The sequence below is a fragment of the Arthrobacter sp. PvP023 genome (assembly GCF_017832975.1).
GTDB lineage: Bacteria > Actinomycetota > Actinomycetes > Actinomycetales > Micrococcaceae > Arthrobacter.
Genome location: NZ_JAFIBI010000001.1, coordinates 2681462 through 2796062, shown reverse-complemented (window position 1 = coordinate 2796062; position 114601 = coordinate 2681462). Strand labels below are relative to the sequence as shown.

Below are 114601 nucleotides of genomic sequence, written 5' to 3'. Positions count from 1 at the left end.
CACCTCCATGGTGCTTTCACGCCGGCCCAGGCCATGATCTGGATGTGCAGCCCCAATGTGCAGCTGGGCTCCAGACCAATAGATGTGTACCGCACACAGGGATGGCGCCGGTGATCGGCGCCATCCGGGCCCACGTTCAGGAAGCTCTTTGACTGAACCGCAAGACGTTCTCCACCGGTCGAAGGTCCGGCCGCGCTGCGCGCGGGCAATTCTAAGGAGCTGGCCATGGGCAGGGCACCGGACACCGAATCATGAACCCGATACGGCCGTTGAGCTCGTCCCAAAAGAAAGCACTTGCCATGTGCCGATTATTCGGGCTTCACGCCGGTTCCCGGCCAGTCCGGGCGACGTTCTGGCTCTTGGACGCCCCGGACAGCCTCGCGGACCAGAGCCGGCGGGAGCCTGACGGGGCCGGCATAGGGACCTTCGACGCGGACGGGAAGGCACGCGTAGCCAAACAGCCACTTGCAGCCTGGGAGGACCACGCTTTCGCTCGTGAGGCACGGGACCTGAAGAGCACCACGTTCCTGGCCCACGTGCGGTATGCCAGTACCGGCGCACATACCCTGGTCAACACACACCCGTTCCAACAGGACGGGCGGCTGTTTGCCCACAACGGTGCCTTCGGCGATCTCGAACGGCTCGACCGCCATTTGGCCGAGCTTGGCGTTGCGGACCTCATGCAGGGCCAGACCGACAGCGAACGCCTTTTCGCGCTTATCACCGCCGAGAGCCGCCGGACCGGCGGCGACGTCGGCGAAGGTATTGTCAGGGCAATCACGTGGGCCGCCGAGGAGTTGCCCGTCTTCAGTCTGAACCTGATTGTGACCACGGCTACGGACCTGTGGGCGCTCAGGTACCCGGCAGCACACGAGCTATACATCCTTGAACGGGATCCCGCCGCCGCTCCGGCCCCGGCGGCACCCCTCGACGCCCGGAGCAACCGGATCCGCTCCCGCAGCACGGAACTCGCCGGCAACCCGCATGTTCTTTTCGCCACTGAACCAATGGACCACAACCCGGCCTGGCGCCCCCTGGCATCCGGCGAACTGGCGCATGTCGATTCGTGCTTGACGGTAACTGTCACATCTCCCTTCCCGGACGTCCCTGCACATCCGCTCACGCTGTCCGATCTTGAACCGGATGCGGCGGCGTCCCAGACGCCTTGACACCGTCCTGCTGACAACCGCGGCCCGGACAGGGACCTGGTGATACGCCCGACACCGGACTGATCCGGCCCTAGACCGTACTATCGAGCGTATGGGTGCACCGCTGCCCGGGTACGGCGACTACGAGGGGAAAGAGGATCAACGATGAAACTGTTGACAGTAGCGTGGACGGCGGCCGCGACCGCAGCTACGGCAGCGGCCGGGGCGGTGGCGACGGATCCTGACAGCAGCTGGTACCGGCGGCTGCGCAAGCCGGGCTGGCAGCCGCCCGCACTGGCCTTTCCCGTCGTGTGGACCGCTCTTTACGCGGACTTGGCCGTGAGTTCCGCCGTCGCCCTGGACAGCAAGGATGCCCCCGATCCTGCCGGCGGACAGGACAGGCGGCCGGAGATCCGTGCCTACCGGGGCGCGCTGGCCGCAAACCTTGTTCTCAACGCGACGTGGAGTTGGCTTTTCTGGCGTGCCCGCCGGCCGTGGCTGGCAGCGGCAGAGGCCGCTGTCCTGGCTGCAAGCAGCGCCGATTTGGTGCGGCGGACATACAACCTGAACCGCGGCGCCGGCGTGGCGCTGGCCCCCTATGCGCTCTGGTGCGCTTTCGCCACCGCTTTGTCGACGGCAGTCGCGAGACTCAACCCCGGGACGGGCGGCCGGTAGCAATCCAGATATCCGCTGAATGGGCAGCGGAGGGTGTTAATCGGCGGACGGCCGCCGTCGTTGTTGTTTCGTCGCCGATCTCTGTTCCTTTGCGGCGAGGCGCCTGCGGTTCGACCCCCGGGTGGGTTTAGTTGGGCGCCGGGGAGCAGCTTCGGGCGCCACGGCCTCTGCCACAAGGCCGGAGAGCTTGGCCAGGGCGATCTCGCGATTGCGCAGCTGTGAGCGCTGCTCGGAGGCCGCCACGGTGACTACCCCGGCAATGAGGCGCCGTTGGAGGCGCGTGAGCAGCATCAGCCTTTGGTCGTCTGAGAGTGCCCGCGAGTCGCGGATGTTCCAGGAGAGCTCGACGCGGCTGTCCGAGGTGTTGACGTGCTGACCGCCCGGCCCCGACGAACGCGAGAAGCGCCAACGGAGTTCCGGGGCGGGAATAGTGAGCGCCGGTGACACCTCGAGATCCATGCACCCAGCGTTGCACAACATGGGCGCGTTCGAAGAGCCATGCCCCTCGAACGCTAAAGCTCGGACCCTAAATCAGGGGTATCCTGTCGGTGCGGGGCCAGGGCAGCTGGCGGTCAGGCTGCCTGCCAGCTCGCAGGCAGCGCTTTCAGCCCGTAGACGATGGTGCTGTCCATCCGTTCCAGGCGCGCTCCCGGGGCGAGCGCCAGTCCAGGCAGCCGGGACAGGGTGGCATCCAATGCGATCCTTGCCTCGAGCCTTGCAAGCGGCGCACCGAGGCAGAAGTGGACGCCGTGCCCGAATGCCAGATGACGGATCTGGCCCCGGTCGACGTCGAACTCGGCAGGGCGTTGAAATTGCCGCTCGTCGCGGTTTGCGGAACCGATCCACGCCACTACCGGTGCGCCGGCCGGTATCTGAACGTCGCCCAGGGTGGTGTCGGCGACCGTCACCCGGTACATGGACTGGACAGGGGACCGAAAGCGAAGCACTTCTTCGATGGCCTGAGGGAGCAAGGCCGGCTCCTTCACCAACCGATCGATAGTGCCGGGCACCTCGGTAAAGCAAAGGACCGCGTTGCCTATCAGGTTTGTGGTTGTTTCGTTGCCGGCGACGAGCAGCAGGGCGCAGAAGCCCAGCAGTTCAGCCACGTTCAGTTTCTGCCCGTCAATCTCAGCGCCGAGCAGGTTGCTGATCAAGTCATCGCCCGGCCGCCTCCGTCGCTGTTCGATGAGGTCCAGGAAGTACCCGGTCATTTCCCGGTTAGTTGCCTGGTGGTCTTCCGTCGTCGTATTGCTCCGAGTCTGGCTGACGATGACGTCGGACCACTGCTTGAAGCGGTCCCGGTCATCGGCGGGGATACCCATGAGTTCGGAGATCACGATAACCGGCAGCGGGTACGCCAACTCCTCGATCAGGTCGGCGCCACCGCGGGAAGCGATCCCGTCCAGAAGCATTTCCGTGAGTTCCGAGATACGGGGAGCAAGCGCGTCCACGGCTTTTGGCGTGAACGCCTGGGTCACGAGGGAGCGTAATTGCCGGTGCCTCGGCGGGTCCGTGGTGATCAGGCTCGAGGCGAACAGCTGGCCTGCCTCCGAGGGATCGTCTCCGCCCATCCGGGAAGAAAATGTGGCGTGTTCGGACAGCACCCGCTGCACGTCGTCATACCTGAAGACATGCCAACTTCCCGATTGCTCGTCGTGGAAGACTGGTGCGGCTTCCCTCATTCGCTCGTAATGGGGGAAAGGATTCAGCGGGTGCTCATTGGCTGCGGCGAAATCCATGGCTGGCCTCTCTGCTCAGCCTGAGTGTAGCCGAAGCGCGTTCTGGCGTCAGTAGGTAAGCGGCCGCTTCGCCCTCGAAAAGGAAGCTTTCCCGTATTGCACGAGGAGTACGACGGCGGCGACCTCACCATCGTGCTCGGGCCGGTTCGCGCACGTGACAGGGGCCGCTAGCCGGGCCGCGTGTGCTTGTCCCACCGCGCCCAGTCGCGTGGTTCGAGGGTCGGCCTGCCGAGGAAGTATCCCTGACCGGCCGTCATGCCGAGTGAAGTGACGGCCTCCAGCTCCGCAGCGGTTTCAATGCCCTCTGCGACCAGGAGGGCGGCTGTCTCGGCTGCGAACCCGACCATGGCGGCCCCCAAAGCGCGGTGGCTCGGGTCCGAATCGATATCCCGGATGATGGCGCGGTCGAGTTTGATGAGGTCCGGCTTGAGTTGGACGATGTGCTGCATGGAGGCGAATCCTGCCCCGGCGTCATCGATGGCCACCCGCACGCCTGAACTCCGCAGCGGCTCAAGCACGCCCAGCAGTTGCCCGTAGTCGTCCACCTTTTGGCGTTCTGTCACTTCGATAACCAGCCGCGAAGGGTGGATGTCGCCCTGCGAGATCGCCTCGAGGACCCGAGGGTCCAGGCACACGCCCGGGGAGAGGTTGATGGCGAGGTAGATATCCCGGGGAAGCCTGGCCGCGGTGCGCAGCGCAGTGCGCAAGGCGAGGAGTTCCAGGTCTGCCTCCATACCGACGGAGGCAGCCTGCATGAACCAGGCCTCGGTGGTGGTGCCATCGGACAGGGGAAAGCGACTCAAGGCTTCGGCGCCGACGACGTTCCCGCTGCTGAGGCATTGGATCGGCTGGAAGGCTGTGACGATGCCGTGGCCGGGCACCAGGGCTGTGACGCGCTCCCGGATCTGTTCCGCGGCACCGTCTGAGGAGGAGGGGTTGTCAATGGCCCGGGCGGTGCCCTCGAAACCTGTCCCCGTTCCGTCCGCGCCGTAGACTGTTTGGCCGGCAACTTCCATCAGCACCCGGCTGCCGTCCCGGTGCCGGCAGACAAGGACCAGGCCGGTGAAGGTGGACTCATCCTCGACGACCGGTTGCGATTTGAGGGCCGCTGCAAGGTCTGCGGGATCCAGGACCAGGCCGATGGGACTGCCTACCAGCTCTGATGGGCTGTAGCCGGTAAGCTGCTCGCACATCGGACTTGAAAACGTGATCGTCCCGGTAGCGTCGACGGCCCAGAGCCATTCGCGGCTCGTCCGCATCATTTTTTCGATGTATCCGGAAGATTCCGACGCCTGGGCGCGCTCCCGCTTTCGTTGCTGGTACAGCTGGAGGGCCGCGAAGACGACAATGGGCAGCAGCGAGAGCGCCACAATATCCAGCGCCCAGAGCCGACCAGCGGTCCCGCCGCGGATGTCCGGCGCGAACAGCGAGGGAATTCGCACCGCGAGGGCAAGCACCACCTCTGCCAGGACCACCAGGGCAAGCCAGCACCCGGCCGGGATCCTGCGGAGGCCGGCCGGAAGAACTTCACGGATGCGCCGCAGCAGCTGCCCCGTTCCCGGCGTCACCGCCCCACGGTTCCTGGCCTTCCCCGTTACGGGGTCCGGCATTTACATGCCATAAGCACCGGCGAACGACTGATCACGAGACCCCCCTCTGCTGGACAGTTGCGGTCATCATGCCACAAGTCCCTCATTTTCTGGAGGACGACAGCCCGCCCCGCCGGTCTTTGCATCCTGTGGCAGCGGAACCGGGGCTCCCGCGCAGCCTTGCATACCGGCATCAGGGGCCCGCCAAAGCTGTCTTACGGCTGTGGCGGGGAATGTTGAATCAATCAGCTCCGAACCTGAAAGCAGGACCCATGCGACGTTCCCGCCGCGCCGTTCTCTCCTCATCCGCACTCGCCTTGGCCCCAGCCCTCGCCGGGTCTGGTCCGGACACGAGTGCCGTGAACCGTCAGCGATGTCGTGGATAAGGGCGCCGGGAACAGGTGTGCGGGCAAAGTCCCAGATCACGGTGCGGAGTTTGAAAGCGGCGGAGAAGCACAGCCCGTGGTCGATGCGCCACTCCCGCGCGGACACCGGCTGCCCCCTGTCACGACGCCCCCTGTCACGACGCCCTCAGCCCGCTCAACGGCTCCAACGTCGAATTCACCGTCAGCACCGCCGGTGACTTGCCCTCCACATACGAGATGACCGATACGGAACCCGGGTTGATGACGATCCTCTGGAAGTGGTCCAGCTGCGTGCCCAAGGCGTGGGCAACGGCGGCTTTGATCGGGTCGGCATGGGAGAAGCAGACGACGACGCCCCCGGAGTGTGCGGCGCACAGCACCTCCAGCGCTCCGACGATCCTCGCCTGCATCTCCGCGAAGCTCTCCCCGTTCGGAAAGCGGAAGGCCGACGGGCTGTGCTGCACGGTCTGCCACTGCGGCAATCCCGCCAGCTCGGCGAGCGCGGCTCCGGTCCACTCGCCGAAGTCGCACTCGATCAGGCCGGAGTTCTCGTTAACCCCGAGCCCGGTGCGGGCTGCCGTGGGCTCTGCAGTCTCACGCGTACGCTCCAGCGGCGATGAGTAGATGGCGTCAACGGCAAGACCTGCGAGCCGGTCCGCGACCCGTTCCGCTTGGGCCCGCCCACGTTCGGACAGGTGCAGTCCCGGGGCGCGGCCGGGCAGCACCATCCCCGTGGTGGGCGTCTCTCCGTGGCGCACCAGAAGAAGGAGGGTGCTCAGCGGCGCCGATGGCGCCGACGGAGTTGCTGCTGTCATCACCCTCCAGCGTATCGCTCACCTGCTGCCCCGTGTCCGGCAAGCCCGGCCCAGGCCGTGCTCGTGCCGCGCGCACGTGCGCGGGAACTTTGCCGAAGTCCCTCGATACATCGCGCATCCGGGGACTACGGTAGAGGAGTGAGTGATCGTCCCGATATCTTCACCGTTGGTGAACTGCGTGCAGCAGGCCATGTCCTCAAGGATCTGCGTCACGAGATCCGCGGCAACCTGCTTGCCGCCCTTGCCGCCGGCCGTGATCCGTGGCCCGGGATGTACGGTTTCAGCCGGACCGTTCTTCCCCAACTCGAGCGTGCCCTGATCGCCGGCCACGACGTCGTCCTGCTCGGCGAGCGGGGCCAGGGAAAAACACGCCTCCTGCGCACCCTCGTGGGGCTGCTCGACGAGTGGTCCCCGGTGATCGAGGGTTCCGAGCTGAACGAACACCCCTTCGAACCAATCACGGAACAATCCCGCGCCCGTGTGCTCACCGAGGGGGACCGGCTGCGGGTGTCGTGGCGCCACCGCTCGGAACGGTACGTCGAGAAGCTCGCCACGCCCGACACCTCCGTTGCCGACCTCATCGGCGACGTCGACCCGATGCGGGTGGCTGAAGGCCGCCGGCTCGGGGACCCGGAAACCATCCACTACGGACTCGTCCCGCGCTCCAACCGCGGCATCATCGCCATCAACGAATTGCCGGACCTTGCCGAGCGGATCCAGGTCGCGATGCTCAACGTGATGGAGGAGCGCGATATCCAGATCCGCGGCTATGTGCTGCGGCTGCCGCTGGATGTGCTCGTAGTCGCCTCCGCCAACCCGGAGGACTACACCAACCGCGGCCGGATCATCACGCCCCTGAAGGACCGCTTCGGCGCCGAGATCCGGACCCACTATCCGATAGAGCTGGAGGACGAGGTATCCGTCATCCGGCAGGAGGGGCGGCTGATGGCCGACGTCCCGCCCGTCATCCTTGAGATCCTGGCCCGCTACACCCGCGCGCTGCGGCAGTCCCCGGCCATCAACCAGACCTCCGGAGTCTCGGCGCGGTTCGCCATCGCGGGCGCCGAAACAGTCGCCGCTGCGGCCCTACGGCGTGCCAGCGTCCGCGGCGAGGACCAGGCAGTTGCGCGGATCATCGACCTGGAGACCGCAGTCGAGGTCCTGACGGGCAAGATTGAATTCGAATCCGGTGAGGAGGGGCGCGAACAGTCGGTCCTCGACCACCTCCTTCGCACGGCCACGGCCGAAGCCGTTCGGGCGCACTTCCATGGCCTGGACCTCGGTCCGCTCGTGGCAGCACTCGACGGCCATCGGACTGTGACAACGGGCGAACACGTCACCGCACGGGAGTTCCTTGAAAACCTCCCGTCCCTTGGCTCATCCGGCCTCTACGACGAGATCAGCGGGCGCCTGGGCGCCAGGAACGACGGACAGCGCGCCGCCGCAATCGAACTTGCATTGGAAGGTCTTTACCTCGCCCGGCGGATCTCCAAGGAGTCCGACGACGAGGAGACGGTCTACGGCTAGGAACCAGGGCTACGGATAGGCGGCATCATGGGTGTGCACAGCTCAAGATACGGCCGGTACAGGGGAGGGCCCGATCCGCTCGCCCCGCCGGTCGACCTGGCGGAGGCGCTCGACGCGATAGCCGAGGACGTCATGGCCGGATACTCGCCCCGGCACGCCCTGCAGGAGTACCTGCGGCGCGGCGGCCGTAACCGTGAAGGGCTCGACGACCTCGCAGGCCGCGTTCAACAGCGCCGCAGCGAACTTCTGGGCCGCCACCGGCTGGACGGCACCCTCAGCGAAGTGCAAAAGCTGCTCGATACTGCGGTGCTTGAGGAGCGCAAGCAGCTCGCCCGCGACCCCATGATGGACAACACAGACCGTGCTTTCAGGGAGATGCAGCTGCAGAACCTGCCGAAGTCCACCGCGGCAGCGGTCAACGAGCTCGCTTCCTATGACTGGCAGTTAGGCACCGCCCGGGAAGCCTACGAGCGGATCAAGGATCTGCTGGGGCGTGAGGTCCTCGACCAGCGGTTCGCCGGCATGAAACAGGCCCTCGAAGGCGCCACCGATGAGGACCGCGCGGCGGTCAGCGAGATGCTGCAGGACCTCAACGAGCTCCTCGACAAACACCGGCGCGGCGAGGATACGGAGGCGGACTTCCAGGAGTTCATGGCGAGGCACGGCCACTTCTTTCCGGAGAACCCGCAATCCGTCGGGGAGCTGATCGACGCACTCGCCCAGCGCGCGGCCGCCGCTCAACGGCTCCTGCAGTCCATGTCCGCCGAGCAGCGTGATGAGCTGATGCGGCTGTCTGCGCAGGCATTCGGCTCGCCCGAACTCATGTCCCAGCTCGGTCAACTCGACGACACCCTGCGCGCTCTGCGCCCGGGGGAGGACTGGACCGGCTCCGAACGCTTTGAAGGTCAGGAGGGACTCGGGCTGGGCGACGGCACCGGCGTGCTCCAGGACATCGCCGAACTCGACGAGCTGGCCGAGCAGCTCTCGCAGTCCTATAACGGCTCACGCCTTGATGACCTGGACCTTGACGCGCTGGCCCGCCAGCTCGGGCAGAATGCAGCAGTGACGGCCCGTACCCTCGCCGAGATCGAGCGCGCAATGCAGGACGGCGGCTACCTGCGGCGCGGCGCCGACGGCGACCTCCGCTTGTCCCCGCAGGCCATGCGGCGGCTCGGCAAGTCACTGTTGCGGGACACCGCCAGGCAGCTGTCCGGCCGGCAGGGGCGCCGGGACACGCGCGTCGCCGGGACAGCCGGAGAGCAGACCGGCTCCAGCCGTCAATGGGAGTTCGGGGACGCCGGGCCGTGGGACGTTACCCGCACCATGACAAACGCGATCCGCCGCACCATGGCCGGCGGCGGTGACCCGGGCCGAGGGGTGCGCCTCGAGGTGGACGATATCGAGGTCACGGAGACTGAGGCGCGCACCCAGGCCGCCGTCGTCCTGCTCGTCGACGTGTCGTTCTCGATGGCCGCCGAGGGGCGGTGGGTGCCGATGAAACGCACTGCACTTGCCTTGCACCATCTCGTCTCCACCCGGTTCCGCGGAGACCGGCTGCAGCTGATCACCTTCGGCCGGTACGCGCAGACCACGGACATCGGTGAGCTCACGGCCCTGGCATCGCGGCGGGAGCAGGGAACCAATCTCCATCACGGGTTGTTGCTGGCCAACCGCTTCTTCCGCCAGCATCCGTCGATGCAGCATGTCCTCCTTGTGGTGACTGATGGCGAGCCTACCGCACACCTGTTGCCGGACGGGGACTCCTGGTTCGATTACCCGCCGGACCCGGAGACCATCCGCGTCACGATCGCCGAGCTCGACCGTCTTGGCCGCGCAGGAACGCAGGCCACGTTCTTCCGGCTGGGTAATGACCCCGGGCTCGAGCGGTTCGTCCAGCGCATGGTCCGCCGGATTGACGGCCGGGTTGTTGCGCCCGAGGCCGGGGACCTGGGGGCCGCCGTCGTGGGGGAATATCTCCGCGCCCATTTCCGCGGCCGCCCCTTCGACGACGCCGACTGGGCCTCGTAGGACCGAATTCCGCTCGTCACCGTCGTCAAAGTACATACTTGTATATTTGTATACAAGTACACGCGGGCGGAGTTCGTAAGTGGTGGAATCACAGTCCCGGAACACTGGAGCGCATCTGGTCTACGGGGAGCTAAAACGCCGGATCCTCAGTTTGGAGCTGAAGCCGGGGGAGCGGATCTATGAACCGGCAATGGCGGCGGCGCTGCAGGTAAGCCGGACGCCGCTGCGGGAGGCTATCCGGCGGCTGATCTCGGAAAGTCTGCTGGAGCAGCAACCCACGGGAGGCGTGGTCGTCCCGATCCTGGACGAAGGAGTGATCGCAGAGCTGTACGGCGTACGCGCCGCCCTGGAGTCCCTGATGGCCCGGGAGGCATGCGGCAAGGCGACGCCGGCCGACATTGCAAACCTGGAGGGGATCGTGGAACGCAATGCGGCTATGGTGAAGTTCGCCGACGAGGCCATGAAGTACGGAATGTTGCTGCACACCTCAATCGCGGCCATTGCCGGAAATTCCTGGGCCCAGAGGTTTCATGACCAGGTCTCCAACCAGATGGAGCGCTACCGCCACTTCACCAACAGCACGCAGGAGCGCCGAGACCAGGCGCTCGCCGAACACCGCGTCCTGGTGGATGCCGTTGCCTCGGGCAAGCCGGAAGCGGCTGCCAAGATCGCTTTCGACCATGTCGTCGGCGCCCGGGACGCAGCGGTGCGCGCCGTCTCCGGCAACGCATCCGTCATCCTGTGATCGGCGAACTGGGCCGCCGTTCGGCGCTGGCACTTCTCCTTCATTCGACGCTGATTCAGGCGGTGACCTTCCTGGTCCGGCCGGCAACCACCTACCGGGCGCTTGAGCTGGATGTGCCGGGATATGCCCTCGGCGTCCTCGCGGCCAGCTACGCCGTCTTTCCCTTACTGCTGGCTGTCCCCACGGGCGCCCTCGTGGACCGGTTAGGCGAGCGGCAGCTCATGGTGATCGGATCCGCCGTCGTGCTTGGCTGTTCCATTTTCCTGCTGTTCTGGGGGACCTCAGTCCCCGCGTTGGTTATCGGTACGGCGCTGCTTGGCGCAGGCCAGCTGGCATGTGTGGTGGGGCAGCAGGCAGTCGTCGCGAACAATGCCGTGGCGTCAGGGCTTGACTCCGCGTTCGGATACCTGACCTTCGCTGCGTCCTTGGGCCAGGCGCTCGGCCCGCTGGCAATCTCCGTGGTGGGCGGAACCTCCGTACGCCCGGACACGCAGGCGATTTTCTTCCTCTCGGCCGGCATGAGCCTGGTTCTCTTCCTCACCGCCTTCCTCATCTCGACGAAGGCCGCCGGAAGGAAGTCCGCTGTCACAGCAACGGACGGCTCGCAGGGAAGTGTTGCATCACTGCTCAGGACGCCGGGGCTGGTCCGGGCGCTGGCTACAAGCGCCACGGTGCTGGCGGTGGTTGACCTGACCGTGGTCTACCTGCCGGCACTCGGGACGGAGCGCGGGTTCAGCGCGGCCACGGTGGGCCTCATGCTCGCAGTTCGGGCCGGGTTCTCGATGGTTTCGAGGCTGGGGCTCGGGCGCATGTCCCGGAGATTCGGACGGGGGCGGCTTATGGTTTCAAGCCTCGCTCTCTCCACCGTTGCACTGGCCGTTGCCGCGATTCCGATGCCGGAGTGGCTGCTCTTCGTGGTGATGGCAGGGCTGGGCCTGGGGCTGGGCATCGGACAGCCGCTGACCATGTCCTGGCTTTCGGCCCAGGCCCCGGACGGCCAGCGCGGAAAGGCCCTGGCCCTGCGGCTTGCCGGGAACAGGGTGGGCCAGGTGGTCCTGCCCAGCGCCATCGGGGTTGTGGCGGCTGGGCTCGGGGCGGCCGGGGTGTTCCTGGCGTCAGCGGTTGTTGTGGGCGGAACGCTCCTGCTGGTCCGCGGCGTGCGCCTGGACGACTAGCAAGCGGAAGTGCGTTGACGTTGTTTTGCGGACGTCTGGGACGCTCCGGCGGCCGGGGTCAGATCCTGAAAAACGTCATGCCTCGGTCCTCCCGGGGACCCGGGACCGGCGCGGACCGAGGAGCCTGGCGACCGCGCCCAGACAGGCCACGATGACAATGGCGTTCCATCCAGGGGACAATTCGACCGCCATGGCACCGCCTGCAGCACTGCTGCTGGTCGTAAACACCCCCGGCAGAGTCACAGGTGTGGACGTCACGAATGAGAATGCCGCGATAACCACGCACAATATGAATGCGAGCACGACACCGCTCACGACTCCGTCAATAACCATGAGCGACTTCCGCGGAATGTGGTTCATGACGACCTCCCCCTGTTAACGCTTCCTATCCGAGGATACGGGAGGCGGTTTCTCACCGGTGAGGGTTTGGTGTGCCCGCCGCGCATGAAAGGGCGTCAGCGACGCCCTACCGCTAATACGGGTGGGTGCGGGGTCGATGGCGGCGGCGTTCCAGCTCGACGACGTCGCGGCCGAAGGAGAAGATGAGCAGCGGAAGAGCCAGTGCGGGCGCAGCGGCTGCAACGGCGGGCGGGATACCCGGGGTCAGTGCAAGAAGCAGCGCGAACGGCTGGAAGGCCCCGATTGCCTTGCGCGCAGCGCTGGGCGGAAGCGGGCCACGAAGGTGGGGCCGGAGGCGGCCAGCCGCCACAAATACGTAGTACAGCGCACCGATGCAGAGGGTCCAGAATCCGACGACCGCGCACGTTGCAACAGACAGAACGAGCACCAGGGCGGCGTCGGTAGCGGCATCGAGGCGCGCCCCGGCCGTCGAGGCTGTCCCTGTGCGACGGGCGACGAAACCGTCCACGGCGTCGAGAAGGAAGGCCACGGAACCCACGACGACGAGGAGCTGGTCCGGACGCTGCCCGCTGACCAGCGCCGGAACGGCCAATACCCCGCAAAGGGCCACGAGGACTGCCCGCAGCAGGGTTACCCGGTCGGCGGCCGTGGAAAAGCGGGGAGTGCGTCGTATGACGGAGATGGCGGCGGCTCCAATGACCACGGCGCCGGCGCCCAGGCCCACGGACTGAAGCCCGATACCGGGGGAGTGCAACGTGGAGAGCCATATTCCCGCCACCCCGTACGCGGCAACAGCGGCCGTCGCGTCGGCCGCTGCACGCCCTGCCGTCCTGGTTTCCATGAGCCACCTCGCCGTCATGCTAGCAGGCGGCGGGAGCTGCAGTGGGAGCGGTGGCAGCCGGTGCTGGCTGACGGCTCAGAGGCGGAGTTCCATGAAGACGCTGTTCGGATCCAGGGCGTAGCCGGCAAAGGGCGGACACTCTGTGAATCCGTTGCGGACGTAAAGGCGCCGGGCTGGAGCGAAATACTCCTCTGTTCCCGTCTCGAGGTAAAGGCGCCCGTAGTCCCGGCTTCGGGCTTCGTCCACGATATGTCTGAGCATCAGGGTGGCGACGCCGCGTCCGCGTGCGCTTGCCGTGGTGCGCATGGACTTGATTTCGCCGTGCTTTGCCGGGCCGGACCGGGAATCGAGGAGTTTGAGCGCGCCACACCCGAGGAGTTCACCTTCCTCGCGGGCCGTCCAGAATGTGATTGAGGGTCCGGAGAGGGCTGAGTGGTCCAGAGCGTGCACACTTTCGGCCGGTGATGTGGCGAACATGTCCGCCAGGTGCTCGCTCAGGAGCCGGTGGACGTCCGCGCGCGCGGGGTCGTCCTGGTCAATGTGAATCATCACCCCAAATTTACCGGTCGTTCCTCGTCATATGCCAAGCCGGCGCCCCCGCTCACTGCACCAGCACTACCGGTAACAGCACAAATGGCCAGAGTGCGGCGGCGGGGATCCTCCGCCGTCGTACCCTGCTTTCAGGCACCGATGCAGCCCGGCCGCAACCTCCGGAGCAGTCGCATCGGGCCAGGACGAAGACGTCCATATAACCAGCAAAGGAACAGTGAATGACGAGAATGCTGATTATTGGTCCGCCCGGTTCCGGCAAGGGAACCCAGGCGGAACGCATTTCGGAACGCCTCGGCGTAGTGGCGATCTCAACCGGCGACATCTTCCGGGCCAACGTCAAGGGCGGGACCCCGCTCGGTGTCGAGGCCCGGAAGTACATGGATAACGGAGACTTCGTGCCGGACAGCGTCACGAATGAAATGGTGCGGAGCCGCCTCAGCCAGGACGACGCCAAAGCGGGATTCCTGCTGGACGGCTACCCGCGCACCGTGGCGCAGGTGGACTACCTCGACGGAATCCTCGCGTCCGGCGACCAGAAGCTCGGCGTGGTCCTCCAGCTGACGGCTGACGATGAGGAACTGGTCTACCGCCTGCTGGGCCGGGCCAGGGAAACCGGCCGGAGCGACGACAACGAAAGCGTCATCCGCCACCGGCTGGACCTGTACCACCAGCAGACGGAGGCCGTGGTGGCCAGGTATGCCGGCCGCGGTATCCTCGCGCAGGTGGACGGGATCGGCGGAATCGAGGAGGTCACGGAGAGGGTTCTGGGCAGCATCGATGACCTGCTCGGGGTGCCGGTCCGCGGACAGTAGGACAGCAAAGGCGGGAAGGCGACGGCGGTACGTGCCGCCGTCGCCCTCCCGCCTTTTGCGCCCCGGACCTGCTGCCGCGGCACCGAATACGGCGTTGAGGGGCTCAACGCCTACCTGAGCTACAAATCCATTCACCGGAAGGTGTAGGACCGCCGGGGTCAGGTTTCATTCAGCCGGGGCGGGGACAATTGGACGAGGCGCGGCGCCCGGGGTCACCGCTGGCGCGCGCAATCGAAATCACCCAGACGGAACTGCGGAGGTCATTTGGCGTTGCTAGTTGATGGAACAGTAAGGACGGCTGCCGGGCCAACCGCCGGGCAGAGCGCCGGGCCAACCGCCGGGCAAAGGCTGGATGGTTTGGACGTCCTCCGCGGTGCGGCCGTTGGTGCGGTCCTGCTGGGACATTCGTGGCCAGGGGTATTTCAGGGTGCCGGCATTGTCGGCGTGATTGTCTTCTTCGTGCTGAGCGGTTACCTGATCACAGGGGTGCTGCTGAGGGACATCGAACGGCACCGCAAAGTCCGCTACGGCCGCTTCTATGCGCACCGGGCCTTCCGGCTGTTACCGGCGCTCATTGCCTTCCTTGGGGTCTATGCCATCGTTGAACTGACGTCGGACGTGTTGGGGGACCGATCGAAGGGCATCATCGGCTATACCCTCCTCGCCGGTTTCGGCTACCTGAAGGACCTGCCGCTGCCTTTTGACGTGAGCATGGCAATCGGACCGCTCTGGACGCTGGCGGTGGAGGAACAGTTCTACCTGATCTGGCCGGCACTGCTGGTGGTCGCGCTGCGCAGGAACCTCCAGGGACGGCTGATCGGCTGGTCCGCCGCCGTGGTCTTTTCCCTGATGACGGCGAGCGTCCTGGCCATGCTGATCCTGGCTCCGCACCTTCACTCCCTCGTCTACGCCCTTCCCACGACGTGGGGCCTCGGGCTGATCATCGGCTCGGGACTGCGCCTCTACAGGGTCCGGATGTTCAGCTGGTTCTCAGGCCGGCGGCCCAGGAGTCTGGCCCTGCCGGGTGCGGTCCTTGTCCTCGCAGCCCTGGTGTTCTTTCCCAAGGCCAACGAGTCGCCGGCCTTCTTCTTCGTCGGAGGTCCGCTGGCCATGGCTGCCGCGGCCGTTCTGGTGGTGCTGGCCGCCTCCCGTTCGCACATGATGCCCCGGTGGACGCGCCCGCTGCAGATGCTGGGGACTGTTTCCTACGCGACGTATCTCTGGAACTATGTGGTCATTCTCTGGCTCAACGGCGGATCCACAGCCGACTTGCCGCCGCTGGTAGCTGTGTCGGCAATCCTGCTGACGCTGATTGTGGCGGTCATCAGCTGGTACACCGTCGAGAAGCTGGGGCGCGTGGGTCGAATCCGCTTCGACAGGTACTGCGAGGCCAGGGCCGGCGCGGCGTCCCGATGAGGTCACATCGAGTACGTCGCCGGGGCGCAGTGGTGCAGCGGGGAGAGGCCGGCAGGCCTGGCCGGCGCGGCACTCTGGCCCGTCTTGTACCGGCCAGCCCCGTCCTTGGAGACAGGTGCGGGGAGTAGGGTTTGCCATAGTCGACGAAGGAGTCAACATGAGCTACAAATACCGAACCGTCAGGGTTCGCGGTACCGAACTGGTGGGAACGATTGCCCGGAAGCATGGCGGTGCGCCCGAAATCTACGAAACGTCCAAGGATGCAAGCACATCGGTGGTTCCGGTGTTCTTCGAGGCGACGGGCGAGGTCCGCTTTTTCGACCGGTCAATGCTGGAGGATGTCGTGACGCCGGCCGGCTAGCCGCGAAAGCCGAGGAAATAAGCCAGGGTGGACGCCTGCCGTAGTGCCGTGCATGATGAAGCCGTGACTTCTGATGACCCAGCCAACCTCGAGGTGCCACGCCGGGCAACTTCGGCCGATGCAGCGGCTGTGGCCCAAATGCTCCACGATTTCAACACCGAGTTCGGAACGCCCAGCCCGGGCACTGGCGAACTGGAGTCGCGGCTCTCCCACCTGTTGTCGGGGGAGGACGTGGTGGTGCTGCTCGCCGGCGAGCCGCCAACCGGCCTTGCCGTGCTGAGTTTCCGGCCGAATGTCTGGTACCCGGGGCCGGTCGCGATCCTGGACGAACTCTACGTCCGTCCGGGCCGGCGGGGCCGTCGCCAGGGCAGCGCCCTGCTCGCCGCGTCATGCGAGCTGGTACGGGGCCGTGGCGGCGCACTGCTCGAAATCAACGTCGACGGCGAGGATACGGATGCCCGCCGGTTCTATGAGGCTCGCGGGTTCACCAACACCGAACCGAACGGCACGGAGCCAATGCTGTATTACTACCGGGAGCTCTGAAGGGCAGCCCGGGCCCAAGCGGATTCTCAACGGAGTACATCCGTGTCAGGATCAGGGTATGTCCCCTCGCCTGATGCTCCTCGACACCGCGTCGCTGTACTTCCGCGCCTTCTACGGGGTGCCCGACACGATCCGCCGCGTCGACGGCACCCCGGTGAACGCCGTTCGCGGCCTGCTCGACATGATCGCGCGGCTCACCACGGATTACGAAGCGACGCATCTCATTGCCTGTTGGGACGATGATTGGCGCCCGCAGTGGCGTGTCGACCTCATTCCCAGCTACAAGTCGCACCGGGTCGCGGAGGTGGTGGCCGGTGGCCCCGACGTGGAGGTGGTGCCGGACGCGCTGGAGGCGCAGATCCCGATGATCCGCCGCGTGCTCGAGCTCGCCGGTATCGCCGTCGTGGGGGCTACTGAGCATGAGGCCGACGACGTCGTCGGCAGCTATGCCAGCCACGCCGGCTTGCCGGTGGACGTGGTCACGGGTGACCGCGATCTCTTCCAGGTCGTCAGCGACGACCGCGAGGTGCGCGTTATCTACACCGCGCGCGGCATGAAGAACCTTGAAGTTGTCACTGACGCGGTAATCGTCGGCAAGTACCGCGTGCTGCCCGAGCAGTACGCCGATTACGCCGTCCTTCGGGGCGACACCTCCGACGGCCTGCCGGGCGTCGCCGGCATCGGCGAGAAGACCGCTGCCTCACTGCTCGGGGAGTACGGCACGCTCGAGATGCTGCTCGAAGCGGCGACCGACCCGGACAGCGGGCTGTCCGCATCGGTGCGGTCGAAGCTCGCTGCGGCAACGGACTACCTCAACGTCGCACCCGCAGTCGTGAATGTCGTGAGGGACCTCGGGCTGCCGACGCTCGAAGACGCGGGCGCCCGGCTGGACCCGGTGGCCGGCGGTTCGCGCGCCGAACTGGAGCGTCTTGCCACCGAATGGAACCTCGGAGGTTCGGTCAGGAGGCTCCTCGAAGCGCTCGATCGACGGGATTAGGGAACGCCGCGACCGGGGGACAATGGAAGCAAAGCCAACGAAACGAGAACACCATGACCACGCTCAAAGAACGCCTCCATGGCGACGTTGTGATCCACATGAAAGACCGGAACAAGGTGGCGCTCACTACGGTGCGCAACGTCCTCGGCGAGATCGAAACACGCGAGAAGTCGGGCAAGACCCCGATCGAACTGGACGACGCCCAGGTAACCGGCCTGCTCCAGAAGGAAGCGGTCAAGCGCCGGGATACGGCGAAGATCTACACCGAAGCCGGCGAGGCTGAGCGCGCCGCCGCGGAAATCGCCGAAGCCGAGGTCATCGAGGCCTACCTGCCCAAAGCCCTGACAAGGGATGAAGTGGAAGCCATTGTCGACGAGGCGATCGCCGGGCTCAAGGCCGACGGCCAGGAGCCGTCCATAAGGCAGATGGGCGCCGTGATGAAGCCGGTCACCGCCAAGGTTGCGGGGCGGTTTGACGGCAAGACCGTCAGTGAGATCGTTCGGAGCCGTCTAGCCTGACGCCGCCGGGCCGTCTGCCCCCCGATCCCAACGTGTTTGCTCTGGTGCGCACAGACTAACCGGACGAGAATGGGCTCGTGCTCCTACCTCGCCCTAGCGGCGACGTCAACGCGATGAGCGTCGGCGCCCGAAAGATCCAGCGCATCTATCTGACGTTGACGCTGGGCAATACCGTTGCTGCGTCGTTTATCTGGGGCATCAACACGCTTTTTCTGCTGGATGCCGGGCTCAGCAACCTGGAGGCCTTTGCCGCCAACGCCTTTTTCACAGTGGGCATGGTGCTGTTCGAAGTGCCCACCGGAGTGGTTGCGGATGGTTGGGGGCGCCGCGTCTCATTCCTCCTCGGCACGGTGACCCTCGCCGTCTCCACCTACTTCTACTATCTGCTCTGGCAGCTGGCGGCCCCCTTCTGGTGGTGGGCACTGGTGTCGGTCCTACTGGGCCTGGGCTTCACCTTCTTCTCGGGTGCCGTGGAAGCTTGGCTCGTTGACGCCTTGCGCTTCGAGGGCTATGAAGGCGGAATGGAGGCGGTGCTGGGCCGCGGGGTGATGGTTTCCGGGGTCGCGATGCTCGTCGGCTCGGTGGCCGGAGGCGTCATCGCCCAGTTCACCAACCTCGGCGTCCCGTTCCTGATCCGTGTGGGCGTACTGTTGGCCATGTTCGCGGTGGCGTTTCGCCTGATGCACGACGTCGGCTTCACCCCCGAGCGCTCGGCCCGCCCGCTGCAGGCGGTCCGTAGCGTACTCGCCGCGTCCATCGAGAACGGTTTGAAGAACCCGCCCGTGCGCTACGTGATGCTGGCCGGGCCGTTCAGTGCCGGCGTCGGGATCTATGTGTTCTATGCGCTGCAGCCCTACCTCCTCGAGCTCTTCGGCAACCCGCGCGCCTACTCCGTGGCGGGGCTCGCGGCGGCAGTTGTGGCCGGGGCCGAAGTGCTCGGTGGCTGGCTGGCGCCCCGGATCCGGCGTCTTTTCCGCAAGCGCACCACCGTGTTGATCATCAGCTTCGGACTCGCCGCAGTGATTTTGGTGGTGCTCGGGTTCACCCACGTGTTCTGGGCAGCCCTGCTGCTGCTGACCCTCTGGGCAGTGGTGGACGCCGCGGGCGTGCCCGTGCGGCAGGCCTACCTGAACGACATGATCGCTTCGAAGCAGCGGGCCACCGTGCTGAGCTTCGATTCACTCATTGGTTCAAGCGGCGGCGTGGTGGTCCAGCCGCTGCTCGGCCGGGCGGCCGACGCCTATGGCTACGCTGCCTCGCTGGCGATCGGCGGCGTGATCCAGCTGGTCTCGGTGCCGTTCCTGTTGGCGAGCCGCCGGCAGGGATCACCGGCCGATTCAGCCAACACCTCCAGAGACAAGACGGAGCTGTGAACGCCCGCCTGGCGTACCGCACCCCGCAAGGCATTTAGTGTTGAGTGTCACTCCGGGGCGGAGTAACGTGACCATCACCCCACTCCGCACCACCCTGACTCGGGAGCAACCATGCCTAAGGTGAGACGTCGAATTGCCGCCATCACGGCGGCCCTGGCCATGAGCGTTACGAGCGGGGCGGTGATGAGCCCCGCTTTTGCAGATCCTCGGGAAACTGAAAAGAACCCGACCGCCACAGGCTACGGCGGCGCAGTCAGCACTGTGGACCCCGAGGCCTCCGCGGCGGCGATCGAGGTGCTGCGCAAGGGCGGCAACGCTGCGGACGCCGCGGTGGCCGCCGCCGCGACCCTGGGGGTGACCGAGCCGTACAGCGCCGGAATCGGCGGTGGCGGCTACTTTGTTTTCTACGACGCGAAGACCGGCGAGGTCGGCACCATCGACGGCCGTGAAACGGCACCGGAAGCGATGCCCGGCGATGCGTTCATCGACCCCACGACAAGCAAGCCCTACAACTTCACGCCCGAGCTCGTCACGAGTGGCGTATCAGTCGGCGTCCCGGGCACGCCGGCCACCTGGGAGCGCGCGCTCGAGCGCTGGGGCACGCTGGATCTTGGTGACGCCCTGAAGCCCGCCATCAAGGTTGCGACCCGCGGATTTGTGGTGGACGAGACGTTCCGCCAGCAGACTCTCGACAACAAAGACCGCTTTGCAGCCTTCACATCCACCAGCGACCTGTTCCTCCCGGGCGGCGACGCTCCCGCCGTCGGCAGCGTGTTCCAGAACCATGACCTGGCCGCGACGTATCGCCTCCTCGCCAAAAAGGGCACTGACGCCTTCTACGGCGGCGCGCTCGCGGAGGAGATCGTCTCCGCGGTGAAGGCCCCGCCGAAGACGGCCACCACGGCGCTGCCTGTTCCGGTCGGCTTCATGGAGACGGAGGACCTGGCAGCTTACGAAGCCCTGGACCAGGATCCCACGCACGTGGAGTACCGGGGACTGGACGTGTACGGCATGGCGCCGTCGAGCAGTGGCGGCACCACCGTTGGCGAAGCGCTGAATATCCTGGCACCCTTCAACCTTTCGGAGATGGGCACGCCTGACGGCAAGAACCCGGCCGCCCTGCACCACTACCTCGAGGCGAGCGCGCTGGCCTTTGCGGACCGCGGCAAGTACGTGGGCGACCCCGCTTTCGTGGACGTCCCCACCGAGGAGCTGACTGATCCGCTGTTCGGCAAGGAGCGCGCATGCCAGATCAACCCGGCGGAGGCGGCCACGAAGCCCGTCGCCCCGGGAGACATCGCGTCCTACGGCGGCGCGTGCCCGGCCGCCGCTGCGGCGCCCGCCGACGAGAAGGATACTGAGAACATCTCCACCACGAACATGACGGTCGCGGACAAGTGGGGCAACGTGGTGGAGTACACGCTCACCATCGAGCAGACCGGCGGCTCCGGAATCGTGGTGCCCGGCCGCGGGTTCCTGCTCAACAACGAGCTGACCGATTTCTCCACCGTGTACAACCAGGACGACCCCAACCGGATCCAGGCCGGGAAGCGCCCGCGCTCCTCGATGTCGCCGACCATCATCCTGAAAGACGGTGATCCGTTCCTGGCCCTCGGTTCCCCCGGCGGATCGACCATCATCACCACGGTCCTGCAGACCATCCTGAACCGGGTGGACCTGGGCATGGACATCTCCGAGGCAATCGCGGCGCCGCGTGCAGCGCAACGCAACACGGCTAGTATCAGCGCCGAGCAGGAGTTCATTGACGCCCATGCGTCGGACCTTGAGCCACTGGGTCATGTGTTCGCCAAGGCAGGGGATTCCTTCAGCTCGCTGCCGGAAATTGGTGCTGCGACTGCCATCGAGTTCAAGCCGGACGGGCGCATGGTGGCCGCTGCTGAACCGGTGAGGCGCGGTGGCGGCTCAGCGATGGTGGTTAAGCCGTCACGGTGAGTGGTATCTAAGGAGGCCAGCGGCGGGAGCGAATCCCGCCGTCGGCCTTCATTTCACTGCCTATATCCGCGAGGCCGAAGTGCGGCCATAATGACGATATGAACGCGGGGGAGACCCCTGGGCCGGCCGTGACAAGCTGCGACGAGGCCTCCCCGGCAACCGTCCCGGTGCACCGCCAACGGCCGGGAGCCGGCGCGAGCCGGCATAGCCGCCCCGCAGGCGCCGCCTTCGGGGCGGGCATCTCGATCGCTTCAAAATCAGGAGAATTCGACATGCTCAAGGAACGTGAAATCGCCGCGGTCCTCCCTGCCAAGGACATCGCCCGGGCACGTGGCTTCTATCGTGACGTCGTGGGTCTGGACGACCCCGAGGTCATGGACGACGAGAATGTGATGTACCGCTGCGGCAATGGAACAACTTTCCTGCTGTACCAGACGGACAACGCGGGCACCGCAAAGAACACTCAGATGGGCTGGATGACGGACAACATCGAAGCCGAGGTCGAGGAACTGCGGGGACGCGGTGCCACTTTCGAGGAGTACGACTTCCCGGGGCTGAAAACTGAAAACGGCATCGCCACCAACGCCGTAGGCAAAGCCGCGTGGTTCCTGGATACGGAGGGCAACATCCTCAACATCTTCCAGCGCGCGTAACCGAACCGGTGGCCCCCGACATCCCAATGCGGGGCCACCCCTATGTTCACTCCGGTACGGCCTGTGACGGTAGCCTGACAGCAGTGACCGCACGCTGCCTACGCCGAAGGATCCGTACATGCGCCTCGCCATATTGGACGATTACCAGTCTGTCGCCCGGGATTACGCGCCCTGGGAGCAGCTTGCGGCCGACGGCGTCGACGTCACGTTCTTCACCGAGCCGTTCCGGGACGACGCGAGCACGGCGGCCGGCCTGCGCGGCATGGACATCATCATTGCCATGCGGGAACGGACTGCTTTCGGACGTGAGCGCCTGGCCCGACTGCCTGATCTGAAACTGCTGGTGACCACCGGGATGGCGAACCAGTCCATTGATCTTCGGGCAGCAGAGGAGCAGGGCATCGTAGTGTGCGGGACAGGCGGCTCCCCGACCGCGGCACCGGAACTGACGTGGGGGCTGCTGCTCGCGCTTGCCCGCAGCATTCCGTTCGAAGACCGGAGCCTGCGGGAAGGCCGCTGGCAGTCCACCGTCGGCTTTGAGCTCGCCGGCAAGACCCTGGGAGTGCTGGGCCTGGGCAAAATCGGCCGCCGGGTTGCCGCGTACGGACAGGCGTTCGGGATGGACGTCATCGCATATAGTCCCAACCTCACCGACGAGGCCGCCGCACAGGCCGGCGTCCGAAAAGTCGGCAAGGAGGCACTCTTCCGGGATTCGGACGTGGTCTCGGTGCATGTGCGGCTCTCGGAACGCTCGCGGGGCGTCGTGGGCGAAGAGGAGCTCCGCCTCCTAGGGCCGCGGGGTGTGCTGGTCAACACCTCCCGCGGACCCCTGGTCGACGAAGATTCCCTCATCCGTGCACTGAACGAAGGCTGGATCGGCGGAGCCGCCCTGGACGTGTACGACCTGGAACCACTGCCCGCAGGCCACCGCCTATTGTCCGCACCACGGACCGTCCTGACACCGCACCTGGGCTACGTCACGGAGCAAAGCTACCGGGAGTTCTACGGCGGCGCTTTTGAGGATGTGCAGGCCTGGCTCCGCGGAGCTCCGATCCGGCTGCTGACGGCTGCTCCCGCTGACGGCTGAGGCGCACCCGGCCGCTACAGGAGGGCTGCGCCGATGTCCTGGCCGATCCGCCGGAGCAACGCTGCCGAAAGCCCGGGGTCCTTCGAAGAGTCCTGGTCGGTGTAGTCGGCCAGCGTGTAGACCCGGGCCAGGGCCATTTCCGGCCACCGCTCCGGCGGGAGGAGCGACCGCCCGGCGACAGCGATGACCGGCCGGGTTCCCGAGCGGCGGGCGACGGCGGCGGGCAGCTTCCCGGCCAGGGTCTGTTCGTCGATGCTTCCCTCGCCCGTGATGACGACGTCGCAGTGCTCCTTGCGGGAGTTGAAGTCCAGGAGATCCAGGAAGTAGTCCGCCCCGGACACCTGCTTTGCTCCCAGCAGCAGGCAGGCGTAGCCGATTCCTCCGGCACTTCCGGCCCCTTCGTGTTCCGCCAGCGGCGCGGCGTCCTCGACTCCGGCGTCTTCCATCTTGCGGACGAAGTGCGCCAGGCCCTTGTCGAGCAAAGCGACGTCGTCAGGTCCGGCACCCTTCTGGGGGCCGAAGACTGCCGGCGCGCCCTGGGCGCCGAGCAACGGATTGTGGACATCGCTGGCGACGATGAGCTCGGTGTCCGCCAGTTCGGGGAGTGCGGTCCGGTGGATGGAATGGATGCGGGCCAGCTCCCAGCCGCTGCCGCGGAGCCGGCGGCCGTCCGCGTCGTGGAAGCTGTATCCCAGGGCGGTGAGCATTCCCATCCCGCCGTCGGTGCTGGCGCTGCCGCCCAGGGCCAGCACGATGCGGGCCGGGTTCAGGGTGAGCGCGAACAGCACGGCCTCGCCGAAGCCGCGGCTTGAAGTGTCCAGGGGCTCCAGCCGGCCGTCCGGCAGCAGCCCGAGTCCGCAGGTGTTGGCGACCTCCACGACGGCGGTGACGCCGTCGAACGCGATACTGGCCTGGACGGGCTGTCCGGTAGGTCCGGCCACGGTGCAGTGGTGCCGGGTGAAGCCGGAGGCGACGGCGGCGTCGACGCTGCCGTCACCTCCGTCAGCCAGCGGCAGCAGTTCGCAATGGACCATCCCAACCCCCGCCCCGGCCGAGGCACGTAGCCCGGCCGCCAGGGCGTCGGCCACCTCGCCGGCAGTGAGGCTGCCTTTGAACTTGTCGGGAGCGATAAGCGTTCGCACGCTCTTCGGGGCGGTTGCGTTGGTCATGTCAGATGGATTCCGAGTAGGCGGGACGGCGGTCGGCAGCGTTCACGTCGGCAGTGTGCCTGGGCGCATGGTGGCCGTATTCGGTGAGGTCGTCGTCGAGGTCCGTGACTTCATCGAGCTGGATGGGGTCCTCGGCGGGCATAGGCTCAACGGTTTCGCCGGCGAAGACCCGGCGGGCGCGGTCGGCATCGAGGGTGCGGTCCCACCAGGCAATGAAGAGCGTTGCCACGGCGTTGCCGGTGAAGTTCACGAGGGCGCGGCATTCGGACATGAACTTGTCGATGCCGAAGATGAGCATGATGCCGGCGGCAGGGATGGTGCCGATCGTGGTCAGGGTCGCGGTCAGGGCGATGAAGCCGCCGCCGGCGACACCCGCCGCGCCTTTGGAGGTGAGGAGCATGACCGCAAGCAGGCCCAGTTGCTGGCCGATGGACAGGTCCGTGTTGGTGGCCTGGGCGATGTACAGGGCGGCAAGGGAGAGGTAGATGGCGGCGCCGTCGAGGTTGAAGCTGTAGCCGGTGGGGACGACGAGCCCGACCGTCTCCTTCTTGACGCCGGCGTGCTCAAGTTTGCGCACCAGCCCGGGGAGCGCAGGCTCGGCGGTGGAGGTGCCCAGGATGAGCATGTACTCCTCTTTGAGGTGCCTGATCATCGTGAAGATGTTCAGCTTCAGGAAGGCCATGACGGATCCCAGGACGACCACCACGAAGAGGATGGAGGTGACGTAGAACAGTGCTATCAGGCCGCCCATGCTGGTCAGCGAGGAGACGCCGTATTTACCGACGGCATAGGCCATGGCTCCGAAGGCCCCGATCGGGGCAGCTTTCATGATGAAGCCCAGGATCTTGAACATCACACCCGTCAGGCGCTGCACACCGTCCAGTACGGGAGCGCCAACCTTGCCCATGGCGTTCAGGGCGATGCCGAAGACCACGGCGATGAAGATGATCTGGAGGATGTCGCCTTCAACGAAGGGCCCGATGATGCTGTTGGGAATGATGTGGGTGAGGAACTGCCACCATTCCTGGTGTGCGCCCGCGTCGATGAGTTTGGCTGCCGAGTCGGACGTCTTGATGGTGCTGGCGTCGGCGTTGACGCCGTCGCCGAGGCGGAAAATATTGATGGCGACCAGTCCGAAGACCATGGCGAAAATGGTGCCGACCTGGAAGTACGTAAGGGCCTTCAGCCCGGTCATGCCGACCTTCTTGAGGTCCGCGACGCTGGCGATGCCGCCGACGATGGTCAGGAACACGATCGGGCCGATGAGCATCTTCATCGAGTTCACAAAGGTGGTGCCGATGGGTTCCATGGCGATGCCAACGGTCGGCGCGAGCCAGCCGACGACAATGCCGATAAGGATGGCGGTCAGTACCCAGAAGTACAGCTGCCGGTACCAGCGTGTCTTGGGTGCCGGTTTCTGAGCCGACGGCCTGCCGGCCGGGGCCGCAGCGCCGGCGCGGGTGATGTGTTCCATGATTCCTACCTCGTTGTGGAATGTAGCTGGAGGGCTTGATGGGGGTATGACGGAATGGACGGCGGCGGTGTGTTGATCCGCCGTCCATTCCTGGGGTATTCCTGGCGCCGGGACTGGCCCGGCGGGTCCGACTTCCTGGCTAGACGGCGGCCAGGGTGCGGGTAAGGGCGTTGATGATTGCTTCGGTGACGTCGTCCGTGGTGGCTTCGCCGCCCACGTCGCGGGTCAGGTGTCCGGCCCCGGTGGCCTGCTCGATTGCCGCCTCAACGAGGCGCGCTTCTTCATGCAGGCCGAAGTGGTCCAGCATCAGGGCGGCGCTTGCGATGGCTCCGATGGGGTTGCTGACGCCCTTGCCGGCGATGTCCGGGGCCGAGCCGTGGACCGGTTCGAACATGGAAGGGAAGCGGCGCTCCGGGTTCAGGTTCGCGCTTGCCGCCAGTCCCAGGCTGCCCGCGAGCGCCGAGCCGAGATCCGAGAGGATGTCGGCATTCAGGTTGGAGGCTACGACGACGGACAGGTCCTCGGGGTGCAGGATGAACTTGGCGCTCATGGCATCGACGAGGACGCTCTCCGTCTGCACGTCCGGGTAGTCCAGGGCGACCCGCTTGAAGGTCTCGTCCCAGAGGACCATGCCGTACTGCTGGGCGTTGGACTTGGTGACGGAGGAGACCTTCTTCACCGTGCGGGTCCGCGCGAGGTCGAAAGCGAACCGCATGATGCGCTCACAGCCTTTTTCGGTGAACAGGGCGGTCTGCAGTGCCACCTCGTTCCCGGGGCCCCGGCCGCTCAGGTTGCGTCCGCCGAGGCCGGCGTATTCACCCTCGCTGTTCTCGCGGACAACGATCCAGTCCAGCTCGGTATTGTCGGCCTTGCGGAGCGGGGACTGGATGCCCGGAAGGAACTTCACCGGCCGGATGTTGGCCCACTGGTCAAAGTTCTGCGTGATGTTCAGGCGCAGGCCCCAGAGGCTGATGTGGTCCGGAACGTTCTCCCAGCCCACGGCGCCGAAGTAGATGGCGTCAAAGGCCGTGAGGGCTTCCAGGCCCTTGGGGTCCATCATCTGGCCGGTCTTTTCGTAGTAGCCGCAGCCCCAGGGGAACTCGGTCCATTCAAAGGCGAACTTGCCGTTGGAGTTCTCTGCCAGGGCGTCCAGGACGCGGCGGCCTGCGGAGACAACTTCCTTGCCGACGCCGTCTGCGGGGATTGAAGCGATGCTGAATTTCCGGGTGGCGCTCATGTGCCTACCTCCTCGTTGAGTCTGTTAGCAGCGTCACACTGCCTTCCTCTTCAAGTAGACGGCCTGCCATCTGATCGCGTCCAAGACCAAGATCCGATCCGGCAAATAGGCTCAGCCTATTGGTTGGCATGCAGCTCGGCCACCGTCAGGAACGCCTTTGCGGCCGGCGTCAGGTCTTCCTTCCGGCTCAGGATTGCCACATCGAGGTACGACACGGGTTCGATGAGCACGGTGCGCAGCCCGGCTTTGTGCGCGGTCGGCGCCCAGGACGACGGCATCACCGCGTGCCCCACCCCGGCGAGCACCAGCGGCAGGATTGAGGTCCGGTGGGCGACCTCGACGACGATCTCCGCCGTCACGCCATGTGCCAATGCATCGTCCACCAGCCACCGCATCAGTGATCCGCGCTGGCTCGCGACCAGCCGGTGCCCGCCGAGGTCCTCCCGCTGGATGGCTATTCCCGGGCCGAAGGTGTCGGCCTGCGGGTTCACGATCAGGATCAGCGGCTGGCGCTCCAGCTCCAGGACCTGCACCCCCGGGACCCGGATGGGCGTTGAGGCACCGGCCAGGCCGATTTCGGTGCTGCCGCTCCGGACGGATTCGATGACTTCCTCGGGCGTGAACGCGGCACTGACGTTGAGCCGGACCGAGGGGTGCAGCCGGGTGAAGCCGGCGATCATCGAAGTCAGCGGCTCGATCCCGGGGGAGGGCATGGTGATGATGTCCAGCCGGCCGCTGCGCAGGCCCCGCAGTGCCTGCACGGCGGACTTGGCGGCATCAAGGTCCCGCATCACCAGGCGCGCCGGTCCAACCAGTTCCTTGCCCGCTTCGCTGAGGACTGCCCGGCGGCCGATGCGGTGGAAGAGCGGCACTCCGAGGTCCTTCTCCAGGCCGGCGATGGTCTGGGACAGCGACGGCTGGGCGATCAACAGATGCTCTGCCGCCCGGTTGAACCCGTCATGGTCAACAACGGCCAGAAAATACTTCAGCTTTCGTGTGTCCACTCCGGCCCCTTCGCCGATTCCTTCAGAAGGACTATGCCCATGACAGAATCGAGCATGCCCTATCCGCAGCTTCGGCTCAATCTCGAGGCCCTCGACAACAACATCCGCGTCATGGCGTCCTGGTGCCGGGAACGGCAGCTGGACCTCGCGCCGCACGTGAAGACCACTATGTCCGCCCCGATCATCGACCGTCAGCTAAACGCCGGTGCCGTCGGCGTCACGGTTGCCACCGTGGACCAGGTCGCTTCTGCGGTGGGCTGGGGGCACCGGCACGTCCTCATCGCCAACGAGGTCGTCGACCGGTATGGCCTGGCACGGATCCGCGGCTGGCTGGGGGAGGACTCCGGACGGGAAATCCGCTGCTTCGTGGACTCCGCTGCCGGTGTGAATGCTGCAGCCGCGGTGTTCGGCGCCGAGGCGGACGTGGCCCTTGAGGTGCTGATCGACGTCGGGACGCCGGGCGGACGCACGGGCGTACGCAACCTCCAGGAGGCCGTAGAGCTCGCCGGGCTGGTCCATGCCGCGCCCGGCCTCAGGCTCGTTGGAGTCGCCGGGTACGAGGGCGTCGTGCCCAACAGCAGGGCGGAAGCGACCATCGCAGCCGTTGACCGGCACTGCCGGCTGGTGCGGGACGTTTACCTGGAGGTTGCCCCGTTCTTCGAAACGTCCGCCCCCGTCTACTCCATGGGTGGATCGGCATTTCCGGACCGGGTGGCGGAATTCCTCCCGGACGCCGGCCAGGTGCCCGGAACACGGCGGCTCCTCCGGTCGGGTTGCTACGTCACCCACGATCACGGCACCTACGCCGGTGTCAGCCCGGTGCCGGGACTGATGCCCGCGCTGACCGTCCGCGCCGTGGTGCTCTCCACCCCCGAAGAGGGGATCGCCGTCGTCGGTGCCGGCAAGCGGGACCTGCCCTACGACGCCGGATTGCCGGTGGTCCTGGCGGCCCACACCGCTGACGGCGCTCCGAAGGACGGGGCGACCGCTGTGGTGCGCAACCTCTACGACCACCACGCCGTCCTCACCGGGGTGACCGGCCTGGAGGTCACGGACCTGGTGGACTTCGGCATCTCTCATCCCTGTTCCGCCTTCGACCGCTGGCCCGAATACGTCGTCACCGACGGAGACGGACGGGACCTCGATGTTTGGCACACGGATTTCCATCGGTCATCTTTGGAAAGTTTCCGCCCGGGGATCACCCGGCGGTAAGCCCGCCCAGGTTCCGGTACTTTTCCAGCCTCCGCGGGAGCAGTTCGCCGACCCCGACGGAGGACAACGTGGCGAGTTCGTATTCGATGGCCTGCCCCAGCCGCCGGCAGAACGCCCTTCCCTCAACGGCAGCGTCGCGGTGTCCTGCGTCCCCGCGTTCGTCCACGATGTGCTCCACCAGTCCGTTGGCGTACAGGGCGGCAACGTTGACGCCCTGTGCTTCGGACATGGCCGGCGCGAAATCGGTGCTGCGGTGGACGATGGCGCTGGCGCCTTCAGGCGGCAGCGGAGACAGCCAGGCGTGCTGGGCGGCAATGGTGCGGTCCGCGGGCAGTAGGGCCAGCGCCCCGCCGCCGGCACCCTGGCCCAGCAGAACCGAGACGGTGGGGGAGTTCAGCCCGATCATGTCATGCAGGGACCGGGCAATCTCGCCGGCCAGCCCGCCTTCCTCGGCCTCCTTGGACAGCGCCGCGCCGCCGGTGTCAATGACCGTCAGCAGCGGCAAACCGAGCTCCTCGGCCAGCCGCATGCCGCGACGGGCCTCGCGGAGCGACGCCGGTCCCATCGCAGTCTGCTGCGACGGCCTGGGCCGGGTGTGGCCGATGACCACGCAGGACTCCTGGCCGAAGCGGGCCAGGGCAAGCTGCAGTCCGGGGTCCTTTTCCCCCTGACCGGTGCCGTTGAGGGGGAGCACATCGCGGGCGCCGTAGGCGAGCAGTTGGCGCAGGTCCGGCCGCCGCGGATTTCGGGAGATTTGGATCGATTCCCAGGCACGGGCATCCGACGGTCTGACTGAAAGGGTCTTCGGCGGCTCAATCCGGCCGTGCGGGCCAGTGACCAGAATGCTGAGGGCGCGGTCCACGACGTCGGACAGCTGCGAGGGCGGGACCACCGCATCGATCAGGCCCTTGTCGAAAAGGTTCTCCGCCACCTGCACGTTCTCCGGAAACGGCGTGCCGTAGAGGGCCTCGTAGACCCGCGGCCCCAGGAAGCCGAGGAGGGCCCCGGGCTCGGCCACAGTGATGTGGCCGAGGGATCCCCAGGACGCCATAACCCCTCCGGTGGTGGGGTGCCGCAGGTACACGAGGTAGGGCAGGCCGGCCTGGCGGTGGGCGCGGACGGCGGCACTGATTTTGACCATGGACAGGAAGGCGATGGTTCCTTCCTGCATCCGGGTTCCGCCCGACGCCGGGCCCGCCAGGAGCGGCAGGCCCTCACGGGTTGCCCGTTCGACGGCGGTGACGATGCGTTCCGCGGCTGCCTGGCCGATGGAACCGGCGAGGAAGCGGAATTCGCTCACGATGACGGCTACGCGCCGGCCGCGGATGAACCCTTCGCCGGTGAGGACGGATTCATCCACGCCGGTCTTAGCGCGGGCGGCCGCCAATTCCTGCCGGTATTCAGGACCGGGATCGGGGTCAACCACCGTGGCATCCCAACTTCGGTAGGAGCCGGGATCCAGCACAGCGGTGATGAGCCCGGCGGCGTCCAGATGCCTGGCTTTCTGTTCAGTCAGCATGTTCAGCGCCCTTTCTGCTCCGTGTCGGCGGCAGTGCCTTTTGTACCGGCCGGCAGCAGCCCCAGCCATTGCCGGATCTGCTCCCCGTCCTGGTCCAGCAGGGGCGGCGCCGTGTGCGTGGTGAGGGTCGTCTCTGCAGTGTCGGCAGTGCTGAAGAACCGGAGCGGCGGACCGGGCAGGCTCACGTTCCCCAGGATCTTGTGGTCGACGTCGATCACCAGGCCCTGCGAATGCACCTGCTCCCAGGCGTACACCTCGTCCAGGGTGCGGACCTTGCCGGCCGGGATGCCGGCGTCGTTGAGTTTGGCGAGCAGCTCCCCGGCTTCGTAATCGGAGAATGCCTGCTCCACCTCTTCGATGACTTTCTCGCGGTTGCGCACCCGGTCCGCGTTGCTGGCGAATTCGGGACGCGCAGCGTCGATTCCGAACGTGGAAGCGAACGTATTCCACAGTTTTTCGCTGCCCACGCTGATCTGGACCCTTCCCTGCCGGCAGTGGAACAGTCCGTAGGGAGCGATGGAGGGGTGGTGGTTGCCCTGCGCCTTCGGTACCTCGCCGGCGACAGTAGCCCTGGTGCCTTGGAATGCGTGCACGCCGATAAGAGCGGCCAGCAGCGAGGTGCGGACGATCTGCCCCTGCCCGGTCCGCTCGCGCTGCAGCAGCGCCGCCAGGGTCCCGAACGCGCCATACATGCCCGAGAGGAGATCGGCGATGGGAACACCCACCCTTTGGGGGTCGTCCGGTCCCGATCCGGTCAGGGACATCAGGCCGGCTTCGCCCTGCAGGATCTGGTCGTAACCGCTGCGCCGGGATTCGGGCCCGTCGTGACCGAAGCCGGTGATGGACAGGATCACCAGTGCCGGGTTCAGTGCGTGCATTTCCGCGGCGGAGAAGCCCAGCCGGTCCAGGACGCCGGGGCGGAAGTTCTCGATGACCACGTCGGCGCGTTCCAGCAGTTCGCGCAGGACTGTCCGCCCGTCGTCGTTCTTCAGATCCAAAGCGATGGATTCCTTGTTCCGGTTGCAGGACAGGAAATAAGTCGCCTGCGGATCGTCCTCCGGGCCGACGAAGGGCGGGCCCCAGCCGCGGGTGTCGTCCCCGGTGCCCGGGTTCTCCACCTTGATGACGCGGGCGCCGAGGTCGGCAAGCATCATGCCTGCGTGCGGGCCTGCCAGGGCGCGGCTCAGGTCCACCACGAGGTAGCCCGACAGGGGACCCTCTGCCTGGGGAGTGGATTCAGTGCTCTTCATGGTGTTCCTTCTCTACTTCTAGGTGCCTGGGTTGCTGCTGTTGCTGGCCGGCCTACAACCAGCCCGGTACCACCATGACCAGCCAGGCGATGGCCGGCCCGGCGACGACGACGACGCCGCTGTAGGCCAGGATCTGCTTGTAGAACCTGTCCTTATCCACGTCTTCGGGGGCATTGGCCAGCACCAGGGCGCCATTGGTGGAGAAGGGGGAGACATCAACGATCGTGGAGGCGACGGCGAGGGCGGCGATGACGCCCACTGCGCCGATTTCGCCCGTGGCCAGGAACGGAACAGCCAGCGGGATGAGGGCCGCCAGGATGGCGGTGGAGGAGGCGAAGGCTGAAACGATGCCCCCGATGTAGCAGATGAGCAGGGCAGCCAGTAGCGGCATGCCGAGATGGGCAACGCCGTCGGATACGAATTTGATGGTGCCGGCTTCCTCGAGGACGCCCACGAAGGTGAGCATGCCGCAGATGAGCAGGACGGTGGACCAGCTGATCTTGTTCACAGCGCCCTTCTGGGCGGCAGGGGACACGAGCGCCAGCACGATCGCGATCGTGATGGAGACGAAGCCCACGTCGACCTTGAAGCCGAGCGAGATGACAGCGAGGGCGATCAGGCCCAGGATCGTCACGAGTTGCGGCACGTTGGCGCGGGCTCCGTTCGCGGGAGCCGCGGCGTCGCCTGCTGCGGGGGTGCCGGAGCCGCCCGAGGTGCCCTTGGCCGAAACGCCGGCGGGGGAGATGTCAGAGCCGGATCCCTGGAGGGTCACGCCGGCTGCGCGGGCGCCGACGCTGACGGACATCCGTGTTTCGGCGGCCTGTTCCACCACCCGGCCGGCCTTCGTGGAGCGGAACTTGTTGCCGCCGAGGACAAGGGACAGCACCACGGCAATGGCAAGGTTGAAGAAGAAGCTGGCCAGGAAGATGGCCATGGGGCTGGCCTCCAGGTCGGTCTTGGCAATGATGCCGTTGACTGTCACGCCGTAGACGGCGATGGGCGAAAAGCCTCCTGCCTGGGCGCCGTGGATGACCATCATGCCCATCATGAGCGGATTGATCTTGTGTTTCGCGGCAAAACTCAGGGCGATGGGAGCGATGATGGCGACGGCGGCCGGTGACAGCGCACCGACGGCGGTGATCAGCGCCGTGATGGCGAACATGACCCAGGGGATCAGCGCCACTTTGTTGCCAACCAGCCGAACGGCGCCCCGGACCAACAGATCAATGGTGCCGTTGTTCTGCGCGATGGCGAAGAGATAGGTGACGCCGACGATAGTCAGAAATAGACCGCCGGGGAAGTTGGCAAGGATGTCGTTGGTGGACATTCCGAGGACGACCGACCCCAGCAGGAATGCGCCCACGAATGCCAGGGCGCCCATGTTGAGGGGCAGCACCGTGGCCAGCAGGAACATCACCGCCAGGATGATGATGGAAAGGACGGGAGCGGACATCGTTGTTCCTCCGGATCATGGGGGGTGGATGTGTGAGCTGGATTACTGGCTCACTGGCCTAGCCTCCTAGACACTAGGTGACTTTGTCAATAGTTCTTCGGTAGGCTAGGCACAGGACATCGCCGGAAGGACGCGCCGTGCCAAAGAAAGCAGCAACGCAACAAATCTCTCGGGTCTCCAGGCCCCGGCTCTATGAGCAGCTCGTCGAGCAGCTCATGGACTTCATTGAGACCGCCCAGCTGGGTCCGGGAGATACCTTGCCCGCAGAGCGTGAGCTCGCCGAGCGGCTTGGGGTCTCGCGCGCCACCCTGGCGCAGGCCTTGGTGGCACTGGAAGTGCTCGGTGTGATCGATGTCCAGCACGGCACGGGGGCGGTGCTGGTCTACCGTCCCAACGTCCCGTCCGTTATCAAGGGGCTGCGCGAGCACCGCAGCCGGCTGCCGGAGATCGTTGAGGCGCGCAGCACCCTCGAGGTCAAGCTTGCCGAACTGGCCGCTTCCCGGCGCACCGCCGGGGACATGAAAGCCATCGACAAGGCGCTCGTTGCAATGGCTGAAGAGGTGGCTTCGGGCAGTCGGGGTGCGCACGGCGACGAGCTGTTCCACCAGGCCGTGACCGCTGCCGCACACTCCGCGGTGCTGGCCCAGTTGATGACATTCATCGCCGGAATGGTCTTGGAAACGCGGCTCGAGTCGCTTGGTCAGCCAGGGCGCCCGGAGCAATCGCTCGCGTCACACCGGAAGATCGCCGAGGCAATCAGGGCCCAGGACTCGGCCGCGGCTGCCGCTGCAATGCTTGAGCACATCGAGCTCGTCTCCGATGTTGCACTGCTGAAGAATTCCTAGACCGGCCCCGATCCGCCGCCGGCGCTGCGGTGCCGGCAGGTGGTGTCGATGGCGTGCATGATCCGGTCGCCAATATCACCCAAGTGAGAGTCCCGCGAGCACCATGTACTCAAAATGGCTCAGCCCCGCGTAGCGCTGCAGCTGGGCATCAAGCGCCGAAGGCAATCGCATCATCACGCCCACGAGCGCGAGCCCATGACGATGACGGACGGGGAGCGTGCCACATACCGGCTGTCACTTGCCCTCAGCGGTGAGGCGTCGTCGGAGGCGGTCCGCGTCATCGTGGCCGTTCTGAGCCGGGCAGCAACTGACGATTCCTGATCCGTGACTGGCCGAATCGAATCGGCAGCCGTTCAATGTCCCAGGACCCGCTGCCGTACGTCTTCGGGCTGCCGACGGCAACGTGCGGCGTCCAGTGCGGGGACCTGTAACCGAGGGCGCGGGAGCTGAGGATAAAGTCATCGACGTTGTCCACCAGCAGTTTGTCCAGTAGCTCGTGCAGGGCCTGGACGAGACGTACCTGGTACTCGTGGACCTGCTCCGGGACGTCCACTTCCAGGCCCGAAACGCGGCCCCCGCCCAGGGGGATCAGCCGGTCGGCAGTGCCGGAAAAAACGTCCAGCACGGGCAGGTCATCCAGCCAGGCTACGGTGGTGCCGGTGGCTGCAGCCACGCTTGTCATGCCTTTGGTCCACTCGCAGATGTCCCGGGCAAAGTCCTCCAGAACCCCGAGGTGCAGCAGGGTCAGATGCAGCCCCTGCTGCCTGCGAAGGGCGCGGACATAACGGCCGAGACCCTCGTAGTCCGAAGGGCCGGATCCGATGCTGAGCACCGGCGCCTCCACTGTGATGCGCGGAACCGTGTTCATTCCGGCCCCTCCCGACCATGCTGGCTGTTGACTGTGGTTGCCATTATCCGCCGGGCCGTGCCTTCATGCAGCCGAAGCTCCTCAGGCGGCGAACGGGCGCAGGCCGTCCACCAGGGGAGTGGTGGGCCGCCCGGCCAGCCGGGCGAGGTCGCCGGTGGTGAGGGCCAGTGCGTCTTCGCGGATATTGCCGTCCAAGGCGGCAAGGAACCCGGCTGTTGCCGGGTCAAGGCCGGCAGCCTCCAGCGTGCTGGCGTGCTCGGCTGCAGATACCGAGCGATAAGTGACGGGGCGCCCAAGGACCGTGGAGAAGGCTGACGCCAGTTCCTCATAGGTCCAGGCGTAGTCGCCGGACAGTTCGTAGGTGCTGTTGTCATGTCCGGTGGTGGTCAGGACGGCGGCGATGGCGGCGGCGTAGTCTGCGCGGGTGGCGCTGGCCACGCGGCCCTCCCCGGCGCTTCCGAGCAGTGTTCCGGTCTCGCGGGCCGCGAGCAGGGCGTCGGCGTAGTTCTCGGTGTACCACCCGTTGCGCAGGAAGGTGTACGGGAGTCCGCTGGCGCGGATGTACTCCTCGGCTTTGACGTGGTCCGGCGCCAGAATCACGGGGGTGGTGTCGGCGGCCAGGACGCTGGTGTACAGGATGCGGGCAACCTTGGCCCGTGCGGCCGCATCGATGACGTTTTCATGCTGCGCCGCCCGGCTCTGGATGTCGTTGCCGGAAATCAACAGCAGGGTGTCGCCTTCGGTCAGCGCCGCCTCAATACTGGCCGGGTCGTTGTAGTCCACGGCCGCGGTTTCAACGCCGTGCCCCGCCAGCTCCGTGAGCCGGCCGGCCGACCGGCCTGCGGCCACGATCTGTGCGGCCGGGACACCGCTGCTCAAAAGTTCCTCGACGACGAGCCGGCCCAGCTGGCCGGTGGCTCCTGCAATAACAATGGACATGGGATTCTCCTTGGTTGCCGGGCGCCCGATCGGCGCGCCTTCTGCAATGGCCAACCGCCCTCGAAAGGAAACAATTCCAGTGCCGGATGACGCACTTTGAAGTGCAATAGGCACCTTCAGGTAAGTGTCGTCTTCAGCATGACCCGAACCAACTAGAGATAATCGCCTGCCCGTTCGCGGGCGATCTCCAACAGCGTGGAGTGGAAAGCGACCTCTGCCGGAGCGTAGACCTTGTCCTCGCGCTGCGCCAGCAGTACCCGGCGCAGCGGGGCCGCATCACCCAGGCTTAGCACTTTCACGTCGGGATGCTGGAGGGCCACGGCCGTCTTGGGCACCATGGCCACGCCCATTCCCACGCTGACCATCGCCTGGGCCTCCTGGTAGTCGTTGGCCAAAAAGGCAATCTCCGGTTCGAACCCGGCGTCGTGGGCTGAGCGCTGCAGCACCTCCACCACAGGGTGGGCCTCGGCGCGCACGATCCAGGACTCGTTGCGCAGGTCCTCCATGCTGACCTGCTCCCGGTCGGCGAGCCGGTGGCCGCGGGCCACCAGGATCACGGTACTTTCCCGGAAGACCTCTGTGACTCGGACGGAATCGTCCCGGAACGGATTCCAGGGGTAGTCCCAGAGCAGGCACAGCCCCGTGACCCCTGACTGCAGATCTGCCACAAGTTCATCGAAGCGGGCGCTCCGCACAGAGAGGCTGATGGCAGGATAGCGCTTCTTGAAAGTCCGGATGACGACGGGCAGGAAAGATCCGGCAAGGGTTGGGAAAGTGCCAACGGTCAGGGACCCGCGCTTGAGGCCGGCAAGCTGGCCGAGATCGGACCGGGCAGCCTGCATCTGCCAGACGATCTTACGGGCATGGCCAGCCAGCATCTGTCCGGCCTCGGTGGGCACCACCCCGCGGGACCGGCGGTTGAGCAGCGGCTGCCCCACTTCTTGTTCCAGCTTGCGCAACTGCTGGGAGACGGCTGAGGGCGTGTACATCATGAGCTCGGCCGCGGCGGTGATGGAGCCCTGCTCAACTACCTCCAGCAGTAGCGCCAGCCGCCTGATGTCGAATAATTCCTGACCATCATCGTTAAGCAACGCTTCACCCTTCTTTGAATTTGGTTCATTCCCTGCCAGAACACGCACGCTGCCCTGCAAATCGGGCCGGTTTCCTGGCGTAAGGAGAATGAGGCGAGGGAAATTACCCTTCAAAATCGTATGAATTAAGTAATTCTACATCCCTCTTCAAAAGTCCGACATTGTCTAAAATTGTGATCTGGCTCAATCTCGTTTCAGGACCTCAATCAATATTTGAGGCACGAGGAGGAGCGGTAACAGCATGAAGATCGAAGCCCAATGGATGCGCGGAGGGACCAGCAAGTGCTGGGTTTTCGAAGCGGAGCATCTTCAGGAGAGCGGCACCAGCCTCGACGTACTGTTGCCCCGGCTGTTCGGCAGTCCCGACCCGCGCCAGATCGACGGGGTCGGCGGGGCGACGTCGACCACCAGCAAAGCGATTATTCTGCACCGGCCGGTCAGCGACGACGTCGATGTTGAGTACACCTTCGCCCAGGTGGGGATCGAAGAAGCCGCTGTGGACTGGGGCAGCAACTGCGGGAACGGCTCTGCGGTCGTGGGTCTGTATGCCATCGAGAAGGGGTGGGTGCTCCCGAAGGGAGACGTCACCCGGATCGTCACCCGCAACACCAACACCAACCAAATCATCGTCCAGCGGGTGGCCACGCCTGCCGGCGCCCTGGCCTCCGTTCCGGAGGCCCGGATGCCCGGCGTGCCCTTCCCCGGCCACGCGGTGGGACTCGGCTTCCAAGACCCTGCCGGCAAGACTACCGGTGCACTGCTGCCGACCGGCGCGGTCACTGACACCATCAACGCTGGCGGAACCCGTTGGACCGTGTCGATGGTCGACGCCGGAGCGCCTGTGGTGATGGTCCTCGCCGAGGAGCTGGGCCTGGATCTGGACAGGTACGACAACTGGGGCGCTGCGGTGGAGCTGCAGCTGGATACCCTGGAGCAAATCCGGCGGCAGGCGGCGGTGCGGATGGGGCTGGTCCGCACTGCGGCCGAGGCGGCCCGCGCAGTCCCCAAGCTCGCCATCGTGGGCGCACCTGCGCACGCCGACCCCGGCTGCGACGCCAACGTCATGATGCTTTCCATGGGCAAGCCCCACCCGGCCCTGGCCATCACCGGAAGCATTGCCTTGACCCTGGCCGCCCGCACCACCGGCACCGTGCTGCACACCATCACCGGCGGCACGGTGGCGACAACGCTCCGGCTGCGTACCCCGGCCGGGTTGATCGAGACGTGGAGCGAGAAACACAACGGGCGCCTCCTCATAGGCGTGGACCGCACGGCCCGCACCATCGCCACCACCACCATCCATCTCCCCGAGGTTCCCGGCAGCGCCGTCGCTGCCGCCCTCGCCGGAGCCACCCGCTAAAGGAGACCATAATGACCAAAACTGAGCACCGCACCGCTGTCGCTGCGGGCGAGACCCGGGGCAACGGTGCCCCGCGCCCAACCCGTCGCCGCCGAATCGTACTGGTGTCGGCGGCAGCCGGTTTCGCGATCCTGGCGTTGATTGTCCTCTTGCTGGGGGGTGATATCTTCAACTCTTCGGCCACCCCCGAACCGGAGCACTCCATGACCGCTGTCCAGATCATCCCGCTCGTCATCCTCGTCATAATGTTCATCGTCGCCACCAAGTGGCCGTTGAACATCGGCGTGATGGGGCTGGTCGCCTCCTTCGGCGTCGGCTATTTCATGCTCGGGATGACGGACAAGCAGATCCTGGAGGAGTTCCCGGCCAGCATCGTCCTGACGATCATCGGCGTCACCTACTTCTTCAGCATGGCCCAGCGGAACGGGACCATCGACATCATCGTCCAGAACTGCGTGCGCCTCGTCAGGGGCAAGACGATGCTGCTGCCCTGGGTGTTCTTCCTGATCGCAGCCGCGCTGACGTCACTGGGTACCTTCTCGCCAGCCGCTGTCGCGCTGCTGGCACCGGCGGCCATCGGCTTCGCCTACGAGTCCCGCATCCATCCCGTGCTGATGGGCGCGTTCATCATCAACGGAGCCCATGCCGGCGGCTTCTCCCCGTTGTCCGTGGCCGGCGTCCTGGTGCACGACATCGCCCTCAAAAACGGCTTTCCCATCTCCCAGGGCGCCCTCTTCACTGCCAGCTTCGCCCTGAATCTCATTCTCTCCGTCCTCACCATCGTCCTGTTCGCCCTCATCGGCCGGTTGCGCGACGGCGAAGGCGGCCAGCATGCCGACGTCGACACCGCCCGGACCAGCCGTCCCCGCGGCCAGCAGATCCTCACGCTGATCCTGATCGCGGTGATGCTCGTTTGCACCCTGGGGTTCCACATGCCGATCGGCTTTGTGGCACTTTCCGCCGGCCTCCTGCTGGCGCTGGTCAACATCAAAGAACATCAAACATTCATCGGCGGCGTCTCCTGGTCCACAGTATTGCTGGTGGCCGGCATGATCACTTATGTCTCGCTGCTCCAGCACGTGGGTGTCATTGATACCCTCGCCGAGCAGGCCCTGGCCCTGGGCGCACCGCTGCTGGTGGCGCTGGTCCTCTGTTACGTCATTGGCGTCGGCTCAGCCTTTGCCTCCTCCACGGCTTTGCTGACCGCATTCATTCCCCTGGCCGGTCCGCTGCTGGCCACGAGTTCGCTGAGCGCCTCGGGAACGGTCGCCGCACTGGCTATCGCTGCCACGGTGGTGGATGTCTCTCCCTTCTCCACCGACGGCGCGCTGGTGGTAGCCAACGCCCGCGACGACGACCGGCAGCGCGTCTACCGGCAGCTGATGGCTTATGCAGGCGGAGTGGTGCTGGTGGCCCCGGCCCTGGCCTGGGTCCTGCTGGTACCCACCGGCATTATGTAACCGAACGGCGACGCACCCGGAAAGTCGGCCTGACACAAAGAGCCAGCCGGACCCAGACCGCAGTGGGGCGGCGAATGATGATCACAGGGATCATCGCCTATTCGCAACGCGCGCCGCTCCACTGCACTAACCACCCAAGAGAACCCGCATGGCCTGGTCTCGAGACGGTTCAGCCCGGCTCGCACGGCCTTTCCAAAGCCGTCAACTGCAAGGACCACCCATGACTAAGCATTCGCGCCCATCCCCGCCGCAGGCGATGACTCCGCCACTGGAGCCGGCACCCAACTGGACCAGGCTTTCCCGCAACGACGAGATCGAACTGCATAAGGACGGAAAAATCGTTGCATCCGGGACGGTCGACATGATGGCCCTGAACGGATCCCTCCTCTGGCTCCTCCAGGACGGCGGAAAAGGCAGGGCCCTGTTTCTCCACGACGACGGGTTCTTTGTCCTCAAACGCTGCCGGACGCGTTTCCACACGAATTCCCGGTCGTGACGCCGAACGGGCCGGCAGTGGCCTCCGGGATCAGGCCGACGGCCAAACTCGGCGGAGAGCCGATGCTTGTGAGGGATGTTTAAGGCAGACTGATGGCGTGAGCGGAATCCGGTGGGTGCTGCACGTCGACCTCGACCAGTTCATCGCGGCGGTCGAAGTGCTCCGGCGGCCGGAGCTTGCGGGCAAGCCGATCATTGTCGGCGGTCGGGGCGACCCCACGGAACGAGCTGTCGTGTCGACCGCATCCTACGAAGCCAGGGCGTTCGGCGTGGGTTCCGGAATGCCCTTACGCATTGCGGCCCGGAAAGTGCCCGGCGCTGTGATCCTGCCCGTCGATCAGGAGGCCTACCTCGCGGCGTCCGAAACGGTGATGGCTACCCTGCGCGCGCAGCCGGGCGCCACCGTGCAGGTGCTGGGTTGGGATGAAGCCTTTGTAGGCACTGAGACAGAGAACCCGGAAGCCTACGCCCGGCAGGTGCAGGCCGCTGTCCTGGAGCGAACGCAGCTGCACTGCAGCGTGGGCATTGGCGACACCTTGGTCCGAGCCAAGGTCGCCACCGGTTTTGGCAAACCGGCCGGCGTCTTCCGGCTCACTGCGGGGAACTGGCTGGACGTCATGGGCAGCCGGCCCACTAAGGACCTGTGGGGCGTCGGAACCAAAGTGTCGGCCCGGCTGGCCAAACTCGGCATCAACACAGTCGCCGAGCTCGCCGCCTCCGACCCCCAGGATCTGGTCCCGGAGTTCGGCCCCAGGATGGGTCCCTGGTACGCGGAGCTCGGACGCGGGGACGGCGCCAGTGTTGTGGACGACACCCCATGGGTTGCCCGCGGGCATAGCCGGGAGACCACCTTCCAGCGGGACCTGACCGAGCCCGCCCAGGTGGACGACGCAGTGCGGGAGCTGACCGCGCGTGTCCTTGAGGATGTTGTGGCCGAAGGCCGGCCCGTGGTTGGTCTGACCCTCAAGGTTCGCTACGCGCCGTTCTTCACCAAGACCCACGCGAGGAAAATTCCCGAGACCTTCGACCGGAACGAAATCCTCGCGCGGGCACTGGACCTCGCAGCCGGAATCGAAGCGGGCCGACCGATCCGTCTCCTGGGGCTGCGGGCCGAAATGGCCATGCCCGAGGATGCCCGGCAGGGACATACGCCGACGCGCGGAGGTTGGTGACGGCGTCTACATGGCGTGCCCGGCCAGTGCTCACCACCCGGCAGTACCAGTGCCACCTTTGAACGGACCGACGATCTTCGCGGTGATCCAACCCCCGTAGAAGTCACCTCCCTGGAAAGTCACCTGCTCGCCGTTGACCTCGCAGGAATCCATGTGGCCCGGGTAAAGGGCCACTCGGGTGCTGAGCGCCTCAAAACCTCGGGCGGGTTCCGGGTAAGTCCACCCGGCACGGCGAACGATGACTCCGCCGGCAACAACGTCGAAGTAGTGTGCTTCTCCCTTGAACTCGCAGAAGGTGGTGCCCTCGACCGGAACGAGTACACCGGCAGCGAATGCGTCCAATGGCAGGTAGTAGACCGGCGGATGACTCGTCTCCAGGACACGCACTGCATCGGTGGTGTCGACAATCACCTGCCCGCCAAGCCGTACGACAACCCGTTCCGATCGGGGCTCGACCCGTGGCGGCCGCGGGTAGTCCCACACCGATTCTTGACCGGCCTTGGGTTTGATGGGCTGGGGACGCCGAAAGGATCCGGAAAAGCCGTGAGCAGGAGTCATGTCCCCATGGTGCCATCTTCCGCTGGAAAGCCACCGTGAACGCCGGGGAGGTCCAGGCCGGCACGCCGTGCTCCTGGACCCAAAAATCCGCCGCGCCTCCCTGTCGGATCGGGAGGAAAATTGTGTGTAGTGATCCTGGTTCAGGCATTCAGCCCGGGCCTTCAACAGGAGGATGACATGGATGATTTCGTCGCTTACCTTGATACCTCGGAGGTCCGCGCCGGCAAGCTTGAGGAACTTAAGACAGCCATGGCAGAACTTGCCGCGTTCGTTGAACAGAATGAGCCCCGGATCATCTCCTACGGCGTCTGTTTCTCAGAGGACGGCTCGACCATGAGTGTCCTCCATTTGCATCCTGACCTGGCCTCGTTGGAGTTCCACATGAAAGTGGCCGGGCCCAAGTTCCCGCCAGTTGCACCGCTTATCAAGATGAAGACCATTGAAATCTTCGGCCGCCCCAGCGAAGACCTCGTGGCGCAACTTCGAGAGAAGGCACAGCTCCTCGGCACCGGAACCGTCGTTATCCGTGACGTTCACGCCGGCTTCGCACGTTTTACCCGCGGCCAATTTTCCCTGCCTTAGGCCGGTGGCGTGTGAGGCCGCCGGGCAAGGCGATCGTCAACATGCATGCGGCAAGGCTATCGCGGGAAGGAATCTCCGGGTGGGTGATCTGGCGGCTCAGCAGGGTTCGGGGCAGGGGCGGGGAGCTCGTGCTGGACCACCTGTATCTGCTGCGCGTGGTGGGTTTCCGGGCGGAAGATCTCGTCGGCGATGCCAAGCACGCCACCGGTCGCGCCCCGCCAGGCGCCGTTGCGCCGGTTCCGCCGCGACAGCCAGTACCAGAGGCAGGCGATCAAGGCAGGAATCCCCAGCACCACCACCAGCCCGATGATCAGATCCATGGTGCAACCCGCCTCCGGGAGTCAGCTTTGGCTGCTACCGTCATCGTCCGGACCTGAGCGGCCATGGTCGCCATCCGCCGGCCACCTGCCGTAGCCGGACCTCCGCTTCCTGGAGTCGGACGGCATCCACCGTGCCCGGTTCACCACTACCGCTTTCTGACCCGGAACCGTCGACGGCGGTCAGGGCGTACTCGCTCCACCTCCGGCTGCCCACGGGATAGCGTTCGCTGTAGCCTCCTGCGGCGACCCCGAGTACGAGCATTTCCATCCGGTCAGCCACCGTTTCGGCAGTGTCGTCGCACGCATCGCAGCCGCAGACCGGAAACGGAAAGTCATGCAGCAGGCCGGCCCGGATCAGGACTCCCGGATACCCGGTCAACACAAACGTCAGCGCCGCCGCTCCGGAGCGCCGTGGCGTGACCCGGATGGCCTGCAGCACGTCCCGGGCAACCACCTGCAACCCGGCGGCATGAGCCGGACCGCTATCGACGTCCACGTCGTACAGGGCTGACAGGTGGTCGATCAGTGCCAACGCGACAACATGAAGCCCCGCGAATCGCTCCGGATGGCTGTCAACGCTGTATGAATCAGGGTCAGGACCGTCGGCACCCCACCGCCCGCCGTAGGGGACGGGTGCACCTTCCGGCGAGTAATACGTCGTCGTCGGCAGTGGCGGCCGGACATAACGTGGCTTTCCTGCAGGCGGCGGGACCGGCGCGGGCCGGGCTGCAGGCGGGTCCTCCGTTTCCCGGGCCCAGTCCAGGAGCTTGTCGACGAGGCCCCGGACGGAATCATCGTCCGCAGTCGGTAAAACCTCGAGCAGGCGGCCCACCTCGAACTTCGTCCGCCGGTTTCCCACCAAGGGAGCACCGCCTTCGGAGGCGGTCCACTCCGCATCCGGTCTCATCCGCGCAATGGTGTTTCCGGCGAACACTGCTGCTGCAGCGCTGACATCACTGCCGGGTTCCATCCCGGCAGCGAATGCGTGCAGGAACCAGATGAGCCGCGCCGGGTCGTCGGCCAACTCTTCCGCGCTCACATTGCGGCCGGCACAGAAACCGATGAACGCGGAGTAGCCCCCGACATGCCTGACCCGGGCTTCACGGCCAGGCTCCTCCGCATACACCGCGCGGCCCCGCGGGATCGGGTCGGGCAATCCGGTGGCCGGCCCATCGAACAAATCCTCCATGGACCCCATATCCAGATCCTAGCCTTGCCAGGAGGGCAATGGCGCCCGCGGATGGACGCGCAGGCAGGAACGTCCGCAAAGGCTTGAAGCCGAGTCCCTGGCGGCATACGCTGCACAAAAAGAAGGAACCCGGAGGGAACAGGAAGGCCCCTTAATGACAACCCGTGATACCCGTACGGCCGGCGCGCCGTGCCGGGTCGATACTTTCCAGCCGGATCCCCGGGCGGCCATGGAGTTCTACGGCCCGCTCTTCGGCTGGAGTTTTGACGATCCCGCCCCTATGCCGGCCGGTCTCGAGGGCAACTACTATGCTGCCCGCCTTCACGGGCGGCTGGTTTCCGGGATCGGCCAGGCTCCGGCGCTGTCCCGGCCCACGTGGAACACCCACGTACGCGTCGACGACGTCGGTCCGGCGCTCGCCCGTGCCGAGCACGCCGGAGGTAGCCTCGTCGCAGGACCGTTTGGTGGCGGCGCAGCTGGCAGTCTGGCTGTGGTCGCAGACGCCACGGGAGTTCCGTTCTGCCTGTGGCAGGCCGGCAGGAGCGACGACGCCGTGCTGGCCGATGAGCCGAACACCTGGGCGATGAGCTCGCTGCACACCACCGACGTCGGGAAAGCGCAGGCGTTCTACGGCACCATGTTCAACTGGGAACTCGAACCGGTGCCGGATGCCCCCTTTGCGCTGTGGCGCCGCTCAGGCCAGGTGGTTGCCGTCGTCACCGCGACTGACGGCGTCGCCGTTCCGCCCCACTGGAGCGTCAATTTCGCCGTCAGGGACGCGGATTCCGTCGCCCGGCACGCGGAAGAGCTGGGCGGCAGCATCCTGATGGCGCCGATGAACACGCCGGGATTCCGCAACGCGGTAATCGGCGACCCCCAGGGCGGCTTTATCGCGGTCAGCGCTCCTGCGAGTTGACTCTTCCCGCCCGTCGGGGCACCGCGCGGCGGGTCACCGGCCGGCACCGGCACTGAGAAGGACCGTGTGAAGTTTGTAGGCACAATGGAGGCGTGACTTCTCCGCTCCCGCCGGCCGCCGCCCGCTCCAATCCACCTTTCGATTTGGGCGTCATCAGCGCGGGCCTGGCCTTTGCCGCGTCGCTGGGGGAGCTGTCAGAGGCCCTGCGCGCCGGCGGCGCGGCCGGAACCGCCGTGGTCCAGGCGCCCCCCGGTACCGGTAAAACCACCCTTGTTCCGCCGTTGCTCGCCAACATCGCATCCGCCGCCGTGTGCGGTGGCGCAGGGGCTCCCGGCGGAAAAGGGCGGAGCCCGCGGGTTGTTGTGACCCAGCCGCGGCGTGTCGCCGCGCGCTCTGCGGCGCGTCGCCTGGCCGACCTGGACGGCAGCCGGCTCGGCGACCGCATCGGCTATACAGTCCGCGGCGAGCGCGTCGGCGGGGCGGGCACCCTGATCGAGTTCGTCACGCCCGGCATCCTGCTGCAGCGGCTCCTGTCCGACCCGGGCCTGGAAACCGTGGACGCCGTGATCCTCGACGAGGTCCACGAGCGAGGGCTGGAGACCGATCTGCTGCTCGGTATGCTCGCCGAGGTCCGCGAGCTGCGCGGCGATCTCGTGCTGGTGGCCATGTCTGCCACACTGGACGCGCCGCGCTTCGCCGCACTGCTAGCGGGAGGACAGGACGCGAGGCACGACGGCGGCGCCCCGGCTGCCGTCGTCGACTGTCCGTCCGCGCTGTACCCCCTGGAAACCGAGTGGGCGCCAGCCGCTGTGGCGCGGCTGGACCCGCGGGGCGTGAGCCGTGGGTTCCTGGACCACGTGGCAGACACCGCCGCCGCAGCACACACCGAAGCGCTGGCAGCGGATCCGGGAGTGGATGCCCTGGTCTTTCTTCCGGGCGCCTGGGAGGTCTCGCACGTTGCCGGCCGCCTCCGGGGCAGGGTGGACGCCGAAGTGCTCGAGCTGCACGGCCAGGTAAGCCCGGCGGAACAGGACCGGGCAGTTTCGGGCCGGGACCCCGGCGGACGTGCCCGGATCATCGTCTCCACGGCGCTCGCCGAATCCTCGCTGACCGTTCCGGGAGTCCGGCTGGTCATCGACTCCGGGCTGGCCCGCGAGCCGCGGCGCGACACAAACCGCGGCATGTCCGGCCTGGTGACCGTGTCCTGCTCCCGCGCCTCTGCTGAACAGCGCGCCGGTCGCGCCGCACGCCAGGGCCCGGGCCGGGTGGTCCGGTGCTATGACCAGAAGGTCTTCGGAGCCGCGCCGGCGCACCAGACCCCCGAAATCGTGGTGGCCGACCTGACCGCAGCGGCCTTGGTCCTGGCCTGCTGGGGATCACCCGGCGGACGTGGATTGGCCCTTCCGGACGCGCCGCCCGCGGCAGCGATGGATGAGGCCGTGGAGGTCCTCCGCGAGCTGGGCGCCGTTGGACCGGACGGCCTCGCAACGGAGCTTGGAAAGACCTTGGCCAGGATTCCGGCCGACCCGCGGCTGGCCCGCGCCCTGCTGGACGGTGCCGCAACCGTGGGCCACCGGACTGCCGCGGAGACTGTCGCCGTCGTCGCCGGTGACCAGCGCGCTCCCGGCGCCGACCTCACCCGGTTGCTTGCCACGCTGCGCTCAGGCACGGATCCGGCGGCGCGGCGCTGGAAAGAGGACGTCCGGCGGATGGAAGGGATCGTCCGCAAGGAACTCGCCGTCGTCGACCGGTCACGCGGCGTGGCACCGGTGACTGCCGCGGAGGCGGTCGGGTTCGTCGTCGGCCTCGCTTTCCCGGACCGGGTGGCGCGCCGCGTGCCCGGTGCGGGGGAGCGGTACCTGCTCTCTTCCGGTACCCGGGCGGGCCTTCCGGCGGGCAGCCCGCTGTCCGGCCATGAGTGGCTGGCGGTTGCCGAAGTCTCGCGCGCGGAAGGCCGCGACGCTGCGGGAACCGGGGCCGTCATCCGCTCTGCGGCGCCGCTTTCCGTTGACACGGCGGAGGCTTCCGCCCGGCACCTGCTGCGGGAAACCGTGGAGGCCGGCTTCACCCAGGGACGGGTCACGGCCCGGCGGGAACGCCGTCTGGGTGCCATCGTGTTGTCCTCGACGCCGGTGCGGCCCTCAGCCGCCGAGGGGCGGGCGGCCGTGGCCCGCGCACTGGCGAAGGAAGGGTTGGGAACCATCGGATGGTCGACGGCTGCGGACACCCTGCGCCGCCGCCTCGCGCTGCTGCACCATGAACTGGGCAGTCCATGGCCGGATGTGTCCGAGGGGGCGCTGTTGTCCCGGCTTGATGACTGGCTGGCGCCCGAACTCGAAACCCTTGCCGGCGGGGCCGCCACCGCCGGGATCGACCTCACGGAACCCCTGCGGCGACTCTTGCCGTGGCCGGATGCGGCCCGGTTCGGGGAATTGGCGCCGGAGACGCTGGAGGTTCCGAGCGGTTCGCGCGTCAGGATCGATTACCCGGACGCGGAGCACGACGACGGCCGGCCGGTTGTGGCGGTCAAGCTGCAGGAATGCTTTGGCTGGGCCGAAACACCGCGGTTGGCGGGCGGCCGGGTGCCGGTGCTGTTCCATCTTCTGTCGCCGGCAAGGCGGCCCCTGGCGGTGACGGACGATCTTGCGTCGTTCTGGTCAGGACCCTACGCGCAGGTGCGGGCGGAGATGCGTGGCCGGTACCCGAAGCATCCCTGGCCGGAGGACCCGTGGACCGCGCCGGCCACCGCCCGGACCAAGAACAGGATGTAGCCGCCCGGTTTCGTTTCCCCGCGGCCGGCAACCCGGAGCTATTGACCGGCGATATCTACCGATATATCGTTAACTATCGCCGGTTCTCGGCGATATGACACGGAGGGATGAGGCCACCATGAGAGGCATTCACGACAAATTTTCAGACAATGGCCCCGAACGGGGACGTTTTGAGCGCGGCCGTAGCCGCCGCGGACCCCATGGACATGGCGGCGGCGGATTCGGACGCGGCTTCGGACCTGGCTTTGGCCCAGGGTTCGGGCCGGGTTTTGGGCCGGACGGCCCGCGCAGGGCCAACAGGGGCGATGTCCGCGCGGCGATTCTTTCCCTGCTGGCGGAGACACCCTCCAACGGGTACGGGCTGATCAAGACAATCGCGGAAAAAACGTCCGGAGCGTGGCGTCCCAGCCCCGGCTCTGTCTACCCGACGCTGCAGCAGCTAGTCGACGAAGAACTCATCGTGCCAGTTGGTGAGGGCAGGCGCACGGAGTTCACTCTCACCGATGCAGGCAAGGCGTATGTGGAGGAGCACCAGGATGAGCTGGGCAACGCCTGGAACACCGACCCCGAGGGCACGGGTCCCGCGTTTCATCAGAGTGTAGGCAAACTCATGGGTGTCATTCACCAGTTCCGGGTTGCGGCTTCCGACGAACAGCGTCTGGCCGCCGTCGAAAAGATCGACGAAGCCCGCCGGGCGCTGTACCTGATCCTTGCAGAGTAGATCTCCAGGGCCGCAAGTGCCCCTGTGAGGTAACTGATACACACCGGAAACCTTGCGTCGTTGCCGCGAAACATTGCACGGTTACGCTCATTCCTACCTGGACACAGCGGTCCATGCAGCGAACGGAAGGACACACCATGATGACTCTTTTGAGCACTTTGACACTCTCCCTTCACTCCGGCTGGAAGGACAAGGATCCGCATGCCGGCGGGGCTGGCTCCATGGGCGCTTTCCCCAGCGGGCAGCTCACATCCACCCCCTGGGAAGGGTGGTGGCACGACGAAAGCTAACCCCGCGGGCAGGGGCTGCACCTCACCCTCTTGAAGTTCGGCGGCCTCAGGGTGTCGAATCGTCTTACAGAGGCCGCATGTCGGCTCACGACTAAGACGCCTGGAGTTGCTCATGTCGGTAAAAAGCTCAAACGGCCGGGCCAAGAGCCCGGCCCGCAGCACCTCTGATTCCCGGCGGGCGGACGCCTCCGCCGGGGCTCCCGCCGATTCGCCGGAGAAAGTCCGCAACGTGGTTCTCGTCGGCCACTCCGGTGCCGGAAAGACAATGCTGGTGGAGGCACTGCTTGCCGCAACCGGCGTGATCTCGCGGATGGGATCGATCACGGACGGGACGACGGTCAGCGACGCCGAACCCTCCGAAGTGCACCAACAGCGGTCCGTGGTGCTCTCCATAGCCCCGCTCGTGGTGGACGGCATCAAGGTCAATCTCCTGGATACGCCGGGCTACGGTGACTTCACCGGCGAACTCCGCGCAGGACTGCGGGGAGCGGACGCGGCCCTTTTCGTGGTGTCTGCCATCGAGGGCATCGACGCCGCTACCACCGCGCTCTGGGCCGAATGCGACCAGGTAGGGATGCCCAGGGCGGTTGTGATCAGCCGGCTGGACCACCCGCGCGCCAACTTCGAGGCGACGGTGGCCGAGTGCCAGCGCTCGTTCGGCGACTCGGTGGTACCGGCCTACCTCCCGGTGCGTACCGGAGACACCGCCACCGGGCTGCTGGGACTGCTCTCGCAAACGGTGTCGGACTACTCCGCCCGCTCACCCGTACCGGAAGTGCGGCCAGCCGGCACGGAGGAGATGGCGGCGTCCGAAACTGCCCGTGGCACGCTCATTGAGGGAATCATCTCGGAAAGCGAGGACGAGACCCTCATGGACCGATACCTCGGCGGTGAGGAAATCGACGTCGACGCCCTCGTCAGCGACCTGGAAACCGCCGTCGCCCGGGGAACATTCTTTCCCGTGCTGGCAACGTCCGCCGAAACGGGCCTGGGCGTGGCGGAACTCCTGGAAATGCTGACCCGCGCCTTTCCGTCTCCGCTGGAGCGCACCCTGCCGCAGGTCACCGGTCTGGCCGGCGAACCGGCCCCGCCGCTGGCATGCGATCCCGCGGGCCCCCTCGCCGGCGAGGTGGTGCGGACCACTATCGACCCGTTCCTGGGCCGCGTCTGCCTGGTGCGGGTTTTCTCCGGCACGCTGCGCGAGGACTCCGCCGTGCACGTCAGCGGCCGCGGGCTGGCCGACCGGGGCCACGAGGACCACGACAGCGACGAACGCCTCACCCACCTCTACTCGCCGGTGGGGTCTACCCTGCGGCCGGTACCGTATTGCGTGGCGGGGGATATCTGCGCAATCGCCAAGCTGGCCAATGCCGAGACCGGCGACACCGTCTCAGCCAGGGAGGCGCCGCTGCTGGTGGTCTCGTGGGAGATGCCGGAGCCGCTGATGCCCGTGGCAGTGGAAGCAGCAACCCGCAGCGACGAGGACGCCCTGGCCAAGTCCCTGGGGAAGGTGGCAGCCGGTGACCCGACCCTGCGCGTTGAGCGGAACGCCGAAACCCATCAGCTGATCCTCTGGTGCATGGGCGAAGCACACGGCGAGGTGGTGCTGGACAGGCTGCGCGAGCAGGGGGTTAAGCTGCAGACCGTGGACGTGGTCACCCCGCTGCGGGAAACGTTCGCGGCGCCGGCGTCGGGCCACGGCCGGCACGTCAAACAGTCCGGAGGCCACGGCCAGTATGCCATCTGTGACATTGATGTTGAGCCCCTCGAACGCGGCGCGGGTTTCGAGTTCGTTGACAGGACCGTGGGAGGGGTCATCCCGGGGCAGTACATCGGCTCGGTCGAGAAGGGTGTCCGGGCGCAAATGCAGAAGGGCGTGGCAGCGGGATTCCCGGTGGTGGACATCCGGGTGACGCTCACCGGCGGCAAAGCGCACAGCGTCGATTCCTCGGATGCGGCCTTCCAGGCGGCGGGGGCGCTTGCGCTGCGGGAAGCCGCGGCCGCGGGCCGGATCCAGCTCCTCGAACCCGTCCTGGCGGTGACCATCAGCGTCGCCGAAGACTACGTGGGCGCGGTGATGAGCGATCTCTCCTCCCGGCGCGGGCGGCTGACCGGAACGGCCTCGGCCGACGGCAGCGGCACAGAAATCAGTGCAGAGATACCGGAACAGGAGCTGCTGCGCTATGCGGTGGACTTGCGGGCATTGACAGCGGGCACCGGCCGTTTCCGGCGGACCTACCTTCGCCACGAGCCCCTGCCCCCGAACATGGCCCATACGGCTCCGAGGCAGTAAGCCCCCGGCTTTGTGGACCTGGCATTGTGAACCTAGCCATGTGAGCGCAAATACGCCGCAACCGGGGCCGCGACGGAAGCGCCGATCTCCTCCGCACTCCGCTTTTTGCCGGCGACCGCAAATGAGTGGTCACCGCCGTCGTACCAGTGGAGGGTGGCGGTGGGCCCGATCCGGGCAACCACACCCTCCAGCAGCTCGGGCGTGGCGAACGTGTCCCGAGTACCCTGCATGAACAGCATGGGAAGGGTGATGCCGTAGAGGTGCTCATCCCGCAGCTTCTCCGGCTTGCCCGGGGGATGCAGCGGATAGCCGAGGTACACCAGCCCGGCCGCTGGCATTCCATCCGCCACGGCCATGGACGCCATCCTTCCGCCGAACGACTTGCCGGCCGCCCACACCGGGCCTGCGTCGGAGTGTGCGGCCGCCCTGGCTCCGGCCTCCGCCATGGCCGCACGCCAGGTGGCGATCGCGAGCGGCGGCCGGTCAGGGAATTTCCGTCCGACCTCGCGGTACGGGAAGTTGAAGCGCAAAGTGGCGACGCCGTCGTCGTTCAACGCGTTGGTGAAGCCCGCCATGAAGGGATGCTCCATGCCTGCGCCGGCGCCGTGCGCAAGCACAAGTGTTGCGAACGGCTTCTCCGGCCGGGCGTAGATGCCGGAGACCTGGACATCGCCGACAGTGATGGTTACGGGGGATTCGGGTACAGGCATGAATCCATGATGCCCGATCTGCCAGGGCTCAGCCGCCGGCCGGGGTGACCCGCAGCCAGCGGAACTCCTGTGGCCGGAGAGTGACCCCTCCTTCTATTCGCACCGGGTTCCCGGTCAGCAGGTCCACCGCCCCGGCCGCGAATCCGGAAAGCGTCTGCGCCGTGATGGTCTGGTTTCCGTCGCTGAAGTTGGCGAGGACCAGGATGTGGGTTCCTTCGCCCGGCCGCTGGTAGCCCAGGACGCCGCGGTTTTTGCTGTCGAAGTGGACCAGCCGTGTTCCGGCGAATTCCGGGGTTGCTGACCGCACCGAGATCATGGCCCGAAGGCCCTCAAACACCGCACCTTCGGGTGTGGCCGGGTCACGGCGCTTCGCGTATCTCTCGGCAGGGTAGTGCGGGCGGTGCACCCAGCGGCTGTCCGCGCCGTGGCCTTCCTCGAGGGCGTAGCCGTAGTCATTGAGCTGTCCCACCTCATCGCCAAGGTAGAGAAGGGGGATGCCGCCGGTGCTGAAGGCCACCGAATGGGCGAGCAGGATCCGGTCCACTGCCTGGCCGGTGCCGTCCTCCAGGCCGCAGAGCGACGCCGTCGTGCCGGAGATGCGGCAATCACCCGTACGCGGGTTGTCCTGGAAGGGAACGCCGCGCGCGAAGCTGCCCGGGAAGCGGTTGACGTAGAAGGAGTTGAGGAAGCGGCGGTGGTCGAAGCCGTTGATGCCCAGTTCCGCGGCATCCTCGTCCGCGAAGGTCCAGCCGATATCGTCATGGCTCCGTACGTAGTTCACCCACGAAGTGCCCTCCGGAATGGTGTGCCGGCGCTCGAGGGCCTGCGACAGCAGGGCCACGTCCCGGGTGGCCATGGCCTCCCAGATCAGCGCCATCTGCAGCGGGTTGTAGGAAAGCTGGCACTCTGCCGGGTCGATGTACAGCGCCACTTCGTCGGGGTGGACGATCGCCTCGGACTTGAACAGCAGCGACGGCGCGGCCAGGCGGCAGACGGCGTTGAAGGCCTGCAGCAGGGTGTGGGCCTCAGGGAGGTTCTCGCACGGAGTTCCGAGCTGCTTCCAGATAAAGGCGACTGCGTCCATCCGCAGGATGTCCACCCCCTGGTTGGCCAGGAAGAGCATCTCACCGGCCATGGCCCGGAAGACGTCCGGGTTTGAGTAGTTCAGGTCCCACTGGTACGTGTGGAACGTGGCCCAGACCCAGCGGCCGTCCTCCATCCGGATGAAGGACCCCGGGTGGTTCTCCGGGAAGATCTCGCGCACGTTCTGCTCGAAGGCGTCCGGCATGGTCCGGTCCGGGAAGATCCAGTAGTAATCGCTGTACTCGGGATCGCCTGCCGCGGCCCGCTTTGCCCACTCGTGCTCATCCGAAGTGTGGTTGAAGATGAAGTCAACCACCAGGCTGATGCCGTTGGACCGCAGCTCAGCGGCAAGTTCACGCAGCTGTTCCATGGTCCCCAGTTTCGGGTTAACGCGGCGGTAACTGGAGACGGCGTAACCGCCGTCGGAATGCGGCTCAGGTGCCAGGAACAGCGGCATGAGGTGCAGGTAGGTGAGGCCAAGCTCTTTGAAATACGGAATCCGGGCGCGGACTCCTTCGAGGTCCTCCGCATAGCGGTCCACGTAGCAGACGCCGCCCAGCATGCTGTTGCCGAGGAACCACCCGGGATGGTGTTCCCGTTCCGCGTCCAGGGCTTTGAGGTCCGCCGGGCGTTCGTTCCAGGAGCGGGCGGTCTGGAGAACCAGCGCCGTCAACTGCTCCTGGAAGTCCGGTCTGCTGCCGTACAGGGTGTGGAAGAGCCGGTACAGGTCAGGAAAATAACGGTCGAAGCGCCGCCGGAAGTCCACACTGTCCTGCCCGCTGGATACGAGGTCCTCATGCGCAGCCAGCGCGTTCAGTGCAAGTTGCTTCGCTGCCTGGTCCACACCAGCGGCTTCAATCATGGAACGGGTCTCCTTCGACGGTTGGCCGCCACGTGGGTTGACCGGCCAGTTCACATCCTTACAGAACGCACGTCGCGTGCCCAGTGAGCAGGCCGAAGTTTCTTCCGCTCGGTAGCCAACTGCTGACGGAGCGGACCGGGCGGGGTAGGTTGTCACCATGGCGAGCGAATCCACCACCCTCACGGTCGACGGACCGAACGGCCCCCGCGACATGCGGATATCAAGTCCCGGCCGTGTCCTGTGGCCGGATCTCGGGCTGACCAAGCTGGACCTTGCGCGCTACCTCGCGGAAGTGGGGGACGCCTTTATCGCGGCGAACGGCGGCCGTCCGGTGGCACTGCAGCGGTTTTCGGACAACGTCGACGGCGAGCAGTTCTTCTCCAAGAATCCGCCCAAGGGCACGCCGGACTTCATCCGGTCGGTGAAGGTGGTCTTTCCGAGTGCGCGCTCGCATCCCATGCTGGTCCTGGACGAACCGGCCGCCGCCGTCTGGGCTGCCCAGATGAACACGGTGGTGTTCCACCCGTGGCCCTCGCGTGCCGACAACACTGACAACCCCGACCAGTTGCGGATCGACCTGGACCCCCAGCCGGGCACCGACTTCGACGACGCCATCCCTGCAGCCCTCGAGCTGAAGGAGGTGCTCGCGGAAGCCGGACTCACCACCTTTATCAAGACCTCGGGGAACCGCGGCCTGCACGTCTATGCGCCGGTGGAGCCTACCCGCGAGTTCCTTGACGTCCGCCACGCCGTCATCGCTGCCGCACGCGAACTGGAGCGTCGGATGCCGGACAAGGTCACTACGGCCTGGTGGAAGGAAGAACGCGGCGAACGGGTGTTTGTGGACTTCAACCAGGCAAACCGCGACCGGACCATAGCCGGCGCCTACAGCCCCCGGGCACTGGGCCACGCCCCGGTGTCCTGCCCGATCACCTGGGACGAACTGGGCAGCGCGGACCCTAAGAACTTCACGATTCTCACCGTCCCGGAACGGCTCCGGACCGTCGGGGACCCGTGGGCGGACATGAACGCCAACCCGGGAAAAATTGACGTGCTGCTCGAGTGGTGGGAGCGGGACGTCGGCTCCGGGCTGGGGGAGCTTCCGTTCCCTCCGGACTATCCCAAGATGCCCGGCGAGCCTCCGCGGGTCCAGCCCAGCAGGGCACGCAAGAAAGACTAAACCCGGCCGGGCCGCGGCGCCCGCCGGGCGGCAAGGCGGCTACTCGAACCGGGACGGGTCTCCCATGCCGCGGCGGACCACTTCCGCCGAACCGCTCGAGAAGTCGATGACCGTGGTCGGCTCCGCGCCGCAGTCGCCGGAATCCACCACAGCGTCCACCACATGGTCCAGCCGTTCCTTGATTTCCCAGCCCTGGGTCAGCGGCTCTTCCTCGTCGGGCAGCAGCAACGTGCTGGAGAGCAGCGGCTCTCCCAGCTCGGCCAGCAGCGCCTGGACCACAGCGTTGTCCGGGATGCGGACGCCCACGGTCTTCTTCTTCGGGTGCAGCAGGCGCTTGGGCACTTCCTTCGTGGCGGGAAGGATGAACGTGTAGCTGCCCGGCGTGACCGCCTTGATGCTGCGGAACACATCGTTGTCGATCTGGACAAACTGGCCCAGCTGGGCAAAATCCTTGCAGACCAGGGTGAAGTGGTGTTTGCTGTCCAGCTGCCGGATGGCCCGGATGCGGTCCAAGGCCTCGCGGTTGCCGAGCTGCGCACCAAGGGCGTAGCAGGAGTCGGTGGGATATGCGATCAATCCGCCGGACCGCAACAGCTCCACTATCTGACCTATCGCGCGCGGCTGGGGATCGTCTGGGTGCACATCAAAGTATCTGGCCATGCCTTGAGCTTATGGCCCTGCGTTAATTTCTGCACGGTGAACAGCCACCTCTGCGTGGCAGCGGGTGCGGTGCCCAATGGTGATCATGCCGCGAAGGACTTCGTCTTCAATCAACGCCAGTCGCCTCGGAGCCGATGAGTTATGGATCCGTCTGTGGAGCGGTGGCTGCCGTGTCAGTGGCCCGCCCGGGCATTTCGTCGTGATGGATCCGCTCCGCTCGGGACCCCAGCGGCTCACCGCTGCCACCCCATTGCAGGGCGATGATCTCCGCCCCGATCGATACCGCTGTTTCTTCGGGAGTGCGCGCCCCCAGGTCCAGGCCAACGGGGCTGTGCAGTTTCAGCAGTTGCTCATCGCTCAGGCCCGCAGCGCGAAGCCTTTCCATCCGATCGTTATGCGTGCGCCGGGAGCCCATCGCACCGATGTATGCGACGGGACGGCCCCGAAGGGCCGCCTCCAGCACCGGGACATCGAACTTGGGGTCATGGGTCAGGACACAAATCACGGTCCGCTCGTCGAGGAGCCCCCGGGCGAGCTGCTCGGAGAGGTAATGGTGCGGCCAAGCACGGACCACCTCTGCGGCGTCGGGGAACCGCGCTTGGGTGGCAAATACGGCGCGGGCGTCACAAACGGTGACCTGATAGCCCAGGAAGGTACCCAACCGTGCCAGTGCCGCGGCGAAGTCGATGGCTCCGAAGACCAGCATCCGCGGCCGCGGCGCGTAGCTGGCGAAGAACACGGACATGCCGGTGTCGAGGCGCTCACCGTCAGGGCCGTACGTCAGGACGGAATCCCGGCCGGCTGCCAGCAGGCCCTGGGTGTCGTCGCCGACGGCGTGATCGGCCCGGACCGAACCCAGCCCGCCTTCGAATCCGCCGGGCCGGACGACGAGGTGGCGGCCCAGCCAGCCGGGATCGGGGTGCTCGATCACGGTGGCAACTCCCACCGGGCGGGATGTCTCGATGTCCTCACGGACCCGGTCCAGCTCCGCGAAGGTTTGCTGCGAAATTGGCTCTACAAAAACCTCAATAGTGCCGCCGCAGGTCAACCCGACCGAGAAGGCGTCGTCGTCGCTGACGCCGTAGCTCACCAGGACCGGGCGGTGGTCGGCCTTAACCTGTGTGGCAAGCTCGTAGACGGCACCCTCGACGCAGCCTCCCGAGACCGAGCCGAAGACTTCGCCGGTGGCCGTGACCAGCATGGCAGCGCCCGGGGGCCTCGGTGCGGAACGGAAAGTCCGCACGACGGTAGCCAAACCGGCTGTGCCACCCTGCAGCCAGCCCGGCATCATGGCGGCGAGAACGTCACGCATTTTCCTCTGTCCTCCACCGCCGGCTCAGGGCCGGCGCGAGCGCAGCCCCGCACGGCGGCCCAGTCGATAAGCACAAAACGCTACGGCGGCAAGCAGCCCGATGAGTTTCCCGGGGTTGCTGAGCTGATCGGTGAGCATGCCCTTAGCCAGCGAAAGAGCGTTCAGGCTGTTGTCGGGCTGCGAAGGTGGTGACGGGGCAGGTGGCAGTAGCGGTGGGGATACTGCGGGAACAGGTGCCCCAAGTGACCCGGGAAGCGGTGCGGGCGGTGCGCCCTGCCCGGCCTCGGCCGGCGCGCCCTGCCCGGCTTCGCCCGGTGCGCCCTGCCCGGCCTCGGCCGGCGCGCCCTGCCCGGCTTCGCCCGGTGCGCCCTGCCCGGCCTCGGCCGGCGCGCCCTGCCCGGCTTCGCCCGGTGCTTCGTGCCCGGCTTCGGCCGGCGCTTCCCCGGCAGGTTCCGCCAGCAGCGTCTGCAGGTTGGCGGCGAACAGCGCCATCATCTGCTCGGTGACGCCCCCGATGACGCTTTTCCCCATTGCGGCGGCCTTTCCGGACAGGGCCAGGTCGGCGCTGACCGTACCCTGCGTCGAACCTTGCGCCTCTGCCAGGCGCAGGGTCACAGTGGCTTCGGCCGTACCTTGGCCGCGGGTTTCCTGCGCCCGGCCCTGGAACACCGCGCGGTGTTCGTCAGCGTCCCGTTCGAGGACGGACATCTGCCCCTTGTACTGCATGGAAACCGGTCCCAGCTTCACCTTCATCCCTATCTGATAGGCGTCGTCGGAAAGCTTGTTCAGGATCTGAGCCCCTGGTACGCATCCGGCCACGCGCTGGAAGTCCATAAGCGTGTCCCAGACTTTGTCGATGGGAGCGACTACGGAGAAAGCGCTGTCTATTTGCATTAGCTGTTGCCCTGCCTCTCTTGTGTTGTCCTGCGTCCGTCCCGGACCGCGGCTGCCACATCCGCGAGGGCCGCATAGCTGTGGCCGCTGACAAAGGCGTCGCAGTAGGGGAGCGCCGCCGCCATACCGCCCGCCAGCGGCCGGTAATTCACGTCCGCCTTCCTCGGATTAACCCAGACAATCCGGTAGGCGAGCCGCTTCAGGCGTCCCATTTGCGTGGCCACGAGGCCCGGATCATCCTGGGCCCAGCCGTCGGAGAGCACAACCACCACCGCACCCCTGGCCAAACCGCGGCGGCCGTGCGCGTCAATGAAGCTCCGCAGGCTTTCCGCGATCTGTGTCCCTCCCGCCCAGTCCGGCGCCCTCGCGGCGGCCCGGGCCAGCGCCTGATCAGGGTTCCGGACTGCCAGCTGCTGCGTCAGCCGCGTCAGGCGGGTAGAGAACACGAATGCCTCCGCCCGGGCTCCGGCCACGGCGCCCTGCAGTAACGACAGGAACACCCTTGTGTAGGGCTCCATGGACGCCGATACATCGCACAGCAGGACCAGCTGCCGCGGACGGGGCCGGCGATGGGCGTAGATGAGCCTTGTGGCATCAGAGCCGGTGCGCTGGGCTGCACGGACGGTGCTCCGGATGTCCAGCCGTGCATTGTTATGCGAAGACTTGCGGGTCCTGCGGCTCAGGCGTGCCGGCGTGGCGAAGACTATCTCCCGAACGAGCCGGCGTACCTGGACCATCTCCTCGGCGGAGAGCTCGGCGAAGGACGTTTCGTGCAGTCTTTCCTCCGCCGACGCCATGGCCAGGATGGCCTCGCGCTCAGGACCGTCCCCCTCACCGGAGCGTTCCCTGCCGGGAAGCAGAGCGGGCGGCGAAGCCTTGGGGAGGGCCGACGGCGCCTTCGCCGCCCCTGACGGCGTGGACGGGCGGAGGCGTGCCCCGGGGTCGATCGTCGGTTCTGCCTTGGTGGCGCCCCTGCTGTCTGCCGGGTCAAGCCGGCCATCAAAAACGGCGGAAAAGACGGCGTCGAAAACCGGAACCTGCTCCCGGGAGGACACCAGGACCACCCGGCACGTCCAGTAGAGCGGTTCGCGGGCGAAGGGCGGGATCAGGCGGAGGGCTTCTGCCAGCCGAACGGCGCGGTCCGGGGAAGTCGCCAGGCCGGCACGGCGCAGCGCAGTGACAAGTCCGGCGGCCAGGGAAGCGGCCTCCACTCCGGGCGGGCTGACGGCGGCACCGAAATCAGCCATGGCCGTCCCCGACCAGCCAGGCCGCGCCACGCGATCCCACGAGCTCAAGGTCGTCCCGGTTCTTGACGATCGAGCCCCAGGTCTTCTCCACGGTGGGCGCATCGATGTGCGTGATGCCGAGCACCGACAAAGCGGATACCCAGTCGATCGCTTCGGCGATCCCGGGCGGCTTGGCCATGTCCAGTGACCGCATCTTCGTGATGGCGGACGCTGCCTCCTGAGCCAGGGGACCGGCGCTTCCGGGGACACGGCGACGCACGATCTCGGCAATCCGCGCGGGCGCGGGATAGTCGATCCAGTGATAGAGGCAGCGGCGCGTGAGCGCGTCATGCAGGTCCCTCGTCCGGTTGGACGTGAGGACCACAACCGGCGGATGCGTGGCCCGGATGGTGCCCAGTTCCGGGATGGTCACAGCGGCCTCTGCCAGCAGTTCGAAGGTGAACGCCTCGAATTCGGCGTCAGCCCTGTCGATCTCGTCCAGCAGCAGCACGGCCGGGCGCGGTCCGGGATGCTCGATCGCCTGCAGCAGCGGCCGGCGCAGCAGGTACTGCGGCCCGAAGAGGTCCGACTCGTTCAGGGCTGCATCCCGGACCTCTGCCAGCCGGATACCGAGCAGCTGGCGCTGGTGGTTCCATTCATAAAGCGCTTCACCCGCGTCAATCCCCTCGTAGCACTGCAGCCGGAACAGGGGTGTGTTGAGCACACGGGACAGCGCCTTCGCAGCCTCGGTCTTGCCCACCCCCGCTTCGCCTTCCAGCAGGATGGGCTGGGGCAAACGCACAGCCAGGAACAACGCCGTGGCCAGTCCGACGTCGGCGAGGTAGTCGCCGTCGTCAAGTGCAGCCATTAGCGATGGAACGTCCGGAACCAGCTGCTGCACATCTTCTTCCGCGCCACTGCGCGCAGCGTTGCTCACGGTGCGCCCCGAAGCGCGTTGAGAACCCGTTCGTAATCATCGTCGGTGTTGATGTCCAGGGGAATGGCGCCGGGCACGGCCACCTCCGTTACCTCTGATGCGCGCTCCTCGAGCAACTTCCACACCGCCTTGTCGCCGTGCAGTCCGGCGAGCGCGGGCAGGGCGGAACGGGCGAACGCAAACGGATGGCCGATGCCGTCGTCGTAGCGGCAGACGGCGATTTCGGCGTGCCCGCGTCCCGCCAGCAGCCTGTGCACGTTCCGGGCCATGACCCCCGGCTGGTCGCCGAGCAACAGGACCACCACATCAGTGTCGGAATGAAGCACCGGCAGGGCGGCGGCTATCGACGATCCACACCCGGTGCCGAAGTCCGGGTTGACGGCGACATCGCAGCCAGCCGTGTTCACGCCTTTCAGCACCTCTTCGCTCGAGCCGCCCACGGCCAACACCAGTTGGGCGAAGCCGCAGGCCCGGGCGGTGGCCAGCACGGCGTCGAGCAGCACTCCGTCTCCGTAGGGGAGGAGCTGCTTGGGGCGTCCCAGCCGGCGGGATCCGCCCGCGGCCAGGACCAGCCCGGCAATCCGGGGCTTTCCTGTTGGACGGCCGGGTGTCAGCGGGTCAGGGCTGCGTCCATGACGCGGCTGGGCTTCAGCGGGAGGCGTCATAGCGTTCCGGATCCTTGCGGAATGCCTCGTAGCATCCCCGGGAACAGAAGTAGATGGTGGTGCCGCCGTGCTCGAGGTGCAGCGTTGACTCGACAGCGGCCACAGTCATCCCGCACACAGGGTCAATGGCCGTCGCCGGTGCGCTTTGTCCAGCCGCAGGGTGCCGTCCCTTGGCCCGTTCGGCAATGAGCTGCGCGAGGATGGACACGGCGATCTCGCCCGGGGTGCGGGCTCCCAGGTCCAACCCTGCCGGGCTGAACACACGGGAGCGCAAAGATTCGTCCACGTCCAGGGATGCCAGGACGGCGGCGCCCCGCACCTCGCTGGCAACCAGCGCGACGTAGGGCACCCCGGCACGCAGTGCGCCTTCCAGCGCACCTTCTTCCTCCCTGCCGTGGGAGGCGACGATCAGGGCGGCGTCGTCGGGCCGGGGGTCGGCCGCCTGCCCGTCGGTCAGTTCCATCTGCAGGCCGACTCCGGCTCCGAGTGAAGCCAGGGCCTGGGCCACCGGGGTGGTGCCGACCACCAGGACCCGCGGCGCCGGGATATGCGGCTCGAGGAAGATTTCCACCGTTCCTCCGCTGAGGCAGGGGTTTGACACCTCGACGGCGCCTTCCTCGCTCCGGTGCGACGGCTCGCCGGGCACAACGCGGAGCAACAACGGCTCCTGGGCTGCGAGTGCCTTCAGGCTGTATTCCCGCACGGAGGCTTCGACGCAGTTTCCGCCCACGAAGCCATTCATTTCCCCGGTGGACAGGATCAGGGCGGTGTCACCGGCGTGTGCACTCGTGGGCCGCTGCGCCCGCACCACCGTGGCACGTACGAACGGCTCCCGGCGGCTGATGAGTTCCGTTGCCCTTGCCGCGAGGGTTTCTCCCGTGGCCTGCATGTCAGATCGGTGGCCTTGGCCGGCCCTGCATGGCCTCCCATACCCGGGCCGGCGTGCACGGCATGTCCATGTGGACCACCCCGAAAGGTGCCAGAGCGTCGACGATCGCGTTCACGATGGCCGGGGGCGAGCCGACTGTGGCGGACTCTCCGATGCCCTTGGCGCCGATGGGGTGGTGCGGTGACGGCGTCACTGTAAATCCGGTCTCCCAGTCCGGTACCTCCATCGCCGTGGGGATCAGGTAGTCCATAAAGGAGCCGCCCAGGCAGTTGCCTGCCTCGTCGAACTCAATGATTTCCATGAGGGCCATGCCGACGCCGTCGGTCAGGCCGCCGTGCACCTGGCCTTCGATAATCATCGGGTTGATCCGGGTCCCGCAGTCATCCACCGCGATGAAACGCCGCACCTTGACGTGGCCTGTACCCGCATCTATGTCCACTACGCAGATGTAGGCGCCGAAGGGGAACGTCAGGTTCGGCGGGTCGTAGGTGACCTCGGCGTCGAGGTTGCCGTCGATGCCCTCGGGGAGGGTCATGGTGCCGTGTGCGGCCATGGCGATTTCCTCGATGGTCTTTCCGGCGCCGGGATCGCCCTTGACGAACCAGCGGCCCTTCTCCCACTCGAGGTCTTCGGGACGGGTTTCGAGCATGGCGGCGGCGATGAGCTTCGCCTTTTCGCGGACCTTCCGCGCAACGAGGGCCACCGCGCCACCGCTGACCGGCGTCGACCGGCTCCCGTAGGTGCCCAGGCCGAAGGGCGTCTGGTCCGTGTCGCCGTGGACGACGTCAATGTTCTCCGGCGGAATGCCGAGCTCTTCCGCGACGATCTGCGCGAACGTGGTCTCGTGGCCCTGCCCCTGGCTCTGGACGGAAAGCCGCACAACGGCCTTGCCGGTGGGGTGGACGCGCAACTCAGCGCCGTCGGCCATGCCCAGGCCCACAATGTCGAAGTGCTTGCGCGGGCCGGCTCCCACGACTTCGGTGAAGAACGCGACGCCGATGCCCATGAGTTCGCCACGTTCGCGTTTTTCGGCCTGTTCTCGCCGGAGCTCCTCGTAGCCGGCCATCTTCATCGACAGCCGCATGGCCTCTTCATAGTTGCCTGAGTCATAGACCCAGCCGGTCTTGTTCGCGTACGGGAACTGTTCGGGCCTGATGAAGTTCTTCAGCCGGAGTTCCGCCGGGTCCATGTCCAGCTTCCGGGCCAGGATGTCCACCATCCGCTCCACCAGGTAGACGGCTTCCGTCACCCGGAACGAGCACGCGTAGGCAACGCCGCCCGGAGCCTTGTTGGTGTAGACGCCCCTGACCTTGCAGAACGCGGCCTTCAGGTCGTAGCTGCCAGTGAAGATCGAGAAGAAGCCGGCGGGGTTCTTGGTGGGCTGCGCGGTGGCGTTGAACGCGCCGTGATCGGCCAGCACGCTGGTCCTGAGAGCGAGGATCTTGCCGTCTTTGGTGGCGGCGATCTCGCCCTGCATGATGTAGTCCCGCGCGAACGACGTCGACATCAGGTTTTCCGAGCGGTCCTCCACCCACTTTACCGGCTTGCCGGTGACGATCGATCCGACAACGGCGAGGATGTAGCCGGGATAGATGCCCACCTTGTTACCGAACCCGCCGCCGATATCGGGGGAGACAATACGGATCTTGTGTTCGGGGATGCCGGCCACAATCGCGAACAGGGTGCGGTGCGCGTGCGGGGCCTGGGTCGTCTCATAGAGCGTCAGCTTTCCGGAGACGGCATCGAAGTCCGCGACGGCGCCGCAGGTCTCCATGGGTGCCGGGTGCACTCGGGGGTAGACGACCTCCTGTGCCACGACGACGTCGGCTGCGGCGAATACCGCCTCGGTTTCCGCCTCATCGCCCATCTCCCAGTCGAAGATCCGGTTGTCCGTCCGGCCTTCGAGATCATCCCGGATCAGGGGGGCGTCCGGGTCCAGGGCTTTGCGCGCATCGATCACCGGAGGGAGCAGGTCATATTCGACGTCGATCAGTTCCAAGGCGTCGCGGGCGGCGTAGCGGTTCTCCGCGACGACGAAAGCGACCTCCTGCCCCTGGAAGCGCACCTTGTCGGTCACGAGCACGGCCTGCACATCCGCTGAAAGCGTGGGCGCCCACGCGAGGTTGAGCGCCAGCAGGTCCTTGCCGGTGATCACGGCGAGCACTTTCGGGTGGGCCAACGCATTGGTGGTGTCGATCGAGACCAGCCGCGCATGGGCAACCGGGGCGCGCAGGATGGCGCCGTGCAGCATGCCCGGCAGCACAATGTCGTCGACGTAGTGGCCCTTCCCACGGACAAACCGGGGGTCTTCCTTGCGCTGGATGCGCCCGTAACCGATCGGGCGGTCGGCGTCACCGGCCGCCGGGTTGCCGGGCCGATCGTGGATGACAGTCATGCCTTCACCTCTGTGTCTGCGACGTCCGGGACCGCCGTGTCCGTACCCTCGATGACTTCGTCTGGTGCTGCAACGTCAGCGGCCGCCCCTGCCGGGTGGGCTGCAGCCCACTGCACTGAGCGGACGATGGTGGCATATCCGGTGCAGCGGCAGATCTGCCCGGAAATGGCCTTCCGGATCTCGGTGTCGTCCGGATGCGGGTTCTTGTCCAGCAAGGCACGGGCCGTGAGCATCATGCCGGGGGTGCAGAAGCCGCACTGCAGCCCGTGCTCCTCCATGAATCCCTGCTGAACCGGATCGAGAGTGCCTGCCGTGGCGAGTCCTTCAACGGTGCGGATATCGTGCCCGGCCGCCATCGCCGCAAGCACGGTGCAGGACTTCACGGGCTGGCCGTCCATCAGGACCACGCACGTTCCGCAGTTGGTGGTGTCGCACCCCCAGTGTGTGCCCGTGAGGCCAAGGACTTCGCGGATGTAATGAACCAGCAGCACCCGCGGTTCGATGTCGGAGGCTACTTCGTTTCCGTTCACGGTCATGCTGATCTGCATGGAGCTCAACCTTCCTGTGTTCCGGCAGCCCGGGCGCACGCCAGCCGCAGGACCCTGCGGGTGAGCTCGTCGGCCAGATGCCGTTTGTAGTCGATCTGTCCGCGCTGGTCCGCGACGGGATCACACGCAATGGCTGCCAGCCGGCCGGCCTCGACGAACAGCTCCTCGCGGGGTTGCTGTCCAAGGAGCACGGCCGCGGCTTCCTCGACGGTTCCGTCGAGGCCCAGTGCCGTGAGACCTATGGCCGCGGCATCGACGCTACCGTCGTCCGCCAGCGAGACGGCCGCCCCGGCTGCGGCGACGGCCCAGTCGCCAACCCGGCGTTCCACTTTTTCGTAGGCGCTTCCCGAGCTCGGACGAACGGGGAACCGGACTTCGCACAGCAACTCGTCTGGTGCCACCGCCGTTTCATAGGGGCCGCGGTGGAACTCCTTCATGTCGACGAGGCGTTCGCCGCCGGGACCGCGGACCACAGCCACAGCACGCAGGACGTCGCAGACCGTGGAAAGATCTTCGGCCGGGTCGGCTTGGCACAGGGAACCGCCAATAGTCCCGCGGTTGCGAACCACAGGATCCGCGATGACCGCTTCGGCGTCCGAAATGATCGGGAAGAGGCGGGCCACTTCGGCTGATTCCAAGAGGGCCGTATGGCGAGTCAGCGCGCCCACCCGCAGGTGATCCCCGTCGAGAAGGATGAAGTCGAGCTCGAACAGGTCGTTGATGTCAATCAGCCATTCGGGACGGGCCAGGCGGAGTTTCATCATGGGCAGCAGGCTGTGCCCGCCGGCTATCACCCGGGACTCGGGGCCGTGGCGTGCAAGAAGTTCAAGGGCATCGTTCACCGTGCTGGCCCGCACGTAATCAAAAGGAGCCGGAATCTGCATTGTCCCTACCTCACTCCATGGCGCCGCACATGTAAGACGCCGATTTGAGGTTAGTCTTGCCCCGGCCTGAGTGGAGTGTCAATATCGTCATAAGCGAAGGGTTATGAAGCCGTGTCGATGACTTTGAGCCAGCTGCGCGCCTTCGCGCTCGTGGCCAGACTGGGGTCGCTTCACGCTGCCGCGGCGGCCCTGGCCGTCAGCGAGCCTGCGGTCTCCTCGGCCTTGGCGGCGCTCCGGAGGGACCTTGGCGACCCTCTTTTCGTCCGTGCTGCGGGAGGCATTGCCCTGACGGCGGGCGGCCGGGCGCTGGCGGACTATGCCCAGGAAATCGTCGGCCTGGCTGACCAGGCCCGGTGGGAGGTCTCCCACGCGACCACAGATGCGGGGTTGCTGAGAATCGTCGCAACAGCTCCGTTCGCTGAACATGCGGCCGGACGGCTGCTCGACCTCTTCACCAAACGGGTCCCCGGAGCCTCTGTCGATGTCGTAGTGGAGTCCGCTGCCGACATAGCGTCGCTGCTCCTTGACCGCGCCTACGACATAGCCCTCGGGGCCAGGCCTGCGCAGCCAGCCGGCCCCGGTTCCGACGTTGGACTGGAGATGGTCCCTTTCCTGCGGTATCAGCGCGTCTTCGTGGTGGCGGCGTCGCATCCCCTCGCAGTGCTGCACGGGCCGGTACCACTGGCACGGCTGCTGGACCGCCCGTGGTTCGCCGGCCCCTCCGGCATCCAGGCGGAGACGGACGAAGGGCGGTGGCTGTCGTCGATGGGCGTAGTGCCCGAAGTGATCCGGCTAAGCAGCGAAACCGACGCACTCGCCGCGGTCAGGGCGGGAGAGGGATTGACACTGGCCGTCGGGCATATTGTGCGGGCGGAACTCCAAACCGGAGTCCTGGTGCGCGTACCGGTCGTCGGAACTCCAGTTTCCGGTCTGTGGTGGGCAAGCACGCTTAGCCACGGCCGGACAACCTCCAAGGCAAAGGCACTGCAGCGCTTCGTCACCACGTCGGATGCAACAGCCGCCATGGTTGCTCCGGGCGGCTCGCGGGGGCTTGAACGACGGGGATCCAAAGTTCACGTTGCTCTCTGGAGCTGAAGCCGAGGGCCATCGCCGCCCCTATGCAGTCCGGCATGACTGGGGCAACATATGAAGTGTTCCAAGCCCGGGCGGCCACCGGATCCACGGGTGGTCCGGGTATCGACCGGCACGAGAGGACACCTGAAGATGACCACGAGACTTAACCCTTACCTTGGCTTCCGGGACAATGCGCGGGAGGCCATGAATTTTTACCAGTCCGTATTTGGAGGCGAACTGGCAATGAGTACCTTTGGTGAGTTCCATGCCAGCGAAGACGCGTCCGAGCAGGACAAGATCATGCACGGCATGCTGACCACCGGATCCGGCATGGTGCTGATGGGCGCCGATACACCCAACGGCATGAGTTACACGCCCGGCGACAACTTCTCCGTTTCCCTCAGCGGCGATGACGACGCAGAACTGCGCGGGTACTGGGAGAAGCTGTCCGACGGCGGCACCGTGACAGTGCCGCTCGAACAAGCGCCGTGGGGCGACACCTTCGGAATGTGCACGGACAGGTTCGGCGTCGCCTGGCTGGTGAACATCGCCGGTCCCCAGCAGTAAGGGGACCGGCAACTGAGTCGTTCAACGCCTACTTGCGGGCCACGAAGTAGGCGTTGAACGGATCCTCCTCGAGTTCCTTCACCTCAACGGTGCCGAAGCCTGCAGCCCGGACCATGGACTCGGCCAGCTGGACGCCCCACACCGTTCCAAGCCCGTCCCCGCCCTGCGCCAGGGAAACGGACATGCAGTGGAACGTGGAAATTGCGTAGAGGAACGTGCCCCAGGGGAGCTCAACGTTGTCGAGCAGGTTGCTTGAAGCGTTGATGTCGGCCATGAGGAAGGTGCCGTCCGGGCGCAGCGCGTTGTGGATGTTCCGCAGCACCTTGGCCGGCCGGGCCTGATCATGGATGGCATCGAAAACGGTGATGAGGTCCAGCCCCTCCACGACGTCAAGGTCCGCCGCGTCCAGGATCTCGAACCTGACGTTCCGCAGTCCCAGCCGCCGGGCTTCCACCCGCCCGGCGAGCACCGCGTCCTCGAAGAAGTCGTAGCCCATGAAACGGCTCGCGGGAAAGGCTTCGGCCATCAGGTTGACGGCGTGCCCGGCGCCGCAGCCGATATCCGCGACGTCTATTCCCTTCTTCAGCCTGTCCACGCACCCGGCCAGCGGGAGGATGGCGGACACGAGGGATGCGTCATGAACCGAGGCGCTGTCAGCGGCCTGGATGCCGACGAAATCCGGATAGTCCTCGTACCCCAGGCCGCCGCCCGTCCGGAATTTATGCGCGATCTTGCCCGCCACCTCACCCATCAGCGTGATGTACTGCAGCGTCCGGGCCAGGTTGTCGACGCCCTGGCCGGAGACGGACGGCGCCAGCGCGGGGTCCAGCCGGTAGGTGCCGGCGTCGGGCCGATACTTGACGAAGCGGGCCGTCACCATGCCGCCGAGCCATTCGCGGACATAGCGTTCGTTGAGCCCGGCAGCGTCGGCAATCTGCTCACTCGAGGCAGGCGGCAGCCCGGCCATCACGTCGAACAGCCCGGTCTGGTGGCCGATGCTTGCCAGGACGGCGGCCGAGCTGTCGTTGAGGATGCCGATCAGGCGGGCTGCTGCGGCTTCAACGGCGTCCTCCGCGGCCACCGTGTCACCGCGGGCGGCCGCACCGTCTCCTGCCGTGAAGTGGAGGTCTGTGGTGGTCATTGTCTTTCCTTTCTTCGGCGGACTCCGTGTCCGGCTACTTCGAAAGTACGTTCGCGGCCGGGCACGCCGCGTCGGGCGGATCATGCATCTTTCACCGGGGCCATGGGGTGAATGATGCAGGAGCATGTCCCTGCAAGGGGGCCTTCAGGCGGACGCACGACGACGACGGGAGCGGCGCTCGCCGTCGTCGTACGTCACGCCAGTCCGTGGTCCCTGGCCCAGCCGGCCGCGGCGGTCCTGGTGGAGACCCCGATCTTGGCGAAGATGTTGGCCAGGTGCCGACCCACTGTCTTTTCACTGATGACCAGGGCATCCGCCACCTGGCGGTTGCTGGCACCAGTGGTGATGAGTGCCAGGACTTCGCGCTCGCGGGCCGTCAGTCCGCCCTTGTCCGCGCCGCCGGCAGTGCCGCCGGCGCGGTCTCCCGCGCGCTCCAGCCGTTCCACGTCGGGGACGGCCCCTAGCTGGCGGTAGATGGCGAGTGCTGTGGCGAGGTCGGCATCGGCCGCACCGGCATGGCCCAGGGCGCGCCGGGACTCGGCCAGAAGCTCGTGGATCCGGGCCGTGCGGTAGCGCGCACGCTGCGCGCGGTAAGTCCGGGCAGCCGCCTCAAAGAGCGGCAGCGCACCGTCCGCGCGGCCGGACGCCAGCAGGACGGCGCCACGGGCCTGGCATGCCCACGCCTGGAGGCCCGGAGAGGCGAACCGGGCGGCGGTCCTTTCCAGTTCGGCTGCCAGGGCCTCTGCGAGCGCCGCATCACGCCGGACCAGTGCCAGCTCGGTGGCGGCCGGCAACAGCCTGGCCCGGTCCAGCAGCCGGCTCTCGCCCAGCGAGGCGCGGAGCTGGTTGAGCGCCAGGGCAGTGTCGCCGGCTTCATAGTGCAACAGGGCCTCGCCGGGCTGCGGGTCCACCCCGAGGTCCCGGGCACGGCGGTACGCGGCCAGCGCCCCGGCAGCATTGCCGCGCAGGCGGCGGACCTCGCCGAGTTCGTAGTAGCCCGCACCGGCCATCCAGCCATGTGCTGTGACCAGGTTGTCGCTGGAGGCGCCTATTTCGCGTTCCACCGCATCCCAGCCGCCTTCGGCGCTGACCAGCTGAAGTTCGTGGATGCGGGTGACGCCGGTGTACACAAAAGTGGCTGACAGGCCCGCTGTCCACTGTTCCAGAGCGCCGGTCCAGGCCCGCATCCTGGCCAGGTCTCCGAGCTGGTGGCAGAGGTGGATGACGGTGCAATAGATGTCTCCCGCCCACACGGGCGCAACGGCACCGGCCAGGACCGGCAGCATCGCCTCGTCCAGGTCGCTGAAACCGTCCTCGGTCCGCCCGGCCCGGACCCCGCCAAGTCCGGCAATGACCCGGGCAAAGCAGCCGAGGGTGGGGTCCGCCAAGCGGTTCGCCAGGGCGTCGAGCCTGGCTGCGGCTGCCTGCGCCGGTCCGGGGTCTTCCTCCAGGTCCAGGGACATCGCGCTGTCCAGGTAGAGCAGGTACCCGTGTTCAGGCCCTTCCGGCAGGTCCTGCAGCAGGCGCCGTGCCCGGTTGAGCCACCCGGAGGCAACCACGAGATCCCCCCGGGTGCCCCACTGCAGGGACAGGAGGATGGCCTTCATAGCGGCAGCGGGCCGGTCACCGGCTCCGGCAAGGCCGCGGTACAGATCCTCTGCCACCGAAAGCGATTCGGGAATGTCGCCCAGCCACCACATCGAATCGGCCAGGGCAGCCAGGTCCTGCAGCTCCAGGCCGGTGGTGGTCCTGGCGGCCAGCAGACCGTTGCGGGCCGCGGGCCAGTCCCTGCGGGCGTACGCCGCGCGGGCGCTGGTGATTAAATCCTGTTCAGCCATACGACGTCTCCAAGGGGTGGTTCCAGCGTACTGCCGGCCCCGGTTCCAGAAAAGGCGGGAGCGAAGAGGAGGGGACGATGCGGGTCCGTGGAGCATGCCTCGTAGCTAATTCATCGGAGATGGACAGTAGTTGACGAAGTATTGCAGGCGGTTCAGTAAATAACTCCATTGAAATGCTGTGCATCAATTCGGGCCGGACAAATTCCGAACTTTATTCGAATCAGTGCGATAACAAGCTTATTCAATCTGATAATGTCCCCAATATCGCTGGTCCCTGCAGGGGCATATTGCCGGGAATGAGGCCAGTCCTAAAATCGGAGGAACAATGCAGAACTGGGCACCGCTTATTGGGGGCTGCGCGGCGGGTCTGTTCGCGCTCACCGCTTGTAGTCCGCCGTCAGCCAGTCCGCCGACGGCATCACAGGCAAGCTCTAGCCAAAGCGCCGCTGATCCATCACCGACGGGCTCGGCTATAAAGCCGGGTCCGTCCGCGACGAGCACTCCGGCGGCCACGGAGTTTATCGCTGCAGAGGCCTTGGGTGACGTCGTTTGCGAGGCTGACAGCAACGGCGTCTGGTCTTTTTCAGGCACCCTTTCCAACACTGGCTCCGAAGCGGTCAAGTACACAGTTGCTGTGGCTGTGGGTACCACAAGTAGCGTCGCAGGCCACGCCATGATCGAGAAACTGGTGCCAGCCGGGTCCAAGGAGACTGTCCGGGCCGACTCGTTTGCGGTAAATGCCCCCGCTGGAGCGAAGTGTGAGGCGGTGGTCTCCAAGTGATCGCAACATCTACATCCAAGATGGGCCGACTGATTTCGACCGTAGTCCTATGTGCGATGGTGCTGGTGGGTGTATCCCCCATGGCGGTCGCGACGACGATGCCGCTTCCCTCAACACCGTCGTCCGAACCACCGTCAGAACAGGGCACCCTGAAGACGGCCGAACCTACGGTGTCGCCGGAGACGCCCAGTGAAAGTTCCGGCGGAGCTAATTCGTCGGATCCGGTCGCACCGTCAGCAGTCCCGACGGCAACGGCCCCTGCCTCCGCACCTGCTGCTGTACCGAGTGGGACGGCGGACACGAGGCCGGATGCAGCCAAACAGGCCGTTGCCGCAGCTGCAGGCCCATTCACGCCGTTTGGGGCGATCGGGCAGAAATGGAAGGAGCTGGGTGACGCGAAGGGTACCTTGGGCGAACCCACCTCCAACGAGGATTGTGACGCCGCGGGCCTCTGCGTCCAGACATTCGTTGGCGGAACCATCTACTACACGCCCAGCACAGGCGCACACGCCGTTCTCTTGGCGTCGGGCAAAACGGGCCCTCAGTGGACTGCCTCGGGCGGGCTGACCGCACATGGCTATCCCGTTACTGACGAGGCATGCGACTCGCTCGGGTGCTTTCAGAGATATTCCCGCGGTGCGGACATTACTTGGACAGCTACGGGTGGATTCTTTGTTACCCACGGTGCCATAGGCAATGCTGTCCACCGGCTTTATGGCGGATACACCGCGATCGGCTACCCGACCACCAAGGAGGTCTGCAATCTTCCGGGCCAAGGCTGCTCGCAGGAGTTCGGGAATCTCAACATCGTGTGGTCCGCTGCTTCCGGAGCTTACGGCGTGTGGGAACCTGGTGCGATCGGCGGACACTACGCTGCCAACGGCGCTGAAGGCGGACGTCTTGGGTATCCGCTGTCTCGGGAAATTTGCGGGCTTCGGGCCGGCGGCTGCTACCAGGTGTACCAGGGGGGTGTCATCGTCTGGTCACCCGCAAGCGGTCCGCGTCTCAGCCTGGGTGCCATACGTGCAGCATGGGCAGTCCGTGGACTAGAGAGTGGTCTTCTAGGCTATCCGGTTTCGGAGGAGGTTTGCGACCTTCCGGGATCAGGATGCCAGCAGCAGTATCAAGGCGGGACCATTTATTGGTCGGCCAAGACTGGTGCGTATGCGACAAACGGTGCCATCAAGGGAAGGTTTGATGGCCTGGAGGGCATCGAAGGCTACCTCGGCTACCCCCTGACCGGTGAAGTTTGCAATCAGCCCAACGGTGGGTGCTATCAGTGGTTCCAGGGCGGGCTGATCTTCTGGTCACCGGCTACGGGGGCGCAGCCCGTCCGCGGTGGCATGAAGTCGAAATACGAGGCCATGGGCTGGCACCGTAGCTACCTTGGCTACCCGGCCACGCCGGAAACCTGCGACGGATCCGCCTGCGTCCAAGGTTTTCAGGGTGGCTACGTGACCTGGATTTCGGGTATTACCCGGGATTACCGGCACACGGAATGCACCACTCTGAACGATGGCCGAATTAAGTACCCCACTGGTAACGCAAATCGTGTGACACTCACCTTTGCCGGCGAATACGGACAGTCATACGCCACGGTTGCCTATTGCCAGCGAGTGGCCGGCACCTACGTGACTGACTGGCGAACGGACGGCCGGGTCGGCGCAAGTGGTTTCAAGCCGCCCGGAGTCCCGTCGGGGCCGACGCGCTACAACTATTCGCCGACAGGTTCCTACTCCGTCACGGAGGCCTTTGGACTGGGTAATCCCGGCACTGCACTTCCTTACCGCACCCTCAACCCCAATTCGCGATGGGGCGGCAACCCCTGGACCGCAACGTACAACAAGTACTTCGAGTCCACGGCGTGGGTGGGGTACGACGAGAATATGTGGTACTTCGCAACGGGCGCTTCGCACGATTACCGCCAGGGTGCCGTCATCAACTACAACCGCCCGCCAGATTCCGAGATCGTCCACGATGCAGGTTTTGCCATCTTCCTGCACGAGCACAAGGTTCCGACTGCCGGTTGCATCGCCCTTGACGATTGGGCTGTGGAGGATTTCCTCAGGAAGTCGACTCCGGGCGATCGGATAATCATGGGGGTCGCTCGCGACATATTCCGGTAGGAGCCGATTCTGCCGATGATGGGCATAAGGGCCGCCGGATTCCTGCTTTTTGGGGAACCGGCGGTCCTTTGTCTGCCCCGACGTGGCAGACGCGTCCGCAGCCGTGACTTTCGGCCCTAGGTGGGCTGCCGGAAGAAGCGGAAGCTAGGACGTACATCGCGACTGCGCATTCCGGCGCGTTGCAGCCCATGCGCCTGCCGGGCCCTGGCGCTGCCGCTGCCGCCGGACGGCAACGGGCACGCTGCGCGACGGGAGCAGGGAGCATTATGAAACACCGACACCCGCAACTCCGGTTCCTCGGAGCCACGGACAGCGTGACCGGTTCCCGGTACTTGGTTGAGGCAGCCGGGAAACGCATCCTCGTGGACTGCGGGCTGTTCCAGGGCTACAAGGTGCTCCGAGACCGCAACCGGATCCCCTTCCACGTCAGGCCGGACTCCATTGACGCCGTCCTTCTGACCCATGCGCACCTGGATCACACCGGCTACGTACCCGCCCTGGTCCGGGACGGCTACAGCGGGCCGGTGTACGCCACGGAGGGCACCACTGAACTGTGCACCCTGCTCCTGCCGGACAGCGGGCACTTGCAGGAAGAGGAAGCCAAGTACGCCTACGAGCACGGGTCGTCCAGGCACAGCCCGCCGGTTCCGCTCTACACGGCTGCGGACGCGGTCCGCTCGCTCGACAGCTTCCGGGAACAGGGCTTCGACACCCCGCTGGAGCTCGGCGGGGGCATCATCGCGACGTTCCTGCCTGCCGGCCACATCCTGGGCGCAGCCCAGATCAGGCTCGACGTGGGCCAGCATTCCGTCCATTTCACCGGCGACCTGGGACGCAACGACGACCCGTTGATGTTTCCGCCCCGGGGGCTTGGCGCCGCTGACGTACTCGTCACCGAATCCACCTACGGAAACCGCCAACACTCGAGCCTGGATCCGGAACTGCAGCTGGGGGAGATCATCACCCGTGTGGCGAAGAAGAACGGGGTGATCATGATTGCCGCGTTCGCCGTCGGACGGGCGGAGACACTGATGCTGCATCTGTCCCGCCTCCGGGCCAAAAACGCGATTCCGGACATTCCCGTCTACCTGAACAGCCCCATGGCCATCGACGCCTCCGGCATGTACCAGCGGCACCCCAACGAACACCGTCTCAAGCAGCGGGAGTACGAGGACATGTACAAAGTGGCCAAGATGACCCGGACGGTGGACGATTCGAAGCTGCTCAACCTCCGCGGTGGCCCAATGGTAATCATTTCTGCCAGCGGGATGCTCACCGGAGGCAGGATCCTGCACCACATCGCCGAGTACGGTCCCGATCCGAAGAACGCCATCATCCTCAGCGGATACCAGGCCGGCGGAACCCGCGGCGCCGCGCTCGCCGCGGGCCAACGGCAACTCCGGATCTACGGGGAGGACGTCCGCATCCGCGCCGAAGTGATCCAGATGGAAAGCTTGTCCGCGCATGCGGACTCCAACGGGTTGATCGAGTGGATGAGGGCCGCCGAGCGGGAACCCCGAATGACCTACATCACCCATGGTGAACCGGAAGCGTCCGATGCGCTCCGGATCCGCATCAAGCGCGAACTCGGCTGGCGGGTGCGCGTTCCGGAGTATCTTGAAGGCATCTCGCTCGAGGATCCGACATGACCAACGGAAACCGTGCCGTCCTGAACATGCTGGACGAGATCCGCAGCCTGGCCCGGCCCCTCAGTGGAATACGAGACCTTGACCGCCTGGTCCACAAGGCCGGTGCCGGACGCTTCGTAGCAATCGGCGAAGCATCCCACGGCACCCACGAGTACTACACCATGCGTGCCCGGCTGACCATGCGGCTGATAGAAGAGCAGGGTTACAGCTGGATCGGAGTGGAGGGCGACTGGCCGGACTGCTGGCGGATCAACCGCTGGGTCCGCGGACAAAGCGGGCACGATACGGGCGTGCACACCATGCTCGCCGGATTCGGCCGTTGGCCCACCTGGATGTGGGCAAACGAGGAAGTGGCGGGCTTCCTTGACTGGCTTCGCGGCTGGAACCTGGAGCGTCCGATGGAGGAGCGGGTGGGCTTCTACGGCCTGGACGTCTATTCGCTGTGGGATTCCCTGCGGGAAATCATCGGCTGGCTTGAGGAAAACGAGCCCGACGCCGTTCCCGCTGCCATGCGGGCGTGGCAGTGTTTCCTGCCGCATCATGAAGATCCGCACGAGTACGCCTGGAGCACCCGGCTGGTTCCGGAATCGTGCGAGGCCGATGTGGTTGCACTCCTGACCGAGGTGCGGAACCGGGCACTTGCGCTGCGGGACCACGAACCGCGCGCCGAAAGCGATGAGGCCTTCGACGCGGTCCAGAACGCCGTGGTTGCCGCCAACGCCGAGCATTACTACCGCATCATGGTGCAGGGGAGCCGTGAGTCCTGGAACGTCCGGGACCGCCACATGGCGGACACCGTGGACCGGCTGAGTGCGCATCTGGGCCCAGCCTCCAAAGGGATCATCTGGGAGCACAACACCCATGTGGGAGATGCCCGTGCCACGGACATGGCCAGGGACGGGCTGGTGAACGTTGGCCAGTTGCTCCGCGAGCGCCACGGTTCCGAAGGTGTGACCCTGGTGGGTTTCGGATCGTACAGGGGAACAGTGATGGCTGCGGACGCCTGGGGCTCCCCTGAACGGGTGCTTACTGTGCCGGAAGCCCGGACCGGCAGCCACGAGGACCTGCTGCACAGGGCTCTGGGCGCGCCGGCGTTGTTGGAATTCGGCAGGGACAGGTCCGGTCCGTGGCTGTCAGCCTGGTTGGGTCACCGGGCCATCGGCGTTGTCTACCGCCCGGCAAGGGAATCCGGAAACTATGTTCCCACCCGGATGGGAGGGCGCTATGACGCCCTCATCTGGATGGAGCAGACCTCGGCGCTTCGTCCGCTCCATCACGAGGCGCCGCCAAGTGAGCCGGAGTTCGAAACCGAGCCCACCGGTTTCTGAGCTGCCGCTGGAAAGCGAAGCAGCCGTTTCATCACCAGGCCGGTTACCAGTGCCATGCCGGCGGCCATCAGGATAGCGGCGGCAACGCCGATGGCGATCACCGTCGTCGGCGGCTGTCCCGGCTGCCACAGCGGAGGTGCGACGGCGAAGAAGAGTCCCAGCCCCACGCACCATGCCAGCGCGTTCCCGGCCACCCACCGTCCGCTGTGCGCGAGGTGCCGGCGGAGTTCCGGCCATTGCGCCAGCCCGATCGAACACAGCAGCAGCAGGGCGCCGGGAACCGCGACGGCGAGCTGCAGGGCAGGCGGCCAAGGCTGCCATTGATCGGCGAAAGCACCGGGGCTGAGCCCCAGGAGCCAGGCGATTGCCGCGCCGGCGGCGGTGCGGATGGTCCACCTAGTCACGCTGAGGCCGGGAAGCCGGCTTCGGAGCACGTGCGCCTGGGCGAGCCCCAGGACTGTGCCTTCGACGACGCCGGCCGCCACCAGCCAGGCCATCCCGCCGGCGGTGTCCGGAATGATTACGAAGACTGCGACGACGGCGGGAGCCAGGAATCCTGCACTCTCACCGAGGGTGACCCACAGGAACCAGCGGCGGAGGAACGGTTGGGGCCGCGAGGGGGCGGCGGTGCCGGCCCTGGTCTGCTCCATGGGCCCGACGCTACGCGCGGCACCGGCACCGGGTGAGGGGCTTAAGGCCCTAACCCCTGTGTCTGCCGCCGGAGCACACTGAAGGTGTCAGCGGCCTCCGGCGTGCTGATCCGAAAACGCGATGGAGAAGAGCAGGATTCAGAATGAGCAAACCAATCGTCGTCGGCATCAACGGCTCCACCGGAAGCGAGGCCGCAATGTCGTGGTCGCTCCACCGGGCAGCCAGGCTCAAGCTTCCGGTGATCGCCGTCCATGCGGTGGATGACCGGTGGATGTCGCCGGACTTCCAGTACCACGAACTGATCAGGGAATCAGGCATGGAGCTGCTGAGGCAGGTGCAGGAGGATGCTGCCAAGAAGGAACCCGACGTGGCCGTCGACGTGCAGTTGCGCCACGGCAGCGCGGGCGCCGCGCTCAGGGAAATGTCCAAAGACGCCGCCATGGTGGTCATCGGATCACACCACCGTCATTGGGCCGACGGAGGACCCATGACGGACCGGGCCCTTCAGGTCGTTACTGCGTCGGACAGCCCGGTGGCGGTTATTCCGCAGGATCAGGGACCGGAAGGCCGCGGCGTGGTGGTGGGCGTGGACGGCTCGGAGGAGTCCTTGCAGGCTGTTGCATTTGCCGCAGCGGAAGCAGACCGCGAGGGGGACGAACTGACGGCCGTTCTGGCTTTCCGGCGCCCAGCCCGCTGGGTGCAGAGCGGGATGCCTGCCAGCGGGCTGGCGGAAGTCATTGAGGAAGAGGACAAGATTGTGCTTGCCGAGTCGGTCGCTGGGCTGCGGGATAAGTACCCCGATCTGGTGGTGAATCAGGTGCTGGACAAGGACACCGATCCGGCCAAGGCTCTCGTGGAGGCCGCTGCGAACGCGCGTCTCCTGGTCATCGGCAGCCGCGGACGCGGGGGATTCAGCCGCCTTGTCCTTGGCTCCACGGCCCACGCGGTTCTGCTGCGGGTTCCGTGCCCCACGGTGGTCACCAGGGTCCACAAGGTCAAGCACGAGGAATAGCGGGCACTGTCAGTGCATGGCGATGGCCCCCTCCGAGGAGGGGGCCATCGCTATGTGCGGAAGTCGCCGTCGCGCTTCACTGGCGCTCCGGACACCAGGTCCTGGGCGCTAGATCCACTTTGGTGCTGCGGGCACTTCAGGCAGGTCAGCGTCCGACGCCGGTGCGGCGGCGTCCGCTGCTGTCCCGGCTGGTGCTGCGGTGCTCGTCGCTGACACGCCGTGGGTGCCGCGGCCGGTGGCCCATTGGGTGATGGCAGTGAGCGGGCCGGAGATCAGTGTTGGTGTTTGGGCGCTGGTGTCGCCGAAGGCCATTCCGCCCGGCTGGTCGGTGACTTTGATCAGCAGTCCGGTGTCGGTGCCGCGGGTGTGCCAGGCACTGGTGATGTCCGCCAGGAGCCGGGCCAGGACGGGTGCGGGGATGTCGGTGAAGGTGGCGCCGTTGTCCAGGTCTACGGCGTGGACCCAGACTTCGCGGGTCCGCATCCAGACGGTTTCCTCGGCCGGGACGGTCCTGCCTTGGGCTGTTGTGACTTTGTGGTGCCAGGCTTCTGCAGGGAGGTCGCGCCATTCGACGTTCAGGTGCACTGCGGAGTGGTCGAAGAGGTGCCGCAGCGCGATCGGCGGCAGGGTGGCTCCGAATTTGATTTCGTGGTCCCTGACCTCGGTGGAGGCGTACATGGGTGTTTCCACGCCGGTGGCTGCCCACTCGATGAGCCGCGCGATGGCCCGGGCGTTGTAGCCGATGTGGGCCGTGACGTGCCGGCGGGTCCAGCCCGGCAGCAGCGAGTCCCCGTCGAGGTCCGCGTCGGTGAGCTCGTTGAGTTTGCGGGCGAAGAACGCCGTGCCCCGCCGTGCCTGCAGCAAACCCTCGAGCAGGACCGGGTCCGTGGTCTGGTCGTGGCGGGCGACCATCAGGCTTCCTTGACCACGCGGTTGCTCAGCTGGCCCAGGCCCTCGATGGTGGTGACCAGGATCTGGCCTTCCTGCAGGTAGCGCTTCGGGTCCTGGGCGTGGCCCACCCCGCCGGGGGTGCCGGTCGCGATCACATCCCCGGGGTTCAGCGTGATGATCGTGGAGATGTAGGAGACCAGGAATTCCGGGGTGAACACGAGGTCCCCGGTCGGGGTGCTCTGCTGGATCTCGCCGTCCACCGCGGAGGTCATTAGGGGACCGGCGGTGAACTCATCCTGCGTGACCAGGGCGGGTCCAAACGGGGTGGACTTCTCCCAGGTCTTGCCCTGGAGCCACTGGATGGTGCGGAACTGGTAGTCACGCATGGACACATCGTTCAGCACCGAGTACCCGGCGATGTAATCCTTGGCGTCGGCTTCGCTGATCCGGCGGCCCTTCTTGCCGATCACCACGGCAAGTTCGGCTTCCCAGTCCACGGTGTCCGATTCCTGCGGCAGCGCCAGGTCATCGTTCGGGCCGATCAGGGATTCCTGGTACTTCGCGAACAGGGTGGGGTACTCGGGGATTTCCCGGCCCATTTCCTTGATGTGGTTGCGGTAGTTGTGGCCCACGCAGATGATCTTCCCCGGGAACGGGACCACCGGGGCGAGGTCCGCGCCCTCGAGCGGATGCGTCGCGCCGGCCGCAGCCTTCGCCTTCTCTTCCCAGGCGGAGTCTTTCAGGAGTTCCCCGACGTCGGAGAACCCGTCGATTTCGGTCAGTGTGGTCCCGTCCTGGCGGACAGCCACGGTGTTCTGGCCGGTGCCGGTGCCGGTGCGGAGGGTGAGGAGTCTCATTACTTGGTGCGTCCTTCGATGTAGGTGCGGTTGAAGTTCAGTCGTTCGAAAATGGGGGCGTCGCTGAACCGGAAGAGGTCGAATTCGCTCTCGGCCTGCAGGGACCATTCAGCCCAGGACGGGACAACGAAGAGGTCGCCCTTTTCCAGGGTCCTGCTCTCGCCGTTCAGGACCACGGAGCCGGTCCCTTCGAAGACCTGCCAGACGCTGGAGCCGACCTCGCGGACGCCCTGGGTGGTGGCGCCGGCGCGGAGGCGGTGGAATTCGGCACGGATGGTGGGCATCACGTCCCCGCCGGTGGTCGGGTTGGTGTAGCGGACGGCCGCGTGGCCCTGGGACACGGTGGCCGGGTGGCCCTCGTCCTCGAGCAAGAGCTGCTCGCGCAGGGCGGCGTCGGTGTATTCCCACCGGTACGCCGCGATGGGGGAGCTGGTGGTGTCATCCAGGCCCGAGAGCGGGCGCAGGCCCGGGTGGGCCCAGAGCCGCTCGGACCGGGAGATATCCGGGGTGGCCTCGTCCGTGACCCGCTCGGTGCCGAACTCGAAGAACCCGGCATCGGCGTAATGCACGAACGGGATGTCCAGCCCGTCGATCCAGGCCATCGGCTCATCCGTGTCGTTATGGTGGCCGTGGAAGTTCCAACCCGGAGTCAGCAGGAAATCACCGCGGGACATCCGCACCGGATCCCCGTTCACCACCGTCCACACACCCTCGCCCTCAACGACGAAGCGGAACGCGTTCTGCGAGTGCCGGTGCTCCGGTGCGGTCTCGCGGGCACCAAGGTACTGGATCGCAGCCCACAACGTCGGAGTCGCGTACGGGGTACCGGCAAGGCCCGGGTTCGCCAGCGCAATCGCGCGGCGTTCCCCGCCACGGCCCACCGGCACCAGATCCCCGGCACGGGCCGCCAGCGGATACAGATCACTCCACCGCCACACATGAGCCACCGCCTTCGGCGACGGGACCATCGGCATCAAATCCGCGATCTCAGTCCACAACGGGATCAGGTTCTCCCGATCAAAATCCCGGTACAGCTCTTTCAGCTGGGCAGCTTCTTCAGGCGTCGGCTCCGGAGCAGTTTGCCCCGCGGCCACTGATTCATGAGTCGTGTTCTCGGCGCTGATGGACACGTGGGCCTCCTCGATAGGTCAGAACGGTTCTTGGCGTAGTTCGACTCTACGGATGCCGTGGTGTGACCCCCAACATATTCTGCTGGTCAGAATTATTCGACCAGTTCGTCGGCGGGGCCGCGGGACGCCCCGCCCGGTGTTCAGTCCGGCTCGGCCGGATTTGCTGCAATGTCGATTTCCAGCTGCCGGCAGGTTTCCCGCAGGGCAGGCACCAGTCCGGCATCGAACACCCTGCGGAAGCGGGTCGCGGGAGTGGCCACGCTGAGCGCGCCCACCACCTTCCCGTGCCTGTTGTGCAGGGCGATCCCGAGGGCACTCACACCCTCCTCGGTGCCTTCGAAATTGGCGGCGAAACCGTTGTTGCGGATCGACTCCAGCTCGCGCAGGAACGCCGGGTACTCCTCAGCGGGGATGGTGTCCCCGCCGATCTCGGCGTTGTTGCTGCGGAAGAGCTGGTCGATCATGGGAAGCTCCAGTTCGGCGAGCATGGCCTTACCTCCGGAGGTTTTGTTGGCAGGCATCACCGTCCCCTGCCGGTCACCCACTCGCAATACATTGTTTCCCTCCACAGTGGTCAGGAACCGTATTTTCGTACCCACCCGCACCATGAGGTTGACGGTCTCGTTCAGCTGCGCGGAGAGCAGTTCCATATGCGGCTGGGCGAGCGAGCGGAGCAGCCTGGTCCAGCTCAGCCCTGCCGGACCCACGCCCATTGCCGGGCCGGGCACGTAGCGCCGGGTTTCGTCCTGCACGGCGAAGCCCCGGTAGACCAGCATCGCCAGCAGGCGGTGGGCAGTGGACGGGGCCACGCCCAGCTCCTCGGCGGCGTCCTTGAGGCGCAGCGCGCCGCCGTCACGGAGCAGCTGCAGGAGCTGCAGCGCGTTGTCCACAGCCTCAATGGAATAGGTGGGCCGCTTCTGCACCGGCCTCCGGACTGATTTGGACGCCGGCTTGGAGCTGGTCTGTTTCTGCACATCAGAATTATATTGTGGTTCACGGCATGCGGCTAAGACAGTAGTGGCATGAATCACACAACTTCCGCTGCAGCGCCGCAACGGTCTTCCCCCGGGGATACCGCCCCCACTTCCGCTGATGGGCCTGCATCGCGGTTCTCCAAAGCGTCGGCCGCGGCCGTCCTCGTCTGCTGGCTTTTGGTGGTCTTCGATGGCTACGACCTGATCGTCTACGGCACTGTCCAGTCTTCGCTGATCTCCGAGACCGGCTGGGGCCTGAACAAAGCCACCGCCGGGACCATCGGCTCCATGGCCTTCCTCGGCATGATGATCGGCGCGATTTTCGCCGGCCGGATGGCCGACTCGTGGGGTCGCCGCCGCACCATCCTGGGTTGCGCCGTCGTGTTCTCGATCTTCACGGCCCTCTGTGCCTTCGCCCCCAACGCTGCCGTCTTTGGCGGACTGCGGCTCCTCGCCGGCATCGGGCTCGGCGGACTGGTGCCCTCGGCTAACGCCCTGGTTGCCGAGCTGGTCCCCACCAAGTGGCGGTCCACCATCGCCACGCTGATGATGTCCGGTGTTCCGATCGGCGGATCCATCGCCGCCCTGGTCGGCATCCAGCTGATCCCCGCCTTCGGCTGGCAGGCCATGTTCCTTGTGGCCGTACTTGCCCTGGTGATCGTGGTGCCGCTGGGACTGAAATACCTCCCGGAGACACTGGCCCCGGTCCGAGCCGCAGGCAGTGCCAGTGCGGTCAAGGAACCGTCCGGCTTCTCCTCCCTGCTCCGCGCCCCGTACCTGGGCGTCAGCATTCTGTTCGCCCTGGCGACGATCGCCACCCTGTTCGCCTGGTACGGGCTGGGTACCTGGCTGCCCAACCTCATGCAGCTGGCGGGGTACAACCTCGGTTCCGCCCTGACCTTCGCCCTGGCCCTCAACCTGGGTGCGGTGGCCGGTTCGGTCATCACGGCCTGGGCCGGGACCCGCTTCGGTCCGGTGCCGACGGCGATCGCCGCTGCCGCCGTCGCCGCCGTCGCGCTGGTGGTCCTCATCACGGGGCCGTCTGTCACTGTCGTGTACCTCATGCTGGTCCTTGCCGGCGTCGGCACCCACGGCACGCAGTGCCTCATCATCGCCGCCGTCGCGAGCCACTATCCCGGGCACCTGCGGGGGACCGCGCTGGGCTGGGCACTGGGGACGGGCCGCATCGGCGCCGTCGTCGCGCCCCAGGTAGGCGGACTCCTGCTGGCTGCCGGACTGGGCGTCAATTCCAATTTCCTCGCCTTCGCCGGTGCAGCCGCCGTCGCCGCGGTCCTGCTGGCCGCCGTCGGCCTCAAACTCAAGTCGAAACTCTCAATCTCACCCTCATCTTCATCAACAGGAGTAAGCAATGTCTGAGCACGCCACGTCCACCGATGTCCTCGTCATCGGAGGGGGAATGGCCGGACTGGCCGGAGCCCTCGCGCTGCGCGAAAACGGCGCCAACGTCACCCTCGTAGAACGCGCACCCGAGTTCGGCGAGGTGGGTGCGGGGCTGCAGATGGCCCCCAACGCCTCCCGCGTCCTCCGCCGCTGGGGCCTGCTGGAGAAGGCCCTCGAAATCGGGGTCCAGCCCAAGCACCTGGTCTTCCGCGACGCCATCACCGGCGAGGAGCTCACCCGCCAGACCCTCGGCGCGGAATTCGAGGAGCGCTACGGCGCGCCCTACGTCGTGATCCACCGCAGCGACCTGCACCGGGTCCTCCTCGAAGGCTGTGAGGCCGCCGGCGTCAAGCTCGTCAACGACGTCATGGTCGAAAGCGTCGAAACCGTGAACGGCCGCGGTGTCGCCCACACCGCAGCCGGCGGTGACTACGAGGCCGACGTCGTGATCGGCGCCGACGGCCTCCGGTCCACGCTCCGCCCGCTCGTGGCCAACGACGAACCCGTCTCCTCGGCCTACGTCGCCTACCGCGGCACGGTGCCGATCACCGGGAACACGCCCAAGGCTGACCTTGAAGACGTCATCGTCTACCTCGGACCGGACTGCCACCTGGTGCAGTACCCGCTGCGCAAGGGCGAACTGCTGAACACCGTGGCCGTCTTCAAGTCGCCGTCCTTCGAAGCCGGCGTCGAACAGTACGGTGGAGTGGACGAGCTCGAGGCAGCCTACAAGGACTGCGTCCCGGCCGTTCAGGAAGCGCTGAAGAACCTGGCCACCGGCATCCGCTGGCCCATGTACGACCGCGACCCGATCGAGAACTGGGTTGCCGGCCGGATGGTGCTCATGGGCGACGCCGCGCACCCGATGCTCCAGTACCTCGCGCAGGGCGCCTGCCAGGCCCTCGAGGACGCAGCCGTGCTGCAGGATGTCAGCGTCGGCACCGTCTTCACCGCGGACGGCGTCAACCCGGAAGCCTGGGATGGCGCCATCAAGGAGTTCAACAACATCCGCGCCGGCCGCACCGCCCGGGTCCAGCGCACCGCCCGTGTCTGGGGCGAGTCCTGGCATGTCTCCGGGCTGGCCCGGACGCTGCGCAACCTGCTCTTCAAGAGCCGGAAGGACAACGACTTCCACTACAACGACTGGCTGTACGGCCAGGCTGGCGACGGAATTCCAGCGGCCGTCCGTAAGGAAACCGCGGTGAAAGTTCCCGCCTGATCCTGTGCCCCAGGCTTAGCGCTACACACTGAAAAGTGCCGGACACGGAAACGTGTCCGGCACTTTACGTGCAGCACGGTGTGTTGCTGGCCCTTCTGCCCCTCGGTAACGTTTTGAGTGGGGCTCCCGGAGGAAAGGATGCCGCCGTGAGGAATGTCTCCCTCTACCTGGACGTGGACGGCGTGATCTGCCCGTTCGGTGCCTCAGGAAACACGGACTGGGGGAGCCGCTGGCGGACGTCCGATGCCGGACTCCTCGAAGTGACGTACGCCGGTGAACTTGTGGAATCCCTCAACTCGCTGTCCATAACACCCGGCGTTCGCTGCGTCTGGCTCACCAGCTGGGAGGAGATGGCGCCGGAATATCTGTGCCCCGCCATCGGCCTTGCCGGGCGGAAATGGCCTGTCCTTGCCAGTGATGGGCTGGGCGGAGGCGACGGCTGGTGGAAACTGCGGGCCCTGCAACGCGACATCGAGGCGTGCGCTCCGGACCGTGCTGTGTGGATTGACGACCAACTCGATTACGAAGCCGAGGCCCGTGCATGGGCGTCCGTCCTCAGTGGGCGCCTGCTGTTGATTTCACCGCATCCAAGGCGGGGCTTGTCCCCGGTTGAACTGGACGCAGTCCGTGCATTCCTTTGACCGCCCGGTGTTTTGTCCTCAGGGCGTTGACGCGTACGATCGTTAGGGTTTCAAGCCCCTTCCGAACAACACCGCGTTAACTGCCGGCAAATGCCGTGTGAACTTTGCGTGCGGACGGGGGCAACGGGGAAGTGGAACTGCTGACCGTCGACTCTGCAGATTGGGCAACAGGTGGAAATCACCTTCATGGTGGCGCTGGTTATAGCGCTGGCACTTTTTTTCGACTTCACCAACGGATTTCATGACACCGCCAACGCAATGGCCACGCCCATTGCCACCGGTGCCATCAAACCGAAGACGGCAGTCGCGCTGGCAGCGGTCCTGAACCTTGTGGGAGCGTTCCTCTCCACGGAAGTGGCCAAGACGGTTTCCGGCGGCATCATCAAGGAGGGGGCAGACGGTATCCAGATCACCCCGGACATCATTTTTGCCGGCCTGATGGGCGCCATCCTCTGGAACATGATCACGTGGCTGAAAGGCCTGCCGTCGAGTTCTTCGCACGCCCTCTTCGGCGGCCTGATCGGCGCCGCGATCGCCGGCATCGGCATCCATTCGGTGAACTTTGAATCCCTGCTGCAAAAGGTCATCCTTCCCGCCATCTTTGCTCCGGTGATCGCCGGCGGAGTGGCCTACGTCTGTACCCGCCTGGCCTACGCGCTAACGTCCCGGCACGATCCGGAGACCGGCAGCAAGCTCACGCAGAAGCGCGGCGGTTTCCGGACCGGCCAGATCTTCACGTCCAGCCTGGTGGCCCTGGCACACGGGACCAACGATGCCCAGAAGACCATGGGCATCATCACCCTCGTGCTGATCTCCGCCGGAACGCAGACGCCCGGCTCCGGCCCGCAGTTCTGGGTCATTGCAGCCTGTGCGTTCGCGATTGCCATCGGAACCTATGCCGGCGGGTGGCGGATCATCCGCACCATGGGCTCGGGCCTTACCGACGTCAAGCCCGCCCAGGGCTTCGCTGCTGAAGCCAGCACGGCGTCCGCCATCCTCGCTTCCTCCCACCTTGGCTTCGCACTGTCCACCACGCAGGTGGCGTCCGGATCCGTCATCGGCTCCGGTCTGGGCCGCAAGGGCACCTCGGTGCGCTGGGGCACCGCCGGGCGCATCGCCGTCGGCTGGCTTTTCACCCTCCCGGCCGCCGGGATCGTCGGCGCCCTGACGGCCCTGCTCGTCATGACCGGAACGGTGGGTGTAGTCATCGCCGCCGTTGCCGGGACCGGCGCCGTGCTGTTTATGTTCGTGCAGTCCCGCAAGTCCCATGTGGGCCACCACAATGCCGTGGAGGTCGAGGAAGCAGGCCAGGCCGTCCGCTTCCGCAAAAAGAAGGCAATGGCCGCCAGCCGCGCCAACAAGCTGAAGGGTGGCAATTAAATGAAATGGTTGGAATTGGTGCAGGTGGCCGGTGCCACGCTCCTTGCCGCCGTGACGGTAGTGGTCCTTTACTCCATCGGCGTCCGTTTCACCGCCATCGCCGGTGATCCCGAGCAGGCCACGCCGCGGTGGATGAAATCACTCGCCTACGCCTGCTTCGGGCTGTGCGGCCTGGCGGTGCTGTTCGGCCTCTACCTGATCATTCCTTACTTCAGCAAGTAGCTCCCGGCAGTTACCCGTGGAGCGCACGGGACTGCTCTGGCGGATATGACCCAACGGGGGAATAGTTAACACTGTTTCAGCGAGTTTGGTCCGGCTCCGCGGCCGGCCGATGCCGGGAGCCATCCCGAAGGGTTTATCCAGGCCGGTTCCCCTGCCGGGAACCGCAAGCAGGTGGGTCTGTCATGCACAGTCAAACCGGAGCAGCAGCCCGGCTAGCAGCCGGACTCCCAGGAATTGCCGCGGCTTTGTGCCTGCTGGCCCTCTCGGGCGGATGCGCCTCTCCGCCATCCCCGCCACCGGAATCCGAGGCAAGTTCGACGACGGCGGGGCCACCAGCCGCCTCGGATCCCGCCTCCTCGTCCTCCTCCTCGAATGATCCGCCCACGGCTGCACCGTTGCCCGGTCCGGTTGACGGACCGCCTGTTGCCGGCGCCCCCGTCATCCGGTGGATCCCCGTTGGGCCGGCCGCACCCACCGATCCGCCTGAGGGGACGCTGTACGAGCTCCTGCGCAGCCGCGACTGTGCCGGCCTCCGTGAATCAACGCTGAACACGGCGTTTCCTGCCGTCTGGAAGGCCGCGGAAGCCACCTGCCAGGCACTGGCCACGGACCTGCCGGAGGACTGGCGGCAGGCACAATCCGCGCTGGCCGCGGTTCCCGGCCTGCCGGCAGAACGTTGCTGGGAAATCAAGGTCACGGAATCGCTGCATCAGGCAGTGGACCTGCGGACCGCCAACCCGGGGGCCCAGCTCGTGGTGAACGCAGCCACGGCAGGCGACGACTGCCCCCGCCGGCTGACAGGTCTGACGGTCCTCGATGGACCCTTTGCCGGCACGGCCACACCATCCGTTCCTTCAGGCGGCGGAGCCCGGGTGCGGCTTCAGGGGTTCTTCGTGAACGTGGATAAAGTGCTGGTGGACGGCAATCCGGTTGACGTGGAAGGCCCGCAGTTCGGCCCCTTCGAGTTCTACGCCCCGCCGGCCGCATCGGGCGCGACGTCCGCCACCGTGACAGTGGCGGCAACACCCCCGGTGTCCGGTGAAGCCCGGCTCCGCTACGCTGAATCGACGCCGCCAGGCCCCACGCCAACCACACCGCCCACGTCACCGCCGGACACTTCCCCGCCGCCCTCCGGGACGTCGGCAGGACCGACGTCATGAGCGGCGAACCGGAGGCGGATCCCCGCTGGAAACGCGCTGTCGACATGCTGGCGGTCATCGGCCCGCCGTTGACCATCGCGACAGCTTTGTTGGTCTACTTCGGCTGGGCACGCACGGATGCCCAGGCGAAGGCCATGGGACTGGATGTGAGCCTCTTCGGCTTCACCGTTCAGGACTTTGTCCTCAGGAGCATCCCGTCTTTGTTCATCCCGCTAGTCTGGCTGCTGATTGTGGCTGCCGTCTGGCTTTCCGTGGACAGGTTCCTGGCCGGACGCCTCACCGCCGGCCGGGGTGCGGGCATCCGGAGGCTCGCCGCAGTGATCCTGGTTGCGGGACTGGCCTGCGCAGCCGCCATGTGGCTGGTAGTGATTCTCCAGCCGGAACGCACCGTGCTGTTCGTGCCATACATCATGGCCGGCGGCGTGCTCCTGGCGGCCTGGGGACTAAGTCTGTGGCGGCGGTCCGCGGAAGTACCCGGGCGCAGCCTGGCCGCACTCTCCCGCGGGTCCGAAAAGACGCTCATCTTCTGCCTGGTGACGCTGCTCCTCTTCTGGGGCACGTCCGACTACGCCCAGGCGCTGGGCCGGGGACTTGCCGTGAGCTACGAGCAGCGGTCCGCGCTCCTGCCCACCGCCGTTGTATACAGCAAGGACCGGCTGGGCATCAGTGCGCCCAACGTCACCGAACAATCCAGCGGCACGGCGGAACATCCGGTGTACCAGTACAGCGGCCTCCGGCTGCTCGTGGTCAGCGGCGGCCGCATCTTCCTGCTCAACGAGGGCTGGACGCTCCGGAGCGGCAAGGTGGTGGTGCTCCGCGATGATCCGGGCATGCGCGTGGAGTATGGGAACCCCGAGTCCAAATGACTAGGCTGGGGCCATGTCCAGACTCCAATATTTCGTGGCCTCATCCCTCGACGGATTCATCGCCACATCCGATGACAACCTGGCATGGCTCCTCCAGTTCGACGGGTTCGAAGGCGGCCGGGAAAGCTACGAAGCCTTCATGTCCGAGGTCGGCTGCATCGTTATGGGCGGGGACACCTACGCCTGGCTGATGGAGCACGAGCCGGACAACTGGCCCTACCCTGACACGCCGTGCTGGGTCTTCACCCACCACGAACACTCCGCGCCCCGGGGAGCCGACATCACGTTCGTCCGCGGCGACGTCCGCGAATTCATGGACGATTTCAGAGCTGATGCAGGCGGCAAGAACGTCTGGCTGGTTGGCGGGGGAGAGCTCGCGGCCCAATTCGCCGACGCCGGCCTGCTGGACGAAATCATCGTGTCCATCATCCCGGTGGTCCTCGGTGCCGGAAAGCCTGTGTTGCCCGTCAGGACAGGGCCCACCCGGCCGCTGGAGCTGGCGGCGTCCAGCACGATGGGCCGGGGAATTGTCGAGCTGCGGTACCGGCTCGGCTGAAGCGTTAGGGTGCGATGTCCCGGATCAGGTTGGTGATGCGGGCGGTGGACAGCCGGCGGCCCTTCTCATCGGTCATCACGATCTCGTGCGTGGTCAGCGTGCGTCCCAGATGGATGGCGGTGCAGATTCCCGTCACAGTGCCGGAGGCGATGGCGCGGTGATGGGTTGCCCCCACCTCGATGCCCACCGCCTGCCGTCCCGGGCCGGCGTGCATTCCCGCAGCGAATGAGCCGAGGGTCTCGGCCAGCACCACGTGGGCGCCGCCGTGCAGGATGCCGGCCACCTGCGTGTTGCCTTCCACAGGCATGGTTGCCACGGTTCGTTCGGGGCTCATTTCGAGGAAGTGGATGCCCATCTTCACCACCAGCGCGCCGACGCCGTATTCGCCGAGCCACTCATGCATTTCCTTCGGGATTCCGGCGGCTGCCAGTTCGTCAGCGAACGGCCCGGGCGTGAAATTGTCCATCATGGGAACTAGGCTGGCACCTGTGAGCGAAACTACCAAACCGGCCCTTGCCCCCTCCGCAGCAGACATCCTCCCGGCAGCTGAGTCCGAATCAGCGACTGCAGCCAAACCCGCCCGGAAAACCACACGCACCGCGGAGCCGGTTTCCGCCACCGAGGCACCCGTGATTCCCATCACCGACCAGCCCCGCCTCCTGGTGCTGGACGGGCACTCGATGGCCTTCCGGGCGTTCTTCGCGCTGCCCGCGGACAAGTTTTCCACCGCCGCGGGACAGCACACGAACGCGATCCACGGCTTTACGTCCATGCTCATCAACCTGATCAAGGAACAGAAGCCCACGCACGTCGCGGTGGCGTTCGACGTCTCGGACGAGACCACCCACCGGAAGGCCGAGTACAGCGAGTACAAGGGCGGCCGAAACGAAACACCCCGTGAGATGAGCGGCCAGATCGACCTCATTGACAAGGTCATGGGCGCGTGGGGCATCAAGACCATCAAGATGCCCGGCTACGAAGCGGATGACGTCCTGGCCACGCTCGCCGCCATGGGGGAAAAGGCGGGCTACGAAGTGCTGCTGGTGACGGGCGACCGCGACGCCTTCCAGCTGATTACGGACAACGTCTTTGTGCTCTACCCCAGGAAGGGCGTCAGCGACATTCCGCGGCTGGATGCCCCCGCCATCCAGGAAAAGTACTTTGTCAGCCCCGCCCAGTATTCGGACCTGGCCGCCCTGGTGGGCGAATCGGCGGACAACCTTCCCGGCGTTCCCGGTGTTGGTCCCAAGACGGCCGCCAAGTGGATCAACCTCTACGGCGGCCTGGAAGGCGTGCTGGAACACCTGGACAAGATCGGCGGGAAGGTAGGCGACTCGCTCCGCGAAAACGTGGACGCCGTGAAGCGGAACCGCCGGCTGAACAGGCTTCACACGGACCTGGAGCTTCCAGTGACCCTGGACGACCTTGCCGATCCCCGCCCGGACCAGGCTGCGCTGGAACAGCTGTTCGACGACCTCGAGTTCAAGACCATCCGCACCCGGCTCTTTGCGCTCTACGGCGCCGAAGACGTGGACCTCGCCGAGCGGGAGAGCCTCGACATCCCGGATTACAGCACACCCGCCGAAGCAGCTGAGCTGAGCGCATTCCTCGCCGCGGGCGCCGGTCAGCGGTCCGCCGTCGCCGTCGACCTCGTTCCCGGACGCATCGGCGAGGATGCCGCCGCGCTGGCAATCGTCCGGGACGGCGCCGCCGCCTACATCGATCTTTCGAGCCAGGATGCCGAGGCCGAAAACGTTCTGGCAGCGTGGCTGCGCGACCCGGAAGCGCCCAAGGTGATGCACGGTTTCAAGGCCGCCCTGAAAGCACTGACCGCCCGCGGCCTGGAACTTGAGGGCGTCGTGGACGACACCTCGATTTCCGGCTACCTCATCCAGCCCGACCGCCGCACCTACGAGCTCGCCGAGCTGGCGCAGCACCACCTCAACATCGAAATCTCCACCGCCGTTGCGAAGGCCGGACAGCTGGAGCTGGCGTTCGACGGCGACGACTCGGCCGCAGCCGGCGAACTGGTCCACGCTGCCGCCGTCGTCCAGACGCTCAGCCGCTACTTCGAGGCGGAGCTGAAGGAGCGCAAGGCGGAGGAACTGCTCTCCACCCTTGAGCTGCCGGTCAGCCGGGTGCTGGCCGACATGGAGCTCGCCGGAATCGCCATCGACATGCAGCGGATGGACGAGCAGCTGGCTGACCTCGCCAAGGTGATCGACAACGCCCAGGAGCTTGCCTTCGCCGCCATCGGCCACGAGGTCAACCTGGGATCGCCCAAACAGCTGCAGACCGTGCTCTTCGACGAACTCCAACTGCCGAAGACCAAGAAGATCAAGTCCGGTTACACCACCGACGCCGCTTCGCTCAAGAACCTGCTGGAAAAAACCGGGCACGAATTCCTGGTGCAGCTGATGGCGCACCGCGAGTCCTCGAAGCTACGCCAGATGCTGGAGTCGCTCAAGAAGTCCGTGACCGAGGACGGCCGGATCCACACCACGTACGCGCAGAATGTCGCCGCCACCGGCCGGATCTCGTCCAACAATCCCAACCTTCAGAACATCCCCATTCGCAGCGAGGAGGGCCGCCGGGTCCGTGGCATCTTCGTGGTCAGCGAGGGCTATGAGTGCCTCTTGTCCGCGGACTATTCGCAGATCGAGATGCGCATCATGGCGCACCTCTCGGGGGATGCAGGCCTGATCCAGGCGTACCGGGACGGCGAGGACCTGCACCGGTTCGTGGGATCGAACATCTTCCACGTGCCCACCGACCAGGTCACCAGCGCCATGCGTTCCAAGGTCAAGGCGATGTCCTACGGCCTCGCCTACGGCCTGACGTCGTTCGGGCTCTCCAAGCAGCTGGAGATTTCCGTTGACGAGGCCCGCACTCTGATGAAGGAGTACTTCGACCGCTTCGGAGCCGTCCGCGACTACCTGCGCGGCGTGGTGGACCAGGCCCGGATCGACGGCTACACCGCCACCATCGAGGGGCGCCGCCGTTACCTGCCGGACCTCACCAGCACGGACCGCCAGCTGCGCGAGAACGCGGAACGCATCGCGCTCAACTCACCCATCCAGGGTTCGGCGGCGGACATCATCAAGCGTGCAATGCTGGGCGTGCATGCTGAATTGAAGGCCCAGGGCCTCAAATCACGGATGCTCCTGCAGGTCCATGACGAACTGGTGCTTGAAGTTGCCGCCGGTGAACGGGAAGCAGTGGAAAAGCTTGTGACGGAGCAGATGGGCTCAGCCGCGGACCTCAGCGTGCCGCTGGAAGTCCAGATCGGCGTCGGGCCCAGCTGGTACGACGCCGGCCACTAAGTAGTCTCAATGCATGCAGGACGCCACAAGCGGGCGTCCTGCATGGGTCATTCATTCGGTTCAAGGGGGAGCAGTACGTGGCAGACAAGTATGAGATCCGGCGGTTCGGGGCGGCAGAGAAGGGCGCGCCCGGCTACGAACAGGGAACCAACTGGATCCAGGCCGTGGGCTTCGGATTCCACGACACCCGCAGGAGCGATGAATTCGTGGACAAGATCATGTCCATGTACCGCTCGGACGGACGCGAGCTGACCGGCGTCTACCAGACGGGGGAGGTCGCACCGCACGCCTTGAGCGCCGGCATCCCGGTGGCAACCTTCGGGACACTCCGCAGGGACCTCAATGTCGGCTACGGTCGCCAGCTGCTGACGCATATGGTGACGGCGGTGACTGTGCGGGGGACACACCGCCGCCAGGGGCTGCTGCGGCGCATGATGACGGAAGACCTTACCGCAGCGAAGGGCGACGGCCTTGCCATGGCGGCCCTGACCGCTTCGGAGGGCTCCATTTACGGCAGGTTCGGCTACGGCGTTGCAACCTTTGAACGCAGTATCAAGGTGGATACCGGACCGCGGTTCGGGCTCCATCACGAGCCCTCCGGCACGGTGGAAATCGCCGACCGCAAGGTCCTGCTCGACCTGGCCCCCGAAGTGTTTGAGCGCGTACACCGGCACACCCCGGGTTCCATCGTCCGCCAGGACGCCTATCGGCAGAACGTGTCCGGGACCGTGGGCCGTGACGGCAACGAAGACGAAGCCATCAAATGCGCGCTGCACTATGACGCCGCGGGAGCAGTGGACGGCTACGTCTCGTACAAGTTCGCCGGCTGGGACACCAAGCCCTACACGGTGGAAGTGGTGGACCTCGTGGCAGGAACGGATGCCGCGTACCTGGAGCTCTGGCAGTTCCTGGGCAGCATCGACCTGATCCAGCGGGTCAGCTGGGCGGACGCACCGGTGGACGATCCGCTGGTGTGGGCCCTCTCGGACCCGCGCTGTGTTGAGGCCTCTGACCACAGGGACATGCTCTGGCTGCGGATACTGGACAGCGAGAAAGCGCTGGGCGCCCGGCGCTACTCCGCAGACGGACGGCTGGTCCTCGCCGTCGAAGATGCCCTGGGATTCGCCGGCGGCACTTTCGTCTTGGACGTCAGCGGCGGAGAGGCCAGCATTTCGGCAGCGCCGGCAGAGACGCGGCCGGACCTGTCCATGGACGTAGCCGACCTCGCCTCCATCTACCTCGGAGCAGTGTGTCCGGTGACCTTGAAGGCAGCTGGACGGATCAGGGAACACGCGCCCGGCGCCGCCCTCCGGGCGCGGTTGATGTTCGCCGTCGAACGGGCGCCGCACTGCCTGACGCACTTCTAAGCCGATTCCGGCCGGCCGCCCCGCGGCACGAGCCGGGCGAAAGCGGCCGGCAACCATGCCGGCCGCTTTGACCGGTGTTGGCCGCGGCGACTAGAATAAACGGGCGTGTACTACGTGCACGTGTCTAGAATCCACAAAATCAGGATGAACCTGGCAGACCCATGTGGTCAGCCATCACCCGCGCCCCCGTCCATACGGGTGTGCGGCGGTCCGCCTGACCGACTAACTATCCACAACGGAGCCCCTACTACATGACCATCACCTCCACCGAGAAGCCCGGTACCCCCGTAGTCGCTATTAACGACATCGGTACCGCTGAGGACTTCCTCGCAGCAGTCGACGCCACCATCAAGTACTTCAACGACGGAGACCTCGTCGAAGGTACCGTCGTCAAGGTCGACCGCGACGAAGTTCTGCTCGACATCGGTTACAAGACCGAAGGTGTCATCCCCTCCCGCGAGCTGTCCATCAAGCACGACGTTGATCCCGGAGACGTCGTCTCCGTTGGCGATCAGGTCGAAGCCCTGGTGCTCACCAAGGAAGACAAAGAAGGCCGCCTGATCCTCTCCAAGAAGCGTGCTCAGTACGAGCGCGCCTGGGGCGACATCGAGAAGGTCAAGGAAGAAGACGGTGTCGTCACCGGTACCGTCATCGAGGTTGTCAAGGGTGGTCTTATCCTCGACATCGGTCTGCGCGGCTTCCTGCCCGCATCCCTCGTCGAGATGCGCCGTGTGCGCGACCTTGCTCCGTACATCGGTCAGCAGATCGAAGCCAAGATCATCGAGCTGGACAAGAACCGCAACAACGTTGTGCTGTCCCGCCGTGCATGGCTCGAGCAGACCCAGTCCGAGGTCCGCTCCACGTTCCTCAACAAGCTGGAAAAGGGCCAGGTTCGTCCGGGCGTCGTTTCCTCCATCGTCAACTTCGGTGCCTTCGTGGACCTGGGCGGCGTAGACGGCCTGGTTCACGTTTCCGAGCTCTCCTGGAAGCACATCGACCACCCGTCCGAGGTTGTCGAAGTTGGCCAGGAAGTCACCGTCGAGGTTCTCGAGGTCGACCTGGACCGCGAGCGCGTTTCCCTGTCGCTCAAGGCTACGCAGGAAGATCCGTGGCAGACCTTCGCCCGCACCCACGCCCTCGGCCAGGTTGTTCCGGGTAAGGTCACCAAGCTGGTTCCGTTCGGTGCGTTCGTTCGCGTCGAAGACGGCATCGAAGGCCTCGTTCACATCTCCGAGCTGGCAGTCCGCCACGTGGAGCTGGCAGAGCAGGTTGTCTCCGTTGGTGACGAGCTGTTCGTCAAGGTCATCGACATCGACCTTGAGCGCCGCCGCATCTCCCTCTCCCTCAAGCAGGCTAACGAGGGCGTTGACGCCGACAGCACCGAATTCGATCCGGCTCTCTACGGCATGGCCGCTGAGTACGACGAAGAGGGTAACTACAAGTACCCGGAGGGCTTCGACCCGGAGTCCAACGAGTGGCTTGAAGGCTACGAGAACCAGCGCGCAGCCTGGGAGCAGCAGTACGCTGACGCCCAGACCCGCTGGGAAGCACACAAGAAGCAGGTTGCCCAGCACGCTGCCGACGACGCTGCAGCTGCAACGTCCGGTGACAGCGATTCCGGCACCACCAGCTACTCCTCCGAGCCGGCTGCAGCCGAGACCGGTGCAGGCACGCTTGCCTCGGACGAGGCCCTTGCTGCACTGCGCGAGAAGCTGACCGGCAACTAATTTCCCGGTTCTCCTCCGGACGTGATTCCGGAGGGCCCAGGCAGTTAGCACGCTGAAGGTGGCCGTCCCCGAAAGGGGGCGGCCACCTTTCGTTTAAGCCAGCAACGGTGCTTATCCCAGCAACCGATCTGTCGCAGGATCCGCGCTCCCGTTGAAATATTGGTCGAGGACTTCCTGGAATACCGGTTCCGCAGGATCTGCACGCAGGAAGAGCGTCATGGAGGACTGCAGCTTCCGGGCGTCGATCCCGCCGAACATCCGGACAGCACTGACCCCGCTGTGGGTAACAACAGCCCGGGCGCACTCGAGCAGCCGCGGACCGAGCACCGGGTGCCCCAAATAGGCTTTGGCCTCGGCCAAGGAGGTGATCGCGTACCTCCGGGAGGTGGAGCTCTGTCCCAGCCCGGCGATCTGGGGAAAGATGAACCACATCCAGTGGCTCTCCTTCGACCCGCCGGTTAGTTCGGCAAGGGCCCTTCGATAGGTTCCGTTGGCGTCCTGGGCCTGCACAAACCGTTCCAGGTTGAAGGGATCTTCCACGGGCTGCCTCCCTAACTGAGTTGGGTACTCCGGTCGGGTACCGTCCGTCCATCCAACCACCGGCCCCGCCGTGTGGCGAGGGGGCTGCTGACCGCTAGAGGGTGATCCTCGCCGTCAGGGGCGTGATAACGCCGTCCCCGGCCAGCTCCGCACCGGCGGAGCGAAGGAGCGACTGGGCAGCGGTATTTCCGGCAGTGGTTTCGGCCACCAGCACCGCGGCGCCAGTGCCGGCGCCCACAGCGCGGACGAGTTTCAACGCCTCCCGGCCGACGCCCCGGCCCCGGAAGCTGCGGCCCAGCCACAGCCCGGTTTCCAGCGTCGTAACGGCCGGCGCTGCCGTTCCGGTGCGTTTGAGCCGGATGGAACCGGCCAGTTGTCCGCGGCAGCTGATGGCCCACGTCTTCTGGGCGGCCGGTCCGTCGAGGCCGGCGGCCGCGGCGCGGTGGTAGTCGCGGAACCAGCTGACCCGTTCCTCGTTCCAGCCGGGAGTGGCGCCTAGCGGGGGAGTGACGTCGTCGGCAGCGGCGTCGGTGAGGGCGACGTCCAGGAGCTTCTCCAGGATCTCCTCGGTGACGTCCAGCAGTTCCACGCGGCCGGCGAGAGGTGCCGGCGAAGAAGGGGCCGTCGGTTCAGAAGGGCACATCGATCCATTCCGTTTCTCCCGGACGCAGGACGGCGCTTCCTGCTGTCATGGACGCAAGCCGTTCGGCGCCGCGCTCAAGTTCTTCAGCCTGGTCAGCCAGGGCAAGCCTGAGGACCGTGGTGCTGGCCCCGTAGCTGGTTTCCGCCATCACGTAGCCGGCAGCCCGGAGGTCGTTCTCCAGCCGGCCGGCCGCCGAATGCGGAACCTCCACGGAACAGATCCTCAGCCGGCTCCGCCGAACCAGTGGTGCCAGGTCCAGCGCGGAGGACACCGACTCCGAGTAAGCGCGCACCAAGCCGCCCGCTCCCAGGAGGATCCCGCCAAAATAGCGGACGACGACGGCACTGACGTCGCTGAGGTCCGTCACCCCTGGAGCGGTTTCGCGCCGGATGAGGGCCTCCAGCATGGGGATGCCCGCGGTTCCGGAGGGCTCCCCGTCGTCGCTGGAACGCTGGATGTCCCGGTCCGGCCCCAGGACGAACGCTGAGCAGTGGTGACGGGCGTCGTGGAATTCCTTGCGCAGTCCGGCCACGAGTGCCCTTGCGCCGTCCTCGTCGCCGGATCGCCGGAGCACGGTGATGAACCTGGACCGTTTGATCTCAAGTTCATGGCGGAAGTCGGGCCCGGCAGCAAGGGTGGTGTAGGCAGTTGCCCTGCTCTCCCTGGGTTCCGCCTCTTCCACCACCGGATCAGTCTAGTCTTGTGGGGTGCTGAAGATCGGGTTGACGGGCGGCATCGCCTCTGGGAAGTCAGTTGTTGCTTCGCGTTTGCGGGAGCTGGGGGCGGTGCTGGTCGACGCCGACGCCCTCGCCCGTGAGGTGGTGGAGCCGGGCACCCCCGGACTTGCCAGCGTGGTGGAGGCCTTCGGGGAGGACATGCTGGGTGCCGACGGCGGACTGGACCGGGCGCGGCTGGGCGCGCTGGTGTTCGGCAACCCGGACCGGCTCGCAGTACTCAACAGCATCGTTCATCCTCTGGTCCGGGAGCGGGCCGCAGCGATGATCGGCACCGCCCCCCGCGGCGCCGTCGTCGTGCAGGACATACCCCTGCTGGTGGAAACGGGCCAGGGCAGCAATTTCCATCTGGTGTTGGTGGTGGATGCCCCGGACGAGGTGCGGGTTCAGCGCATGGTGGAACACCGGGACATGACCGAGGAGCAGGCGCGGTCCAGGATGGCGGCGCAGGCCGCCAGGGATGTCCGCCTTGCTGCGGCGGACGTGGTGCTGGACAACTCCGGAACCGTCGACGAGCTTAAAGCCGCCGTCGAGGCGCTGTGGACCCGCCGGCTGGCCCCCTTCGCGGACAACATCAGCAAGGAACGGCCGGCCCCGCGCACGGGCGGCCCCGTGCTTGCCCCGGCCGATCCCACGTGGGCAACGCAGGCGGCGCGGCTCGCCGCCCGGATCCAGGCTGCCGTCCCGGCGGACATCCTGGCGGTGGATCATATCGGGTCCACGGCGGTGCCCGGGCTCGATGCCAAGGACATCATCGACCTCCAGCTGACCGTTGCCAACCTGGCGACTGCCGACCGGATTGCGCCGCTGCTCGCCGCGGCAGGCTTTCCGCTGTGGCCCGGGGTATTTGCTGACAGTCCCAAGCCTTCACACCCCGACCCGGCGGACTGGGCCAAACGCCTACACGGAAACGCGGACCCCGGCCGGCAGGTGAACCTGCACGTCCGGCCTGCCGGATCGCCGGGGTGGCGGTTCGCCCTGTCTTTCCGGGACTGGCTCCGCGATGACGCTGCCGCAAGGGCCGACTACCTGGCGGAGAAGCGGAGGGTTGCCGCGCTCCATACAGTGGACAGGTCGACGGCGGGCTACGCTGCGGACAAGGAAGCGTGGTTTACCGAGCACGCCGCGGAACGGATGGACGGGTGGGTGCGGCGCACGGGATGGCAGCCGCCGTCGTATGCCACGGCCACAGCTGCGGGCGCTGTCGGCGGTACAGCCGGAAGTACCGCCCAAAGCTGAATCGGGGCATGATGTCAGTGCCCGGCGGTAGATTAGATTCATGAGTCTTGCCCAGGAAATCAACCGCGTCGTGGCTCCGTTCGAGGTCATCAGCGAGTTCAAGCCGGCAGGCGACCAGCCGGCCGCCATCGCGGAGCTGACGGAGCGCATCAGGAACGGCGAAAAGGACGTGGTGCTGCTTGGCGCCACCGGTACCGGCAAAAGCGCGACGACCGCCTGGCTCATTGAGCAGGTACAGCGCCCAACCCTGGTGATGGTGCAGAACAAGACCCTCGCCGCGCAGCTGGCCAACGAATTCCGGGAACTGCTTCCCAACAACGCCGTCGAATACTTCGTGTCGTACTACGACTACTACCAGCCCGAGGCCTACGTGGCGCAGACGGATACCTTCATCGAGAAGGACTCCTCCGTCAACGAGGAAGTCGAACGGCTCCGGCACTCCGCCACGAACGCACTGCTGACCCGCCGCGACGTGATCGTGGTGGCCACCGTGTCCTGCATCTACGGCCTGGGTACGCCGGAAGAGTACATCGCGGGCATGGTGACGCTCCGCAAGGGGGCGGAGATGAACCGCGACGACCTGCTCCGGAAATTCGTCTCCATGCAGTACACCCGTAATGACATGGACTTCCATCGCGGCACGTTCCGGGTCCGAGGCGACACCGTGGAAATCATCCCGATGTACGAGGAACTGGCCATCCGGATCGAATTCTTCGGTGACGAAATCGAGAACATCCACACCCTGCATCCGCTGACCGGCGAAGTGATCCGGGACGAAGAAGAGATGTACGTTTTCCCGGCCTCGCACTACGTGGCCGGTCCGGAACGCATGAGCCGGGCGATCAAGCGGATCGAAGATGAGCTCGCCGAGCGGCTGCAGGTCCTTGAAAGCCAGAACAAGCTCGTGGAGGCCCAGCGGCTCCGCATGCGCACCACGTACGACCTCGAAATGATGCAGCAGATGGGCTTCTGCAACGGCATCGAGAACTACTCCTCGCACATCGACGGCCGCGCCCGCGGAACCGCGCCGCACTGCCTCCTCGACTACTTCCCTGACGACTTCCTGCTGGTCATCGACGAATCCCACGTCACCGTTCCACAGATCGGCGCCATGTACGAGGGCGACATGTCCCGTAAAAGGAACCTTGTGGACCATGGCTTCCGCCTGCCCTCGGCCATGGACAACCGCCCGCTCAAGTGGGACGAATTCCAGGAGCGCGTGGGCCAGACGGTCTATCTTTCGGCCACCCCCGGCAAGTATGAACTCGGCAAGTCCGACGGTTTCGTGCAGCAGATCATCCGGCCCACCGGCCTGATCGACCCCGAAGTCGTCGTCAAACCCACCAAGGGCCAGATCGACGACCTGCTGGGCGAGATCAAGACCCGCACGGCGAAGAACGAACGCGTCCTGGTCACCACCCTCACCAAACGGATGGCCGAGGACCTCACCGACTACCTGCTGGGGCACGGCGTGAAGGTGGAATACCTGCACTCCGACGTGGACACGCTCCGCCGCGTGGAACTCCTCCGCGAACTCCGCATGGGTGTGTTCGACGTCCTGGTGGGCATCAACCTGCTCCGTGAGGGCCTGGACCTGCCCGAGGTCTCTCTCGTGAGCATCCTGGACGCGGACAAGGAAGGCTTCCTGCGCTCCTCCACGTCACTGATCCAGACCATCGGACGCGCAGCCCGTAACGTCTCGGGACAGGTGCACATGTACGCTGACCGCATCACCGACTCCATGGCGCACGCCATCGACGAAACCAACCGCCGCCGCGCCATCCAGGTGGCCTACAACACGGAAAACGGCATCGACCCGCAGCCGCTGCGGAAGAAGATCGCAGACATCACCGACCAGCTCGCCAAGGAGGACGCCGACACGCGCGAACTGCTCGCCGCCTCCGGGAAGACCCGGGGCAAGGGCAAGGGTGCGTCCACAGTGCGGGCGGACGGTCTGGCAGCCGCGCCGGCGGAGGACCTTGTGGGACTCATCGAGCAGTTGACGGAACAGATGCACGCCGCGGCCGGCGAACTCCAGTTCGAACTCGCGGCCCGGCTGCGGGATGAAGTGGGGGAGTTGAAGAAGGAACTGCGGCAGATGCAGGCAGCGGGCCACGCCTAGGGTAAAGTTGTTCTCACGTAGGGGAGTATCCCAAGCGCTACGATCGTCAACACGCACGGCATAGATGCCCTGCCGGGCGTAGCGGGCTGCCGATTCAGCACCAAGTGCACAGGCAAAGCCGGAGAGACTTACAACGCATCTCTGTACCCTGCGAAAGGCATCCCTGTGCTCGATTTACCCGTTTGGTTTGAGGTCGGCTCATTCGTCGTCCTCGGCCTTATCCTCGCTTTCGACCTCCTCCTGGTGCTGCGCCGCCCGCACGAGCCTTCCATGAAGGAAGCCGGCCTGTGGGTCACGTTCTATGTGGCCCTGGCCCTGGTGTTTGCGGGTGCGATGTTTGCCTTCACAGGCCCGGAGTTTGGCGGGCAGTTCGTTGCCGGCTGGGTGACGGAGTACAGCCTCAGCATCGACAACCTCTTTGTGTTCATCATCATCATGGCGCGCTTCTCGGTGCCCCGTAAGTACCAGCAGGAAGTGTTGATGGTGGGCATCATCATCGCGCTGATCCTCCGCGGCATCTTCATCCTGCTCGGCGCCATCGTCATCGAGCAGTTCAGCTGGGTCTTCTACATCTTCGGCGCCTTCCTGCTCTGGACCGCGTGGAAGCAGGCCCAGGACGAGGGTGAAGACGAAGAGGACAAGGAAAACCCGCTGATCGCGAAGCTCCGCAAGGTGATTCCGATGTCGGAGAAGTTCGACGGCGGCAAGCTGCGCACCACGGTTGACGGCAAGAAGGTCTTCACCCCGATGCTGATCGTCTTCGTCACGATCGGGCTCACCGACCTGCTCTTCGCTGTTGACTCCATCCCGGCGATCTTCGGCCTGACACAGAGTCCGTTCATCGTCTTCACCGCCAACCTTTTCGCCCTGATGGGCCTGCGCCAGCTGTACTTCCTGCTGGGCGGCCTGATGAACCGCCTGATCTACCTGAAGCACGCGCTGTCCTTCATCCTGGCGTTCATTGGCGTCAAGCTGGTCCTCCACGCGATGCACGTCAACGAGCTCCCGTTCATCAATGGAGGCAAGCACATCGAGTGGGCCCCTGAGATCCCCACGTTCGTGTCCCTTGCCGTCATCGTGGGCACCATCATCGTCGCCGTGATTGCCAGCCTGGTGAGCTCCAAGGCCGCACAGGCGAAGGTGGACGCGCGCCTCGAAGAGGACGCCCGCAAGAGCATGAGCGACGCCGACTAGGCTCCCGTACTGCACAGACAACCCCGGCCACATGGGTGGCCGGGGTTGTCTGCTTTCCGGATCGGCTCAGTTGCGGACTGAGCGCACCATTCCCAGCAGCCGCCCGAAGATGCCTTCGCCGTCGTCCGCGATGCCGTCGTGGTGGAAGTCCGCGGTCTCCCAGACCTGGAGCCCGCGGACGGCCGAAGCCGTTTCAAGCGAGAGGTCCCGGTCAACGTAGATGTCCTCGCTGTACACGGCGGCGGCAACGGGAACGGTGTTCGCTCCCAGCCGCTCCAGGTCATACAGCGGCTTCCAGTCGGACTTCTCGGCCAGCAGTTGGGCCACACTGCGCAGGGGCCGGAGCGCGGCGTCCTGTTCGAAGTACCAGGGATAAACCATTTCCCCGGTCAGCAGCGGCTCGGCGGCGTCCGGGCGGAATTCGGGAAAGTCCTGGAGTACTCGCAACGCAGCCCAGTCCGTGGCTTCCTCCTGGCCGTAGATGGACTCGTGCATGAGCGCATACAGCGGGTTGCCGGCGCGGGTGACGATTCCGCGTACCTGCTCCAGGAACGCGTCCGAGAGGCGGTCGCCGCCGGGCGTGGCCACGAAGGCGTCCTCGAGCAGATGGTGCAGGGTGTCCACGCGGGTATTTCCGCCAAGGAACGAGCCCACCATCTGGAAGCGCTCTACGGTGAGCCGCTCGCCGTCGGGCAGGTGCTCCTCCGTTTCGCGGAGGTGCCGGGCAATGCGGGTGACCGCGGCGCGGTCCTCGGGGTAGGACTTGAAGTATTCGGCGTTGCGGGCGGCGACGCGGCGGTAGGTGGCCTGGTATACGCGGTCCGCAGGGCCGTGCAGCGGAGCCAGGCCGCCGGTGATGAGCGCCCCGCGCAGGCCTTCCGGTGCGAAGGAGAGGTAGCTGAGGGCGCAGAAGCCGCCATAACTCTGCCCGTAAATGGTCCACGGTGCAGACCCGAGGGCACGACGGATCGCTTCCGCGTCAGCAACGATCGAGTCTGCCCGAAAGTGCGTCAGGTATCCCAGCTGGTCCGTTTCGTTTCCCCGAAGCGGGAGCGTGTTGCGGTCGATTGGAGTGGACAGCCCCGTGCCGCGCTGGTCCAGCATGAGGATGCGGAAGTCCCTGGCGGCGGCCTTGCTCCAGCCGCCCAGGGAGGGGAAACGGTTGCCGCGCCCGCCGGGACCGCCCTGCAGGTACAACAGCCACGGCAGCCTGGCGGCATCTTCCTCGCTGTGGTCGGCGGAGACGTACTCGCGCGCAAAAACGGTGATGGTTTCCCCGGCGCCGCCGCCGAAATGATCCAGCGGCACCTCGAAATAGTGCTCGGCCGTGCGCATCCCGCGGTACTCGTGGCGCGCCTTGACGGTGTGCGGGACGGCGGCGGGAACCTTGGCGGCGGCATCCGCCGCGGCCTCCAGCATTCCCACGGCGGAGAGCCCTGTCATCGGAAGATCAGCCAAGGACCTGCGCCTCGCGGGACGTCCCGAACGATTCGAGGGCTTCCCCCGTCAGCCGGAAAGTGGACCACTCCGCCATGGGAAACGCGCCCAGCTTCTTGTAGAAGTTGATGGACGGTTCGTTCCAGTCCAGGACGCTCCACTCAACGCGCGCATAACCGCGTTCGACGGCGGTGGCCGCCAGATGCTGGAGCAGCGCCTTGCCGTGGCCTTCGCCGCGGGCATCCGGAGTCACGTAAAGGTCCTCCAGGTAGATGCCGTGGACGCCTTCCCAGGTGGAGTAGTTCAGGAACCAGAGCGCGAAGCCCCGGACGTCGCCGGATTCGTTCTCCGCCATCGCAGCGTACACCCGCGGGCTTTCGCCGAAGAGGACCCCGGCTAGCATTTCCGGGGTATTCCGGACAGCGTGGGGCTCCTTCTCGTAGATAGCCAGTTCGTGGATCATCTGCAGGATGACGGGGACGTCTTCAACGGTTGCGGGCCGGATTACACTCATTATTCGAGTTTACTAGCGACTACAGCCGGTTCACGTCGGTCACCCGGACCACTGCCGTGCCGGTTTCGTCGGACGCAGCCAGGTCCACCTCCGCCGAGATGCCCCAGTCGTGGTTCCGGGCGGGATCGTCGAAGATCTGCCGCACTTTCCAGATCCCGGGTTCCTCGTTGATGATCAGCAGGCCCGGTCCGCGGGCGTCCGGCCCGGTGCCGATGTCGTTGTGTTCGTCGAAGTAGTCGTCCAGGACGTCCTCCCAGCGCTCGGCATCCCAGCCGGCGGCGCCGTCGAGCTCACCGAGCTCGGTGGCCGCCTCATCGGCGAAGAGCTCCACGCGCCGGAACATCTCGTTCCGGACCATGACCCGGAAGGCCCTGATGTTGGACGTCAGTGACGGCGGGGGAGGCGGGGGAGCGTCATGCGGAGTCGGGGCGGCGCCGGAGGTCAGCTCCTCCCATTCGTCCAGGAGGCTGGAATCGACCTGGCGGACCAGCTCGCCCAGCCACGCAATCAGGTCTTCGAGGTCTTCGCGCAGGGCGTCCTGCGGCACCGTCTGCCGCAGTGCCTTGAAACCGTCGGCGAGGTACCGCAGCACAATGCCTTCGGAGCGGGCCAGCCCATAGAACTGGACGAATTCGCCGAAGTTCATCGCCCGTTCGTACATGTCCCGGACCACCGATTTGGGGGCGAGTTCGAAGTCGCCCACCCACGGCGCGGCCTTGCGATAGACATCGAAGGCCTCGCCAAGGATTTCCGCGAGCGGCTGCGGGTAGGTGACGTCCTCCAGCATGGCCATGCGCTGGTCGTACTCAATGCCGTCGGCCTTCATGGCGGCGATGGCTTCGCCGCGGGCCTTCTTCTGCTGGGCCGAGAGGATCTGCCGGGGCTTCTCCAGCGTGGACTCGATGACGGACACCACATCAAGGGCGTACGACGGCGACTCCGGATCGAGGAGTTCCAGCGCCGCCAGCGCGAACGGCGAGAGCGGCTGGTTCAGCGCGAAGTTGGCCTGCAGGTGGACCGTGAGCCGGACGGTCCTGCCGTCGGGGCCCTGTTCCTCGGGCGGAATCCGCTCCACAACTCCCGCGGCCAGCAGCTCCCGGTAGATGCCCAGTGCCTTCTTCATCAGCTGCAGCTGTGAACTGCGGGGTTCGTGGTTTTCGGTGAGCAGGCGGCGGGCGGCCTTGAACGGGTCACCGGGGCGTTCCATCAGGTTCATCAGCATGGCGTGCGTCACGGTGAAGCTCGACGTCAGCGGGTCCGGGACGGAGCTCACCAGCCGGTTATAGGTCGGTTCGCCCCACGAGACGAAGCCCTCCGGCGGCTTGCGCTTGACCACCTGGCGGAGCTTCTTCTGGTCGTCGCCGAACTTGGCGGTGGCCTTGGCCATCGCCTTGACGTTCTCGATCACATGTTCGGGGGCCTGCACCACCACGGTGCCGGCGGTGTCGTAGCCGGCCCGGCCCGCGCGGCCCGCAATCTGGTGGAACTCGCGCGAGTTCAGCAGCCGGGTGCGTACGCCGTCGTACTTGCTCAGTGCGGTGAGCAGGACGGTGCGGATGGGCACGTTGATCCCAACGCCCAGTGTGTCGGTGCCGCAGATGACCTTGAGCAGGCCGGCCTGCGCCAGCTGCTCCACCAGCCGCCGGTACTTCGGCAGCATGCCGGCGTGGTGGACGCCGATGCCGTGCCGCACCAGGCGGTTGAGGGTCTTGCCGAACCCGGCCGCAAAACGGAAGCCGGCTATTAGCTCAGCGATCTTGTCCTTCTCCTCGCGGGTGCAGACGTTGATGCTCATCAGGTTCTGCGCCCGGTCTATTGCCTCAAGTTGGCTGAAGTGGACCACATAGACGGGCACCTGTTTGGTGGACAGCAGCTCCTCGAGGGTCTCGTGCACCGGAGTCTGCTCGTAGTAGTAGTGCAGCGGAATCGGACGCTCAGCGGAACTGACGGTCGTCGTCGGGCGCCCCGTCAGTTCCGTGAGGCCGGCCTCGAAGCGGCTGACATCACCGAGCGTGGCGGACATCAGCAGGAACTGCGCCTGCGGGAGCTCCAGCAGCGGTACTTGCCAGGCCCAGCCGCGCTGGGGGTCGGAGTAAAAGTGGAACTCGTCCATGATCACTGCGCCGAGGTCCGCTCCGGCACCCTCGCGAAGGGCGATGTTGGCCAGGATTTCCGCGGTGCAGCAGATGATGGGCGCGTCCTGGTTGACGCCCGAGTCGCCGGTAATCATGCCCACGTTTTCGGCGCCGAAGATGTCGCACAGGGCGAAGAATTTCTCCGAGACGAGGGCCTTGATGGGTGCCGTGTAGTAGCTGCGGTCCCCGCGTGCCATGGCCTGGAAGTGCGCGGCGATTGCCACCAGGGACTTGCCGGAGCCGGTGGGTGTAGCCAGAATGACGTTGTCCCCGGACGCCAGCTCCATAATGGCTTCGTCCTGTGCGGCGTAGAGGGACAACCCGCGGCTTTCCGTCCATTCGACGAAGCGGGTGTAGAGCTCGTCCGGATCGTGGTCCGTCCCGCTGGACGTGCGTTCGGCCGGGACAGGGAGCTGCTCAACGAGTTTCATTGCTTTCAAGCTTAGTGCCCGCCGCCAATGGGTGGTTCCTCCTTGGTCGCGGGGCCGGGCCGGGCTAGGCTCGGCCTACGGCAACAGCACGAGCCATTGGAGGGGGCGTCTTTGAAGTGGGATCCTGCGAAGTACGTGGAGTTCGGCAACCACCGCGACAGGCCATATTTTGACCTCACTGCGCGGGTCCACGCTGAGAGTCCCCGCAACGTTGTGGACCTCGGCTGCGGTCCGGGCAACCTGACCGCCACCCTGGCTGAGCGCTGGCCCGATGCCCGGGTGGTGGGAGTCGATTCGTCCGCAGAGATGCTTCTCAAGGCAGCGGAGCACTCGGCGCAGACGGCCAACCTGTCCTTCACGCTGCAGGACATCACCGACTGGATGCCGTCGGAGCGCACCGACGTGGTGGTTTCCAACGCGGCGCTGCAATGGGTCCCCGGCCATCCCGCCCTGCTGGCCGGCTGGCTGGAGGCGCTCACCCCCGGTGCGTGGTTTGCCCTTCAGGTGCCCGGGAATTTCAGGTCACCCTCCCATGTGCTCATGCGGCAGCTCGCGGAGTCCGGCCGCTGGAAGGACACGCTCGACGGCGTGCTGCGCCACGACGACGCCGTCGCTGAACCGGCCGAGTACCTGAACATCATGCTCGACGCCGGCTGCGACGCGGATGCGTGGGAAACCACCTACCAGCAGGTGCTCCACGGGCCGGATCCGGTGCTGGAGTGGGTCAGGGGAGCCGGACTGCGGCCGGTGCTGGCGGCGCTCCCGCCCGAAGAGGCGGCTGAATTCGAAGCGGAGTACTCCGCGAGGCTGCGGGATGCCTATCCGGCCACGGCCCACGGCACAGTGTTCCCGTTCCGAAGGATCTTCGCAGTCGCGCGGAAACGGGGCTGAATATGGCGCCACGGCGGGAGGGGGTGCGGTGCTCCGGGGCATGATGATGCGGTTGCTCGCCGCGCATAAGCCTGCCGTTTTGGCCATCGTAGTGCTGCAGTTCGTCCAGACCACGGCCAACCTCTTCCTGCCCACGCTCAATGCCTCCGTTATCGACGATGGAATCGTCAAGGGAAACACGGACCTAATCCTCCGGCTGGGCGGGTGGATGGCCGCGATTGCCGCCGTCCAGGTTGCCGCCGCCCTGGCTGCCGGGTACTTCAGTGCGAACGTGGCCATGAAGCTTGGCCGCCAGCTGCGCCAGGAGCTCTTCGCCAAAGTCCAGTCGCTGTCCTCCCAGGAAGTGGGGACGTTCGGCGTGACCAGCCTGGTGACCCGGGCCACCAATGATGTCCAGCAGATCCAGGCGCTGGCCGTGCTGGTCTTTACCATGCTGGTGGCGGCACCCGCCATGGGCATCGGCGGCATTGTCCTGGCCCTCAACCAGGATGTGGTCCTCTCCGGCATTGTGGTGGCCATCGTGCCCCTGCTCGTTCTCATCATGTACGTGATCGTCCGCCGCCTGGTGCCCCTGTACCGGCAGGGCCAGGTACTAATCGACCGGATCAGCCGCGTGCTGCGCGAGCAGATCATCGGAGCCAACGTGATCCGCGCGTTCGTCCGCCAGGCACACGAGGCGCGCCGCTTCGCCGTCGTAAACCGCGAACTGACCCGCAATAACCTGCAGTCTGCCCTGCTGGTGGCAGGGATGCTCCCGCTGATCATGATTGTGGTTAATTTGTCCTCAGTTGCGGTGGTGTGGTTCGGCGGCCACAGGATCCAGGCCGGGGAGATGCAGCTTGGCTCGCTGACAGCTTTCATCGCCTACATCCTGCAGATCCTCATCGCCATCATGATGGCCATGTACGTGCTGATGACGGCTCCCCGGGCCGCGGTCTGCGCCGAACGGATCCAGGCCGTATTGGACACCCGCCCCGCCATCGCAGACCCGCTGATCTCGCGGTCAGGGCTGCCCCCGGGCCGGCGCACGCCGGGCGGCACGGTGGAATTCCGCGACGTCAGCTTCGCCTATCCCGGGGCGGAAGCACCCGTGCTGGACGGCATCAGCTTCACCGCTTTGCCGGGGACCACTACCGCCATCATCGGTTCAACGGGAAGCGGCAAGTCAACGCTGCTCAACCTGCTGCCACGGTTCCTGGACGCCACGGCCGGTGAGGTACTGATCGGCGGCCACAACGTGCGTTCACTTCCGCTGCACTTCCTGCGGGACAGTCTGTCGCTGGTGCCCCAGCGCGCCTACCTTTTTTCCGGCACCGTGGCAGAGAACCTGCGCATGGCCGCCCCTGACGCGAGCGACGAGGACATCCTCCGGGCGCTCCGTGCCGCCCAGGCGGAGGACTTCGTGCGTGAACTGCCGCATGGTCTCCACAGCGCCGTGAGCCAGGGCGGAACGAACTTTTCCGGCGGACAGCGCCAGCGGCTGTGCATTGCCCGCGCGCTGCTCCGGGACGCTCCGGTATACCTTTTTGACGACAGCTTCTCCGCCTTGGACTATGCAACCGACGCCCGCCTCCGCCAGGCGCTCGCGCCGCTCACCCGCCGGTCCACGGTGATCATCGTGGCCGAGCGCATCGCCACCATCCTCGACGCGGGCCTGATCCTGGTGCTGGACCAGGGCAGGCTGGTAGCGCAGGGCACACACACCGAACTCATGCGCACGTCGACGGTGTACCAGGAGATCGCTGCCTCGCAGTTCGCGCTGGGTGGCAGGCTGTGACCGCGTCCCGTACAACGACGACGGCGGACAACGCCGCAGGCAGCGCCGGGGGTGGCGCTTGGGTCACCGGCAGGCGGCTCCTGCGGCTGCTGCGTCCCGTCACCTGGCGCATGCTCGCCGCCGTGGCGGCCACGTGCGCCTTTGTGGCGCTTAACGTGTCGGCGCCCAAACTGTTGGGCGACGCCACCGACGTCGTGGTTGAAGGTGTTTTTGGAGGGACTTTCAACGAACAGAAGCTGGCTTCCTTGCTTCTCATCGTGGCAGTGATGTACATCGGCGCCTCGGCCTTCAGCTGGGTGCAGGGAGCTGTCACGGCCACGGCGGTCCAACGCGTGAGCTACCGGCTGCGGGCCGCGGTGGAGGACAAACTGGCCAGGCTGCCGTCCGCGCATTTCGACGAGCAGCGCCGCGGCGACGTCCTGAGCCGGGCAACCAACGACGTCGACAATATTTCGCAGGCCCTGAACCAGTTGCTGAACCAGCTGATCCTGTCGGTGCTGATGCTGCTCGGTGCCCTGTCCATGATGCTGTGGCTTTCGCCGCTACTGGCGGTCATTGCGCTCGTGACCGTGCCGTTTTCCACGGTGGTCACGGTGCTGGTGGCCCGGAAGTCGCAGGCGCATTTTTCCGAGCAATGGAGCACTACAGGCGAACTCAACGCGCATCTTGAGGAGTACATCACGGGCCACGAGGTACTCAAGGCTTTCGGCCGGCAGGGCCTGGCCACCGAAACCTTCACCAACAGCAACGACAGGCTCTTCCGGACCAGCGCCCGCGCCCAGTATGTTTCCGGCGCAGTGCAGCCCCTCCTGGTGTTCGTCTCCAACCTCAATTACATTGCCGTGGCTGTGGTGGGGGCCCTGCAGGTCACGGCCGGGGCCATGACCATCGGCGGGGTCCAGGCGTTCATCCAGTTCAGCAGGCTTTTCAGCCAGCCCATCGGCCAGATTGGCGGTATGGTCACCTTGATCCAGTCCTGCATTGCGTCGGCGGAGCGTGTGTTCGCCCTGCTGGATGCGGCGGAGATTCCGCCGGACAGGGTAGAACCGGACGGGGCGGAACCGGGAGGCGCCCGCCAGCCCGGGGCAGGTGCCAGCGGCGGACGGGTGGTGTTCGACGCCGTCACCTTCGGCTACACCAGCGGGGCTCCGGTGGTCCGGGAACTGTCCTTCACCGCCGAGCCCGGGCAGACCGTGGCCATCGTGGGCCACACCGGAGCCGGCAAGACCACCATGGTGAACCTGCTCATGAGGTTCTACGAGCTGGATAGCGGCCGGATCACCATCGACGGTGCGGACATCGCGGGGCGCTCCCGCGACGAGCTGCGTTCCATGATCGGGATGGTGCTGCAGGACGCCTGGGTTTTCACCGGCTCCATCCGGGAAAACATCGAATACGGCCGTCCCGGCGCGAGCGAGGCCGACGTCGTTGCGGCCGCCGAAGCCTCGCTGGTGGACCACTTCGTGCGGGCCCTCCCCGACGGCTATGCCACCATGCTGGGCAACGACGGCGACACCCTGAGCCAGGGGCAGCGGCAGCTGATCACCATCGCCAGGGCCCACCTCGCCGGCCGGAGCATCCTGGTGCTGGACGAAGCAACGAGTTCCGTGGATACCCGCACGGAGGTGCAGATCCGGCAGGCGATGCAACGGCTGCGCCATGGCCGGACCAGCTTCGTGATTGCCCACCGTTTGTCCACGGTGCGGGACGCTGATCTAATTCTGGTCATGGACCACGGACGAATCGTTGAACAAGGGAACCACCAACAGCTGCTGGCGGCCAACGGCCACTACAGCAGGCTCTACGATGCCCAGTTTGCCGGCGGGCAAGAGTCCCTGCGGTCAGGGGCGTCCGAGCTGTGAGCGGCGCGAATGAGTTCCCGGGGACCTGGAAACCGAACCAGGGCAGTTCGGTACCGCTCTTCGAACAGCTGCGCCTGAACATCATCGAGCGGGCGGACAGCGGGGCCCTCGCTGCTGGTACCCGCCTTCCCGCAGTGCGGAGCCTCGCCACCGCACTGGGCGTCGCACCGCACACCGTCGCCCGGGCGTACAAGGAGCTGGAAGCGGCCGGGGTGGTTGCCACCCGTGGCCGGCACGGCACCGTGATCTGCGCCAGGGACGAGGCCTGGACATCGTTGACCGCAGTGGCGGCGGAATTCGCCGCGGCGGCGAAGGCCCAGGGCGCCAGCTTCGCGGAGGCAGTGCAGCTGCTTGCGGCCGCCTACGACGCGGAATAGGCGCCCGCAATAGAAATTCGAAGAAGTTTTCGATTAGCATTAGTGAGTGCCTAAAGCCGTAGCTGAAGAACCAGCCCTTGATGCCCGCTCCGCCGTCGTCCCCTTAAAACAAGGAAAACCGGCGCGCCCCGACCTTTCCCGCCTCGTGGTGAAGGGGGCACGGGAGCACAACCTGCGGAACGTGGACCTGGACCTGCCGCGCGACTCCATGATCGTTTTCACCGGGCTGTCCGGGTCCGGCAAGTCGTCCCTGGCGTTCGACACCATCTTCGCCGAGGGGCAGCGCCGTTACGTTGAATCCCTCTCTGCGTACGCCCGCCAGTTCCTCGGGCAGGTGGACAAACCGGATGTGGACTTCATCGAGGGCTTGTCCCCGGCTGTTTCGATCGACCAGAAATCCACCAGCAAGAACCCCCGGTCCACCGTGGGCACCATCACGGAGATCTACGACTACATGCGCCTGCTCTGGGCTCGTGTAGGCCGTCCGCATTGCCCCGTCTGTGGCGAGCAAGTGGCCAAGCAGACGCCACAGCAGATCGTCGACCAACTCCTTGAACTGCCGGACGGCACGCGTTTCCAGGTCCTCGCTCCCGTGGTGCGCGGCCGCAAAGGCGAATTCGTCGACCTCTTCAAGGAACTCACGGCCAAGGGCTACTCCCGGGCCCGGGTGGACGGCGACCTCATCCAGCTCAGCGATCCTCCCAAGCTCGGCAAGCAGTTCAAGCACACCATCGAAGTCGTGGTGGACCGGCTCGTGGTCAAGGACGGCATCCGGCAGCGACTGACCGACTCCGTCGAAACGGCACTCGGACTGGCTGAGGGCCGCGTCCTGTCCGAGTTCGTCGACCTCGAAGCCGATGATCCGGAGCGGATCCGGGCGTTCTCCGAGCACCTCGCATGCCCCAACGAACACCCGCTTGCCATCGATGAAATCGAGCCCCGCTCGTTCTCGTTCAACAACCCCTTCGGGGCGTGCTCGGCATGCAGCGGCATCGGCACCAAGCTGGAAGTTGACGAGGAACTCATCATTCCGAACGGGGAGCTTTCCCTGAATGAGGGTGCCATCGCGCCCTGGTCGCTGGGCACGGCCACCAGCGAGTACTGGAACCGGCTGCTGTCCGGGCTGGCGAAAGAGCTCGGCTTTTCAATGAAGACGCCGTGGCAGAAGCTTCCCAAGGACATCCGGCAGACCGTCCTGCACGGCAAGGACCACAAGGTCGTGGTGCAGTACCGCAACCGCTTCGGCCGGGAGCGCAAGTACAGCACCGGCTTCGAGGGCGTCATCCAGTACGTGCACCGCAAGCACCTGGAAACGGATTCGGATTCTGCCCGGGACCGCTACGAGGAATACATGCGGCAGATCCCGTGCCCTGCCTGCAACGGCGCCCGCCTGAACCCGGCCTCGCTGTCCGTGTTGATCAACGGCAAGTCCATTGCCGACGTTGCTGCCATGCCCATGCGTGAATGCGCGCACTTCCTGGACACCCTGGTGCTGACCGGCCGCGAGGCACAGATTGCGCACCAGGTCCTGAAGGAAATCCAGGCGCGCCTGACCTTCCTCCTGGATGTCGGGCTGGAGTACCTGAACCTGGAGCGCCCCTCCGGCACGTTGTCGGGCGGCGAAGCCCAGCGCATCCGGCTGGCAACCCAGATCGGTTCCGGCCTCGTGGGGGTCCTGTACGTCCTGGACGAGCCCTCCATCGGCCTGCACCAGCGGGACAACCGGCGGCTGATCGAAACGCTTACCCGCCTACGCGACCTCGGCAACACCCTCATCGTGGTGGAGCACGACGAAGACACCATCCAGGAAGCCGACTGGGTAGTCGACATCGGGCCCGGAGCCGGTGAACACGGCGGCCAGGTGGTGCACTCCGGCTCCTACAAGGAACTCCTGGAAAACACCGAGTCCCTCACCGGCGATTACCTCTCCGGGCGCAAAAAGATTGAAATCCCGAAGAAGCGCCGCAAGTATGACAAAAAGCGAGAGCTGAAGGTCATCGGCGCAAGGGAAAACAACCTCGTCAACGTGGATGCCGCCTTCCCGCTGGGCCTATTGACGGCGGTCACCGGCGTGAGCGGTTCCGGCAAGTCCACCCTGGTCAACGAAATCCTTTACAAGGTGCTGGCCAACAAGCTCAACGGCGCCAAGCAGGTGGCCGGCCGGCACAAGTCCGTGCAGGGCCTGGAGCACCTGGACAAGGTGGTGCACGTCGACCAGAGCCCCATCGGCCGGACGCCGCGCTCCAACCCCGCCACGTACACAGGCGTGTTCGACAACATCCGCAAGCTCTTCGCCGAGACCACCGAAGCCAAGGTCCGCGGCTACCAGCCCGGGCGGTTCTCGTTCAACGTGAAAGGTGGCCGCTGCGAGGCGTGCTCCGGCGACGGCACGCTGAAGATCGAAATGAACTTCCTGCCGGACGTCTATGTGCCATGCGAGGTCTGCCACGGTGCGCGGTACAACCGGGAAACCCTGGAAGTCCACTACAAGGGCAAGACGATCGCCGACGTCCTGGACATGCCCATCGAGGAGGGCGCGGAGTTCTTTGCCGCCTTCACCCCCATCGCCCGCCACCTCCGCACGCTCGTGGACGTCGGACTGGGCTACGTGCGGCTGGGGCAGCCGGCCACCACGCTGTCCGGCGGTGAAGCCCAGCGCGTCAAGCTGGCCGCGGAACTCCAGAAGCGATCCAACGGACGCAGCATCTATGTCCTGGACGAGCCCACCACCGGGCTGCACTTCGAGGACATCCGCAAGCTGCTCATGGTCCTCCAGGGCCTGGTGGACAAGGGCAATACCGTGATCACCATCGAGCACAACCTCGATGTCATCAAGAGCGCGGACTGGATCGTCGACCTGGGGCCGGACGGCGGTTCCGGCGGCGGCCAGATCATCGCAACCGGAACCCCGGAACAGGTCGCAAAGTCCACCACAAGCTACACGGCGTCCTTCCTGGCGGAGATCCTGGGCTAGCGTCTGCCGGACTGCGACGAATGGCTGGAGCTTGCTGATCCGGCGGGAAGAAGTATTCCTGCCGGGGAATGCGAGTTTCAGCCATTCGCGCACTTGTGGGAAACTAACCCGGTGACCCTTTCAACAGTGCCCGTGATCTTCGACC

102 protein-coding genes (2 of these 102 cut by a window edge) are annotated in these 114601 nt (G+C 66.1%); 57 read left to right on the top strand and 45 right to left on the bottom strand.

The genetic code is table 11. The features are described 5' to 3' along the window. From JOE31_RS12920 to JOE31_RS12910, 3 genes are all read left to right on the top strand, one after another. A protein-coding gene (locus JOE31_RS12920; protein ID WP_209745077.1) for a hypothetical protein crosses the window boundary here: on the top strand, positions 1-114 show its 3' end. It extends 261 nt beyond the left edge of the window; 114 of the gene's 375 nt are visible here — the last part of the coding sequence; its start codon lies beyond the left edge, outside the window; the stop codon is at positions 112-114. A 185-nt stretch (positions 115-299) separates the two neighbouring features. Continuing rightward, positions 300-1169: a class II glutamine amidotransferase gene (locus JOE31_RS12915; RefSeq protein WP_209745074.1), complete on the top strand. Its 870-nt coding sequence runs from the start codon at positions 300-302 to the stop codon at positions 1167-1169. A 144-nt stretch (positions 1170-1313) separates the two neighbouring features. Beyond that, a complete protein-coding gene (locus tag JOE31_RS12910) occupies positions 1314-1823 on the top strand; it encodes a TspO/MBR family protein (protein WP_209745071.1) in 510 nt (169 codons plus the stop codon). Between the two features lie 36 nt (positions 1824-1859). Here the strand turns inward: JOE31_RS12910 and arfB are convergent, their stop codons facing one another. The 4 genes from arfB to JOE31_RS12890 all read right to left on the bottom strand — a co-directional run bounded on the left by arfB (position 1860) and on the right by JOE31_RS12890 (position 6331). Then, positions 1860-2282 (bottom strand): alternative ribosome rescue aminoacyl-tRNA hydrolase ArfB, encoded by a 423-nt coding sequence (gene arfB, locus JOE31_RS12905; protein ID WP_209745068.1) that lies wholly within the window; start codon positions 2280-2282, stop codon positions 1860-1862. Positions 2283-2395: 113 nt separating this feature from the next. Then, on the bottom strand, positions 2396-3562 hold the full coding sequence (locus JOE31_RS12900) for a cytochrome P450 (protein WP_209745065.1): 1167 nt from the start codon (positions 3560-3562) through the stop codon (positions 2396-2398). 167 nt (positions 3563-3729) lie between these two features. Further along, positions 3730-5130, bottom strand: a complete 1401-nt coding sequence (locus tag JOE31_RS12895; RefSeq protein WP_209745063.1) for an EAL domain-containing protein — start codon at positions 5128-5130, stop codon at positions 3730-3732. Between the two features lie 541 nt (positions 5131-5671). Then, positions 5672-6331, bottom strand: a complete 660-nt coding sequence (locus tag JOE31_RS12890) for an MSMEG_4193 family putative phosphomutase (protein ID WP_209745061.1) — start codon at positions 6329-6331, stop codon at positions 5672-5674. Between the two features lie 138 nt (positions 6332-6469). Here JOE31_RS12890 and JOE31_RS12885 point away from each other — a divergent pair, with 138 nt between their 5' ends. The 4 genes from JOE31_RS12885 to JOE31_RS12870 all read left to right on the top strand — a co-directional run bounded on the left by JOE31_RS12885 (position 6470) and on the right by JOE31_RS12870 (position 11806). After that, entirely contained in the window at positions 6470-7858 is a 1389-nt protein-coding gene (locus JOE31_RS12885) for a sigma 54-interacting transcriptional regulator (RefSeq protein ID WP_209745059.1), read from the top strand. Positions 7859-7885: 27 nt separating this feature from the next. Continuing rightward, the gene (locus tag JOE31_RS12880) at positions 7886-9886 is read left to right on the top strand and encodes a VWA domain-containing protein (protein ID WP_209745057.1); all 2001 of its coding nucleotides are present in this window, start codon (positions 7886-7888) and stop codon (positions 9884-9886) included. A 79-nt stretch (positions 9887-9965) separates the two neighbouring features. Continuing rightward, positions 9966-10631, top strand: a complete 666-nt coding sequence (locus JOE31_RS12875; protein ID WP_209745055.1) for a GntR family transcriptional regulator — start codon at positions 9966-9968, stop codon at positions 10629-10631. Continuing rightward, positions 10628-11806, top strand: a complete 1179-nt coding sequence (locus JOE31_RS12870) for an MFS transporter (RefSeq protein WP_209745052.1) — start codon at positions 10628-10630, stop codon at positions 11804-11806. Before JOE31_RS12875 ends, JOE31_RS12870 begins: the two co-directional genes overlap by 4 nt. A 472-nt stretch (positions 11807-12278) precedes the next feature. On the opposite strand, the gene JOE31_RS12865 is transcribed toward JOE31_RS12870, so the two are convergent. Both JOE31_RS12865 and JOE31_RS12860 read right to left on the bottom strand, forming a co-directional pair. Then, a complete protein-coding gene (locus tag JOE31_RS12865) occupies positions 12279-13007 on the bottom strand; it encodes a CDP-alcohol phosphatidyltransferase family protein (RefSeq protein ID WP_209745049.1) in 729 nt (242 codons plus the stop codon). Positions 13008-13082: 75 nt separating this feature from the next. After that, a complete protein-coding gene (locus tag JOE31_RS12860; protein WP_209745046.1) occupies positions 13083-13556 on the bottom strand; it encodes a GNAT family N-acetyltransferase in 474 nt (157 codons plus the stop codon). 230 nt (positions 13557-13786) lie between these two features. On the opposite strand from JOE31_RS12860, the gene JOE31_RS12855 reads away from it, so the two are divergent. From JOE31_RS12855 to JOE31_RS12810, 10 genes are all read left to right on the top strand, one after another. Then, positions 13787-14371: an adenylate kinase gene (locus JOE31_RS12855; protein WP_209748409.1), complete on the top strand. Its 585-nt coding sequence runs from the start codon at positions 13787-13789 to the stop codon at positions 14369-14371. Between the two features lie 357 nt (positions 14372-14728). Then, a complete protein-coding gene (locus tag JOE31_RS12850) occupies positions 14729-15787 on the top strand; it encodes an acyltransferase (RefSeq protein WP_245199169.1) in 1059 nt (352 codons plus the stop codon). Between the two features lie 157 nt (positions 15788-15944). Next, complete coding sequence (locus JOE31_RS12845; RefSeq protein ID WP_209745043.1) at positions 15945-16148, top strand: hypothetical protein; 204 nt, start codon at positions 15945-15947, stop codon at positions 16146-16148. Positions 16149-16286: 138 nt separating this feature from the next. Continuing rightward, the gene (locus tag JOE31_RS12840; RefSeq protein WP_209748405.1) at positions 16287-16691 is read left to right on the top strand and encodes a GNAT family N-acetyltransferase; all 405 of its coding nucleotides are present in this window, start codon (positions 16287-16289) and stop codon (positions 16689-16691) included. 58 nt (positions 16692-16749) lie between these two features. Then, the gene (locus JOE31_RS12835; protein WP_209745041.1) at positions 16750-17688 is read left to right on the top strand and encodes a 5'-3' exonuclease; all 939 of its coding nucleotides are present in this window, start codon (positions 16750-16752) and stop codon (positions 17686-17688) included. Between the two features lie 53 nt (positions 17689-17741). Further along, positions 17742-18206, top strand: a complete 465-nt coding sequence (locus JOE31_RS12830) for a GatB/YqeY domain-containing protein (protein WP_209745038.1) — start codon at positions 17742-17744, stop codon at positions 18204-18206. A gap of 113 nt (positions 18207-18319) precedes the next feature. Then, positions 18320-19579, top strand: a complete 1260-nt coding sequence (locus tag JOE31_RS12825; protein ID WP_209748403.1) for an MFS transporter — start codon at positions 18320-18322, stop codon at positions 19577-19579. Positions 19580-19690: 111 nt separating this feature from the next. Continuing rightward, entirely contained in the window at positions 19691-21532 is a 1842-nt protein-coding gene (ggt, locus tag JOE31_RS12820; protein WP_209745035.1) for a gamma-glutamyltransferase, read from the top strand. 272 nt (positions 21533-21804) lie between these two features. After that, complete coding sequence (locus JOE31_RS12815) at positions 21805-22185, top strand: VOC family protein (protein ID WP_011691855.1); 381 nt, start codon at positions 21805-21807, stop codon at positions 22183-22185. A 118-nt stretch (positions 22186-22303) separates the two neighbouring features. Beyond that, on the top strand, positions 22304-23272 hold the full coding sequence (locus JOE31_RS12810; protein WP_209745031.1) for a D-2-hydroxyacid dehydrogenase family protein: 969 nt from the start codon (positions 22304-22306) through the stop codon (positions 23270-23272). A 14-nt stretch (positions 23273-23286) separates the two neighbouring features. Here the strand turns inward: JOE31_RS12810 and JOE31_RS12805 are convergent, their stop codons facing one another. From JOE31_RS12805 to JOE31_RS12790, 4 genes are all read right to left on the bottom strand, one after another. Then, entirely contained in the window at positions 23287-24441 is a 1155-nt protein-coding gene (locus JOE31_RS12805; protein WP_209745028.1) for a glycerate kinase, read from the bottom strand. A gap of 1 nt (position 24442) precedes the next feature. Then, positions 24443-25915 carry a C4-dicarboxylate transporter DctA gene (dctA, locus tag JOE31_RS12800; protein ID WP_209745025.1) on the bottom strand — a complete coding sequence of 491 codons (1473 nt, stop codon included), beginning with the start codon at positions 25913-25915 and terminating at the stop codon, positions 24443-24445. A gap of 139 nt (positions 25916-26054) precedes the next feature. After that, entirely contained in the window at positions 26055-27152 is a 1098-nt protein-coding gene (locus JOE31_RS12795) for a tartrate dehydrogenase (RefSeq protein ID WP_209745022.1), read from the bottom strand. A gap of 116 nt (positions 27153-27268) precedes the next feature. Beyond that, complete coding sequence (locus tag JOE31_RS12790; RefSeq protein ID WP_209745019.1) at positions 27269-28156, bottom strand: LysR family transcriptional regulator; 888 nt, start codon at positions 28154-28156, stop codon at positions 27269-27271. 39 nt (positions 28157-28195) lie between these two features. On the opposite strand from JOE31_RS12790, the gene JOE31_RS12785 reads away from it, so the two are divergent. After that, on the top strand, positions 28196-29368 hold the full coding sequence (locus JOE31_RS12785; protein ID WP_245199167.1) for an alanine racemase: 1173 nt from the start codon (positions 28196-28198) through the stop codon (positions 29366-29368). Here JOE31_RS12785 and JOE31_RS12780 read toward each other — a convergent pair. From JOE31_RS12780 to JOE31_RS12770, 3 genes are read right to left on the bottom strand one after another with little or no spacing between them, the layout of a single operon-like run. Further along, entirely contained in the window at positions 29355-30887 is a 1533-nt protein-coding gene (locus JOE31_RS12780; protein WP_209745016.1) for a carboxyl transferase domain-containing protein, read from the bottom strand. The two genes, JOE31_RS12785 and JOE31_RS12780, sit on opposite strands and share 14 nt — an antisense overlap. Before the next feature lie 2 nt (positions 30888-30889). Then, positions 30890-32137, bottom strand: coding sequence for a CaiB/BaiF CoA-transferase family protein (locus JOE31_RS12775; RefSeq protein ID WP_209745014.1), 1248 nt, complete (start codon positions 32135-32137; stop codon positions 30890-30892). Between the two features lie 52 nt (positions 32138-32189). Beyond that, positions 32190-33590, bottom strand: a complete 1401-nt coding sequence (locus JOE31_RS12770; protein ID WP_209745011.1) for an SLC13 family permease — start codon at positions 33588-33590, stop codon at positions 32190-32192. 137 nt (positions 33591-33727) lie between these two features. Here JOE31_RS12770 and JOE31_RS12765 point away from each other — a divergent pair, with 137 nt between their 5' ends. Beyond that, a complete protein-coding gene (locus JOE31_RS12765; RefSeq protein WP_209745008.1) occupies positions 33728-34435 on the top strand; it encodes a FadR/GntR family transcriptional regulator in 708 nt (235 codons plus the stop codon). A gap of 277 nt (positions 34436-34712) precedes the next feature. On the opposite strand, the gene JOE31_RS12760 is transcribed toward JOE31_RS12765, so the two are convergent. The 3 genes from JOE31_RS12760 to JOE31_RS12750 form a co-directional block, all read right to left on the bottom strand. Further along, positions 34713-35303: a hypothetical protein gene (locus JOE31_RS12760; protein ID WP_209745005.1), complete on the bottom strand. Its 591-nt coding sequence runs from the start codon at positions 35301-35303 to the stop codon at positions 34713-34715. Positions 35304-35384: 81 nt separating this feature from the next. After that, complete coding sequence (locus JOE31_RS12755) at positions 35385-36242, bottom strand: SDR family oxidoreductase (RefSeq protein WP_209745002.1); 858 nt, start codon at positions 36240-36242, stop codon at positions 35385-35387. A 152-nt stretch (positions 36243-36394) separates the two neighbouring features. Continuing rightward, the gene (locus JOE31_RS12750; protein ID WP_209744999.1) at positions 36395-37333 is read right to left on the bottom strand and encodes a LysR family transcriptional regulator; all 939 of its coding nucleotides are present in this window, start codon (positions 37331-37333) and stop codon (positions 36395-36397) included. Between the two features lie 241 nt (positions 37334-37574). Here JOE31_RS12750 and JOE31_RS12745 point away from each other — a divergent pair, with 241 nt between their 5' ends. The 4 genes from JOE31_RS12745 to JOE31_RS12730 all read left to right on the top strand — a co-directional run bounded on the left by JOE31_RS12745 (position 37575) and on the right by JOE31_RS12730 (position 41820). After that, positions 37575-38693 (top strand): PrpF domain-containing protein, encoded by a 1119-nt coding sequence (locus JOE31_RS12745; RefSeq protein WP_209744996.1) that lies wholly within the window; start codon positions 37575-37577, stop codon positions 38691-38693. A gap of 11 nt (positions 38694-38704) precedes the next feature. After that, the gene (locus tag JOE31_RS12740) at positions 38705-40153 is read left to right on the top strand and encodes an SLC13 family permease (protein ID WP_209744993.1); all 1449 of its coding nucleotides are present in this window, start codon (positions 38705-38707) and stop codon (positions 40151-40153) included. 220 nt (positions 40154-40373) lie between these two features. Continuing rightward, on the top strand, positions 40374-40649 hold the full coding sequence (locus JOE31_RS12735) for a hypothetical protein (RefSeq protein ID WP_209744990.1): 276 nt from the start codon (positions 40374-40376) through the stop codon (positions 40647-40649). A 115-nt stretch (positions 40650-40764) separates the two neighbouring features. Then, entirely contained in the window at positions 40765-41820 is a 1056-nt protein-coding gene (locus JOE31_RS12730) for a DNA polymerase IV (RefSeq protein ID WP_209748399.1), read from the top strand. A 30-nt stretch (positions 41821-41850) separates the two neighbouring features. Here the strand turns inward: JOE31_RS12730 and JOE31_RS12725 are convergent, their stop codons facing one another. Continuing rightward, positions 41851-42378 carry a DUF427 domain-containing protein gene (locus tag JOE31_RS12725; RefSeq protein WP_209744987.1) on the bottom strand — a complete coding sequence of 176 codons (528 nt, stop codon included), beginning with the start codon at positions 42376-42378 and terminating at the stop codon, positions 41851-41853. A 177-nt stretch (positions 42379-42555) separates the two neighbouring features. Between JOE31_RS12725 and JOE31_RS12720 the strand changes: the two genes are divergently transcribed. Continuing rightward, positions 42556-42960, top strand: coding sequence for a hypothetical protein (locus tag JOE31_RS12720; RefSeq protein ID WP_209744984.1), 405 nt, complete (start codon positions 42556-42558; stop codon positions 42958-42960). Positions 42961-43016: 56 nt separating this feature from the next. On the opposite strand, the gene JOE31_RS12715 is transcribed toward JOE31_RS12720, so the two are convergent. Beyond that, a complete protein-coding gene (locus JOE31_RS12715; RefSeq protein WP_209744981.1) occupies positions 43017-43280 on the bottom strand; it encodes a hypothetical protein in 264 nt (87 codons plus the stop codon). Positions 43281-43320: 40 nt separating this feature from the next. Beyond that, on the bottom strand, positions 43321-44478 hold the full coding sequence (locus tag JOE31_RS12710) for a DUF6226 family protein (protein ID WP_209744978.1): 1158 nt from the start codon (positions 44476-44478) through the stop codon (positions 43321-43323). A 145-nt stretch (positions 44479-44623) separates the two neighbouring features. Between JOE31_RS12710 and JOE31_RS12705 the strand changes: the two genes are divergently transcribed. The 5 genes from JOE31_RS12705 to JOE31_RS12685 all read left to right on the top strand — a co-directional run bounded on the left by JOE31_RS12705 (position 44624) and on the right by JOE31_RS12685 (position 51460). Then, on the top strand, positions 44624-45385 hold the full coding sequence (locus tag JOE31_RS12705; protein WP_209744976.1) for a VOC family protein: 762 nt from the start codon (positions 44624-44626) through the stop codon (positions 45383-45385). A gap of 92 nt (positions 45386-45477) precedes the next feature. Then, a complete protein-coding gene (gene hrpB, locus JOE31_RS12700; RefSeq protein ID WP_209744973.1) occupies positions 45478-48156 on the top strand; it encodes an ATP-dependent helicase HrpB in 2679 nt (892 codons plus the stop codon). 118 nt (positions 48157-48274) lie between these two features. Further along, positions 48275-48877 carry a PadR family transcriptional regulator gene (locus JOE31_RS12695; protein WP_209744970.1) on the top strand — a complete coding sequence of 201 codons (603 nt, stop codon included), beginning with the start codon at positions 48275-48277 and terminating at the stop codon, positions 48875-48877. A 149-nt stretch (positions 48878-49026) separates the two neighbouring features. Next, positions 49027-49167: a hypothetical protein gene (locus tag JOE31_RS12690; protein WP_156810667.1), complete on the top strand. Its 141-nt coding sequence runs from the start codon at positions 49027-49029 to the stop codon at positions 49165-49167. 112 nt (positions 49168-49279) lie between these two features. Continuing rightward, the gene (locus tag JOE31_RS12685) at positions 49280-51460 is read left to right on the top strand and encodes an elongation factor G-like protein EF-G2 (RefSeq protein ID WP_209744967.1); all 2181 of its coding nucleotides are present in this window, start codon (positions 49280-49282) and stop codon (positions 51458-51460) included. 32 nt (positions 51461-51492) lie between these two features. Here JOE31_RS12685 and JOE31_RS12680 read toward each other — a convergent pair whose 3' ends face one another. Both JOE31_RS12680 and JOE31_RS12675 read right to left on the bottom strand, forming a co-directional pair. Continuing rightward, complete coding sequence (locus JOE31_RS12680) at positions 51493-52170, bottom strand: alpha/beta family hydrolase (RefSeq protein WP_209744964.1); 678 nt, start codon at positions 52168-52170, stop codon at positions 51493-51495. A 28-nt stretch (positions 52171-52198) separates the two neighbouring features. Continuing rightward, a complete protein-coding gene (locus JOE31_RS12675) occupies positions 52199-54115 on the bottom strand; it encodes an alpha-amylase family glycosyl hydrolase (protein WP_209744961.1) in 1917 nt (638 codons plus the stop codon). A 157-nt stretch (positions 54116-54272) separates the two neighbouring features. On the opposite strand from JOE31_RS12675, the gene ligD reads away from it, so the two are divergent. Beyond that, positions 54273-55295 carry a non-homologous end-joining DNA ligase gene (ligD, locus tag JOE31_RS12670; protein WP_209744959.1) on the top strand — a complete coding sequence of 341 codons (1023 nt, stop codon included), beginning with the start codon at positions 54273-54275 and terminating at the stop codon, positions 55293-55295. Between the two features lie 39 nt (positions 55296-55334). Here ligD and JOE31_RS12665 read toward each other — a convergent pair whose 3' ends face one another. From JOE31_RS12665 to JOE31_RS12620, 10 genes are all read right to left on the bottom strand, one after another. After that, the gene (locus tag JOE31_RS12665; protein WP_043481340.1) at positions 55335-55955 is read right to left on the bottom strand and encodes an L-threonylcarbamoyladenylate synthase; all 621 of its coding nucleotides are present in this window, start codon (positions 55953-55955) and stop codon (positions 55335-55337) included. Between the two features lie 139 nt (positions 55956-56094). Further along, positions 56095-57267 (bottom strand): XdhC/CoxI family protein, encoded by a 1173-nt coding sequence (locus tag JOE31_RS12660; RefSeq protein ID WP_209744957.1) that lies wholly within the window; start codon positions 57265-57267, stop codon positions 56095-56097. 24 nt (positions 57268-57291) lie between these two features. Continuing rightward, a complete protein-coding gene (locus JOE31_RS12655; RefSeq protein ID WP_209744954.1) occupies positions 57292-58161 on the bottom strand; it encodes an SRPBCC family protein in 870 nt (289 codons plus the stop codon). Further along, positions 58161-59408 (bottom strand): VWA domain-containing protein, encoded by a 1248-nt coding sequence (locus JOE31_RS12650; protein WP_209744951.1) that lies wholly within the window; start codon positions 59406-59408, stop codon positions 58161-58163. Before JOE31_RS12650 ends, JOE31_RS12655 begins: the two co-directional genes overlap by 1 nt. Continuing rightward, positions 59401-60324, bottom strand: a complete 924-nt coding sequence (locus JOE31_RS12645) for a MoxR family ATPase (RefSeq protein WP_209744948.1) — start codon at positions 60322-60324, stop codon at positions 59401-59403. The genes JOE31_RS12650 and JOE31_RS12645 overlap by 8 nt, the downstream gene beginning before the upstream one ends. Then, positions 60321-60989, bottom strand: a complete 669-nt coding sequence (locus JOE31_RS12640) for an NTP transferase domain-containing protein (protein ID WP_209744945.1) — start codon at positions 60987-60989, stop codon at positions 60321-60323. Before JOE31_RS12640 ends, JOE31_RS12645 begins: the two co-directional genes overlap by 4 nt. After that, positions 60973-61878, bottom strand: a complete 906-nt coding sequence (locus tag JOE31_RS12635) for an XdhC family protein (protein ID WP_209744941.1) — start codon at positions 61876-61878, stop codon at positions 60973-60975. Before JOE31_RS12635 ends, JOE31_RS12640 begins: the two co-directional genes overlap by 17 nt. A gap of 1 nt (position 61879) precedes the next feature. Continuing rightward, on the bottom strand, positions 61880-64273 hold the full coding sequence (locus JOE31_RS12630; RefSeq protein WP_209744938.1) for an aerobic carbon-monoxide dehydrogenase large subunit: 2394 nt from the start codon (positions 64271-64273) through the stop codon (positions 61880-61882). Next, positions 64270-64821, bottom strand: coding sequence for a (2Fe-2S)-binding protein (locus tag JOE31_RS12625; RefSeq protein WP_209744935.1), 552 nt, complete (start codon positions 64819-64821; stop codon positions 64270-64272). The genes JOE31_RS12630 and JOE31_RS12625 overlap by 4 nt, the downstream gene beginning before the upstream one ends. 5 nt (positions 64822-64826) lie before the next feature. Then, complete coding sequence (locus JOE31_RS12620) at positions 64827-65705, bottom strand: xanthine dehydrogenase family protein subunit M (protein WP_209744932.1); 879 nt, start codon at positions 65703-65705, stop codon at positions 64827-64829. Positions 65706-65822: 117 nt separating this feature from the next. Between JOE31_RS12620 and JOE31_RS12615 the strand changes: the two genes are divergently transcribed. After that, entirely contained in the window at positions 65823-66800 is a 978-nt protein-coding gene (locus tag JOE31_RS12615) for a LysR family transcriptional regulator (RefSeq protein WP_209744929.1), read from the top strand. A 129-nt stretch (positions 66801-66929) separates the two neighbouring features. Then, positions 66930-67346, top strand: coding sequence for a VOC family protein (locus JOE31_RS12610; RefSeq protein WP_209744927.1), 417 nt, complete (start codon positions 66930-66932; stop codon positions 67344-67346). A 28-nt stretch (positions 67347-67374) separates the two neighbouring features. Here the strand turns inward: JOE31_RS12610 and JOE31_RS12605 are convergent, their stop codons facing one another. Together JOE31_RS12605 and JOE31_RS12600 are read right to left on the bottom strand one after the other, a co-directional pair. Next, on the bottom strand, positions 67375-68487 hold the full coding sequence (locus JOE31_RS12605) for a class I SAM-dependent methyltransferase (RefSeq protein WP_245199162.1): 1113 nt from the start codon (positions 68485-68487) through the stop codon (positions 67375-67377). A 194-nt stretch (positions 68488-68681) separates the two neighbouring features. Continuing rightward, positions 68682-70325: a LuxR family transcriptional regulator gene (locus tag JOE31_RS12600; protein ID WP_209744924.1), complete on the bottom strand. Its 1644-nt coding sequence runs from the start codon at positions 70323-70325 to the stop codon at positions 68682-68684. Between the two features lie 1188 nt (positions 70326-71513). Here JOE31_RS12600 and JOE31_RS12595 point away from each other — a divergent pair. The 3 genes from JOE31_RS12595 (at position 71514) to JOE31_RS12585 (ending at position 76209) form a co-directional block, all read left to right on the top strand. Then, on the top strand, positions 71514-73232 hold the full coding sequence (locus tag JOE31_RS12595) for a L,D-transpeptidase family protein (protein WP_209744921.1): 1719 nt from the start codon (positions 71514-71516) through the stop codon (positions 73230-73232). A 266-nt stretch (positions 73233-73498) separates the two neighbouring features. After that, complete coding sequence (locus JOE31_RS12590) at positions 73499-74881, top strand: MBL fold metallo-hydrolase RNA specificity domain-containing protein (protein ID WP_209744918.1); 1383 nt, start codon at positions 73499-73501, stop codon at positions 74879-74881. After that, complete coding sequence (locus JOE31_RS12585; RefSeq protein ID WP_209744915.1) at positions 74878-76209, top strand: erythromycin esterase family protein; 1332 nt, start codon at positions 74878-74880, stop codon at positions 76207-76209. Before JOE31_RS12590 ends, JOE31_RS12585 begins: the two co-directional genes overlap by 4 nt. Here the strand turns inward: JOE31_RS12585 and JOE31_RS12580 are convergent. After that, the gene (locus tag JOE31_RS12580; protein WP_209744912.1) at positions 76155-76859 is read right to left on the bottom strand and encodes a hypothetical protein; all 705 of its coding nucleotides are present in this window, start codon (positions 76857-76859) and stop codon (positions 76155-76157) included. The two genes, JOE31_RS12585 and JOE31_RS12580, sit on opposite strands and share 55 nt — an antisense overlap. Positions 76860-77002: 143 nt before the next feature. Between JOE31_RS12580 and JOE31_RS12575 the strand changes: the two genes are divergently transcribed. Next, positions 77003-77872, top strand: a complete 870-nt coding sequence (locus JOE31_RS12575) for a universal stress protein (RefSeq protein ID WP_209744909.1) — start codon at positions 77003-77005, stop codon at positions 77870-77872. Between the two features lie 108 nt (positions 77873-77980). On the opposite strand, the gene JOE31_RS12570 is transcribed toward JOE31_RS12575, so the two are convergent. The 4 genes from JOE31_RS12570 to JOE31_RS12555 form a co-directional block, all read right to left on the bottom strand. Further along, positions 77981-78784, bottom strand: a complete 804-nt coding sequence (locus tag JOE31_RS12570) for a maleylpyruvate isomerase family mycothiol-dependent enzyme (RefSeq protein WP_209744906.1) — start codon at positions 78782-78784, stop codon at positions 77981-77983. Then, entirely contained in the window at positions 78784-79620 is an 837-nt protein-coding gene (locus JOE31_RS12565; RefSeq protein ID WP_209744903.1) for a fumarylacetoacetate hydrolase family protein, read from the bottom strand. Before JOE31_RS12565 ends, JOE31_RS12570 begins: the two co-directional genes overlap by 1 nt. Next, a complete protein-coding gene (locus tag JOE31_RS12560; RefSeq protein WP_209744900.1) occupies positions 79620-80750 on the bottom strand; it encodes a cupin domain-containing protein in 1131 nt (376 codons plus the stop codon). Before JOE31_RS12560 ends, JOE31_RS12565 begins: the two co-directional genes overlap by 1 nt. A 140-nt stretch (positions 80751-80890) precedes the next feature. Beyond that, positions 80891-81724, bottom strand: coding sequence for an IclR family transcriptional regulator (locus JOE31_RS12555; protein WP_209744897.1), 834 nt, complete (start codon positions 81722-81724; stop codon positions 80891-80893). 48 nt (positions 81725-81772) lie between these two features. Between JOE31_RS12555 and JOE31_RS12550 the strand changes: the two genes are divergently transcribed. The 9 genes from JOE31_RS12550 (at position 81773) to JOE31_RS12515 (ending at position 89169) form a co-directional block, all read left to right on the top strand. Continuing rightward, positions 81773-83101, top strand: a complete 1329-nt coding sequence (locus tag JOE31_RS12550) for an aromatic acid/H+ symport family MFS transporter (protein ID WP_209744895.1) — start codon at positions 81773-81775, stop codon at positions 83099-83101. Continuing rightward, positions 83094-84344 carry an FAD-dependent oxidoreductase gene (locus JOE31_RS12545; protein ID WP_209744892.1) on the top strand — a complete coding sequence of 417 codons (1251 nt, stop codon included), beginning with the start codon at positions 83094-83096 and terminating at the stop codon, positions 84342-84344. The genes JOE31_RS12550 and JOE31_RS12545 overlap by 8 nt, the downstream gene beginning before the upstream one ends. Before the next feature lie 146 nt (positions 84345-84490). Further along, positions 84491-84985, top strand: a complete 495-nt coding sequence (locus tag JOE31_RS12540) for an HAD domain-containing protein (protein WP_209744889.1) — start codon at positions 84491-84493, stop codon at positions 84983-84985. 171 nt (positions 84986-85156) lie between these two features. Further along, the gene (locus tag JOE31_RS12535) at positions 85157-86365 is read left to right on the top strand and encodes an inorganic phosphate transporter (protein ID WP_209744886.1); all 1209 of its coding nucleotides are present in this window, start codon (positions 85157-85159) and stop codon (positions 86363-86365) included. Continuing rightward, complete coding sequence (locus JOE31_RS12530; protein WP_011691904.1) at positions 86366-86587, top strand: hypothetical protein; 222 nt, start codon at positions 86366-86368, stop codon at positions 86585-86587. Between the two features lie 247 nt (positions 86588-86834). Continuing rightward, entirely contained in the window at positions 86835-86963 is a 129-nt protein-coding gene (locus tag JOE31_RS21725) for a hypothetical protein (protein WP_280872838.1), read from the top strand. 19 nt (positions 86964-86982) lie between these two features. Then, the gene (locus JOE31_RS12525) at positions 86983-87747 is read left to right on the top strand and encodes a hypothetical protein (protein ID WP_209744882.1); all 765 of its coding nucleotides are present in this window, start codon (positions 86983-86985) and stop codon (positions 87745-87747) included. Beyond that, a complete protein-coding gene (locus JOE31_RS12520; protein ID WP_209744879.1) occupies positions 87744-88613 on the top strand; it encodes a hypothetical protein in 870 nt (289 codons plus the stop codon). Before JOE31_RS12525 ends, JOE31_RS12520 begins: the two co-directional genes overlap by 4 nt. Before the next feature lie 13 nt (positions 88614-88626). Further along, positions 88627-89169 (top strand): dihydrofolate reductase family protein, encoded by a 543-nt coding sequence (locus JOE31_RS12515; protein ID WP_209744876.1) that lies wholly within the window; start codon positions 88627-88629, stop codon positions 89167-89169. Positions 89170-89173: 4 nt separating this feature from the next. Here the strand turns inward: JOE31_RS12515 and JOE31_RS12510 are convergent, their stop codons facing one another. Then, on the bottom strand, positions 89174-89638 hold the full coding sequence (locus tag JOE31_RS12510) for a hotdog fold thioesterase (RefSeq protein WP_209744873.1): 465 nt from the start codon (positions 89636-89638) through the stop codon (positions 89174-89176). A gap of 211 nt (positions 89639-89849) precedes the next feature. Between JOE31_RS12510 and polA the strand changes: the two genes are divergently transcribed. The 3 genes from polA (at position 89850) to rpsA (ending at position 95586) form a co-directional block, all read left to right on the top strand. Beyond that, complete coding sequence (polA, locus tag JOE31_RS12505) at positions 89850-92492, top strand: DNA polymerase I (RefSeq protein ID WP_245199659.1); 2643 nt, start codon at positions 89850-89852, stop codon at positions 92490-92492. Positions 92493-92569: 77 nt separating this feature from the next. Then, on the top strand, positions 92570-93859 hold the full coding sequence (locus tag JOE31_RS12500) for a GNAT family N-acetyltransferase (protein WP_209744867.1): 1290 nt from the start codon (positions 92570-92572) through the stop codon (positions 93857-93859). Between the two features lie 251 nt (positions 93860-94110). Beyond that, positions 94111-95586 carry a 30S ribosomal protein S1 gene (rpsA, locus tag JOE31_RS12495; protein ID WP_011691911.1) on the top strand — a complete coding sequence of 492 codons (1476 nt, stop codon included), beginning with the start codon at positions 94111-94113 and terminating at the stop codon, positions 95584-95586. Between the two features lie 111 nt (positions 95587-95697). Here rpsA and JOE31_RS12490 read toward each other — a convergent pair whose 3' ends face one another. From JOE31_RS12490 to JOE31_RS12480, 3 genes are all read right to left on the bottom strand, one after another. Then, positions 95698-96126 (bottom strand): DUF1810 domain-containing protein, encoded by a 429-nt coding sequence (locus JOE31_RS12490; RefSeq protein WP_209744865.1) that lies wholly within the window; start codon positions 96124-96126, stop codon positions 95698-95700. 94 nt (positions 96127-96220) lie between these two features. Further along, entirely contained in the window at positions 96221-96769 is a 549-nt protein-coding gene (locus JOE31_RS12485; RefSeq protein ID WP_209744862.1) for a GNAT family N-acetyltransferase, read from the bottom strand. Beyond that, positions 96756-97454, bottom strand: coding sequence for a YigZ family protein (locus JOE31_RS12480; protein WP_209744860.1), 699 nt, complete (start codon positions 97452-97454; stop codon positions 96756-96758). Before JOE31_RS12480 ends, JOE31_RS12485 begins: the two co-directional genes overlap by 14 nt. 22 nt (positions 97455-97476) lie before the next feature. Here JOE31_RS12480 and coaE point away from each other — a divergent pair, with 22 nt between their 5' ends. The 3 genes from coaE to JOE31_RS12465 all read left to right on the top strand — a co-directional run bounded on the left by coaE (position 97477) and on the right by JOE31_RS12465 (position 102058). Further along, complete coding sequence (gene coaE / locus JOE31_RS12475; RefSeq protein ID WP_209744858.1) at positions 97477-98742, top strand: dephospho-CoA kinase; 1266 nt, start codon at positions 97477-97479, stop codon at positions 98740-98742. Positions 98743-98782: 40 nt separating this feature from the next. Continuing rightward, complete coding sequence (uvrB, locus tag JOE31_RS12470) at positions 98783-100864, top strand: excinuclease ABC subunit UvrB (RefSeq protein WP_209744856.1); 2082 nt, start codon at positions 98783-98785, stop codon at positions 100862-100864. 165 nt (positions 100865-101029) lie between these two features. Continuing rightward, the gene (locus JOE31_RS12465; protein WP_043429752.1) at positions 101030-102058 is read left to right on the top strand and encodes a TerC family protein; all 1029 of its coding nucleotides are present in this window, start codon (positions 101030-101032) and stop codon (positions 102056-102058) included. A gap of 66 nt (positions 102059-102124) precedes the next feature. Here the strand turns inward: JOE31_RS12465 and JOE31_RS12460 are convergent, their stop codons facing one another. The 3 genes from JOE31_RS12460 to JOE31_RS12450 are packed head-to-tail and all read right to left on the bottom strand — an operon-like array spanning position 102125 to position 106575. Beyond that, entirely contained in the window at positions 102125-103477 is a 1353-nt protein-coding gene (locus JOE31_RS12460) for an alpha/beta fold hydrolase (RefSeq protein ID WP_209748396.1), read from the bottom strand. A 31-nt stretch (positions 103478-103508) separates the two neighbouring features. Next, a complete protein-coding gene (locus tag JOE31_RS12455; protein WP_209744854.1) occupies positions 103509-104009 on the bottom strand; it encodes a GNAT family N-acetyltransferase in 501 nt (166 codons plus the stop codon). 19 nt (positions 104010-104028) lie between these two features. Beyond that, complete coding sequence (locus JOE31_RS12450; RefSeq protein ID WP_209744852.1) at positions 104029-106575, bottom strand: RNA helicase; 2547 nt, start codon at positions 106573-106575, stop codon at positions 104029-104031. Between the two features lie 111 nt (positions 106576-106686). Here JOE31_RS12450 and JOE31_RS12445 point away from each other — a divergent pair, with 111 nt between their 5' ends. From JOE31_RS12445 to JOE31_RS12420, 6 genes are all read left to right on the top strand, one after another. Continuing rightward, positions 106687-107466: a trans-aconitate 2-methyltransferase gene (locus JOE31_RS12445; protein WP_209744850.1), complete on the top strand. Its 780-nt coding sequence runs from the start codon at positions 106687-106689 to the stop codon at positions 107464-107466. A 40-nt stretch (positions 107467-107506) separates the two neighbouring features. Beyond that, on the top strand, positions 107507-109243 hold the full coding sequence (locus tag JOE31_RS12440) for an ABC transporter ATP-binding protein (RefSeq protein ID WP_209748394.1): 1737 nt from the start codon (positions 107507-107509) through the stop codon (positions 109241-109243). Positions 109244-109353: 110 nt separating this feature from the next. Then, on the top strand, positions 109354-111105 hold the full coding sequence (locus tag JOE31_RS12435; protein WP_245199654.1) for an ABC transporter ATP-binding protein: 1752 nt from the start codon (positions 109354-109356) through the stop codon (positions 111103-111105). Next, a complete protein-coding gene (locus tag JOE31_RS12430; protein WP_209744846.1) occupies positions 111102-111482 on the top strand; it encodes a GntR family transcriptional regulator in 381 nt (126 codons plus the stop codon). Before JOE31_RS12435 ends, JOE31_RS12430 begins: the two co-directional genes overlap by 4 nt. Positions 111483-111528: 46 nt before the next feature. Further along, positions 111529-114456: an excinuclease ABC subunit UvrA gene (gene uvrA / locus JOE31_RS12425; RefSeq protein WP_209744843.1), complete on the top strand. Its 2928-nt coding sequence runs from the start codon at positions 111529-111531 to the stop codon at positions 114454-114456. A gap of 111 nt (positions 114457-114567) precedes the next feature. Continuing rightward, a protein-coding gene (locus JOE31_RS12420) for an HAD hydrolase-like protein (protein ID WP_209744840.1) crosses the window boundary here: on the top strand, positions 114568-114601 show its 5' end (the start). 683 nt of this gene lie beyond the right edge of the window; the window shows 34 of its 717 coding nt (coding positions 1-34); the start codon lies at positions 114568-114570; its stop codon lies off the right edge, out of view.

What these genes read in the sequence shown, in the direction of transcription:
- JOE31_RS12915 (WP_209745074.1), top strand. Translation starts at nt 300, where the DNA reads ATGTGCCGATTATTCGGGCTTCACGCCGGTTCCCGGCCAGTCCGGGCG.
- JOE31_RS12910 (WP_209745071.1), top strand. Translation starts at nt 1,314, where the DNA reads ATGAAACTGTTGACAGTAGCGTGGACGGCGGCCGCGACCGCAGCTACG.
- arfB (WP_209745068.1), bottom strand. Translation starts at nt 2,282, where the DNA reads ATGGATCTCGAGGTGTCACCGGCGCTCACTATTCCCGCCCCGGAACTC.
- JOE31_RS12900 (WP_209745065.1), bottom strand. Translation starts at nt 3,562, where the DNA reads ATGGATTTCGCCGCAGCCAATGAGCACCCGCTGAATCCTTTCCCCCAT.
- JOE31_RS12890 (WP_209745061.1), bottom strand. Translation starts at nt 6,331, where the DNA reads ATGACAGCAGCAACTCCGTCGGCGCCATCGGCGCCGCTGAGCACCCTC.
- JOE31_RS12880 (WP_209745057.1), top strand. Translation starts at nt 7,886, where the DNA reads ATGGGTGTGCACAGCTCAAGATACGGCCGGTACAGGGGAGGGCCCGAT.
- JOE31_RS12865 (WP_209745049.1), bottom strand. Translation starts at nt 13,007, where the DNA reads ATGGAAACCAGGACGGCAGGGCGTGCAGCGGCCGACGCGACGGCCGCT.
- JOE31_RS12860 (WP_209745046.1), bottom strand. Translation starts at nt 13,556, where the DNA reads ATGATTCACATTGACCAGGACGACCCCGCGCGCGCGGACGTCCACCGG.
- JOE31_RS12855 (WP_209748409.1), top strand. Translation starts at nt 13,787, where the DNA reads ATGCTGATTATTGGTCCGCCCGGTTCCGGCAAGGGAACCCAGGCGGAA.
- JOE31_RS12845 (WP_209745043.1), top strand. Translation starts at nt 15,945, where the DNA reads ATGAGCTACAAATACCGAACCGTCAGGGTTCGCGGTACCGAACTGGTG.
- JOE31_RS12840 (WP_209748405.1), top strand. Translation starts at nt 16,287, where the DNA reads ATGCTCCACGATTTCAACACCGAGTTCGGAACGCCCAGCCCGGGCACT.
- JOE31_RS12835 (WP_209745041.1), top strand. Translation starts at nt 16,750, where the DNA reads ATGTCCCCTCGCCTGATGCTCCTCGACACCGCGTCGCTGTACTTCCGC.
- JOE31_RS12830 (WP_209745038.1), top strand. Translation starts at nt 17,742, where the DNA reads ATGACCACGCTCAAAGAACGCCTCCATGGCGACGTTGTGATCCACATG.
- JOE31_RS12825 (WP_209748403.1), top strand. Translation starts at nt 18,320, where the DNA reads ATGAGCGTCGGCGCCCGAAAGATCCAGCGCATCTATCTGACGTTGACG.
- ggt (WP_209745035.1), top strand. Translation starts at nt 19,691, where the DNA reads ATGCCTAAGGTGAGACGTCGAATTGCCGCCATCACGGCGGCCCTGGCC.
- JOE31_RS12815 (WP_011691855.1), top strand. Translation starts at nt 21,805, where the DNA reads ATGCTCAAGGAACGTGAAATCGCCGCGGTCCTCCCTGCCAAGGACATC.
- JOE31_RS12810 (WP_209745031.1), top strand. Translation starts at nt 22,304, where the DNA reads ATGCGCCTCGCCATATTGGACGATTACCAGTCTGTCGCCCGGGATTAC.
- JOE31_RS12805 (WP_209745028.1), bottom strand. Translation starts at nt 24,441, where the DNA reads ATGACCAACGCAACCGCCCCGAAGAGCGTGCGAACGCTTATCGCTCCC.
- dctA (WP_209745025.1), bottom strand. Translation starts at nt 25,915, where the DNA reads ATGGAACACATCACCCGCGCCGGCGCTGCGGCCCCGGCCGGCAGGCCG.
- JOE31_RS12795 (WP_209745022.1), bottom strand. Translation starts at nt 27,152, where the DNA reads ATGAGCGCCACCCGGAAATTCAGCATCGCTTCAATCCCCGCAGACGGC.
- JOE31_RS12785 (WP_245199167.1), top strand. Translation starts at nt 28,196, where the DNA reads ATGACAGAATCGAGCATGCCCTATCCGCAGCTTCGGCTCAATCTCGAG.
- JOE31_RS12780 (WP_209745016.1), bottom strand. Translation starts at nt 30,887, where the DNA reads ATGCTGACTGAACAGAAAGCCAGGCATCTGGACGCCGCCGGGCTCATC.
- JOE31_RS12775 (WP_209745014.1), bottom strand. Translation starts at nt 32,137, where the DNA reads ATGAAGAGCACTGAATCCACTCCCCAGGCAGAGGGTCCCCTGTCGGGC.
- JOE31_RS12770 (WP_209745011.1), bottom strand. Translation starts at nt 33,590, where the DNA reads ATGTCCGCTCCCGTCCTTTCCATCATCATCCTGGCGGTGATGTTCCTG.
- JOE31_RS12760 (WP_209745005.1), bottom strand. Translation starts at nt 35,303, where the DNA reads ATGAACACGGTTCCGCGCATCACAGTGGAGGCGCCGGTGCTCAGCATC.
- JOE31_RS12755 (WP_209745002.1), bottom strand. Translation starts at nt 36,242, where the DNA reads ATGTCCATTGTTATTGCAGGAGCCACCGGCCAGCTGGGCCGGCTCGTC.
- JOE31_RS12745 (WP_209744996.1), top strand. Translation starts at nt 37,575, where the DNA reads ATGAAGATCGAAGCCCAATGGATGCGCGGAGGGACCAGCAAGTGCTGG.
- JOE31_RS12740 (WP_209744993.1), top strand. Translation starts at nt 38,705, where the DNA reads ATGACCAAAACTGAGCACCGCACCGCTGTCGCTGCGGGCGAGACCCGG.
- JOE31_RS12735 (WP_209744990.1), top strand. Translation starts at nt 40,374, where the DNA reads ATGACTAAGCATTCGCGCCCATCCCCGCCGCAGGCGATGACTCCGCCA.
- JOE31_RS12725 (WP_209744987.1), bottom strand. Translation starts at nt 42,378, where the DNA reads ATGACTCCTGCTCACGGCTTTTCCGGATCCTTTCGGCGTCCCCAGCCC.
- JOE31_RS12720 (WP_209744984.1), top strand. Translation starts at nt 42,556, where the DNA reads ATGGATGATTTCGTCGCTTACCTTGATACCTCGGAGGTCCGCGCCGGC.
- JOE31_RS12715 (WP_209744981.1), bottom strand. Translation starts at nt 43,280, where the DNA reads ATGGATCTGATCATCGGGCTGGTGGTGGTGCTGGGGATTCCTGCCTTG.
- JOE31_RS12710 (WP_209744978.1), bottom strand. Translation starts at nt 44,478, where the DNA reads ATGGGGTCCATGGAGGATTTGTTCGATGGGCCGGCCACCGGATTGCCC.
- JOE31_RS12705 (WP_209744976.1), top strand. Translation starts at nt 44,624, where the DNA reads ATGACAACCCGTGATACCCGTACGGCCGGCGCGCCGTGCCGGGTCGAT.
- JOE31_RS12695 (WP_209744970.1), top strand. Translation starts at nt 48,275, where the DNA reads ATGAGAGGCATTCACGACAAATTTTCAGACAATGGCCCCGAACGGGGA.
- JOE31_RS12685 (WP_209744967.1), top strand. Translation starts at nt 49,280, where the DNA reads ATGTCGGTAAAAAGCTCAAACGGCCGGGCCAAGAGCCCGGCCCGCAGC.
- JOE31_RS12680 (WP_209744964.1), bottom strand. Translation starts at nt 52,170, where the DNA reads ATGCCTGTACCCGAATCCCCCGTAACCATCACTGTCGGCGATGTCCAG.
- JOE31_RS12675 (WP_209744961.1), bottom strand. Translation starts at nt 54,115, where the DNA reads ATGATTGAAGCCGCTGGTGTGGACCAGGCAGCGAAGCAACTTGCACTG.
- ligD (WP_209744959.1), top strand. Translation starts at nt 54,273, where the DNA reads ATGGCGAGCGAATCCACCACCCTCACGGTCGACGGACCGAACGGCCCC.
- JOE31_RS12665 (WP_043481340.1), bottom strand. Translation starts at nt 55,955, where the DNA reads ATGGCCAGATACTTTGATGTGCACCCAGACGATCCCCAGCCGCGCGCG.
- JOE31_RS12660 (WP_209744957.1), bottom strand. Translation starts at nt 57,267, where the DNA reads ATGCGTGACGTTCTCGCCGCCATGATGCCGGGCTGGCTGCAGGGTGGC.
- JOE31_RS12655 (WP_209744954.1), bottom strand. Translation starts at nt 58,161, where the DNA reads ATGCAAATAGACAGCGCTTTCTCCGTAGTCGCTCCCATCGACAAAGTC.
- JOE31_RS12650 (WP_209744951.1), bottom strand. Translation starts at nt 59,408, where the DNA reads ATGGCTGATTTCGGTGCCGCCGTCAGCCCGCCCGGAGTGGAGGCCGCT.
- JOE31_RS12640 (WP_209744945.1), bottom strand. Translation starts at nt 60,989, where the DNA reads ATGACGCCTCCCGCTGAAGCCCAGCCGCGTCATGGACGCAGCCCTGAC.
- JOE31_RS12635 (WP_209744941.1), bottom strand. Translation starts at nt 61,878, where the DNA reads ATGCAGGCCACGGGAGAAACCCTCGCGGCAAGGGCAACGGAACTCATC.
- JOE31_RS12630 (WP_209744938.1), bottom strand. Translation starts at nt 64,273, where the DNA reads ATGACTGTCATCCACGATCGGCCCGGCAACCCGGCGGCCGGTGACGCC.
- JOE31_RS12625 (WP_209744935.1), bottom strand. Translation starts at nt 64,821, where the DNA reads ATGCAGATCAGCATGACCGTGAACGGAAACGAAGTAGCCTCCGACATC.
- JOE31_RS12620 (WP_209744932.1), bottom strand. Translation starts at nt 65,705, where the DNA reads ATGCAGATTCCGGCTCCTTTTGATTACGTGCGGGCCAGCACGGTGAAC.
- JOE31_RS12615 (WP_209744929.1), top strand. Translation starts at nt 65,823, where the DNA reads ATGACTTTGAGCCAGCTGCGCGCCTTCGCGCTCGTGGCCAGACTGGGG.
- JOE31_RS12610 (WP_209744927.1), top strand. Translation starts at nt 66,930, where the DNA reads ATGACCACGAGACTTAACCCTTACCTTGGCTTCCGGGACAATGCGCGG.
- JOE31_RS12605 (WP_245199162.1), bottom strand. Translation starts at nt 68,487, where the DNA reads ATGACCACCACAGACCTCCACTTCACGGCAGGAGACGGTGCGGCCGCC.
- JOE31_RS12600 (WP_209744924.1), bottom strand. Translation starts at nt 70,325, where the DNA reads ATGGCTGAACAGGATTTAATCACCAGCGCCCGCGCGGCGTACGCCCGC.
- JOE31_RS12590 (WP_209744918.1), top strand. Translation starts at nt 73,499, where the DNA reads ATGAAACACCGACACCCGCAACTCCGGTTCCTCGGAGCCACGGACAGC.
- JOE31_RS12585 (WP_209744915.1), top strand. Translation starts at nt 74,878, where the DNA reads ATGACCAACGGAAACCGTGCCGTCCTGAACATGCTGGACGAGATCCGC.
- JOE31_RS12580 (WP_209744912.1), bottom strand. Translation starts at nt 76,859, where the DNA reads ATGGAGCAGACCAGGGCCGGCACCGCCGCCCCCTCGCGGCCCCAACCG.
- JOE31_RS12575 (WP_209744909.1), top strand. Translation starts at nt 77,003, where the DNA reads ATGAGCAAACCAATCGTCGTCGGCATCAACGGCTCCACCGGAAGCGAG.
- JOE31_RS12570 (WP_209744906.1), bottom strand. Translation starts at nt 78,784, where the DNA reads ATGGTCGCCCGCCACGACCAGACCACGGACCCGGTCCTGCTCGAGGGT.
- JOE31_RS12565 (WP_209744903.1), bottom strand. Translation starts at nt 79,620, where the DNA reads ATGAGACTCCTCACCCTCCGCACCGGCACCGGCACCGGCCAGAACACC.
- JOE31_RS12550 (WP_209744895.1), top strand. Translation starts at nt 81,773, where the DNA reads ATGAATCACACAACTTCCGCTGCAGCGCCGCAACGGTCTTCCCCCGGG.
- JOE31_RS12545 (WP_209744892.1), top strand. Translation starts at nt 83,094, where the DNA reads ATGTCTGAGCACGCCACGTCCACCGATGTCCTCGTCATCGGAGGGGGA.
- JOE31_RS12530 (WP_011691904.1), top strand. Translation starts at nt 86,366, where the DNA reads ATGAAATGGTTGGAATTGGTGCAGGTGGCCGGTGCCACGCTCCTTGCC.
- JOE31_RS12520 (WP_209744879.1), top strand. Translation starts at nt 87,744, where the DNA reads ATGAGCGGCGAACCGGAGGCGGATCCCCGCTGGAAACGCGCTGTCGAC.
- JOE31_RS12515 (WP_209744876.1), top strand. Translation starts at nt 88,627, where the DNA reads ATGTCCAGACTCCAATATTTCGTGGCCTCATCCCTCGACGGATTCATC.
- JOE31_RS12510 (WP_209744873.1), bottom strand. Translation starts at nt 89,638, where the DNA reads ATGATGGACAATTTCACGCCCGGGCCGTTCGCTGACGAACTGGCAGCC.
- polA (WP_245199659.1), top strand. Translation starts at nt 89,850, where the DNA reads ATGGCCTTCCGGGCGTTCTTCGCGCTGCCCGCGGACAAGTTTTCCACC.
- rpsA (WP_011691911.1), top strand. Translation starts at nt 94,111, where the DNA reads ATGACCATCACCTCCACCGAGAAGCCCGGTACCCCCGTAGTCGCTATT.
- JOE31_RS12485 (WP_209744862.1), bottom strand. Translation starts at nt 96,769, where the DNA reads ATGTGCCCTTCTGAACCGACGGCCCCTTCTTCGCCGGCACCTCTCGCC.
- uvrB (WP_209744856.1), top strand. Translation starts at nt 98,783, where the DNA reads ATGAGTCTTGCCCAGGAAATCAACCGCGTCGTGGCTCCGTTCGAGGTC.
- JOE31_RS12460 (WP_209748396.1), bottom strand. Translation starts at nt 103,477, where the DNA reads ATGCTGGAGGCCGCGGCGGATGCCGCCGCCAAGGTTCCCGCCGCCGTC.
- JOE31_RS12455 (WP_209744854.1), bottom strand. Translation starts at nt 104,009, where the DNA reads ATGAGTGTAATCCGGCCCGCAACCGTTGAAGACGTCCCCGTCATCCTG.
- JOE31_RS12450 (WP_209744852.1), bottom strand. Translation starts at nt 106,575, where the DNA reads ATGAAACTCGTTGAGCAGCTCCCTGTCCCGGCCGAACGCACGTCCAGC.
- JOE31_RS12440 (WP_209748394.1), top strand. Translation starts at nt 107,507, where the DNA reads ATGATGATGCGGTTGCTCGCCGCGCATAAGCCTGCCGTTTTGGCCATC.
- JOE31_RS12435 (WP_245199654.1), top strand. Translation starts at nt 109,354, where the DNA reads ATGCTCGCCGCCGTGGCGGCCACGTGCGCCTTTGTGGCGCTTAACGTG.